Here is a 115,343-nt window from a genome sequence, read left to right on the forward strand (position 1 = left end):
TAGTGGCAAGCATAAACACATCAAGGTATCACTGGCAATTAACCAAGTAGGCAAGAAACAATAGCAATAAATTGCTTCAGCAAAAGCTAAAAAAAGTAAAGTATTTACTTTTTTCTTTAAAGTACTAGATAGCAAATCGTCTCTACGCTTTATAAACTTTTGCATTAGCGCTTGTTTGTCTTCCCTTATTAAACTTCCATTCTTTGTTAAAGGGGCGATATAACTAAATAATTGTATGTTAGGTTTAAGCAAGTGTTCGTCAAGCTCATTTCTCAGCTCTTTGACTTTATCATCGAAAAGTGAGCTATATCTTGTCCAAGAATTTATATAATGGATTAATTTATTTTGGTGTTGCAGATCCTGTATTAGCGAGCTGCTTTTTTTTTCAAGTATAGAAGCAAGCTCAGCAAAATTCCTTCCTCTAACTTCCTCTTCAGTGATATTCAATTTTTCAAATAATTTCTTCCTATAATGGAATTCACGCGCTGTTAAATGCCCATCACTTTCAGCATCAACGCTAATTTTAACACAAGGGTCCCCTGACTTTAAAGGTTCAATATATGCATTTAATTCTTTATAAGCTTTGTCAAGATTTTTAAATCTTTCTTCATTTCCACCTTTATCAGGGTGGTGTACAAGAATCAATTTTCTATATTGTTTTTTTAAAACGCTACTAAGCTCTTGATGATCCTTACCTATAACTTGCTTAGCTTCTATTTCCAATACGTTGAACAGATCAGCATTATCACAAAACTCCTGACCAGTTAACTTAAAATGTTGACCCATTACTACATCTCACATAAATAAATTATATCTCTAGTATAATCTATTTAAATGTTTTATGCAATCATAAGAATGTCAAACGATCATTAAGAGAAAAACCCCTCTTTCCCATCATACAAATACAATTTGTCCATTCTCACCACGTCAAAATTGTGTTCTTCGAGTTTGATTAGCAAGTTATTTACATCACTATTTGTAATAGCTTGCTTTTCATTATTTGCGATAAACCTATAGGTTATTTGGTCACTTGAAGGTTTTGAGTTTCCTGGCCAAATCGCAAGTCCTTTTGAGTATATTGCTATCATTTGCAGATTACTTGATTCAAATAATCCTACTATTTGATCAACATTACTGGATTTGTCCCAAGCGAGAGTTATATCACTACCCACTAGCTTTTTAACTTTGTAATCTTGTTCGTAATTGTCTTGTACTTTATTTATTTTACTATCCAAATTTATTTTACTATCCGAACCACTGCCAATTATAAGCTCAGCAGGTTTCTTTCCTAAATTATCTATAACAGCTTCTGCAAATTCTTTGGTACCAACTTTCTGTTTACTTCTTTTCTCCTTATATAAATCGGCAGTGTGTATTCCATCCTCCAAAGTCTTGAGCCATGCATCGTAGATTAGTTTTGCAGTACCCACTTGACCTATGTAAATTAGCATATGCACTGCAGCATTTAAAAGACCAGAAGGATTGGCTATGTTTTTTCCTGCAATATCAGGGGCAGAACCGTGCACTGCTTCAAACATTGCGTATTCATTCCCGATGTTGCTACTTCCGGCAAGCCCCACAGATCCAGAGGTTTGTGCGACTATATCTGATAATATGTCGCCATATAAGTTCTCGGTTACTATAACATCAAAATTCTCCGGTTCTGTTGCAACACGCGCCATTCCAATATCAACTATATAATGTTCTGCCTTTATATCTGGGTATTCCTTTGCAATGCGATCAAACGCGGCATGGAAAGTTCCGTCAGTCATTTTCATGATGTTATCTTTAGTCAGGCAAGTTACTTTTTTTCTGTTGTGTTTTTTTGCATATTCAAAAGCGTACCTGCATATCTTCTCTGAGCCAGATCTAGTAATAATTTTAGTGCATTGGTAAGAGTCACCAGTGAGCCTATGCTCTATTCCGGTGTAAACGTCCTCTTCATTTTCACGTATCACTACGATATCAAACTTATCGAATTTATTTTCTATAACAGGATGATATGAAATGCATGGTCTGATATTTGCATACAACCCTAGATTTTTTCTGAGTGCAACGTTTAAGCTTTTGTGCCCTTTACCTTGAGGAGTTGTTGTCGGAGATTTTAATAATATTTTTGTCCTTTCAATTGATTCCCAACCACTTGGAGAAATTCCGTGAGACCATTCTTTACTATAAACACGCTCCCCTATTTCAATAATATCTATTGAGATTTCCGCTTCTGCTTCGCGCAATATCGACAGCACCGCTTCCATGATTTCTGGTCCGATACCGTCGCCATATGCAACTGTGATTAGTGTTGACATAACTTCCCTAGTTATAAATGATTTAATATTAATTTAAATAATAGAGTGGCACAAGTAGCTAATATTACCCAAGTTAGTATATTTACGGTTATTTAATAACGTATTTTTATATCATATGATGATATTATGAAATATAGGTGGGGTTATGAATACTGAAATAAATGTTAAAGTAAATTATGTAGGATTTACAAGGCGTATTGTAGCAGAAATACTTGACCTCATCATATTTTCCCCTCATTTTATCTTCGGTTTTATCTATGGTGTATTCATCGTATCATTACAAGATCAAGATAAAGATAAAGACTCTTTTCAGGAACTTGCACAACTAGCAACAGAAATACCATTTATAGTTTCTACAGTGGTCGCAACATTAGTACTAACAATATCCAAAATATTAATGGTAACAAAACTTGGTGGTACCCCAGGAAAACTATTGTGTGGTATGCATATTAAAGATGCTAATACATTTACAAATGTTACCCTTATGCAAGCAACAATAAGATGTATTTCTAAGGGAAGCATCTGGATTATTTTTCGCTTTTTGCTTCATCTGCATTATCATGGTTATACTTTTCTATATCTTTTAATTGTGCTAATTTTATTTTTGTTTGCAGTATTTGATCAACGCAAACAGACTTTTTACGATAAAATTGCAAAAACAGTAGTGATAGACTATAAATCTAGTTGATATTTTTCTTTATAGGTAGTACATGGATAAAAAAGTAAACTACTCAACGATGACAAGACGTACTCTAGCATTTATAGTTGATTGTATTTTATTTATCGCAATACCATTTGGTTTAATGGCGGTGGGTTTCTCACTTACACACGCAATACAAGGGATCATGGGTGCAATAATTGTAATCACCACGATTGTATTTTCTTTATTTTTAATGATACCATGTATATTTCATATATTCATGCTAGTAAAATTTGGCGGCACTCCAGGACACTTGTTATTTAGCATGCGTGTAAAAGACAAAGATACATTTGAGTCAATCACTACAATGCAAGCAATGAAAAGGACTATAGCTCTTTTTATAATTTATTGCATATCACTTTGTAATCCCATTTTATTCTTAGCTATACTAATCTTAGTTTTAGTATGTGCAGTAGGTGATGAACATAAACAAGCTTTTCACGACAAAATTGCAAACACGGTAGTGATAGATTATAAACCTAGTTGATATTTTCCTTTAGCTGTCTGCCACCAAGGGTGTCATTCCAGTGTCACGCGCTAACTTAAGGTAAATTGCCAACTTAACTATAAATATATTTTGGTAAATCCAAATTATTTTAGCTATAAGAGCGTTTTACTTTTTGCTCAGCATATCCATCATAACTGGCTTACTTTTAGTGATTCATGGAGTTAAAAAAGTCAGCATTGCTCTTTGTTAAAAGTAGTTTGTCACGTAAAAATTCCATTGCTTCAACGGGTCCCATAGGATTGAGTATCCTACGCACCACCCATATTTTATTTAGTATAGCCTTATCAACTAATAGCTCTTCCTTCCTTGTTCCGGATTTTGTAATATCAATAGCTGGAAATATACGTTTATCAGAAAGTTTTCTATCAAGTATGATCTCAGCATTTCCTGTACCTTTAAACTCTTCAAAAATAACTTCATCCATTTTTGAACCAGTCTCTATAAGAGCTGTGGCGATTATAGTTAAAGAACCCCCATTCTCAATATTACGAGCTGCTCCAAAAAAGCGTTTTGGTCTCTGCAGTGCGTTTGAATCTACACCACCAGTTAGAACTTTCCCAGACGAAGGAATAACCGCATTATAAGCACGTGCAAGTCTAGTAATATTGTCAAGTAGAATTACCACATCTTTTTTATGCTCAACCATTCTTTTAGCTTTTTCTATTACTATTTCAGCAAGCTGTACGTGACGGTAAGCAGGCTCATCGAATGTAGAACTTACTACCTCACCTTTTACAGAACGTATCATATCTGTTACTTCTTCAGGTCTTTCATCTATAAGTAACACTATTAATTCTACTTCAGGGTGATTTATAGCTATAGAGTTAGCCATTTGCTGAAGCAATACTGTTTTTCCTGTGCGAGGTGGAGCAACTACTAACGCTCTTTGCCCTTTTCCAAGAGGAGCTACTATATCTATAGCACGCATGCTTAAGCCTTTTTTATCATCACCATTATTACACTCAAGTACTATGCTTTCCTCAGGATAAAGAGGAAGCAAATTATCAAAATGGACGTACTTTCTTAATTCACTTACTTCAGTAGAGTTTATACTTTGAACCTTAGTTAAAGTAAAATATCTCTCTTTATCACCAGGTGGCCTTATTTCTCCATATGCCATATCTCCTGTACGTAAATTAAACTTCTTTATTTGCCCGTTAGAAATATAAACATCATCGGTACTTGGGGCATAATTTGCACTTGCTGAACGTAAGAAACCAAAACCATCAGGCAATATTTCCACTATTCCACTCCCTGTGGTTATGCCTCCTTCTTCACTCATTTTTTTCATTAAGCTGAATATTATTTCCTGCTTTAGCATTCTACCATTGCTTTTACCGTTAGTTGAAATTTTTCTTTCTTCAGCTAACTCTAACAATTCTTCTGCTGTTTTCTCTTTTAATTCGCTCAGATCTAATGTTTTTCTGTTTTTCTCAGTACCTTCATTGACCATCTGTTTTACTGTATCGTTATTGTAAATTTGCTCACTTTTTTCAGGTTGAGCTGTAACCTTTCCTTTTGCCAAAACATCTTCATTGATTGTTGTCATAATCCTCCAAAAATTTTAATTGATGCTTACTAACCTAAAATGTGACTATAAGATAATAAATTAGGCTGAGTTAGTTTCAGTGCGTATTAAGCTTAATTATCATTAAACCTCGTACTTTACTTACATTATACTAATAAACACTAGCAAGTCAAGTTAATTTAATGTTAACAAAACACAAAAATTTGAGGATTTTCAATAGCTATTCTTTATATTTTTTTAACCTTTCTTGCTTCTCCTCTTCTACTTTTGCTTTTTCCACTTCTGCTTCTAAATTTTCTTGACTACATAAGCCGAGTAGTACAGGATCTTGGGGTTTTATATTTTGCATGTTATGATGAGATCCATCTCTTACCTGCTCAACTGTGTAATTTGTTGTACTAATTAATTTAGCTATAACGTTATTGTCCAAGATAGGAAATTTTTTTACTAAATAATAAATCGCATCAGGTTTATCTCTACGTCTTGCCGTAGAGGCAAAGCCAAGAATGCTACCAATCGCTTTACTCCTTTTTTTTATATTTTTTATAATCAAATTTGGTACACGATTTGGATTTTTTTTGCAATCATCGATTTCTTTTTCAGTAATTATTCCAGAAATAATAGGGTTATATTTTTCTACTTCTATTTCCTCATCAGCTATGTCTTGTACTTCTTCAAGGGCCAATCTGCAACATTGTGCTATTTGATTAAAAGTTAAACCAGTGTTGTCTACTAACCAAGCAGCTATTTGCACTAGAAACTGTTTATTTCTATCGTTATTGCCCTTAGAAGATTCCATTGACATCAAAAAAGCATCTCCCATTTAAAGTATCCCTTACTGTTATACAGAGCTAAAATATAAACTATTAAAACTAAAAAAGCATTAATTTTGTCATTCAATAACTTTTTGTTTGTCACTTCCCACCTCTTAAGTTAATTAAATGCGCTTACCTTTAAGCATATTTCAAACAAAATATTTCCCCTTTCTAAGGTATAGTATAACTCAGTTAAACATATGTTCCTATTTAAGATTAGAGAGTTAAATTTTAAGTTAATATATTATATATATTATCTAATAAAGCAACAGGTTTACAAGTATTAAATTATCACTATTCTATAATTAACCATTAATTAACTGAGTTTAAAATGAATGTTAAAAATTTTTTCACTAAAATAACCGTTGTCCTTTTAGCTTGCTTGTTAATCTTTGTGGGAGTTGGCAACCTTTTATCAGGTGATGATGAAAAAGAAGAGGTAGCTAGGGTTGGAAAAGAAGTTATAACGTCAGATGAGTATAAGTCGCTATATCAAAATTATGGAAAACAAATTTCTGGATCTGATGCGAGTAGAGAACAAGTAAAAAAGCTGAAATATGATTTGCTTAACGCACTTATAGAGCAAAAACTATTGTTTAACCTAACTAGTGAGCTGGGGTTGACAGTTGGAGAAGAATCTATAAAAAACCATATTAAAAACACCAAATACTTTCAAAATGATAAAGGTGAATTTGACAAAAATAAATTCTATGAAACGCTAAATGACCTGCATATGACAGAGAAAGAGTATATAGCAAAGCTAGAGAAAGTCCTGCCTGCAATGATGTTCATGACTTCATTATTTAAAGATAATTATCCAGTAACTTTTGGCGAGAAAATTGATGAGCAGATATACAAAAGTCGCTACCAAACTAGAGTAGTTGATATTGTTAAAATAACTGAAGATGCAGTTACAAACATTCCTGAACCAGATGATCAAGCCTTACTTGATTTGTACGAAAGAAATAAATCCCATTTTTATTATCCTGAGTATCGAACTGCGCAATATATTTCCCTAGGCCAAAAGTATTTTGAAGATCAAATCAAGATCTCAGATGAAGAAGTTGATGGTATAATAGAACAACAAGAACTTAAAAATCAAAGAGATATATTCAATGCAATATTTTCTACCAAAGAAGAAGCTGAGACAGCAAGAAGAGCATTTGAGGAGGGTAAAACAAGCTTTGAACAGATAGTAGAAGAGTTTGGCAAAGCAAAACTTGAGGAAACTAGAGTAAATAATATAACTAAGGATTTTTTACCAGAAGACGTGAGAGAGAAGGTGTTTGCTCTTAAAGTAGGTGAAGTAAGTGAAGTTTTAGCAAGCAGTTTTGGTTGGCACATAGTAAAAGTGGAAAGTGCGCATCAAATCTCTGATGAAGACTTAGTTGATTTAAAAAAAGACATAAAGTCAGTTCTAACTAACCAAAAGTCTTTTGAAAGAGTCAATGATTTCATAAACCAAGTGAACTATAAGATATACAATGGTTCAGAAATTGAAGAAATATTGAGTGAATATAATTTACCTATACAAACTATTGGTCCAGTAGATGCGAGTGGAAAAGATCAAAGCGGTAATAACGTAGGAGATTCTGGTGATTTGATTTCTTTCATTTTTTCGCGAGAAAAGGATCAGAAAGGTTATTTTAAGGGCGTTGGGGACGCTGTTGTTAGTGTAAAAATCATCGATATCGTTCCACCTAAATCACAAAGTTTTGAAGAAGGCAGGGCATTAGCGGTAGAGCTTTGGCGTAGTGAGTTTATAAAAGAAAGAATGTTTAAATTCGGGCAAGAGGTTGCAGTTCAACTAAGAGAAAAAACAGATTTGGAAGAAATTCAAGGTGTGGAATTAGTTAAAGGTCAGCAGATGCACCGCAATAAAGTGGATCAACAAAACTACCCCTTTTCTTTTGTAGAAGAGATTTTCAATATGAAAACAACTGGTTCAGTGACAGATCCTATTCAATACAATAATGAAATTATAATAGGTGTTCTAAAAGAAATGCATTCATCAAATGGCAAATTAAACATGCTTGACACTGGAAAACGTGTGATGATATCGCTAAAAGAGCAATTAATTAGCTATCTGGAATCAAAGTATAAAGTCGAAGTTAATCACGCTATACTTGATGATATATAGTCAAAAATCTTATAAGTTGCTTCAAACGCATCCAGTGCCCAGACACACAACTGTACGAACATTGCGATTTGAGAGCAATCTTCACTAGAAAGGATGTCATCCCAGTGCCCAGACACTGGGATCCAGGAATTTTATTAAGTTGGTAAGCATAAAAGTAGCCGTTTTATGTTAAAATACAACGTTTTAATGATTAAAAAAAGGCTGGATTCCAGTGGGCTTTGTTGCATAGCAACTGAAAAAATCTGGTGGCTACTGACAAAATTCATTATAAAATAGCCATTTAACCTTGAAAGAAAAAATATGCCACAAAAAATGAGGGTCAGTAACCATAGCGAATATAACAAATTTCTAGAAAAAAGAGGAAATATTTTTCATTATATCAACGAAGCCATAGAAAAGTGGTACGAGAATGGTCCAAAAATACCAGGTGGCAACAATATTTATAGCGATAAAGTTGTAATTTTGGTGCACATAATAACTTGTTTATTTAGAATAGGCCTGAGGCAAACAGTTGGGTTTATAGCAGGATACCTTGAGCAAATTGGGAAAAATTTGCAAGTTATCAGCTATTCACAATCATCAAGAAGGTTTAAGAAACTCAATATTAAGATCAATGATTGCAGAAAATAATATGGAAGATATCGAAATTGCTATAGACAGTACAGGAATTAGTATATACAACAACACTCCTGGTCATAGCAAAGAAAATAGCGAAGATAGAAAGTATCGCAGCTATGAACAGACAAGAAAATTGCATGTAATGTTGAATACAAACAGCAAAAAAGCCATAGCTGTAAAATACAGTAACGGCTGATCACTATGGAGCTTGTGATTTGCTAAAAGAAGTCGATTTTCAGTATGTCATAAAAGTACTATATGCAGATAGGGCATATGACAGAGAAAAGCTCTATAAGCTGTGTAATCAATATGGTATAAAAACGAAAATTCCTCCGAAAAACAACGCAGCAGAGCATCCAAAGTTAGACTATATGGCTGAGAGAAATGCTGCAATTAGACTAATAAAATCATGCAGCGAAGATGGAATGAAGAGGTGGAAAAGGCAAACAAACTACGGAAAAAGATCTTATATAGAAAGTTTTTTCTCGCGACTGAAACAAACATTCGGGTTTAGTTTTAGGAATAAATCTGAGACAAATAGAGAGAAGGAACTACTTGTTAAATGCTATTTGCTCAATAAGTTCACTGATATTGGTATGGCTAAATTTGAGATAGCTTCATAAATTTATTGTGCGTTACCTACTATCCGAAGAGCGATGCAACAAAGCCATTCCAGTGTCAAGCACTGGAATGACACCATTTGCTGTGCAATTTACCTTCAAAAATGAATGTTCGTATAGCTGTGCGCCCGGCACTGCCCTACATTATTGGTAATTATATTATAAGGTGCAAAAGTTGTATAATTCATTTGACTTAAAACGGCTCATTGTATAAAATTGTGGCTAATATATGAATAAAGGTTAACATGGCAGTTAAAATAAGGTTGGCGAGGTTTGGCGCAAAGAAACGCCCTTTTTATAGGATAGTTGTAGCTGATTCACGAGCACCAAGAGATGGGCGTTTTATTGAGAAAATAGGACAATATGATCCAATGTTACCAAAAGACAATAAAAATCGTGTTGTGGTGAAGGCTGATAGATTAAAACATTGGCTAAGCGTAGGCGCGCAAGCAACTGAAAGAGTACTGTGGTTTATCAAAAAAGGCATAGTAACTTTAGAAACAGAACCAAAGAAAACAGAAAAGAAGAAAGTAGAGAACGAGAAAGCACAAGGGCAAGAGGCATAAGTCTCTTAAAATGCTAATAACAAACAGCGATAAATTAGACGATATTGTATCTTCTGATTTGTCAGCTATGAATGACTTTGTCTTCAAAAATGTCAATGATGAAGATGCTAAGCTTGCTACTGATATTATATCTCATCTTGTTAGGTCAGGTGGAAAAAAAATAAGGCCTAAACTAGTTTTTATTATATGTAAAATGCTAAACTATTCTGGGGAGAATAGGATCAATGTTGCTGCATCGGTAGAGTTTATACACAATGCTACTTTACTTCATGATGATGTGCTCGATGAAAGTGAGGCACGCCATGGAGTTAAAACAGCGAATAAGATTTGGGGAAATAAATCAAGCATTTTAGTTGGTGATCTATTGTTGACACTAGCATTTAGATGGCTTATAGAGTGTGGAAATTTAAATATTCTCTCTATTTTATCTAAAGCATCGTATTTACTTGTGAAGGGTGAAATAAAGCAGATGACAACACGTTTTGACCCCCACACAATCAGGGAAAATTATTTTGATATCATTGGAGAAAAGACAGCGTCTTTATTTTCTGCATGCTGTGAAGCTGCATCTACAGTATCTGGTGCAACAGATGACGAAACAGAGAGGCTAAAGAATTTTGGTTTTAATTTTGGTATGGCATTTCAAATAGTTGATGATATGCTCGATTATACTGCTAGTCAAGGCACTTCTGGAAAGCAAATCGGAAAAGACTTTTTCGAAGGTAAAGTCACCTTACCTGCTATTATAGCATACGAAAAGGGCAGTCCAGCAGAGCAAAAATTCTGGGAAAAATGCTTTTCTTCAGCTAGACACAATTTTGACCAAGCATTACACTATATTAATCACCATAATGCCATTCAGCTTTCTATGGAAAAAGCTAGACACTACATTAATATGGCACAAAATGATATTAGTACTTTTTCTGATTCTTTTTATAAAACTACTTTAATTAACTTTTTAAATGCGAGCATAGAAAGACGAATGTAGCTGGCGCTTGATATTTTCAGATTAATTGTTATATATTTATTAGATTCTTAAGGGTAATGATATGTCAGATAGCAGTAAGGAGAAAAAGAAGAAGTTTGCTGATATGGTAAGTAGGCAGAAAGGTGACGACCAACAAAGTGATAACCATAAGCAAACTGATGATTTAAATGAAGATCTCAATACATTAAGAGAACGTGCAGCTCAGCTTGAAGATCATTTACGCCGTGCTGTTGCAGATAATGAAAACGTCAAACGTATAATGCAAAAGCAAATTAGCGATGCAAGTGACTACGCAGTCACAAAACTTGCACGTGATATGATCGACTCGTGCGACAATTTAAAAAGAGTAATGGAAATTTTGAAAGACGGTGATCCTGTTCATGAGGGGATTAAAGTAGCTTATCAAAAAATTATAAATGATCTAAAAAAACATGGAATAGAGGAAGTAGATCCACTTGGTGAGCTTTTTGATAGTAATTTACACCAAGCTGTTGTGGAAAGAGAAGACAATGAAAAAAAGCCTGGCACCATTGTAGAAGTACTACAAACTGGTTATACTATCAAAAATAGGTTGCTCCGTCCTGCAATGGTTATTCTTTCTAAGAAATCTGCTGATTGTGGAAGCGATTAGCATGAGGTAAATGTATAATGACAAGTATTGTCTTTTCAGGTATCCAGCCAAGTGGCGTACTACATTTAGGTAATTATCTTGGTGCAATCAAACAGTGGATAGACTTACAGGATAAATACAAATCTCTTTTTTGTATTGTCGACCTACACGCAATCACAGCAAATAAGCTTCCCGCAAGTGAATTAAAAAGTAATATTTTCAAAACAGCAGCAGCTTATATTGCATGCGGAATAGATACAGAAAAGTCCATTATTTTTAGTCAGTCCACAGTTAGTGGTCATGCAGAACTGGGCTGGCTGCTTGGATGCTATACACCAATTGGTTGGCTTAATCGCATGACTCAATTTAAAGATAAAGCTGGCAGCGATAAACAAAAAGCCTCTCTTGGATTATATAGTTATCCAGTACTTATGGCTGCAGATATATTGTTGTATCAAACTAAATACGTTCCTGTTGGTGATGATCAAAAACAGCATTTGGAGCTTGCACGTGATATTGCATCAGCTTTTAACAATCATTATAAGCTGGATTATTTCATCGTACCTGAAATCTTAACTTTGGATTGCACATCAAGGATAATGAGCTTAAGGGATGGCACAAGCAAGATGAGTAAATCTGATCCTTCAGAACATTCGTGCATTAACCTTGATGATACGGATGACTTAATTGTCAAAAAAATAGAAAAAGCAAAAACAGATTCAATTCTAGGCTTTGCTACTTTAAAGTGCCGACCAGAAATAAGCAATTTGATAAACATTTATTCAGTGCTTAGTAATGTAAATGCAGAAAAAGTATGTGAAGAAGTGAACAAACATGACATGAAGCACTTCAAAAAAGAGTTAGCTGATTTAATTATCAGTGTTATATCACCCATACGTGAGAAAATGAATGATCTTTTAAAAGACCAATTCCATTTACATGAAATATTAAAAAAAGGCACAAAGAAAGCAGCAGAAATTGCAACCCATAATATAAAAGAAATCAAGGATATTATTGGATTTGCTCAATATCTGTAAGGTTCCAAAGTGTGATGGTGCGAACCGTCATACCGCCGCGGTATCTCAGCCGCTAACACGTAGCGGGATGACGGTTTTTCAAATTGTCGGTAAATCTAAGTCAGTTTAGCTATAGGCAGCAATTTTCTGTATTTATTTTAAGTTGAAGAAAGCTCAAATGAAAAATCGTGTTTTGCTAAAAATCACAGAATGCATTCTGGTTACAAAATTCTCTAATGGTCTTAAATAAAACTTCCAGTGAATGATTGTCAGACATATTGTGCTCTGCTGATTTTATTAAGTGTACTTCAACATCGGTTGACTTAATTTTTTCAGCTAAATTCAATGAAGTTTGATAAGGAACATCTTTATCATTAATGCTATGCAGCAAGCGCACAGGACAGTTTATATCTATTGTCTTTTTGTTTAAAAGAAGGTTCTTTCTGCCATCTTCGATCAAATTTTTAGTTATTTTGTATGTACAATGCTCTGAAGTAAAATCTATTACACCTTTAGAATCTAGTTCTTCTTTTTGCTTGCCTGACAATTGCTTGAATATAAAATCTTCAGTAAAATCGGGAGCAGACGATATACCAATTAGTGCTGCAATTTTTTCTGGAAATTGAAGGGCAGTGAGCAACATCAGCCATCCTCCCATACTTGAACCTATAATTATTTGTTTATCGCTAGTTAATTCACTCATTACTTTAGCACAATTTTTTTGCCAATCACTTATCGTGTAATCAATAAAATTACCACTTGAATGACCGTGACCAAAATAATCAAATAGCACAAGTGCTACGTCATTTTCTTGGCAAAATTTGTAAATAGCAGTTGCTTTAGTTCCATCCATATTGGATGCAAATCCACCGAAAAAAACTACAGAAGCTTTCTTTCCTTGTAGCTTTCGATATGCTATGTGACCATTATTTCCATCAAACAATTTACAATAATCCATACTACTTTGGCAAAGCAACCGGGCTATCACTCAATTGATGCAAATAACTAACTAGATCTGCAATTTCTTGTGGATTGGAAATACCTGCAAATGCCATACGTGTACCTTTTATATAGGCTTTTGGGTTCTTTAAAAAGGCAAATAGCTCCTCATACCCCCATTTTCCACCTCTTTCAAGCACTGCTTTTGAGTAATTGAATGAGTTACCAAGATGGGCCTTTTTATTTCCAACTATGTTCCATAAGTTTGGTCCTACTTTATTCATTCCACCTTTCTCAAAACTATGGCAGGCTATACATTTTTTTGCTGCTGATTTACCTTTCTCAAAGCTAGCATTCTGCATGAGCGCTCCAATATCAAGCGCCACTTGCTCGATTTTTTGCTGGAACTCATTGCTGCCAGCAGCTACTATCGTTTGGTGTTCAATCTTATATTCTTCTGGACTGTAAAGCATATCAACTACATTACTAACTATCATAATGATTAGCCCAGAAAGTAAAATCGATGCTGCAATCTTATTAAGCTCCATAGTTAATTTTTATTAAGTAATGTTACTTAAATTATGCGAATATTTTCGCAAATAGCAACCAATTACCTTGAAGCTCGCTAAAGATGAGAGTCTCTATAGCTGACCCAAGAAAGGTTTTCCTACGTCCATACCGCCGCGAACCGTCATACCGCGATTCATTCGCGGTATCTCAGCCGCTAACAAGAGATCCCGCTAACAAGTAGCGGGATGACGAGGTTCACTGCCATTAAGTTAAGGAAAGAATGGTTAAAAACTGAACTAAAAAGTCAGAAATAATTAAGGATTTATGACAAATGCTGAAACAGAATAGAGTAAACTTTAAAGCAGATAAACTCTGAAGTGTAAATTACTTAAGAAACAGTTTGTTTAGAAGTCATTTTACAGGAGCTATGGCAATAAGCTACCCAGTTATTATCAGAAGATATGAATACTACCTCTAGTCAAAATATGTGTTTTCTAACCCTTTTTTGGTAATTGAACGAACGAAGATAAGGTACCTTATGACGATCAACTTTCCTTCCCTTTCTTACCGCCAAAGTGTTCATCAAAAATAGCTTTGATAATTGATCCATAATGCAGTCAGTATCTGATTCCGTAGCAAAAATGTCGAAAGCCAAGTTTTTGATCGCGTTAAATGAGACAGATTTGTTAATGCTCCTCTTAAGCTTATCATCGGTTAAGTCCATATTCAACGCTTCTTCTACATCTTCTGTCATAACACTTTCTAGGTTGCTAATAATGATAGCTGACCAAAAATCCTGTTTAACAGACTCAACACTTTTTCCTGTAAAATTTTCTAGACTTAGTCTTCCTTTGAGTTTTGCAAAAAATGTCTCAACTCCCCAGCGTAAAAAATATAACTCCTTAAATCCTCCAGTTTGAAACTTTTGTTCATCCATTAATGATGTAGCTAACACTTCAATTTCACCAGATGGCAGTACCACTTTGAAGCGTTATTCCACTATTTTCTTGTTTTATCTTACGCTGAGCACATATGGTAACCTCAACACTAGATGGGCTTTTTTCTTCAAACATAGCATTTACTTCATTAAAAGATGATCTGGGACATCGAATGACATAAGCAATTTTTCTTTTTGTAAGGCTAGAAAGAAATTTATAAGATAAATATACAAATCAGTAAGTCATTAGTATTTACAACTTTAAGCATTTCATCTGCTAAGTTAATTTCATGAGTGTTACCTCTATCTAACACTGACCTCATGGCAACATTATTTAGCACATCTTAACAAACCGCAAAGGTTGCACTTGCATAATCACCTAAATCTTTTGGTTTTTGGTTACGTATTTTTCTTGAGCCAAATTCATTTTTTATTTCAACGCTTGTTGGTAAAATGATTTTGGAGGCATCAAGAGCTAACACTCTAAAGCCAAAACAAGTTTTAAATTTTTGGTCTTGGTAGTACAAGGAAACCACACCTTCGTTAATTTCTGAAAATGCACTGTGTTTCATTTTTTTTCTTGCTTGACTAAAAGCACTAGCAGTAACGGTATAGTCTTTTTTCCTATATAAAATAAATTCGTTTAGTATTACTTGCAGCGACTTTACACTTTTTCTTAAAATTAAGATAAATATGTCAATAAAAGATAACTTCCTCTTTCTCATAAAATCTTTTGAAGATGATTTATGGGATTCTATAAATTCTAGACTTGCCAATTCATTTTGAATAAATTTTATTACTGCCTTTTTTACTCATACTACCTTTAAACTTATTGGTATACATCATTATCCCATAAAATCTATCTTTTTTCCTTAACTTAATGGCAGTGAGACGAGGTTATCGTCATGCCGCCACGAACCGTCATACCGCGATTCATTCGCGGTATCTCTTAGCCGCTAACAAGTAGCTGGATGACGATTGTCAGGGTGTAATCCCAGTGTCCCTATGATGTCATCCCAGTGCCCAGACACTGGGATGGCTTTGTTGCATAGCAACTGAAAAAATCTGGTGGCTACTGACAAAATTCATTATAAAATAGCCATTTAACCTTGAAAGAAAAAATATGCCACAAAAAATGAGGGTCAGTAACCATAGCGAATATAACAAATTTCTAGAAAAAAGAGGAAATATTTTTCATTATATCAACGAAGCCATAGAAAAGTGGTACGAGAATGGTCCAAAAATACCAGGTGGCAACAATATTTATAGCGATAAAGTTGTAATTTTGGTGCACATAATAACTTGTTTATTTAGAATAGGCCTGAGGCAAACAGTTGGGTTTATAGCAGGATACCTTGAGCAAATTGGGAAAAATTTGCAAGTTATCAGCTATTCACAATCATCAAGAAGGTTTAAGAAACTCAATATTAAGATCAATGATTGCAGAAAATAATATGGAAGATATCGAAATTGCTATAGACAGTACAGGAATTAGTATATACAACAACACTCCTGGTCATAGCAAAGAAAATAGCGAAGATAGAAAGTATCGCAGCTATGAACAGACAAGAAAATTGCATGTAATGTTGAATACAAACAGCAAAAAAGCCATAGCTGTAAAATACAGTAACGGCTGATCACTATGGAGCTTGTGATTTGCTAAAAGAAGTCGATTTTCAGTATGTCATAAAAGTACTATATGCAGATAGGGCATATGACAGAGAAAAGCTCTATAAGCTGTGTAATCAATATGGTATAAAAACGAAAATTCCTCCGAAAAACAACGCAGCAGAGCATCCAAAGTTAGACTATATGGCTGAGAGAAATGCTGCAATTAGACTAATAAAATCATGCAGCGAAGATGGAATGAAGAGGTGGAAAAGGCAAACAAACTACGGAAAAAGATCTTATATAGAAAGTTTTTTCTCGCGACTGAAACAAACATTCGGGTTTAGTTTTAGGAATAAATCTGAGACAAATAGAGAGAAGGAACTACTTGTTAAATGCTATTTGCTCAATAAGTTCACTGATATTGGTATGGCTAAATTTGAGATAGCTTCATAAATTTATTGTGCGTTACCTACTATCCGAAGAGCGATGCAACAAAGCCATCCCAGTGTCAAGCACTGGGATGACAAAAAAAGGAGCACTGGAATGGCACCATTTGTTATGTTTAACAAAGTTCGTACTTAGCTTCATGTTAGCCATAAATATTTAAGAAATTTACCAAATGGAAAAAAAGGCAAAAGAAGCCCCATGGTTAACTAGTTCTGACACTGGTTTCCATCCAAGACGGCAGTAGCCCCTTCGGTGTCATTCCAGTGTCAAGCACTGGAATGACAAAGGAGAGCAGTGTCAGCTACTTGGATGACACCTTTTTTCTACTTAGTGTGGGTTATACAAGAAGTCTATTGTATGGCTATTGCTGGTCGTATATTACTTATAGCTTATCTATTCAAATTGCAACTTTGTTTTTCATAATTAATTATTGACAGAAATTATTAATTGGGTTATTATTAAATTATCGTTAACAAGTGAGGCAAAGAAATGATGATATCCAATAATTCTTCATTGCTAAAAGATAGTCAGGAGCTTACTAAAACTAAGCAGACTATATGGAAACCTTTAATTGCTGTTTCATTATTATCTATATTTAGTTTCATATCTGGTCAATATCTTCCTTATGTTATTATAGCAGTTTCTGGTTCTGGTCCTATTGCAGCAGTTCCTTTAGCAATTTTTGCTGTTTCTACGGTTGTTGCACTTATTTCAGTGACATATCTTGTTAAACTGGCTATTTCTAGAGATGATAATAAGAAAGAAGTAGGTCTTAATGGACAGAAATTCGGCCATACTCCATCTCAAGAACCACAAAAATTTGTGTGTAAAAATTGTACTAATCTGGAGAATAAATCAAATGTACCTACTCCTCAATCACCTCCAGTAACATTGGGTACACAACCAAATCCAAGTGTCAGTGTACCACCGCCACCACCTCCTCCATTGCCACAAGATGCTGCACTACCACCTCCGCCTCCGCATTTTTTTACAGCTTCCAAGCGTACGGAGCAACCTAAGAATGATGCACCGAAGAAGGCTGGTGAACCTGAGAATAATAATCATTCTACTCTGTTTGAACAGATAAGAGGAGGTACTACGTTAAAAAGAGTGAGCAGCAACAAGAGTGGGCAGCAACAAAATTTTACAAATGAATTGAAAGCAAAATTAGAAAGTAGTGGGGGCACTGACAAAAAAGAAACACCAGAAGAGTTTGCTGCAAGAATAGATAGGGAGCAAGCAGAGAGAAAGAAGTCGGATGATAATGATTCAGATTGGACAAAGAGACTTAAGGAGAGAGCAGCAGTCATGCAACTCTCAGATAGTGAAAGTGAGCATTCTGATTCTATTAGCGATTCAGATTGGACTACAGATGAAAGCAAAGACACACAGAAAGAGATAGAGCAGGAAAAAGAGGAGCAGACAAAACACACAAATTCCCCATCAAGCAAGGAAGAAGGAAGCGGGGGTCTTGACAGTGGTATAGGATCTAGAGCCACATCTCCGATACATCCTGAACAAGAAACAGAGGAGTCACCGGTACCGCCAAGTTCGTGTGTTGATTCACCACAAGTAAATAATGTTGACTCAGTGGATAATGAGGTGCAAGATTCACCTCCTCTTTCTGTTGAGGATCGCATAGCACAGTTTGGTGGAAAAGCGTTGCGATGCCAAAAGGAAAATGTTGTACAAGGACTATGATAACTATGAAATGGTCAGCCATGCACTTCCCTTCCTTTTCAAAATAAGTTTACCTACAGGTCTGATTGTATTAAGATTACTTAATACAATCAGATCTATTATATGCGCTTATCCAAATATTACCTGCCAACTCTAAAGGAAAAGCCTGCCCATGCTAAAATTATCTCCCATCAATATTCTTTGCGTGCAGGTTTAATAAAGCAGATAGCATCTGGCATCTATACGTGGTTACCACTTGGTCTCTTAGTGCTTAAGAATATTGAAGATATTATCAGAGATGAAATGAACAAATCCGGTGCTATTGAAGCATTAATGCCTTGTGTGCAACCAGCAAGTCTTTGGCGAGAATCAGGGCGTTACGATGATTACGGTAAGGAAATGCTACGCATAAAGGATAGGCATGAGGAAGATATGCTTTTTGGTCCAACGCATGAGGAGATAGCAACTGATTTAATTAGAGATGTGGTAAAAAGTTACAAAGATTTGCCACTTTGTTTATACCAAATTCAATGGAAATTCCGTGATGAGGTAAGACCACGTTATGGTGTTATGAGGGGCAGGGAATTTTTGATGAAGGATGCATACAGTTTTGATGTAGATTACGAAGGTGCACTGAATTCATATAATTTGATGTACAAAACTTACATAAAAATCTTCAAACGCATGGGATTTACTCCAATTGGAGTTCGAGCTGATACGGGGCCAATTGGAGGAAATTTGAGCCACGAGTTTCATATATTGGCAAACACTGGTGAGAGCACTTTATATTATGACAATAAATTTTCTGAACTACTAGAGAGTGAAGATATTGAAAGTTTAAAGAGTATATACGCAGTTGCAGATGATATGCATGATCCTGAGACTTGCCCTATATCACAAGAGCAGTTAAATGTTAGTAAAGGTATTGAAATAGGGCATATTTTTTATTTTGGCGACAAATATTCAAAGCCTATGAAGGCAAGTGTTACTTCTCAAGATGGAAAAAATGTCAATATACATATGGGTTCGTATGGCATTGGGGTTTCAAGGCTTGTTGGTGCAATAATAGAAGCTTTTCATGATGATAAAGGAATTATCTGGCCAGAATCGGTGGCTCCTTTCAGAATTGGTTTAATCAATTTACAAACGAAAGTAACGGAGGCTGCAGATAAAATATACAAAGCTTTGAAAAGCGATGAAGTGCTTTACGATGATACGGAAGGGAGTGTAGGAGTAAAATTTTCTAGAATGGATCTGATAGGCTTGCCGTGGCAAATAATTGTCGGAAAGAAAGCAGTAAGTGAAAATATAGTTGAAGTAAAAAATAGAGCAACTGGAGAGGTAAAGGAAATGCAGATTGAGGAAGCAATAAATCACTTTAGCGCAAAATGATACACGGTATCGGCACTGACATAGTATATATACCAAGAATATTGAGAATATTACAAAAATACGGGGAAAAATTTCTCAATAGAATCTACACTGAAAAGGAAATAGAGCTAAGTAGAAAGTATAATAGTCAAGAAATGCGAGCAAGGTATTTTGCTAAACGCTTTGCAGCAAAAGAAGCTTTTGTTAAAGCACGAGGTAGTGGTCAGGGTATTACAATGAAAGATATAGAAATATACAATGATGTAAGAGGCAAGCCATATCTTACCGTTAGCAAGGATTTTATCTCCAAAATTCATCTTTCTTTAAGTGACGATGGAGATTACGCTACTGCATTTGTTGTAATTTGCGTCTAGCAGATATTTTCAATTTATGCAGTTGACTTTGTGCTATCTATATAGCTAAACTGACTTACGACAATTTGAAAAACCGTCATTCCGCTACTAGTTAGCGGAATCTATGCTGAGATACCGCGGCGGTATGACGGTTCGCGGCGGTATGACGGTTCGCGGTGGCATGACGATAAGCTCGTCATCCCGCTACTAGTTAGCGGATGAGATACCGCGAATGAATCGCGGTATGACGGTTCGTGGTGGTATGACGTAGATTGCTGTCATTCCAGTGCTTGGCACTGGAATCCAGCCTTTATTATGCAGCCACTTAGTTGAAATTAAGTTTTCTGGATCCAAGTAGTCAGGGCACTGGGATGACATCTTTGTTGTGTTTAACAAAAACAAATGTTCGTACAGTTGTGGAATGAATCGCAGTATAGCTATAGCATACACAAACGACTAGTTTGCCAAAAAAACATAGCGGTTTTTCTATGATTTTAGTATAATTCTAGCTTTACCTAAACAAAAAGATGAATTATTTAATGGACTGTGTTTTAACGTCTCTTTCCTTACCATTTTCAATTACTGAGAATTATTTATTAATTACTGCGTTGATTCCACTTTTAAGTGCGTTAGTTATTTTTTTTACTGGTAAATGGCCCGGAGTGAACAATAGTATTACTGTCACTTCTTCTGTACTTCTGTTTACGTATACGTGTCTGTGCACTTTATATTGGGTATATGGTGATCATTCTCAATTTATTCTCATGGATTTTGGTAATAATTTGCACATTAGTTTAAAGCTAGAGTCTACCGGAGTAATATTCAGTTTATTAATATCGTTTTTATGGGTGCTGACCAGTATATATGCAATATGTTATATGCAGAATAACTATGCTGATAGCAATCACTCAAGTTTTCTATGCTTTTTTTCAATATCGATTAGCTGTGCAATGTTTATTGCTTTTTCTGGAGATTTGCTCACTACATTTGTCTTTTATGAGCTTCTAACTATTAGTACATACCCTCTGGTTACTTACAACTCAACAAATGAATCAATGATTGCAGGACGCTATTACTTTGGCGTGCTATTTTTCTCTTCTTTGGTATTATTTTTTCCTGCAATAGGCCTTTTATATAATGAATTTCATACTTTAGACTTTGTAAGTGGTGGAATATTCAAATTTGATACTTCACTCATCACTTTTATTGCAGTGTGTTTTGCTATGCTAATTTACGGAATAGGAAAAGCTGCATTAATGCCAATGCATTTTTGGTTACCAAAAGCAATGGTTGCACCAACTCCTGTGAGTGCACTACTGCATGCTGTTGCTGTTGTGAAATCCGGAGTTTTCATCATCATAAAAGTTATATTATACACTTTTGGCGTCGATAACATGCAACGTTTTGTGCAGCAAAATTGGTTTGCTGGAGGGTGGCTTCCGTACGCTGCTGGATTTACTATTATTACTGCATCATTGATTGCACTAAAGCAAAAAGAATTAAAGAAATTGCTTGCTTACTCTACCATCTCTCAATTGTCATATATTATATTGTTCGCTTCAATTTTTAGTGAGCTCAGCATGAGGGTTGCAATTTTTCAATTAGTTTGCCACGCATTTGCAAAAATCACTTTGTTTTTCGTTGCCGGAGCAATAATAACGAGAGCAGGTGAGAAATATATAGATAAGATTTACGGTATAGGACGCAGTATGCCAATTAGCATGACAGCATTTGCTATAGGTGCGTTGTCTATGATAGGGGTGCCGCCTGCTCCAACTTTTTGGGGTAAATTTCTCATTTTTCAAGCTGTTTTCAACTCTGGCAATGTAATACTTTCTGTGTTTGTAACTCTAGTGTTAATTGTTAGTACTATACTCAACGCTCTGTACTTTTTACCGATAATTTACAACGCCTTTTTCTTAAAACCTTCTCAGAATTACTTTATTAAAAAAACACCAATTCTTCTAGTTTTACCTCCAGTTATTACTGCTATGTGCACTTTGGTTATTTTTTTTAGCTACCAAGTAATATTTTAAAATCTGTATTTATAACCATTAACAATAAATTTAAATGGTATTATACCAGCCAGAGTTGCTTTTATATTCGACAAAGTGAAGCTAATCTCAACAGCCTGATTTTTCACCTCCTTATTTTGCTCGGTTGCAAAAACTACAGTAGCATTTCCAGCAAATGTAACTAAGTCCTTGGTCGATCGATCAATAGATAATGTTATTACATTTATGTTGGCAATTTTTCTTTTGGATGAAACAGCTTCATTGTTCGTTTTTTCCTGAAAGCCTTGATAGGTTTTATGTATAGAATTGTTTCTTATAAAATTTTCTTGGTACTTCGGTTCAACGGTCTTAATGGACTCATATATTTCGATGTATTTACTTATTAAGTACCTCGCTGTGGAAGTGTATTCATCTTCCTTTTTACTGAAACTAAGCTTATGCATTGCGGAGAACTCATCTTCTGTGTGGTTCATATACTTCACAAAATTTAAATCTTTTTTAATAGGAAATAACAGGTATATGTTTAATGTTAATAAACATAAGCATACTAGGAGAAGCGATACTATTAATGCCATCCAAGATCTTTCTGCTACACAAAACAGATACCTATGGCAGTACCATTCGACTGCTTTACTGAAATAACTTTTGTTTTTTACTGATTCAAGTAATTTATCTTCCATAACACAATACTACCAGACCTAATCGGATCATTATAATAACAATAAGCTTAGATACTCTAAAAAAAACTTTAAAATATGTCTAAATTTTCCCAAATAGGATGAATGATTATATCACCTTGTTCTGCAATGCATACGCGTCAAGTTAAGGAAATAAAGGTATGAAAGAGATAGAATAATAAGGTATAAGTTCTCCCAGATATACTTTTAGTGAGAGAACCAATGAATAAAATAACTTGCTTATCAAAAAAGCTCAAAGAATTTTTTAATGAAAAAGCAGAGAAAATCTCAATTACAACAAGGTTTATAAAAAGAAAGAGAAAGCTAAAAGGTTCATCATTCGTAAAAGCCATGGTCTTGGGTAATATAGGAGTTGATAATTGTAGCGTAGAAACAATGTGTCAATTACTAAACGAGGACTCGATAGATATAACAAAACAAGGTTTGGATTTTAGATTTACTGAAGAAGCAGTGGAATTTATGAAAAGGATGTATAATGAATCTGTGATTCTCTTTAAAAATATCTTGCAAGTTGATTGCAAAATCTTACAGCAATTTAATAGTGTTAAATTATTGGACAGTAGCTATATTACTCTACCTAACAGTATGGAAGAGATGTATAAAGGTTATGGTACTAGCTACAGTGGCTATGAAAGCAATACTAAGTCTGGAATAAAGTTACAATTAGTTTTCGACTACATGAATCAGATAATAGACCAACTTAATTTAACGGAGGGGGTAAGATCAGACCAGGGATATAGGAAACATTTAAGTAATATATTAAGCAATGATTTGCTAATATCTGATCTCGGTTATTTTGTGCCAAGTTCTTTTAAACAAATCAATGAAATAGGAGCTTATTTCATAAGTCGTTATAAATCCGATACCAACATATATGATGTAGAAACAAATCAAAAAATGGAGTTATTAGAATGTTTAGAGGATAAGTTATTTTTAGAAAACGAGGTATTGTTAGGAAAAGAAGCAAAAATTAGAGTAAGAATTATATGTCAGAAACTAACTGAAGAACAGTCTATGGCCAGAAGAAGGAAAGCTAATAGATTAGCAAGATCGCAGGGATATACATCCTCTAAAAGAAATCAAAAATTGTTGAACTGGTCAATATTTATAACTAATGTTCCAGAAAATAAAATTAGTGCTGAGCAAGTATTAACGATTTACAGAGTAAGGTGGCAAATTGAGTTATTATTTAAATTGTATAAAAGCCATATCAGGCTTGATAAGCTAAAAGGAAAGCCATGCAGAGTATTATGTGAACCATACGCGTCAAGTTAAGAGATTGTGAGCAAATTTAGAGAGGTTAAAGTGGATACTCTAGCCCTTCTACGTTTGTCTTTTAATGAAAATCGCGACCAAGTTATAGTGAGTTTTTTAAGAAATGCTTTTAAACTATTAATTTTGGTTAATACTAAAAATAACTCTCTAACCCGCCTTTTTAGCTCAATAAATGCCTTTGTTAAGCTAAGTTCTGTATTCTTTTTCACTTCTGTGCAACCAACTATGCCGCGAAATATAAGAATTGCGCACAATTTAGCATATAGTTCACATAATACTCTGCATGGCTTTCCTTTTAGCTTATCAAGCCTGATATGGCTTTTATACAATTTAAATAATAACTCAATTTGCCACCTTACTCTGTAAATCGTTAATACTTGCTCAGCACTAATTTTATTTTCTGGAACATTAGTTATAAATATTGACCAGTTCAACAATTTTTGATTTCTTTTAGAGGATGTATATCCCTGCGATCTTGCTAATCTATTAGCTTTCCTTCTTCTGGCCATAGACTGTTCTTCAGTTAGTTTCTGACATATAATTCTTACTCTAATTTTTGCTTCTTTTCCTAACAATACCTCGTTTTCTAAAAATAACTTATCCTCTAAACATTCTAATAACTCCATTTTTTGATTTGTTTCTACATCATATATGTTGGTATCGGATTTATAACGACTTATGAAATAAGCTCCTATTTCATTGATTTGTTTAAAAGAACTTGGCACAAAATAACCGAGATCAGATATTAGCAAATCATTGCTTAATATATTACTTAAATGTTTCCTATATCCCTGGTCTGATCTTACCCCCTCCGTTAAATTAAGTTGGTCTATTATCTGATTCATGTAGTCGAAAACTAATTGTAACTTTATTCCAGACTTAGTATTGCTTTCATAGCCACTGTAGCTAGTACCATAACCTTTATACATCTCTTCCATACTGTTAGGTAGAGTAATATAGCTACTGTCCAATAATTTAACACTATTAAATTGCTGTAAGATTTTGCAATCAACTTGCAAGATATTTTTAAAGAGAATCACAGATTCATTATACATCCTTTTCATAAATTCCACTGCTTCTTCAGTAAATCTAAAATCCAAACCTTGTTTTGTTATATCTATCGAGTCCTCGTTTAGTAATTGACACATTGTTTCTACGCTACAATTATCAACTCCTATATTACCCAAGACCATGGCTTTTACGAATGATGAACCTTTTAGCTTTCTCTTTCTTTTTATAAACCTTGTTGTAATTGAGATTTTCTCTGCTTTTTCATTAAAAAATTCTTTGAGCTTTTTTGATAAGCAAGTTATTTTATTCATTGGTTCTCTCACTAAAAGTATATCTGGGAGAACTTATACCTTATTATTCTATCTCTTTCATACCTTTATTTCCTTAACTTGACGCGTATGGATGTGCCAAGTGGCTCATCAATTATTAGGGAAATAGAAACTCGAATTGAAAACATCTCTAATGAGGTAAAAACTCGGGATGAACAGTTAAAAGTGTCTCTTATAAATGAAATAAGAAAGCGCAACATGGTTGAACCAGGGTCATTACCTTTCTTATTTGGTGTACTTGGAAGAAAAAATAATTATTTTGGCCACGGAACTTTTACGACAGAGCTTGGAAAGTGGAGTAGTGATATAACAAAAACTGACTATATGTTACAACTACTAGCAGGTAGCCATACATACGATACAGATTACGTTAGTTTTTATCGGCCAAGACAACTAAGTTTTATAGAGGGAAGTAAAGGAACATTTATTTACGGAGAGTTATGCACAAAAAGTTTTTCTGGTAGTTATGATGAGATATACTATTACCCGTATGCTGCACTTGGAGTAGTATTTGTAAAAAATATAACCAATGTGAACATAAATAAGACAATGGAATTTGTTGGATCATCGTATTCGAGTACGGAGTATGGGGGAGCAGGATTATTTGTGGGAACTCCTGATAACACTAATTCTAATAAATCAAGTATTTCAAAAATAGTATGGAAAAATGTTTACCAATACACGAGTTCTGATAGCAAGTTAGCCGGATCTGGTAATGTGGAGATTCCAGCAGGAAAAACAGTTGCAATATTACTTTACACATCATCTTATCTGTATTCCAGAACACAAGTTAGTCAAGGTATGCTTGCATCAAATTATGTACACAACTATGGTCAATTTATTCAGTGGGGGATTTATAACATACGTAGCAATGTTCTAACTACAGGGCTTGAAGTGGACGTAGAGAGAACGCTAAAAGCTTGGCAATGTCCAGGATTAGAACGAACTGATCAAATATGGCAATGAGGAGGAATTTGTGACTATTTATATACGTTTTGAAAACCACAAGCAGATTGAAACAACAACACTTGAAAACAAGCCAACTGGAAATGATTGGTATGAAGCGCCAAAAGATTTTGATTGGCAAAAAAGTTATTGTTTAACAGAGGGAGGAGAAATTGCTCAGCGAAATCAAGAAGATATTGAGTTGGAGTTACTTGAAAATGCGAAGCTTTCTGCACTTGATAGTATGCGTTTTTATTATGATAATCATACTCACCAATACGCAGGTCATTCTCACCAAAAAGCTAAATCTTATGAAATTCAAGCGAAAGCCGCAAAAAGCATTCTAGCAGCACCAGAATCTATAGATAAAAAGGATAAAGAAATTATAGAACCTTTAGCAAAAGTACGTGGTATTACGGTTATTGAAATGGCAAGAATAATTGAGGAAAAAGTGAAAAAAGCAGTAAAAGAAATAATGAAATGTGAAGAGCTTGAAGATTTAGCCAAGAGAAAGATTGAAGAAGCCAAGAGTGAAAATGAGCTACAGACTTTGCTCGATGATTTCAGGAAAAAAATACAAAGAAATGGCTGAAGAATTTTTACATGGTGTAAATGTTATTGAGATAACCTCAGGGTCAAGAACAGTACGCACAGCTAAATCATCAGTGATAGGTGTAATTGGTACTGCCCCTGAAGCTGATGAGCAAAAATTTCCGCTAAATAAACCAGTGTTAATTGCAGGAAGCTTAAAAGAAGCAGCAAAGCTTGGAAAGAGTGGCAGTTTACCTTCTGCAATAAATGGAATATTTTCCCAAATTGGTGCAACAGTAGTAGTTATTCGAGTTAAAGAAAGTGAAAACAGCGATTCAAAGCTCAAAGAAAGTGAAACTATCCAAAATATAATTGGCGGTGTTGATAAAGAGACTGGAGAGTATCAAGGGATAGAGGCATTCCTCAGTAGTGAAAGCATAGTTCATATTGCTCCAAGAATATTAATTGCACCTCAGTTTACTCATCAGTTACCTGAAATAGATGGAGTAAATCCAGTAGTGAGTGCTTTAATTTCCATAGCAGAAAAATTAAGAGCAATTATTGTTGCAGATGGACCAAATACTAATGATGAAGAAGCAATAAAATGGAGAAAAAGTGTAGGCAGCTCAAGAATTTACGTAGTTGATCCATGGGTTAAGGTATTTATTGAAGAAGAAATCTTGCCATCGAGTCCATTTGTAGCTGGTTTAATAGCTAAAATAGACAGCGAACAAGGCTTCTGGCATTCACCTTCAAATAAAGAGATAAATGGTATTGTTGGCACAAGCAGGCCTATTGATTTTAGCTTAGGTTATGCAAATTGCAGAGCAAACCACTTAAATGAAAATGAAGTAACAACGATAATTCATCAAAACGGCTATATGCTTTGGGGAAATAGAACATGTTCAAATGACTCAAAATGGGCTTTTCTGTCAGTGAGAAGGACTGCAGATTTAATCAATGATAGTCTACTTCGAGCTCATTTATGGGCAGTTGATCGCAATATCACCAAAACTTATATAGATGATGTGATTGAGGGGGTGAATTCTTATTTGGCCAATTTAAAAGTACAAGGAGCGATTATTAGCGGAAAATGTTATGCAACTCCAGAGCTCAATACACCAACAAATATTGCAAGCGGGAAAGTATATTTTGATTTCGAATTTACACTACCATATCCGGCTGAGCAAATAACATTCAAATCTCATCTCGTAAATAATAGTGTAATAAGTTAGGAGAAAGCAAAGTGTTACCGAAAATACTGAGAAATTTTAACGTATTTGTAGATGGTCGTGGTTATGCAGGAAAAATAGATGAAATAACCTTGCCGAAGCTTACCATAAAAACCGAAGAGTACAGAGCTGGTGGTATGGATATTCCAATAAATATTGACATGGGCATGGAAAAGCTTGAAGCAGACTTTACTTTTGCTGAGTATGATTCAGAACTATTTAGACTTTTTGGCTTGATAGATGGAAACTCAGTATCTTTGACGCTCCGTGGTGGAATGCAAGGGAGTGGTAGTAACGATATTGAAGGTGTAGTAATCAATCTCAGGGGAATATTCAAAGAATTTGACTTTGGTAGCTGGAAACCTGCTGAAAAAGCAACGCTAAAGTGTACTGTAGCTGCTCATTATTATAAACTTACGATAGGTGGCAATGAGCTGATAGAGATCGATGCTGAAAATATGATTAGAAAGATAAATGGTGTTGATCAGATGGCCTTGCTACAAACGATTCTAGGGATCTAATATGGTTGACAAAATTACATAAAAATGTTAAAATATAAGAAGTTGTAGGTATATAGTTAATATGGATTCTAAAGCTCATACAAATTCCATAGAGCAGCTAACTGGTTTACTTGTTAGTGTAGCACAATCTCAAGACAAGTCCGTTTTAAAGTTATTAACTGAATTAATGGAAGAAGAAATTGAAGATATGGAATTATCTAAGATTGCTGACGAACGCTATAAAGAAAAGAGGGTTAAACATCAAGATGCCTTCTGGGATTAAGCCTTACAATATAGACTATTCAGAATCTGTTATAAAGAAAGACATTCCGGCTCTTCCAGCAAAAGTAAAGTTAATGATTAAGAAGGCAATAATGGAGCGTCTAACAGTTGATCCAATTGGACTTGGAAAGCCATTAAAGCATAACTTAAGTGGACAACGTAGTCTACGGGTGAGTACCTATCGTATACTTTATTATATAGATGTACCAGAACATACAGTAGTTATTACTTCAATTGAACACAGAAAAGATTCTTATCAAAGCTAATCCTATTTATAGCACCATACAAAGAAATTAGTTATGTAAAAGCCGATATAGACTTTTATTTAATTAACTTTTTAAGGAGGAACATGCAAGCTATAACACTTAATAACCCAATAACAGTTGATGGTATTTCTGTCTCAGAACTTACTGTTAGACGTCCAAAAGTTAGAGACTATTTGGCAATAGAACGCCTTAATGGTAGTGATCTGAGTAAGGAAGTAACTTTGACTGCCAATTTGACATCAGTTGCAAAAGAAGCGATTGAAGAGTTAGATATTGCTGATTATGTGAAAGTTCAAGAGGTATTAAAGGATTTTTTTTCACCGATTATCCAAAAAACTTGAGATTAGAAGTATTAATGTTCAGCTCTGTTGTAGGAGGCGGGGTTGAACAAATACTTGATATGGAGATTAATGAATTTATCTTATGGCATAAAGCAGCGAGGAAGGTACAATGTCAACATTATCTATAAAAATCGGAGCAGTTTTAGATGGCAGTTTCAGTACTGTAATAAAAGGAAGTAGCAGTCAACTTACTCATCTTGGTGAGAATATAAGAAAGCTTGACTCATCTTTAAAATCAGTATCAAAGTTTAAGCAGTTAGGTCATGATGTTTTGACTAGCAAGAGGTCATGGAAAGGCTTTGAAGATCAAGTAAAATCTTTAGCTAAACAAATGAAGGCAATAGAGAAACCGAGCAAAACTTTAAAAGCAGAATTTGACAAGGCCAAAACCTCTGCAATAAAAGCAAAAGAAGCATATTTGAAAAAGAGAGATGCTTTGCATTCATTTAATGAAGAAGTAAGAAAAAGTGGAAGAAATATTAAGTACTTAGTAAGTGACCAACATAAACTTGGCTCTTCTATTGAAGTATTAAAAGGTAAGTATGGTAAGCTTGGATCTGCAATACGTAGTCACCAAAGTTTTTTAGCAAGCAAAGCACATTTTAAGTCACAAATTATAGAGACTATTGGGCTAGGGCTAACGCTTGCAGCTCCAGTTAAAGTTGCAATTGACTTTGAAAGTGCTATGGCTGATGTTACAAAAGTGGTAGATTTTAAAAAAGGAACGGATGAAGCAACTAAATTTGCAAAGAAGTTAAAAGAGATGTCACGTACTATACCATTATCAGCCGCAGAACTGGCACAAATAGCTGCAAGTGGTGGTCAACTTGGTATCAAGAAAGAAGATCTTTTTATGTTTACAGAAACAGTGGCAAAAATGTCTACAGCATTTGATATGTCTGCAGAGCAAGCAGGTGATTCTATAGCTAAACTCTCTAACGTTTATGGAATTGATGTTAGTAAAATGGAATACGTTGGTAATGTAATCAATCACTTATCAGATAACACTGCTGCCAAAGCAAAAGATATGGTTGAAGCTCTAGCAATAGTTGGTGGTACTGCAAAACAATTTGGTCTTGACATCAAGGAAACAAGTAGTTTAGTAAATGCCTTCGTTAGTTTAGGTAAACAACCAGCAAAAGCTGCAACTGCTATAAATGCTCTACTTAGTAAACTTCAGACTGCTGAAGAACAAGGAGGGGATTTTAAAGCAGCATTAGAGCAAATGGGCATAACTGCAGAAGAAATAGTACAAAGAATAAGCGAAAACGGCGAAGAAGCATTACTCTACTTTTTTCAAGCTCTAAAGAAAATGGATAACCAGGAACGTTCTACAATCCTTATGAAACTTTTCGGTCAGGAATATCAAGATGATATTGCATTATTAGCTGGAAGTTTTAACAAATACGAAGATGCTATAAGGTTACTAGCTGACACAGAAGAGTACAAGAGCTCGTTGCAGAAAGAATTTCAAAACCGTGTAGACACCACAGCCAGTAAATTACGACTTCTTCGCAACGCAATAGCTGAAGTTGGTATGAACCTGGGTTCAGTGATGCTGCCTACTTTAAAATCTATAGCTGAATTTTTACAAGAAAAAACTAGAAGCATAGCGTTATTTGCAGAAAAATATCCAACTTTAACCAAAGCAATCATGGGTACTGTAGCAGCCTTGATAAGTTTAAAAGTTGTAGCAGTGGGACTAGGATACGGATTTACATTGCTAGGAAGTACGATTTTTAGTCTGAAAGCAAACCTACTTGGAGTATTTTCATTTTTATCAGCTACAGTTTTTCCTGCAGTAGTAACAGGACTAAGAGCAGTAACACTCGCTATAATGAGTAACCCTATAGGACTTTTAATTACTGGACTTGTCACTGGCGCAGCACTTGTTATAACTAACTGGCAAAAGGTAAAAGACTTTTTCTCTAGCTTTTGGAAATCGATAATAAAACCCATAGAAGAAGCTTTTTCATGGATAGGTGAAAGTATATTTGGAAAAGTATTGGGAAATAGCCCACTGAAAGAGTTTGAAAAAAGAAAAACTGAAGTAAAAGCAGTGCACACTCCCCTAAAAAGTAATATTCTCAACAGTGGAAATCCTGTGCTAGGTAACAGTATAATTAAAGAATTTTCAAAGAGAAATAAAAATAGCTTCAGAGTCAAAAGCCTTATTGAGGAGAAAAAGTTTACAGAGAGCGATAAGATATTTGCAAGGAGTAAGTTTGAAAATAAAGAACAAAATAAAACTCAGAACATCACTAATAATTACACTATCAGCATTAAAGCAGAACCTAACCAAGATGTTCGTAGTCTTGCAGATGAAGTAATAAAAAGGATAAGAGAAAAGTCACGTGATGTTTTATTTGATACGGTAGAGACATTTTATTGATGCTATCTCTTGGTCCGTATAAGTTTGCTCCCACAAGTTTAAAGTATAGCAGAGAAAATCGTTGGAGCACGATTGAGTGTATTGAAAATATGCCACTATTACAAAATATCGGTCAAGGTGTAGAAAATATAGATTTAGAAGGAATGATTTATCTGCATAATCTCAACGTGCTAAATCAATTAAAGAGTGTGAAAGAAACTGAAAAACCACATATTTTAGTAGATAGTTTAGGTAATATTTTAGGACAATTCGTAATTACTAGGTTAGAAGAAAAGCAGATGTATTTTTTACCTAATGGACTACCGAGAAAAATTGAATTTAGTTTGAGTTTAAAAAGCTATAGATGACTATATACTATGTGAGTAAAGAAAATGAGATGTTAGATCTGATTTGCTGGAAACATTACGGATTTACTGATGGAGTAGTGGAATTAGTACTAGCAGAGAACTTGGGTTTGGCAGAATACGGAAGCTTTTTGCCCGCAGGATTAAAGATAAAGCTTCCTACTATTAAGAAAATAGTACAAAAGTCAAAATTAAAGGTCTGGGAATAAATGCAGCCAGATTTTATAATAGATAAATGTGAATCAATTAAAGATAGAGTTATATCATTGCACCTTACAGATGAATCAGGAATAATAGATGATGTAGTTGAAGTGTGTGTTGATTACAGGGATGAAGACATAGATATTCCGAATGAATTGAACATAGCACTAGGTTATAAGGAAATTGGAATCTTTCCAATGGGTATATATACAGTCAACGAAGTGACTATACAGGGTCCACCTAAGACTCTACTAATAAAAGCTCATGCAACAAATTTAAGAATATCTTTGAAGGCAAAAGTATCAAAAGAATGGCATCAAATTACCATAGAAAACTTAGTGAAAGAAATAGCTCAAAAACATGGATATGGACATAAAGTTGCTGAGGAATTTAAGAATGTATTGATACCCCATATTAATCAGGCAGATGAAAGTGATATAAGTCTGTTAACAAAGATCGCAACAGAGCGTGAAGCAATGGCAAAATTAGCTGGTGGGTATATATTGTTTATTTCAAAGAATATGGCAAAATCAGCCACAGGAAAAGCTTTAGGAACAACGACTATTAGACCTCAAGATACAATTAACTGGAAAGTGCATTTTACCGTACGTGATAAGTATAATTCAGTAGTGGCAAAGTGGCATAGCTATGAAAAGGGTGAAACTATTAAAGAAACAGTTGGTAGCGGCGAGCCAAGTTATATTATTCTAGAAATGTACTCAAATGCAGAATCAGCACTAAGTGCAGCAAATGCTAAGTTAAAACAACTAAAGCGAAATAATGCAGTATTGGATATCACTATACCTGGTAATCCAGAGTTATTTGCAGAAGCTAAACTTAATCTTATAGCTTTTAATCAAGCGGTAGATGGTGAATGGATAGTTAACAGAGCGGAGCATACTTTAAATAGCTCGGGTTACCTTACTATGTTGTCAGCATCTTTGAGTAAGTAATGTTAATAAAAAATGAGTAAATGATCTATTTAATATTAAAAAGATGTTGAATATGGATAAATTGGGTCAAGATACAAAAAACAAGCTGCATTTTTGGTGGCTTATAACAGTAATAGTATGTATTATTGCTACCTATTCCTACATGAAGGCAAGAGCTGCAGATAATTATAAAACGATGTTACGCATTGCTTCTCAAAATTGTAACTTAGAGACTGTAAAATTCTTAGTAGAAAATCTATTAGATATTAATGTGCAGATCCCTAAATTAACAGCACTACATTATGCTGCAGAAGAGGGATGTGCAGAGGTTGTAAAATTCCTAGTAGAAAAAGGAGTTGATATAAATGCTACAAAATATGAAAGATGGACACCTTTACATGCAGCTACATATGAAAGCAAATTGGAGATAATTAGATTTTTATTAGACAAAGGTGCAGACCCTACCATTAGAGACACAGATGGAAAAAATCCAAGAGATGTAGCTGTATTAAGGTCAAGGCACAATAAAGATAAACCTTACAAGGAAATCATAAAGCTACTTGCTAAAGCAGAAGATCAATACGAATCAACAAAAAGTAATCACTAAAGCTGTAAGTTTTCTATAATCTGCATATAAATTTCCAAAACTATCCATAACAAGTTAATATTTTCACATGAAAAAGCAAAAAATCCCAATAGCGGTAATAATAACAATAGTTGTACAGACTGTAGGATTCATCATACGCGTCAAGTTAAGGAAAAGTGGTATAAGGAAGAAAGGAAACGAAAAAACTATTTTATATATTAAGTAATAAAGTTATTAATTTATAGATTCTTCTGAAAAAATTATCTTCTTCTAGATAAGAACTCCCTAAAAAAATAAATGTAACAAATAAAATGCCCATCTCAAATGTTGCTATATTTCACGATATTTCCTTAACTTGACGCGTATGGTAGGATTCATATGGTGGTTGGCAAAACTTGACTTACGTGTACACATCCATGATAAATTTATAGAAAAAAACCAAGGACTAATCGAAATAGTCTATCGACTTGAAGAGAGAGTGAAAAACCTCACTGAAGAAGTCAACGAACTTGAAGCTATTCACAAACATAAATAAATTTTACAGTGACAAAGTACATTTTATCTGTAGATGGAGGTGGCATTAGAGGGATAATACCTGCCATTATTCTAGCAGAAATTGAATCTAGGACAAAAAAGCCAATTTCCCAGATTTTTGATTTAATGGCAGGAACCTCAACCGGTGGGATTATTGTTGCTGGACTTTGTAAAAGCAATAAACTTCAATACTCTGCCAATGATTTGGTTGAACTTTACCAAGAGTATGGAGCATATATCTTTCAATCATCATTTTGGAGAAAATCAATTGCTTCTTGGCTGAGTGGTTCTCAGTACTCATATAGAAATATGGAATTTATTCTCAACAAATACTTTGGTGAAAGTACTATGGCCGATGTTGCGAGTAATCTACTACTCACCAGTTATGACATTCACAATAGTTGTGAATTTTTCTTCAAAAGTTGGAAAGAAAAAAACATTAAGTTGAAAGATGCACTCAGAGCTACAACAGCTGCTCCAACGTACTTCACACCAAAACGTCTGAAAATTAGCCAAACAGAGAGAGTATTGATAGATGGTGGAGTGTTTGCAAATAATCCAGCGGCTTGTGCATATGCAAGTGGTAAGAGGTTATTTCCAAATGATGAGATTATACTGCTATCAATAGGCACTGGTGGAACAGATAGAAGTATAAAGTATGCTAACTCAAGGAAATTTGGCAAAATAGGGTGGATCAAGCCACTACTGAATGTGATGTTTGCCTCTGGATTGGATTGCGTTGATTATCAACTAGAACAAGTAATAGACGATAAATATATAAGAATACAATCGCAATTGAAAGTAGCATCGACTGAGATGGACAATATTACACTCAAAAATATCAAATCTCTTCAGCAAGAGGCAAATGCAATGATAGAGGACAACCAGAAATTAATAGATAAACTTTGCGATTTCATATCTTAATTTATACCAAGCAAAATTCAACTGAGCCAAAAAAGTTGGTTAGCAAATTCTGCTGGTTAAATCATTAACTAACTTTACTTATATCTTAAACACATTCAATTTTCACACTCACCCAACTCATCAGCAGTTAGGCCACTTGCTCGCACAATAATATCAATAGCAACACCTTCCTTAACTAGATCTTTTGCAATCTTGATTTTCTCTGCTTTTTTAACCTTTTCTTTACCAGTTTGCATTCCTTCAGATAAAGATCTGGCTACCGTATCCAGTAATTCTTGATCCTCAATTTTTTCGCATTTACCTATAAACCCAAAAACTGGCTCATTTTCATATTCTGTTAGTCCAAGAGCTTTAATGTTAACTGATAATGTCTTTGCTATCTTATATAATATTTCAATTGGAATGTCTGTATATCCTCGTTCATAGTCGTGTATTTCTTTAGGTGTTGAACCGATTTTATTTGCCAAGTCCTCCTGAGTGTATTCCCGTATTAATCTCTGCTCTTTTATCCTTTTCCCCACTTTGTAGAGTATAGAATCAGTACAAATTTCTTTCTCTATATCATCATATTCATAAGTAGATAAGCGAGTCACTTGGGAAATAATATCAACTGAAACTCCTTCTTTCACTAGATTCTTTGCTACTTCTATTTTCGCTTCTTCTTGGCTAATTTTCTCGCTAATATATACAAACCTTACTAATGGATACAGCTTCTTGCGTAATTCCTGATCCTTAATTTCTCTATGTATTTTTGTTAGATAGACTATTTCTTTATCCTCATCTTCATACCAACTGTTTTCTCTTAGTACTGTTGGTCCTGGAAGTAGATCTATAACATTGACTGACAATGCTCCTGCTATTATATACGATTCTTTGATTGTAATAGCCTTGCACCCTAGTTCAAAGTTATGTATTTCCTTATGTGTTAAACCAATTTTTCTTGCTAATTTTGCCTGAGTATACCCTTGTACTATCCTACAACCTTCTATTTTTTTCCCTAGCTCGTAGCTTACTGAGCCAATATGCTCTGAATTATCATAGATAAATCCTCTAAAAGCTGTTTTTCCTACAGAAGCAAACATATATTCTATCACAAAAAAATCCACTATTGGCTAAGTTTTTATGAAATCACAAAAATTTCTCAATCATATAATTTGATAAGCCTGTCGTTTGCAAGATAATATCAACAGAAATTCCCTCTTTCACTAAATTCCTTGCAACTTCAATCTTCTTTTCCTCTCTGACCTTTTCTCTACAAACATGTATACCTTCAAATAAAGACTTGATTAGCATATCGCGTAATTCCCGACTCTCAATCTTTTTGTATTCTTCTATCAACTTTGATAGCTTTTCTTCCGCTTCACTATCCTCATCTGATTCGGGAAGTAGATCTATGATACTGATTGATAATACCTTTGCTATTTCATCTAACATTTCAAGTGAGACAGCAGCTCTCCCTTGTTCATACTCGTATATTCCTTGATTTGTTATGCCAACTTTATTCGCTAAATCTTTTTGTGTATATCCTCGTATCAATCTCCACTCTTTTATCCTTTGCCCTACTTTGTATGGAATGGGAATTTTGTTCTCCTCATACTCACCAATAGATAAGTTAGTTGTTCGAGAGATAACATGAGCAGAAACTCCTACTTTCATCAAACCCCTTGCTACTTCTATTTTTACCGCTTTTCTGCTTCTTTCCTCGCTCAAACGAATAAATTTGGTTAATAAATAAAATACCTTGCTTAATTCTTTATCTTTATAACCCTTTACTAAATTTAATATTTCTTCATCTTCAAAATATCTTTTTTCATTTGGTAGCGTCTCTCCACAAACTAGACCTTTAACATTTACTGATAATGCTTCTGCTATAGCATATAATTTCTTAATTGGAATTTTACGACTCCCTTTTTCATATTGCAGTATTGCCCAGTACTTTACACCAACCTTCTCCGCTAAATCCTTCTGAGTATACCCTCGCTCTAACCTCCAACTTTTCACTTTTTGCCCTACCTCACAGTCTAGACTTTTTTCCATACAAAGAACCATACATATAATATTTTCTACTATAGCTCAAAGGCTCCAGATATAATGGTAGACTCTGGAACCTTAAAATAAATGAATTAAAGCCCCCTAAAAGTTTCTTTACTATTTTCACGTACTTTATCTACCCATGAAGACAATTTTTCACTTGGGCTATCAACCTCCTTCATAAGCTGCTTGCTATTCCATATGCCACATCTCATAAAACTTCCCTTTTCTACTGCTTCTTTAAGTTTTACTCCAGCAAAAAGACAATTTTTTCCTATTTCTTCGCCTCTTTCTTGTAATTTAGACCACATTTCCTTATTTTCTACTCTGACTTGTACTTGATCATATTTTTTTACATCGTGGTACAATATAATATCTAGCTTACCAATGCTTGTAGGAAATTCTAATATAATAGAGCTTCCATCTGACATATCGATATAGTTTCTTATACCTCCCTTCTCACTTTTAACCTCAACTGCATCATTGCCAATTTTTAAAATATTACTTCCTAGCTCTCTTTTTGCTTCCAGTATTTTGGCTACCTCTACCTTGCTATCCCCAGAAAATTCTATATACGATGTTGTATTATCTATTTCAACATCTATTAATTCTCCTTCTTGCACAGCACTTTCGCCAGCTTTCTCTAGTTCTTCTAGTCTCTCATCTATATGTGGCTGAACTTCTGGTTGTAGCTCATTATAGATTTCACCTATCAATTTATTCTCCAATAAAGTATCATGAAACTCTGCACCGTTTAGCATTAATTTACGTATTAGCTTTTTACGATCAGCCTTATCAAATTTATGAAAATGTGTGCCCAGTATCACATATTCCGCGAAGCTCCACTCTCCATCATTACATGCATTTAGCCTTGCTCCAGCAGCTAGTGCTTCGTCTACAACCTTGTGCAGTTCATTTGGACTTTTTGCTCTTACCACAGCACTCTTAAACCAGCTCAACTTTTCTGCACTTGGCTTTATTTTTTTCAAAGCTGAAGCAAATGGATTTTTATCTTCTTGATCACTTACAGGTTTTGTGCCATAAACATAGTCAAATCCTTTCCCATAGTTGATTTTGTTTTCGCGAACTTCTCTACCAGGGAAAGGTGCTATTTCTTCAGGCTTTTTAGCCTTATTAATTTTGCTTACAAAGGTGGATTGCTCCTTAGTACGACCAATTCCTACAATAGCATTTAACACCTCACCTTTTGATAATCTATCAAGATCAATGTTTAACTCGTAAGTACCTCCTTCTTGATCATCAAAAGGTACAATTATTTTATTACTCATATTAGCCTCCGCTATTAAATATACTTTACTAAGTCTACAACCGACTTTATTACTTTATTATTAATTCAATATATACTTTCTCATTAATTATAAGCAATGGTTAATGTACTTGCAAATACTTTCTTCATTCAAGTAGTTAAACAACTCATGAAAATCTTCAAATATCTGCTTTATAACAGTCCTTGCTCTTTAAAACTAAAATATCCAACACTTGTAATGATAATGTGATCCAGTAACCTAATCCCTATAGTCTGACAAGCTTCAGCCAAGTCTTTAGTTACAGCTTGATCCTCATCAGATGGCTTTAACCTTCCTTCTGGGTGGTTATGCGATATTATTATTGACGTCGCTTTTCTTATTAATGCCTTTCTTGTTACTTCTCTTATGTAAAAAGGTACCTTATCCACTGTACCAGTAAACACTTCTTCCCCCTTTAAACGGCACTTTTGATCAAAATATATTATTTTCATCTTTTCCTCCTCTGAATAACCAATACTCACCCTTAAATATTTTACGATGGTTTCCAAGTTATCCATTATAGGTCCTTTCTTTAACTCTTCTCTTGGTACCCTCTTTGAAGCTTCCTTTAGGCATAAAATTGCTGCTACTGTAGAGTCAGTTATCCCTTCTATAGTTTTCAAGTCATCTATTTCCTGGCCTAAAATTCCTCCTATTCCAAAACTATCTATTAGCTTTCTAGCAATAATTCGAGCTTCTTCCCTGTCATGCACTGCACTTAGAAACGTTTCTATTACTTCACGATCAAGTAGAGCTTTACCGTTGCTTTCTAATGCTCTGAATTCTATTTCTTCTCTACGATCTTTCTTATTATTCATAAAAATTACCCTTCACTAATAACAAAATGTTTTTATATATTTACTGCTGTTTTTTTGTCAGCATTGGCATAAGGCCATAGCTTTTGAGTGAAGTCAAATCAATTTTTCAATCTTTTTTACTTATTTTTTCATCAAAAAGTAAAGATATTAATAGATAATGATTTTTTATTTTAAATTTGTTGAATTTCGTCCAAAGAGATGTCTACTGTTTTTAAAATAATATTGATAGAAATTCCTTCCTTAACTAAATTCTTTGTAATTTTCATCTTTTCTACTCTCTTCACTTTCTCTTTGCAAACTTGTATGCTTTCAAACAGAGATTTTATTAGTACATTACGTAGTTCTTGGCTTTTAATCTTTTTGTATTCTTCTATTAACCTTGATAGTTCCACTTCACTATTCTCATTTTCTGTTGTTTCTGGAAGTAGGTCTGTAATACTAATTAATAGTACCTTTGCTATTTCATCTAACATTTCAAGTGAAACACCAGCTCGTCCTTGTTCATATTCATATATTCTTTGATTTATTATACCCACTTTACTTGCTAAATCTTCTTGAGTGTATCCTCTTCTCAACCTCCATTCTTTTATTCTTTGACCTACTTTATACGGAATGGAAATTTTTTTCTCATCATTATCATATTCATCAATAGATAAACTGGTCGTTTGAGAGATAACATGAGCAGAAACTCCTTCCTTAACCAAACCCTTTGCTACTTCTATTTTTACCGCCTTTCCACTTTCTTCCTCACTAATACGGATGAATTTAGTTAATAAATAAAACGTTTCACGTAATTCTTGATCCTTAATCTCTCTATGTCTTCTTACTAGATTTAATACCTCTTCTCCCTCATACCTTCCCTCATTTGATACTTCTTGTACGCAAGCTAGATCTCTAGCAGTTGTTGATAATGCTTCTGCTAATTCATATAACTTCTTAATTGAAATTCTGCGTGTTCCTTTTTCATATTGCAGTATTACCTGATATGTTGTATCGATTTTTTTTGCTAAATCTTTTTGAGTATATCCCTTTGCTAACCTACGATTTCTTACTTCCTGTCCTATTACTTTGTAATCTAAAAAATTAGAGCATTTATTCTCTTTTTTCACATTTTATACTCATAATCAGAAGAGCCGTTACGTATACTTAATTGGGAACCTTTTTGACAAACTGAACTCATCTCCTTTCAAACAATTTTTCTATATCACTTAGTTTCATTTCTATATACGTTGGTCTTCCGTGATTGCATTGCCCAGCATACGGTGTTTCCTCCATTTGTCTCATCAACTCATTCATCTCCTCCAACTTCATTTCCCTTCCAGCTCTAATTGACCCATGGCACGCAATGGTAGCTAGTATCTTGTTCACTTTTTCTTCTATAGGTAGCGTATCTCCTATCTCCATTAATCTATCAACTATATTCATCACCATCTCTTTCACATTTATTGTTCCTAAAATTGCAGGTATTTCTTTCACCCTTACTTTATCTTCTGATTCTATTTCAATACCAAAACCCATTTCGAAAAGCTTATCTTTATACATTTCAACCATCTCCATTCCTGCTTGGTTTTTAATCTCAACTATTTCAGGAAGAAGAAGCTTTTGCCTTTTTATGCTTGATTTTTGTTTTAAGCACTCATAGATCAACCTCTCATGAGCTGCGTGCTGGTCTACTATAATTAATTTGCCTTTAGCCTCAGCAACAATGTAAGTATTGTAGACCTGACAGCGTGCATATCCCAGAGGATAATCCTCTATTAAATCAATTTGCTTCCTTTCTAAAACCATCGTTCCCTTTTGGGGTGGAGATTCTCCATATTTAAACGTTTCTGGTAAGCTTTGCCTTCTTTCATCTGGTGCATTGAATTCTTTCATTAGACGATTTTCTAAAAGACTTGGTCTCTTTTCATAAAACTCTTTTTGATCTTTTTTCTCTTGACTATCAACCTGCTCTTGGCTTTTACTATCATTAAAAATTAGCTCCTCTTCAATACCTTGATCACCCGCTGCAAATCTCGTTGATAGTGTTTTTATTATCCCTCTTCTCACTATTTCATATATTAGCCTTTTATTCTGAAATCTTACTTCCGATTTATTTGGATGCACATTTACATCTACTTGGTCATATGGTACTTCTAAATGCAACACTGCAAAAGGATACCTATTGTTTGGAATAAAATCGTGATACGCATATCTAATTGCACCAACAAGTAGATTGTCTTTTATTGGCCTTCCATTAACAAACGTATAAATCTGAGTTGAGTTGCCACGATTGACATTAGGTTTACAGATGTGTCCCTTAAGTTTGATGCCTTCTTCTTCCTCTTTAACTTCCAGTGAATTGCTTTGAAATTCTTCTTCTATTTCACATAATCTGTTGAACAGCGAAGTTTGCTTAACATATTTTAAGAGCTTTTTATTACCAGAAGTGAGAGTAAACCCAATACTATAATTAATCATCGCTAAGTTATTCACAATATCAACAATACTTTGTGTTTCTGCCCTTTCGGTTTTTAGAAACTTTAGTCTATTTGGTGTAGCAAAAAATAAGTCACGAACTTCAATATATGTACCTTGCAACAAAGAACAAGGGGTAATCTCTCTTATTTTTTCTCCTCCCTCATACCTTATAGACCATGATTCCTTTGCTCCACTTGCCTTAGACGATAATTTCATTCTGCTTACTGCTGCAATTGAAGGTAAAGCTTCTCCCCTAAACCCAAGGTGCTTGATTTCTATTAACTCACTATCGCTTAATTTTGAAGTGGCATGCCTCATAAATGCTAGTTCTAAGTCGTCCTTTTCTATTCCATTTCCATCATCTGTCACAGTTATAAGGTTACGTCCACCACTTTCTATTTTGATCTCTATCTCTGAACTTCCAGCATCTATTGCATTTTCTACTAATTCCTTTACTACACTCGCTGGCCTTTCTATTACCTCTCCCGCTGCTATACGATTTATAGTTTTTGTGTCTAAAAGAATTATTGCCATATTTTCAACTCTCAGTCTGATCAGTTTAATATCAATTAAAATCAGATTGTCTATTAAATTCTATTCTAAGCCCTTTCATGAAGATCATTAGAATTATGTATAATTATTAATGCTTTTTAAGTGGATTTCCTATTGTTCTTTCTAAGTTCCTTGGTGCACGTAACGATTATTCTTTAAAAAGAATATTGGCTACTGAGAAGAATGAAGACATCTTCATCAGAAAAAAAAGGGGCAAAAACAGAGAAAATTGACGTAGCTACTTAAGGCAGGTGTCTCTATTGCAGCTGAGACAACTGATCTACTCATGATCAAATGAAAAAGTTATAAGCATACAGATTGGATTACAGTATCTTTTTTAAGAAGAAGATTTATCTTGCTTAAAAACTTGTAGATACTATATTTTACATAAATTCTTCATGCGAGGCCTTTATGTTTACTAATAGAATATCTAATAATCTGGATCAGCTGCAATTTTTTGTAGAGTTTTTAAATGAAAATTATGAAATTCAGAAACATCTTAGTCTTACACCACTACATTTAGCAGCAGGAAATGGTCAGTTGGATTTAGTCAACACTTTATTAGGAGAAGGTTTAGATATTAATTCAGAGATTAAGTACGATGGCTTTACGCCACTGTATTTTTCAATTGCAAAAAATCGCTTAGAGATGGTTAACTTTCTTATTGCTCATGGAGCAGATGTAAACCATAAGACCATTCTAGGCTTTACACCTTTAAGTTTTGCATCCCAGCAAGGATATTTAGATATAGTCAACACCTTGATTGCAAATGGAGCAGATCTTAGTACTAAAACAGATAAACTTAATACACCTTTACACCTAGCAGCAGAGAATGGTCATCTAGATATAGTAAATGTTTTTATTGAAAAGGGATTAGATGTTAATGCTGTAAATAATGATCGAGCAAGACCTTTGCATTCTGCAGTACAAAATGGTAACCTCGAAGTAGTTAAAGCTCTTATTTCACAAGGGTCTAATATTAACGCTGGATCTTCAGGCATAGGTAATCATAAAGTTGATGCAAACATTACACCCTTACATCTGGGAACACAAACTGGTAGGTTAGATATAGTTAAAGTTCTGCTTGAAGCGGGAGCAAACGTTAATGCAAAAACAGATGATAAGATTACACCTCTACATTTAGCGTCTCAAAATGGCTTTTTAGAGTTAGTAGACATTTTACTAAAAGCAAAATCTAATGTTAATGCTAAGGATTATGAGAATCTTACACCTCTACATTTAGCAGCAGAACGTAATCACTTTGGAGTAGTTAAGTCTCTTCTTCTCGTAAGGGGAATTGATGTTAATGCTAAGGACCACGATAATTCCACAGCTTTACATATAGGATCTCAGAATGGTCACTTAGAAGTAGTGAAGCTACTAATAGAGAAAAAAGCCAATGTTAATGCTAAAAAAAACGAAGGTTTTACACCTTTGCATCTAGCAATTCAGCAAAGTCATTTCGAGGTGAGTGATTTTTTAATTAAAAATGGAGCAAACATTAACACCGTGGATGATCAGAATTGGACTCCTTTACATAATGCAGCATATAATGGTTTTTCTTTAAAAATAGTAGAGAGCTTAATTGCAAAAGGAGCAAATATAAATGCAAAGATGGATGATGGTAGAAGAGCTCTACATTTGGCAGCAGAACATAATCGCTTGGAAATAATGAATTTCTTGATTGAAAATGGAGCAGATATTAATGCTCTAGATAACAGAAGTTGGACTCCTCTACATTGTGCAGCATATGATGGTAATTTAGAAGTTGCTAAATCTTTGCTTGATAAAGGAGCAGACATTAATGCTAAAACAGTTAAAAGTACTACACCTCTACACTTTGCAGTAGACCATGATCATTTAGAGGTGGTTGAATTGCTCTTAGAAAAGGAAGCAGATATTAATGCTTTAGATCACACAAATTGGACTCCTTTACATTTTGCAGCAGAAAAAGGTTATGATCAGATAGCAACCGTTCTATTGAAACATGGTGCTGATGTAAATGTAAAAGAAAATCAAAATAAAGGCACAGCCCTACATCTTGCAGCTCAATATGGTCATCCTAAGGTAGTTAAAACTCTTATTATAAATGGAGCGGATGTTAATGCAAAAATGGATAAAAATGCTACGCCTTTACACTTAGGGGCACAAATTGGTAATTTAGATATAGTTAGGTCTCTACTTATGAGCGGAGCATACTTTAATGCTAGAGCTGAAGGAGGTAGATATGTTTTACCATTACACTTTGCGGAAAGAAGAGGAAACCCAGAAGTAATAAAATTACTAAAATTGGTTGAGAAGTTATTTAAGGCTATAGAAGATAATAATTATTTAGGAATTGAGAGTTCCATTAGAGATGGAGCAATCATTGATTCGAAGAACGTGGATGGAAGAACGCCATTACATTATGCTGTTAATAATGGGCACATAAAAGTTGTAAATATCTTGCTAGCAAATGGAGCTGATGCTACTAAAGTTACTAACAAGGGTAATACACCATTACACACTGCTGCTTCCAAAGGTCATAAAGAAATTATTGAAGCTTTGTTACAACGTGTAAGCCACAATAAATTGAGTGATTTTATTAATGCTAAAACAATAGTTAAAGGCACTACATCGTTGCATGTTGCTACTGAAAATAGCTTTTTCGAAGCTGTAAAATCTTTGTTGAAACATGGTGCAATTTATAACATCAAGAATAAAGAAGGTAAAACACCACTTGATCTTTCTCGAGACCAGAATATTACTAACCTATTGAAATTAGTAGAAGAGCTATTTGAAAATGCAAAAAATGGTAATGTTGAAATTATCAGTAAGCTGAGAGCAATAAAACCCGATGAGCGCGTAGCTGTAACAAATGCTCGTGATGATCAAGGCAAGTCATTAGTCCAGGTTGCAGTAATCAATAAACACTCAAACCTTGCAAGTAGATTATTAGAAATATTAAAAAGTCCAGATCAGAGTTTACAAGATGTCAGCGTAGAAAATCGAGTAAAGAGTTTAAAGTTATAGCTCTCTTAAATGAAACTCTAATGAGGGTGCCAAGATCTAGAAAATATACAAAAATTTTGTTACAAAATAGTGAAATTTAGGAGGATTTTAAAAATATGCTAAATAATAATATTAACAAAGAATTAGAAAAAGCAGTCTATGAACGAAACTTAGAAAAAGTTAAAGCTCTTTTGTCTGCAGGTGCTAATGCTAACCTTAGAGTAGAAAGGAATAGAGATACGTTACTTCATACTACTAGTAGTGTAGAAATTACTAAAGAGCTTTTGTTAGGTGGTGCCGAAGTCAATTCAAGAAACATGTATAGTGAAACTCCACTACATTCTGCTATAACCTTACTATTACCCACAAATATAAATGTTTGTTGCATAGCTCTTAATGGCATAACTTTTGCTTGAAATAACTGTTTATATGGTGCAATTTACAGCTTTTAGTTGCTAAAATTATAACTCTTAGTTTAATAATTTTAATCTAATAAGCTTTCAGGTTAATAAAATTAAATTATTTGAGTAAATACAATATTATGTTTTTATTTGTGGGTAATAGTAAGCTTCAAAACCTTACTATTACCCACAAGTATAAAATTCATGAGCAAGTTTCCATCCTTCTGCTAAATCAAAGAGACGTTTCCATCCCTTCCACAAAGCTATAGGGCCTGGTTCTAAGTCATTTTTGCGAGCTAAAAACCCTCCTAACTTGGCCACCCACCTCACAATTTCTCTTATAGGTGGTGGTGTCTCAGGATAGTTTTTTGTCTTAAGCATTTTGGTATATAAAACCTTCCATTCGTCGTCAGTCAGTATGAAAGTGCAAGAAAGATTTGGATTTGTTCTAGCTACTAGTGTGATAAAAAATATTCTCCATGCAATTATACTCATTATTGTAAGAAAGCGGATTAATCTATCTGCTGCTTGGAGCCTACATTCTTCAACTTTAAGACCAGATTTCAAAATTTTATGAAAAACCTCTATTCTCCATCTTAAGCAATACCATTGTATTTTTTCTACTGCTTCTTCAAAATTATTAATATTTATATTTGTCAACAAAATCCAGTTCACAGGCTCTTCGCCAAATGGGGGGTATTTTTCTATAGCATAGACAGCATTTAAACTTAAATTAGGAAGTTTTTGGGTTTTACGTCTAGCGTTATTTTTTGATGCATTCATCACAAAGTTGCTAAACTTTACTTCTAAAACTGTTGTTCTTTGAGGTTTATCATTGCGAGCAGGAATATTCACTTGTATTTCTCCTTGACAAGACATGCGATTCATCAGATCCCACAACCTTTCACCACCTTTTTCAGAATAAGTCGACTTCTTATTTATTGTTCTGTTTTGATTTCCTCTTACTACAAAAAGAGATTGATTAGTGGAAGCAACTTCAAATAAATCATACATATCTGCTTCTCTGTCACAGACGGTAACTACCTTGATATCCTTTAATCCAGGATGATTAGTAGAATATTTAAGTGATTCTATCCACCGTATGCTTTCTTTCTCTTCTATGGGAACAGCAGTATTATGGCTTCTTCTTTTCAACTCTTTTAGGTCTTCAGCTAAGGAGGGTCTAGTACTAATTTTTTGATCCAATAATCCTATAGGCAGTCCTTCTGTTGTAACTGCAAACGTTGTATGCATCACTAATCCATGTGTTTTAAAATTAGTTGTTTTAGATGTTAATCTTGCTGCTATAATCCCTAATCCTTCGGTCTTTTTATGATTTTTATATGAGATATAACTCGTGTCTTGGATAGCTAAGATAGTTGAGTATTCTTTAGCTCTTTCAACAGTTTTAATTATATGACTTTCTAATATCTTTCTCTCAGAAATGGCATCGTTTTGGAAAAATCTATAAGCTGCTTTACTTTGATGCCAATCTTCACAAGCTTGATTTATTGAACGCTCAGGCGATTCAGCAAAACTATTAACTATTTTTAGAAGCCTTTTACTTAATCTTATATCACCAAAATTAACAATTCCAAATTCACTTTCTGCCCATTCGCCAGTTGAAGTATTTATAGTTCTTTTCATCATATATTCCATTTTTAGACCATAGATCCATTTATAATAGAAAGTTGAATTAGTAAAATATCAGCTTTTTTACTATTTATATACTTATGGGTAATAGTAAGTGCTATAACACTGGGGAAGGAATTAGAATTAGTTAGAGAACTTCTGAAACATGGTGCTGATGTAAATGCAACAAACCGTAAAGGCAATACTGCACTGAACCATGCTGTAAAAAAAAGTGGTAAAAATCTGGAAGTAGTTAAAGAACTATTAGAATATGGAGCTGATATTAATATAAGAAATCGTGAACGACGGCTTTATGATAATTGTTCCACATCTTTAGATAACGCTGTAAGTGATCTAGCATGCGCTAAATTGTTGATTAAATTTACTTTAGTAAGGAACTTCAATAAGGATTACGGAAAAATTATTGACTTATCTCCTTATAAAGGATGCAGTAATTACAGTAAATTATCAAGTTATCTAGATGACTGTGTTTGTGAAATTCTTCAAATGAAAACAGATGAAATAAAAGATAGCCTTCCACTATATGAATTTGTTACAAATAACTTCAACATACATGTACTATATAATAATCAATTATCTGTAAGACTAGCAAAAATTGATTATTCCATACGCTATCCTATATATAATGATATCATATTAGATAAGGTAAAACCTTTTTTAGAAAGAGCAGATTTGTTAAATAAGTTAAGTAAGATACAATTTTATACTAAATTAGATGTGGCAGATCAAGATGCCAAAGAAAAGAAAATTATTCTGGATCATGATTCTACATATAATATAACTGAATATCTATCTAATGATAACTTGTTAAACTTTATAGTAGCGTTTGATGATTCCAATAAACGTACTTTTCAATCTTTAAGTTCCTTAAATAATCTCGTAGAGCCTGGTACAAGACTTTATGAAACTTCTATAAGTAATGATACCAAACGTGCAAGATTAGAATAAATACATTTTTTATCAGTACTAGAGTTTTTTATGAACAACAATTAGTCGTATGGTTCCAGAGAGGTGATACATAAGAGATTGCTATAATGCCAAAACACTAAACTTAGTGCTTTTTTATGTAAGTTGATCATCATTTCTCTTTGTTGTTTTCAAACGGGTTATTATTAGTAGGTGTTACTAAAAATTTAAACAACCAACACATTTCCCACACCCAAAATCAAATGTTGTGAAGGCTTTTCGTCCTGAAATTGCAGGATTAGTAGATATTCTCTCAAAAATATTTTATTAACAAAAGATGCTATTTTAATTTTTGCCATATTAAGTAAACTTTGCTATTCTAATACTGGTGTAAATATATCTCAGAGAGGAGCATCCACAACAGGCTGTTTTACTACTTCTGTTTTTAGCGTATCTGTAAGTCCTAAAGTTTTAACAAATGCATCATCAACACCTTTTTTGGTATAGATACCTTTATCATCAGCACCTTTTGCTAATTGTGGTATTAAAGCATCCACAACAGCTTTTTCTGCAACTTTTGTTCCAAGATCTGCAGTTTTAAGAAACGTGTCATCAACACCTTTTTTAGTATAGATACCATTATCATCATCACCTTTTGCTAATTCTGGTATTAAAGCATCCACAACAGCTTTTTTTGCAACTTTTGTTGCAAGATCTGCAGTTTTAACAAACGCAGTATCTGCATCATTTTTAGTGTATACTTTATCGGTAAAATCAGTAGAAGCAATTATAGCATCCACGACATCTTTCGCTGCAGCTTTTGTTTTAAGCTCTGTAGCTTTGACAAAAGCAGTGTCTGCATCAGTTTTAGTGTAAACATCTGTAGTATTAGCTTTGTTGGCTAGATCAGCTGCACCAGCTTTCTCTCCTAGCTCAGCATCGACGTAATTCTTGTCAGCTTTTTTTGCCAACTCATCATTTACATTTCTTTTAGTGTAAACATCTGCAGTATTAGCTTTCTTTCTCAACTCATCATCCACACCTTTTTTAGTATATATACCTTTATCATTAGCACCTTTATTGAGTTCCACTATCAATTTTCCTAAAAAATTTTTGTTAGTTGCAAGGTTTTCTATTGTATCTATTGTACTCAATTTTTCACTCAACGCCATATCACCCTCCATTAATTACAAAAACCATAGCATGCATGAAAATAGTATAATTTTTGTTAATGCTAGATTTTACATAAGATTTCCTTGAAACTTGTTGTTTCAGAATTCTTCTCTTGTCATTCAAGTGTGTAGCAGATGATGTCATTCCAGTCTGGAATCCAGCCTTTATTATGCAGCCACTTATTTAAAGTTAAGTTTTCTGGATCCCAGTGGGCTTTGTTGCATCGCTAGCTATGATGGATTAAAGATAAAAAAGATAGGGAATATCAGTAGCTTATTATTCTGGTATTTATAACAAGAACGGTCAATGAATACCTAAATTTGAGTAAAAGAAATTTCACTACCATTTACCAATCCGGCTAAAATTCAAGAATTTCAATGCTTTAGCTATTTTCAATAGAATTAAATTTATTAATATAAATAATAAATTACTATTCTTAAATTTGATCAGATTGATTGCAAAAAAACAAGATTTTCAATAGGTTGCTTATAATCCTAATTATAGTTAGCCTTTCATAAGTAGCGATGCAACAAAGCCATCCCAGTGTCTGGGCACTGGGATGACACCGAAGGGGCTACTCGGATGACAAACCCTGTCATTCCAGGGCGTGACGCTGGTTTCCATCCAAGACGGCAGTGCTTGACACTGGAATGACAAGAAGAGGGCACTGCCCTCCTTGTATGTATTAGATATAGGCCGAGTTGTGGTCGTGATAAATGTGATCGCTTGCGCAATCGAACATTTTCACAAAACCATTCTCTAGATAAAGATTATATTCGTGATGTTGATCTGATAATACAATATTATCTTGCTCCCCTGAATTGAAATGACTTGAATCTGACAGCAATTCGTAATTTGGATTATCTATTTTACTAATGCTGTTTATTACTTTGCCATTACCACTTGATATAGCTAAACTATAACTATCACCATCCTTCATTATCTTGATGGACACCTTATCTTCAGGTAACACTATAAGCTTCTTTGTGCCACTATCGTGGATTACGAATTTGCCTTTTTCAAAATAGTATTTGTCTTCCGGCAAAGCACCAACCTTATAATCTGATGTGTGCAGTTTGTTCCAAAAATCTAACACAGATTGCTTTTCTGCTCCTTCCGCTCTATCATACAAGGCTTTCACATCATTATAATTTATCGTTACATTTGCCTTATGCTTCCCTTCTGAGTCCTGCTCGTAGCTCTTTTCTATTTTGAGAATTGTGTCTTTTAATACTACCTGTTCTTGCTCTTTCTCCTCCACTGAAGCTGACCTTTTTGCCCTTGTTGGAATTTGTGGCTGATCAGACTGCATTTCACTATTGTCGTTTGATGCAGTTTTCTCTTCAGCAGCTTGTGCAACAACATTAGTAGTATAGCATTTCTCATAATAGTCCGAACAGGTCATAGGAAGGCAGAATCAACAGCACGACGAAAGGATTCGAATAGAGGAATGTTTTTCCTGGCTCTGTTTTTTATAGCAAACCAATGATGCTCAATTTTGTTGAAATCTGGAGAATAAGGCGGCAGATACAAAATTTCTGCACCAACCCCTTTAGCAAGCTCGATAATCTTATCAGACTTATGAAAAGTAGCATTGTCAAGAATGACAGTCTGTCCAGGTTCCAAGATCGGTGTCAAAAATTGCTCAAACCATCCATTAAAAACATCCATATTACAGTGGCCTTCAAAGGTTAACGGAACAACTATCTTTCTTCCACTTAAGGCTGCAACCATACTGATTCGTTGAGTTTTCTTTCCAGATTTTAAGGCATAAAACCGCTGTCCTTTCTGGCAATATCCGTAGGGGTAGTCTTCGGTGTTATCAATGCCAGACTCATCTATATACACTAAGTTTTTAGGTTCTTTTGTCGCTATAATTTTCAAAAATTCAGCACGTTTTTCTTCGTTTCTTTCCTTGTATCCATATGTCTTTTTTTGCACGTAAATCCAATTTTTTTAAGGGCTCGATAGATCGTTTGGATACTAACGTTGTTCCAAAGTTTAGCCATTTCCGATAGAGTCTTTCCTCCGTGTTCTCTGGCAAATTTGGCAAAGGTATCCCAGTCGGTAATTTTGTGATTGTAACCCCCATTTCCAAGTTTTTTTGATTGAAAGTCTCCTGTTTCTTTTCTTCTTTGCTGCCACTCCCATAAAGTAGTTCGTCCAATCTTAAATCTTGCTGCCACTGTTTCTCTGCTTTCTCCTTCGTCTAGCGCTTCCATTGCTTTTTTTCTTAAATCATAACTATATGCTGCTGGCATTCAACCTCCTTATCATCATCTACCCTTATCCTATCACATCCGGACTTTTATGGAAAGAGCTATACTATGAACTTCTGTCTTAGTTTCACTTACTTGCCCTTTTGGACTTTCGGTTTGTTTCTCTTTTGTAAATATTCTCTGATAGTCCGTGTAGCCTCTATTAGTATCACCGATATCGCCACTGCCTTGATCAAAAGTTATTTTTTTACTTCCATTTCCCATATCTTCAATTTCAACTTGAGGAGAAACAGATGCTAGGAAATCGTTATAACTGTAGTTGTAGTCAGCAGAAAAGAATATTTTCCCTTTGAAATTGTGAAAGTTATTAGACAACATTCCAATTTCTTCATCACCATCAAACAATTTTACTTTAGTGAAATATGTTTGATCTTTTATTCTAACTATTTCACCGCTGGAGTTTCTTTGTATGTGATAATCATTTGGGTCGTACTTTATAGCAAAAAGTTTGCCAGAGCCATATTTCTCTAAGTTTATAAGGCCCACATTTACATGTTTATGGGAATAATCTCTCTTTTCATATTCATGTGCAAATATTGGATCTATGTATCTATATTCATCTGATATATTTGGCATACCTATTGGATGTTCATTTCCATCTTTCGTCACCGGAACAAGCTTATATGTTCCGTCTTTTTCCACTAATTTTAGATGAGTAATACTTTGTGGTAGTTGAAACCTTACATTTGCTCCATGGTCATGAATAAATAGATCACCTTTTTCGGTAATATAAAAGCCCATATTTTTGAATGTATGTAAATTTTCGCCTCCTTGTTTTACAACCGCTTCGTGTACATCGTCGTCTGTCCTATCTGTTCCCTTATTATCCAGTAGTTTTCCTTTTTCTACGATTACTCCATTTGCCTTTTGCTCATCAGAATATTGGGCATGCTCTGAATCCTGATGATTCAAAATTTTGGTACCTCTAAGGAGCAGAGAATCTAAATCTTTTTGGATGTGTCCAGTGCTAGGATGCAACAATTCATTTTCATGTAAATGCGCCTCATCAAAGTATTCATCACGTTCAACTGTTCTGCCATCTATTAGGGAAGCTTTATAATGACCGTTTTCTTTTGTAACTGCCATGTAAGCACCACCTTCGTATGAAACATTTAAGTTGTGTAATATATCCTCAAAAACGAAAGTTTCTTTAGTTTGGCCTTCAACTTGCTTAAAAAATCCTGATTCGCTCAATAATTCTCCAAGCTTTGTATTTCCGTCATATATAGACAGTGCACCCATATCTCCTTGACCATGAGCTTGCATAGAAAAAATCTTACCTTCTTGTAGATCAATATGAGTACCTCTGATTAAGTTTGGATCGATATTGACCAGCCCATCTAATATTTTTGCTGCTTGGGAATTATTTTCAATCTTATCAACAGCTTTGTTTTTTAGTTGATCAAACTTTAAAAATGCTGGTCTGTATTTTGTATTTTCCTCATTACGTAACTCTTCAATAGTAATCTCTCCTTTATGATATTTTTGATACATTTCACCACGTTCTTTATTCAAATTATCAAATTCATCTACCTGATTCTTAATTTCTGTATCATATTTTGATAATATCCTTAAAGCCTGATTTTTATACTCTTGACTGTTTCGATATTCATTACCTTGTTGGTCAGAGTAAGTTAGTTTATCCTGTCCATCGGAAGTTTTTACTACCTTGAGGAAATGATATTCCTTTGATATATCAAGTGTATCATTTGTTGCCCTATTTATAGCACGAGCAACATCATAAAATGCAACGTGTTCTACAGGAGAAAAACTTCCAACGTTTTCTCCATCCATTTTTTCTATATTTGCTTTATAGTAGGATACGTTTTTAATTTCTCCACCCACTATTTCTTGACCAATTGCTATGAAATCTCCTTTTGTAACTTGCAAAGCGTTGAGATGTTCCATTGCAGTTTCTGTATCATTCTCAGCAAGCCAACTTTTGAAGTCAGTATCGTGTCCTTTTATGTCTTTCAAGAAACTTTTTGACTCATCTGAGTTACCTTGACGTAAAGCATCTAGGTAGTCTCTTAATAAACTAGGATCTTTTTCCTGTAAGTACATTATCAACGCATGACCTGTTTTATAAACCAAGCTATTTGCTTCGCTGTCCTTTGAGTATTCTAAACTTAAAATTTTATCTAAATCCAAATTTGCAGCTTCAGTTTTGTCGATACTTGATCCTTGAGAATTGAATTTATGATCTGAATGATGCTCAAAGTAGTCTGCAATTCCTTCCATTAATACTGTAGTAAAGATTTGCCTCCTGTAGCCAAGTAAGTTAAACCATGTGCAAATTCATGCTGAAGGTTATGAATGCCACCTTGCTGGTAGACGTACATTTCAGCAAAAACGTCAGCTTTCCCTTTGTAGTAACATTTACCACCTTCGTCTCCAAGGTAAGAACCGAAACGCTCGCTTCCGCCAAGGTGAGTGTAATCATCCTTGTCATCAAACATGTAAATTTTAAATGTTTGTTCTGAACTGCCGCGTTCTAACTCGAATGCGTTTTTAAAATTAGTAGCTGTTTCTCTTATCTCACTTTCAATGTTAGCAACTTTACTTGCTCTTAAATTGTGAGAATAAACCTCTACTTTAATATTTAAATCTTCAACTTCTATAACATGTGGCGAATTAAACCCTTTGCCGTTATTGTTGAAATATTCTGCTTTAATTATATTTTTATTTACTTGTTGACTAATTGTCATAATTTTAACCTCTAATTTGCTGATCTTTCAATATCAAGCATAAAGTAATTTCCCTAAAAAAAACGTAAATCCCTGTATTAATATGATTTATATCTTAATAAATAAAGTATAGATAGTTAACTTAATATGTAAAATTTAGAATATGGCTGAAATTCTATACAGCTATATTCCGGAATCACATTGGACAAGGACAAAAGCAAAGTGGTTTATTGACTTTCATTCCACCAAAGCACTATACTAAAACCACGATGGGTAATTAGCTCAGTTGGTAGAGCACTTGCTTGACGTGCAAGCGGTCGCTGGTTCGAACCCAGTGTTACCCACGTTTTTGTTTATGAAAAGATTTTATATGACAGCAGTGCATAACGGTAAACACTCAGCAGCGCAGTCCAAGCGCTTAATCTATTCCATAATAATAGTTGCGATAACAATGTTTATGGAAATAGTAGGTGGAATAATTTCACATTCGCTTGCTCTATTATCAGATGCAGGGCATATGCTCACTGACCTCTTTGCCTTGGTTTTAAGCTGGTTAGCACATAGGTTTTCAGCTAAGAAATCCGATTTGCAGAGATCATACGGATATCATCGGTTGCAGATAATTGCAGCATTTGTTAATGGTTTAACTCTATTCCTCATTGCAGTAATCATTATAATTGAGTCAATAAAGAGGTTTATTTTTCCAGTCAATGTTGAGTGGAAAGTAATGTTAATAATTGCTACACTCGGTCTTGTCTCTAACATAATAGTCTTTTTTATATTACATAGTAAATGCGAGAGCAATATAAACATAAAAAGTGCTGTACTACACGTTATAGGAGATATTTTAGGTTCTGTAGCTGCTATACTTGCATCTATAATTATCATGCTTACTGGATGGCAAATAGTAGATCCAATCTTATCAGTATTTGTTAGTGTGATAATTCTAAATAGCGGCTATAAAATTCTCAAAAATTCTTGCCATATACTCCTTGAAGGTACGCCTGAGGGTATATCTGCTGAAGAGATAAAAAGTAAGATCACATCAGAATTACCTGAAGTGATAGATGTGCACCACATACATACATGGTCGCTGTCTGATAATTATTTTATAATTACCATGCATGCTAAAATAAAGCAAAATGTGCAGCACACCAATGTTTTATATGAAATAAAAAAAATATTGCTAGATAAGTTCGAGATAGCACACTCTACAGTCGAGATCGAATACGATGAGTGTGCGGATAATAAGATACTTAAACATTGACGTTTTAAATTATTATGCTATTACTAGAGTGTAATGATGTTGAAGGTAAGCTATGATAGGTATTTCTCAAATACAATTTCCCTCAAAGGATTCTAGTAAGCTAAAATTTGTTAGCTACTTTGGAGCTTTTGTCTCGTTAAGCATTATCACTAATCCTGTTAATGTTCTTTTTTCTCTTGGTACTATGTTCTTCAGGTCTGAAATTAAAACTCTTTATATCTACAAAGAAATAAAAACGGCAAAACAGCAAAAAATGAGCAAAAGGGAATATTGGGAAATATTTTTTAAAAACAATACAATCAAGGTAGCAGCCTTCCTCTTGTTTTCTGCTTTCATAACATATCTAACTTTCACTACCACTTTCTTGCTTATTTCGTTACTGGGAACTATACCACTTACAATGCTATTAATTTTATTGCAGAGTGAACTAAGGCCAAAAGATTTTAACCCATTTACGCTGCTTAAAGCTTCTATAAATTTCTTTTTGGAAGGTATAAAAGAGAATTTACGTGGTATGGTTAATAGTTTTGATGTTAAGCTTGAACATTTACTGCCCCATCAATTAAATGATGATATCATTAAAAATATTGATAAATTAAAAGGTAAGTATAGTGAACAAGTACCTGAAGACGTAATCAAAAATGATGAATATATTCAATTCATTGGATATATAAACAATTCATATGAGTTTAGTGATGAGGATAAAGGAAGAGTAATTGCATTTTTAGATGACTTTTGCAAAGATGATCAAAAGCATAGCTCCGGCTTTACAGGTGGGCAGGTTCTGCTTTTAGTTTTAAGGGCTTGCAATGATGGAGACGGAGAAGCCGTTAAGAGTAAAAAGGATGCATTGATTTCTAATTTAATTGATAGCCAAACTTTCTCTAGAAAAGAGCGAATTCCTAACACTTGCTTCACCGGTATTATCTATAGAATGTTAAGCACGCTAGAGGGTATTCATCCTGATCCAGAAATTAGATTTACTCCCCCAAGGGAAATGTTGCTCTCAGAAGCACAAAATAAAGCACGTGAGTTTATGTTAGACAGGTTAAAAAACAAGAAAAACAATAAAGAAATTCTTAAGGCTTGGTATGACGTTCAAAATGGTTATGAAGACGATGAAAGTCAAAAAATAGTTGATGATTTTATTTCAGAAGTAAGTATTCCTTTAATGAGAAAATTATTGAGTATTACTTCTCAATATAGTGAACAAATTGTGCTGACGTTAATGAAAAATATTAGCTCTATAAAGTTAAATAAATTACAATGTTGTGAGCTGGTTCAGCACATGAGAAATAAACTGCAGGAGCATGATTTAGATGACCAAGAAAGTTTACTCGAAAACATCGGAAAAAAAGTATTCTTAGAGCTATTAAATCGAGATCTACTCGAGACAGATTTTTCTCTCAAGGATTCATCTTTGGATGGAGCTAAGAGAATAGCTAATAAGATAATAGAAGAAGTAGCAGAATTTAAATTAAAGGCTGAGAAGACTATTGAAGGTCAGATAATTAGCATGTTAGATGGGTTAAGAATGCTCCCAAGAGAAAAAAGATGTTATAGGGTATATGTAGAACTCAGTAAAAATAACGAAAATGATAAGGAAAAAATAAAGAAAATTTTGCAAGAAAGGTTAAAAGTAACAAAAGCAGCAATGGATGAAATGTTAAAAAAAGGAGCTTCACATAAGCTAGAGTTAGAAATTGAAAGTGTATATGAAGGAAATAAAGATCACGTTACTCAACTTTATGAAAAAATAAGAGAAACAAAAAAGGAATTCATTGAAGATGGTCTTTTAACACCTCAAGAAGTAGAGAATATAACAAAAGCAAAAATCATAGACTTAAACAAAGAGGACAAAATCATACCGTCAAGCAATTTGTCTCGTAGTTTAAGTGTCAATAATTTGGCAGTACATTATCTATAAAATTTATACTCTTTACCTTGCAGAAGATTCACAATATTTCTGTGGTGTTTTAGGAAGACCAGTGCTCCTATAATTAGTAATGTTAAGAACAAATTCCTCTGAAAAAAAAAGGACCATGCTACAGCCGTTGAAGTAGCACTGAGTGAAGCAAGGGAAGAGTATCTAAAGGCAAGAAAGACTATTATCCAAATTGTTACGAATACTAAAGTAATATCGATGTTAAATGCTATCAGTATCCCTAGAGTGGTTGCAACGCCCTTTCCTCCACTGAATTTTAGCCAAATAGGAAACATGTGTCCTAAAACTGCTAAAATTGCAGATACATATATATAAAAATCGTTATTATCACAAAATTGTTGTGCTATATAAACGGCAATAAATCCCTTAAAGGAATCCAGAAATAATGCCAAAGCAGCAAGAAATTTATTTCCCGTCCTTGCAACGTTTGTAGCACCAATGTTTCCTGAACCTACTTCTCTTAAGTTTATCCCTTTTATTCTTGTAATGATTAAGCTAAACGGTATTGAACCGAGTATGTAGGACAGTATAAGGACTACATGCTTTTCCATTATACCAAGAACCTAATTAATTTTATTATTCCTCAGCCTTTTTAGGTAGCACTGAACTTCATCGTTAATCTGATTACTAAACAGTATAAGCGCTGTCATGTTGATGAGAGCTAAACAAGAGAATAAAGTTCCACCGATATTGGCAATAGCCATTATATCTTTAGAAAGACCAGAGAAAAACGCCACAATTATTACCGCTATGCGGTATATCACTATACTTTTTGCACCGAATAAATATAGCCACCCCATTTCACAACAATATACAAACGAAATTACTGAAGAAAATGCAAACAAAGGAGCAGCTACTGTTAGAAGGATAGGAAACCATGGAGAAACTGTCTCAAATGCTTTGTGAGTAATTAATATTCCCTCACCAACACCTGTTTGGTATGCACCTGTTATTACTATTGTTATTCCTGTTAAACAGCAAATTAACATTGTGTCAAAGCATGGTTCTATCATAGCGACTAGTCCAGTTCTTACTGGTTCTTCATCTTTAGTTGTTGCATGAGTAATTGAAGCAGAACCAACACCTGCTTCGCTGGCAAAGATTGCCCTTTGAATTCCAGCAACAAATGCTCCTACCATCCCTCCGCCAACAGCATTGAAATCTATCATAGTGGAAAATAATATTTTCAACGTATAACCAAGGTTATGAATATTAAATGCAATAATAATAATACAACTAAAGATATATATAAGTGACATAATAGGCACTAGTGCAGAAGATACTCTAGCTATCCTTTTAATTCCGCCAATAATCACTAGAGCAAGCAGCGCAGAAATTATGGAAGAAAGAAACCAAGAGTGACCATCTACCCAACTTGAATAGCCAGATAATATTGAAACCATTTGGTTGGTTTGAAACGCTACACTTCCACCAAGACCTGATAATACAAAGAATACTGCATACATGGCAGCCAGCACAATACCAAGTTTTTTAAATCCAAATTCCTCCAGACCATTCCTTATATACTGAAAGGGACCACTAAACAATTGGTCCTGATCTTCTGTTCTATGTCTAAACGCCAACGTTACCTCAGCAAATTTTGCTGACATACCAAAAAAACCTGTAATCATCATCCAAGGCACCGCTCCTGGTCCACCCATTGAAACTGCAATTGCGACTCCAGCAACAGTTCCAAGGCCTACTGTGCTTGAAAGTGCAGTCATAAATGCCTGAAAATGCGTAATATGACCATCATGGTGATTCGTGTCATATTTTCCACATAAAATAGCAAACGCATGCTTAAACATTCTTATGTTGAGAAATCCAAAACGTAATGTTAGAAACACATAACCAAAAACTAGTAGAAGGATTATAAATGGCACGTAAAGGATCTTGAAAAACAGTACTTCATTCATGAAGTTATTTATTCCATTCAACACAGCGTCATAACTTTCGTAAAAACCTGAAGCAGCGTACACATCATTAAACAATAGGCAAAATAACACCATACAAAGCAATCTATAAATCATGTTAATACCCTTTAGAATTGTAATAAGAATCTATTGTATTCAAAACTTCCCTTCTTAGTAGATATATTGCAACAGCATTTGGAATCATAAGGCACATAAACAAACTGTCACCTAGATAAGATATAAATTCTATATTCTTTGACATACAGCTGATATACACTGAAACCACTATAAGAATTTGGAACGGTATCAGTATTTTTTTACTACCAAATAAATACAGCAAAGCAACTTCACAGTAGTAACAATAAGCTATTATTGTGGAAAATGCAAAGGAAAACATCATTAGCGGAAAAACTAACTTGCTGAACAAGGGCAAAGCTATTGAAAATATCGAACTAATTAGTGTAATATCACCCACGTTATCAGTGCTATGCATACCAGTGATAATTATCACAATACCAGTCAAAAATGAGATTAATATTGTGTCTATAAGTGGTGCAATCATTGCAACGCACCCAACTTTAATTGGATCTTCTTCTTTTACAGCTGAATGTGCTATAGCTGCTGTTCCGGTACCTGCTTCGTTAGCAAACACTGATCTTCTCACTCCGGCTATTAATCCGCTCAATACTCCGCTTCCTATAGCTGATTTATTGAAGATATCTTGGAATATTATGGATAGAGCATTCAGCAAATTACTTCCGTTTACATAAATTAAATATATACACATACCCACATATAGCACTATCATAATTGGTGTTAAGCTCGTTGAAACGAAAGCAATGCGCTTTATTCCTCCCAATATTACAATAAAGACAAGCAGGGATATAATAATGGATGCGTTGTATTCTAGGAGGTTATTTGATAGTGCTGCTATTTGATTTGCTTGAAATGGTATACCGCCCAAAATCATTGCAATAAGTAGCATAATCGCATAAGTGAAGGCAAGAAATCTACCAGTTTTTGCAAATCCAATTTTTGCAAGCCCGTACTTCATGTAATAAAAAGCCCCGCCAGTTGTATTTTCAGAGCGATAAGTAAATGCAAGCACCACCTCGGCAAACTTTATCGACATACCAAGTATTCCGGTAATTACCATCCAAAAAACTGCACTTGGGCCCCCTATTGTGATAGCTATTGCAACTCCTGATATTGTTCCAAGACCAACTGTTCCTGAAATTACTGTTGCAAACGCTTGAATATGAGTGATTATGCCATTGTTGCTGTTATTACACTTTAGATTGAATAGCGTCTGTATTCCATATTTAAGTAACCTAAAGTTAATGAATTTGAACTGGGCAGTACAAAAGATTCCAGTTGCAATTACCCAAATAATTATAAATGGAATGTTGAATATCTTTATATACAGAAATGAATTTAATAGTTCACTTATCTTCAAAATCATGCAGTTTTCTATTTTTTGTTAGCTAACGAGTTTTATATGTAAAATATATGTAAAACCCGATGCTTATTGGAATAGTAAGTGTATACACTATACCTAAAATTGGTAGAGTCATCCAGGGCTTACTGATGAAAAATACAATAAGTACTCCAAAAAATGACACAAATATATAGGATAGGCTTTTGGGAATATAAATATATTTTGCAGAGAAAGTTGGAATGTGACTTATCGAAAAAAATGAAATGGCCAGAAAGTAACAAGCTACGTTTCTTGTGTTAAAAAATCGCTCTATGAGAAGTAAGTATTCACTCTCATGAGATTGAAAGGTAATAATTATTGGTAACAAAGAAAGTAAAGCACACACTGGAGCTGGAACACCAGAAAAGAAAAATTTTTCCCAGTATGGTTGTTCTGAGTGTAGCGAAACATTAAATCTTGCAAGTCTTATTGATATGCAGATTACGTATATCATTACTAAAATCCAACCTATGACTTTGATTTCGTTTAGCTTCCAAAAATACAAAAGAAATGCAGGCGCTGCACCAAAATTTAGAAAATCTGCAAAAGAATCAAGTTGGGCTCCAAAATCGCTAGTTGATTTTAGAATTCTAGCTATTCTGCCATCCATTCCATCTATTATTGCTGCAATGATGATAAAAATTACTGAGAATTCCCATTGTTCATTAAATGTAAATTTAAGTGAAGTGAGACCAGAACATAAACCCAATAAAGTTATAAAGTTTGGGAATAATTTAGTAATAGGTAAGAATCTACTGTTACTTCCATCGTTATTCATATAACGTCAAAAGTAAGCTTCTCTTGAACGTTTTCCTTATTTAAGTTTGCTATAATTGTTTCACCACCAATAACAGTTTGCCCTTCTGAAACTCTGACTTCTGTATCAGCAGGAACATAGATATTCACTCTACTGCCAAACCTTATAATTCCAAACCTTTCACCTGCTTTTACGTTCTGGGATATTCCTAAATTACAAACGATACGACGTGCAATTAATCCAGCTATTTGCTCCACAATAATTTCTTTCCCCTTTTCGTATTCAATTACAATAACCTGCTTTTCATTTTCATTACTAGACCTATTGCTCATTGCGGATACAAACTTGCCTTTTTTATAACTCATTTCCTTTATCGTACCAGATATTGGTATACGGTTCACATGGACGTTCAAAACACTTAAAAATATGCTAACAAGCGTAAACTTCTTCTCCTCTCCGTTTTCTGCTGATAAAGGATAATTAACTTCTTCAATTTTTGAAATCACACCATCAGCAGGACTTAATATAAGATTCTTATTGTTTGGCACAGCTCTTGCTGGATCACGAAAGAAATAAGTACACAATAATGTCGGAAACAAGCACGTAACGCCAAACCCCCAAGATATAGAGAATGCTATGCACGTTACTATAAAGGAAACTACTATAAATGAATAACCTTCCCTGTTTATATTAGGTAAACCAAAACACATAATCTTATTAACAATAACCTATTGTTAACAATTTATCATTTATAATTTCTCATGAAAAGCTTTTTTTAACTGCTTCAGCAAAGTCTTTTTGATACAAGGTAACATTACAGATTGTTATATTAGCACATAGAATTACCGTCATACTGTAACAACCCGTCCAACACAAAATCTAATGCCTAAGTTTAGATCAGAAAACTGATTCTTCTAAAAGTTGCTCACTATCCTCGTCTATTATGATAGAATTATCATGATTTCTGAGTAAATCTCTGATTTTCGTTTCTATTTCATTTGCGACTTCTTTGTTTGTTTTTAGGTAAGTTTTTACATTCTCTCTTCCTTGCCCAAGACGTGTGTTGTTATATGAATAGTAAGCGCCTGCTTTTTCAAGCACACCAAGCTTTGCTCCCATATCTATTATTTCTCCGAGTTTTGATATACCTTCATTGTACATTATATCAAATTTCGCTTCTCTAAATGGAGGAGCAACTTTATTTTTTACAACTTTAACTCTTGTTTCATTACCTGTAATATTTTCTTTGTCTTTTATTACACCAACTTTTCTTATATCAAGCCTTACAGAAGTATAGAATTTTAATGCATTTCCACCCGTGGTAGTTTCAGGATTTCCATACACTACTCCTATTTTCATACGAATTTGATTAATAAATATCAATATACAGTTCGCTTTTGAAACGGCAGAGGTTAGTTTCCGTAGCCCATGACTTAGAAGCCTTGCTTGCAGCCCCATATGTTGATCACCCATATCACCTTCAATTTCAGCTCTTGGAGTTAATGCTGCGACAGAGTCAATAACTATCACATCAACCGCACCAGAACACACTAAATACTCAACAATATGCAACGCCTGCTCTCCAGTGTCTGGTTGTGAAATCACTAAATCATCAGTGCTTACCCCAAGTTTACGAGCATATAAGACATCCAATGCATGTTCTGCATCGATAAATGCGCATGATCCTCCTTTTTTTTGTGCTTCAGCAATCACGTGCAAGGCAAGAGTGGTTTTACCAGAACTCTCGGGGCCAAATATTTCAATTATACGCCCTTTTGGCAGACCTCCAACACCTAGAGCCGAATCAAGCGCAATTGATCCTGTGGATATTGTGTCTATTTTTTCTACAGGGTTTTGCTTCAACTTCATTATTGCACCTTTACCGAATGCTTTTTCAATCTGGCTTATTGCGTTATCTAGCGCTTTTTGTTTATCACTATTTCTTTCTTCTGGGTTACTTGCCATAGATCATTTATTAATTTATATAATTCTCTATGATAATCAAACGCGAATAACCTGCCAAGGTTTTTCTAGTATTTATGTATTATTTCAATGAAAAATATTAACGTTTTCATAAAGCAGATATTTGTTTGCCTTCGTTAGTAACACACTATACTTTAGTGTACGAACGTTGCAATTTGCAGCATAGCAGGTGGTGTCATCCAAGTAGCCAACACTGAAATGACTAAATTCGAAATGGCTACATGAATTTATTGTAAATTACTACCGTATAAGGTGCGATGCAACAAAGCCATTCCAGTGTCAGCTACTTGAATGACACCTCTTAGATGGGTCAGCTACTCAGATCTGCCATGAAAACTGCAACCCTAAATGTTGGAGCACTGTCGTACACTAAGCGCTGTAATGACAATTTTAGTCGCTTCATACACTTATCATGCTAGTCATAACAGAAATAATTTTTACCAAAGATATTTATGAAATAATTGACATAGTTTGGAAATATGTATATTATAGAACATTAATAGTTAGTTAATTTGTAGGTGTAATGTGGCTAGAAATGTTTTGAATGAAAATGAGTACCACGCTTTAAAGCAGTTGTTTTTAACATTTAATATTCAAAAGGAGGATGTGGTAAATTCTGACATTAAGAATATTAAGAAAAAGCTTAGTCAACAATACCGTAAATTATCGTTAAAATATCACTCAGATAAAAACCCAAACAATAAAGAAGCGGAGGAGAAATTTAAGGTTATTGCATTAAATAAGCCATTTTTTGAAGAATTTATAATAGAGCCATTGGAGAAAGGTCTCAATAAAAGAAATAATTTAATAAAAGAATTACGCGGTAAGTTGTGGAGTCGCAGTTATGAAGAATTGCAAAAATACTTAGATGATAAGTGCAGAAATAAACTCTATAATAAGCAGCAGTCAATTAACAATAATGTAACTGCTTATGTAAAATATTCTTCTTATTCAAATCTCTTAGGAGTTCTTTTAGTATCCTTCACATCAATTGCATTTTTAATAATTAATGGTATTTCTTCTAATGTACCAATAGCAGTAGGTTTTCTTGCTCCCTTGTTAGCAGGATCTATTTTGAGTCTAGCTGTTAAGAGCATTTATACTAGAAATGGGAAAGAGTTTAATCATCAGACTAATATTTTATTATTGTTTAACTTTGACCAAGAATGCGAAAATTTTTCAAAGAGTGATAGGACTAAATTAAAGTGGCTAAAAAATTCAGTTATTTTGAGCAACACAATCTGTACATCTTTAATGTTTTTCGGTGTGGGATTAGATTTAGTTGCCAACGGCTTTGGTATAACTAACTCTATGATGTTATCCGGCTTATTACTTTCATTACCATTCACGCTTTTAATTGTTACTTCACCTATTTTAAATGCTGCAAGTAATTATATTCTCAAAAAGACAGCTATAAATTCAATTGAGGAGCAATTTAAAGGTGATGATCAGTTTATAGAAGTCGATAACGAAAAGCCAAGCAGTACTATGAGCAATCAAAGTTATTTCCCCATCGGTCAGTTAATATCATCAAAGTTAGCTATTCTCCATAGCGAAGTCTCTAGCTAGGAACAATGAGCCACAGATTAGTATGGTTTTGACGTTTTGGGTAGAGGCTTTTAATATGTGATTTGATATTGCATCGCCAATTGATTCACATTCAACTGCTTTTATTCCTATGTTATTGGCTTTTTCCCTAATCAAATTTGTATTTGTTGCTTTAGGTTCAGACTTAACACAAACCGCACATAGTAGCTTGATATATGGCTTTAAGTGCTCTAAGAACTCTTCCACATTTCTGTTACTAGTAACACCAAAAACCATATAAATACCTTCAGCAAAATTATCTTTTACCCACTGAGATAGTACTCTAGCACCATCATTATTGTGTGCACCATCTAAAAATAATTGCCAATCTTTCGGTAGTAGGAAAATTAAATTACCTTCTTTTATAGACTCTAGCCGTGCAGGCCAATAAGTGCACTGTAAACCTGAAGTGATATCCTCTTCTCCAATATCAAATTCATACTTTCCACTTAAAATACTACATGCTGCAATAGCATTGCCTGCATTAATCACCTGATGATCACCCTTTAAAGATGGCAAAGGAAATTCTATTGATTGAATAGCTGATTGAAAAACCATTTTGTTGTTCTTTTTTTTGCAATTCCATTCAAGACCTCCTCTATACAAGGGAGATTTCTTATTTATTGCGTGGTGTTCTAGCGTGTTCACTATAGATTTTTCTTGCGGTGCTATTACGCAAGGAACATTAGGTTTCATTATTCCAGCCTTTTCACCTGCTATAATTTCTACAGTAGGGCCAAGATATTCCGTATGATCAAGTGCAATGGAAGTAATTATTGTTAAAATCGGATTATCTATAACATTTGTTGCATCAAGCCTTCCACCCATACCCACTTCAACTAAAGTTATATCGGCTTTATGACGAGAAAAAGCTAAAAAAGCTGCAATAGTTGCAGCTTCAAACAGAGTGATAGGTTGTTCTGCAATTACTGCACGACATTCTTCTAATAAGCTATATAATTCATTATCGTCGATATAGCTGCCGGCTATCACTATCCTCTCATTAAAACTCACTAAATGTGGAGAAGTGTATGCGTGTACCTTATACCCTGCTGCTTGCATTATATATCTTATAAATGCTAGTGTTGAGCCTTTCCCATTAGTTCCAGCTATATGAATTACGGGAGGCACTTTTTTCTCGGGGTTATCTAGTTTGCTAAGAAAGCCTTTTATGCGATCAAGAGAAAAATCATTCGGCCTGCTACCAAGTGGCTTAGGCCAATGAGGCATATATATCATGGATTGTTATTGCATTTTAATTCAGCTATAACGCTTGCTATGCCATGCGTGTCGATTTTTTCACTAAATTGATAACGTTGATTAATAGCAATACTTATTCCACTCATTACAACATCACTTATCAAGAAAGAACTGTTATTTTTAGTAACTTTAAAATCAATATTTGTAAATTCTTCATCACCGTAAGAAAATCTTGTACCAATTAAGCAAGTTTCATCGTCAACTGCTTTTGTACTCATTATGATCATTTCACTATCATGCATGTATTTATATAAAATTTTAACGCACAAACGCGTAAGATACACTTCATACTCTCTTAAAAAATCTTCTTTTTCTTTTTGTTTAACTAAAGCCCAATGTTTTCCTATGACGAATTGCGATATTCCTTTGAGGTTAACATTGTTTTGAATGACCTCCTGAAGCTTTTTTTGCACACATTCCCGGTTTTTTTTATTCTCCTTTGTAGATATACCATCCACTTGTTGCTTCATAGTATGCACAAAAATTTTGTGATCTGTACAATTAGTGTAAGCACTTGAAGAAATTACAATAAAAACAATGATAGTTAAAACTTTAGTAATGTTCATAAGATATATTTATTAGCTATGATACTTAGAATGCAAAGTTTAATAAAGATTAAATAATAATCGCTAGCTTTAATATATCTATAGACACACCTTGTATAAATCATCTACAATTAATTAAGGGTCTGTTCTATGCGTTATGAGTTAAGTTAAATTTCCCGAGCGATAATTTCTAGTCAAGGGAATTGCCTCTGTTAATTTCGTTGAAATTGATACGCGATGCCCACCTTAACTTTAGTCTCAGGAATCTACTAAGGCTGACAGTAGATACGGATCCTATTTTGATTGGTTTAACATTTATGCTTCATCAATACAAAGAACAGGGTGTTTTCCTATGTTTGCCTAATGAAGTATTCCAAATTGTAATTGATGTTGAAAGGTATCCTGATTTTGTTCCTTGGTGCAAAGCCGTTTATATAAAAGAAAAAATTAACAACCAAATGGTTGTGGATCTCCTCGCAGCTTTTCATGGAATTAAAGGTAGATATACATCAGAAGTTACTTCTCTTTCTCCAAGTGGAACAAATGAAGGTTGGATAAAAGCTGTATCATCAAATGGAATATTTAAACATCTATACAATGAATGGCAATTCATTCCCATAGATGAAAATAAAACTATGGTAAAGTTTTATATAGAGTTTAAGTTTAAGTCCAACTCATTTTCCACTTTATTAAACTCAGTATATAAGTATACACAAAGTAAAATAATTGCTGCATTTAAAGATAGGGCTGAAAGCCTTGCTAAACAAAAGTTATCTTGACATTATTAATATAAATGTATAATTTTTTTTAGTAAGTTAAGTGTTTATATTGTAATGATTTTTAGACTATTGTTTTTATTAATTTTCATAAGTGTTAATTCTTATGCAGTTGTTAAGCAAGATTTATCCGATAACCAATACATTCAAAAAAAACCCAATGAAATAACATCAAATGAGCTATTATCGCCATTACCTAATGATAAATTATTAGGAGATCCAAAAGCACCAATTCTAATGATAGAATATGCTTCATTAACTTGTTATCACTGCTCTCTTTTTCATAGGAATGTTTTTCCTAAAATTAAAGAGAAATATATAGACACAGGTAAGATGTTATATATATTTCGTCATTTTCCTTTGGATTACAGAGGGCTAAAGGCTGCAATGCTAAGTCATTGCTACGAAAAACAAGAAGACTACTTTAATTTTAACAAAGCTGTTTTTAACTCAATAGATTCGTGGAATTACTACAATTTAAGTGATTTGACTTTACTACAAAGAATTGCTGCACTAAGCAACTTAAAGCAAGATGCATTTAACCAATGCATTAATGATAAGAAAATAATGGATAAAATCGTAAATGATAAATCACTGGCAATTAATAAACTTGGTATCACAGCCACTCCAATATTTTTCATCAAGCTTAACGATGATAAATCATATATAGAGCATAATAAAGTTAAACATAGAGGGTATAAAGAGCTGAAATATTTCACTAATGTGATAGATAAATTATATGGAAAAGCTATAGTGAAGTAATACCACTGTAGCTTACCATATAAAAGACTCTATGCTGAGTCATTGTTTTTCACTACTGTTTGTTGTTTTTTACGCTCAAACTCTCTTTTTTTACTGTGCCAAGTGTAGTAATACATAGCGATTTTATTCTCTATTAATACTATTGTCCCATCATAAAACTGAACCATATCCATAACTTTTCTCTGAGCTTCATCAAAACGTTCTTTATACTTTTCACGATAAGCTGGATTATGTAGTAACATAACCCCTTCATTCTTGTTAGATTTTTTGTTTAACGTTTCAACTTCACCAGCAATAGTATAAGACATATAACCCCTTCTAATTGATTATAAAAATTATATTTTAAAAAGAGAAATGCGCATAAACAATCCCTTTAATTCTAGCATAATAATCGACTGTTTATTATACTAGTTAACTATAGTACGATATATAATAATTTTTGTCACTTAAAATTTTATACTATGAAATAATAACTTAAAATAAATGTTTTTATTATTTTAAACTATATTATTATATTTATAAATTGTGTATGAATTAAGTCTCCCTAATTTATAATATATGCGTAATAATTTTAGTATAAAATTGTCATACATAAGAAATCTATTTGCAAAAGAATATAAAAAAATAGAAGAATATTGTATTCTTGAAAAAAAGCAACATATTCAAATTGGCCCTGAAGAAGGAAAGCTATTAAGTTTATTTATAAAAATCCATAAAATCAAAAGTATTGTTGAGATTGGCACGTTATACGGTTATTCGTCGATTTGCATGGCAAAAGCTCTACTGGAAGATGGTCACATATATACAATAGAAAATAACCCTCAATACTCAAGAATAGCAAAAAAAAATTTTAGTGCTTTTAATCTGAGTGATAAAATTACTCTAATAGAAGGCAATGCATTGGAAAAACTTAATGAATTATCAGCAAAAGCACCATTTGACATGATATTTATCGATGCTGATAAAGGTGGTTATCCTAAATATTTAGATTGGGCAGAGTCATACATTAAACAAGATGGGCTAATCGTTGCAGATAACACTCTATTGTTTAACACAGTATTTTTAGAATCGCCTCCAAAAGAAGTATCAGAAAAATCATGGCATGCTATGAGGGAGTTTAATAATAGATTATCAGATGAAAAAAAATATTTCTCTATATTGATTCCAACTGATGAAGGAATGACTGTAGCTTTAAAGCTAACATAAGTTAAAAATCAAGGTCAGCATAATGTTTAGGAGGGATTAAACCGGAAACTCTCTCTAATAATATCTCACGAAAACAAGGCTTTGATTTAACAATGGAGTACCATTCTTTTAAAATTTTACTTTTTTCCCATGGAAAACTACTTACATAATCCATTACGGAAATATGCGATGCTAAAGCAATATCAGCTAAAGTGAACTTATCAGTTGCAAGCCAAACGTTCTTGTTAATTAAGTGTTCGATGTATTCCATATGGCAAGGCAGGTTATGCTGAGCTGCATGAAGAAATCTAGAGTCAGGGCTGCGGTTAGTAATTACTTTTTCATTCATAATATACTTAGTAACTTCATTGTAAAATTTGTTATCGAACCAATTGATTAGAGCGCGTATTTTAGACTTAATAATAGTGGATGAACCAAATAATTTGACGTCGCTATTGTAAGTTTCTTCTATATATTCACAAATGGCATTACTATCCGCTATTACAAAGTTATTATCTATTAATACTGGTACTTGCCCGGTTGGATTGATCTCCATAAATTCATTCCGTTTTTCCCACGGATTTTCATACACTAGATCACAGCTCAACTTTTTTTCTTTGAGAAGAGCTCTAACTTTTCGTGAAAATGGACAAAGAGGAAAATGATATAAAATCATAATATTCCTCTTTTGTTATCCCAATATCCTTTTTTTGTTACTCTATGGCTTGACCTACAACTGTACGAACTTTCTTTGTAGTCCACAGAAGTTTGCGTAGCAGGTGGTGTCATGCAAGTAGCTGACACTGGAATCCAGTTCTTATTATACAACAGCCTGATGTATTCATTTAAAATTAAGTTTTCTGGATCCAAGTAGTCAAGCACTGGGATGACAGAAGAAGAGTATTTTAGGTAACAGTTGTTTACTCCAAAGTAATGTTGCAAGAGATCTAACATATAAATTATTAAGGTTAATATAGGATATACCTTGCTAAATAAAAAAAAAAGTATAATATTTTATAAGGTATGCAGGCAAAAACTCTGTAATTTGGTCAGATCAGAAATGAGGCAGCCATATCGGAACCTTTTTGGGTTGCATACCTACTTCATTATTTGTTTTATCCGAAGCTGTGAATATAGCATTAAAACATCGTCCTAGTAGCTTTAAAGATCTAGTAGGTCAAGATATATTAGTGCGTGTATTAGAAAATGCTTTTACTTTAAACAAAATTCCACAATCTATACTGCTCTCTGGTAGTAGTGGAGTTGGTAAAACCACCACTGCAAGGATAATAGCTTTATGTTTGAATTGTTCCCTGGGGCCAATTTTTGAACCTTGCGGATTGTGTGAAAATTGTCTAGCAATAAAAAATTCAAGCCATCCAGATGTGATTGAAATCGATGCAGCAAGTCACACTAGCATTGACGATATTAAAGTAATCCTGGGAGATATTTGCTATTCACCTATAAGCTCTAAATTCAAAGTCTACATTATAGATGAAGTACATATGTTATCCAGCAGCGCATTTAACGCATTACTTAAAACCCTAGAAGAGCCACCATCTAGTGTAAAGTTCATTTTAGCAACTACGGAAATAAAAAAGATACCGATAACTATTATTGCACGTTGTCAAAGATTTGATTTACACAACATTCCTGTAGCTAAAATAGTGGAACGTTTAAATGATGTTGCACAAAAAGAGAGTTATTCCATTGAAAAGGGAGCATTGGAATTAATTGCACGACATTCTGGAAATTCAATGCGTAACGCCTTGTTTTTGATGAATCAAGCAGTGCTATATAGCAGAGATGGTGCAATATCCACTAAAAATGTGACAGACATACTTGGCCTAGTGGATAAAGATATTATATTTGATCTATTAGGGGCAATATTAGAAGGTGATTTACAGAAAGCTCTATCAGTGTTTGACAAGGCGATAAAAACAGCAAACCCACTTAGTATTTTTGAAGGTCTATTGCAAACAATTCAGTTAGTATGCCGTTTTTTAATTACGAAAGAGATTGATAGTGCAGTTACAGAGCATGAAAAGAATAGGATAAAAGATTTAAGTATAAAGAGATCTTTAATATTTTTTTCGAGATTGTGGAAGGTGTTGCTTAAAGGTATTCAAGATATAAAAACTTCAACATGCAACGATGTTGCTGCTGAAATGATGTTAATTAGTCTTTGCTATCTCTCTGATCTACCTTCTCCAGAACAGGTGATCAAAAAAATTCTTTCACAGAATGTAGAGCAAGGAAATAGACAGGGCAGACCTGTTGCACCTTCCCCCTCTGTCATCCAAGTAGCTGACTACTCGGATCCAAAAAAATATGTGGAAAGTAAACAACAACCCCACTCTGTCATCCCAGTGCGTGACACTGGGATCCATGTGGAAAATAAACAACAAAATTACGATTTTGATAAGATTTTGCAACTATTAAGGCGAAGTAACCAAATTTATCTTTACAAACAACTGTGTAATAATCTACAATTAATAGATTGTAAACCTGGATATTTAAAATTAAAAGCTGTATCTAAGTTGGATAGTAATTTTTGCAATGATTTAAAAAATTACTTAAACCAGGTGACTCAGCAAGAGTGGGTTATTGCAGTTGATACAGGTTATATAAACAGGGAAGTGAGTAATTTAAATTATGCACCTGCAGTTAAGGATATCCTTGACACGTTTAAAGGTGCAAAAGTAGTTAATATAGAAAATAAGGAGTAAGTTGTGGATTTTAGTCAAATAATGAAACAAGCGCAAGAGATGCAAAAAAAGCTTGCAGAAGCTCAAGAAAAATATGTTGGAAAAGAGTTTCAAGGTATTTCTGGTGGTGGCAAAGTTTCTGTATTAGTGGAAGTCATAAAAATAGGTAGCTATAAAGCTAAAAAGGTGAACATAGACTTAGAACTTATGAGAAATGAGGAAAAAGATATAGTAGAGGATTTAGTAACAGCAGCGTTTAATGATGCCGTTAAAAAAGCAGAAGAAGATATGGCGAATGCAACTTCTGATCTTGCAGGTATGATGGGTTTACCATCTGGGTTTAAACTTCCTTTTTGAATTTACTACTGAAGTTTCTTTTAGTGTAAGTATTTTTTTTCTAATATTCCCAACGCTAGTACTTCTTCATATAATGTACCTATACTAGCATAGCCCTACGTCATACCGTGATTCATTCCACAACTGTACAAACATTGCAATATGGCACATAGTAAACGATGTCATTCCAGTCTGGAATGGCTTTGTTGCATAGCAACTGAAAAAATCTGGTGGCTACTGACAAAATTCATTATAAAATAGCCATTTAACCTTGAAAGAAAAAATATGCCACAAAAAATGAGGGTCAGTAACCATAGCGAATATAACAAATTTCTAGAAAAAAGAGGAAATATTTTTCATTATATCAACGAAGCCATAGAAAAGTGGTACGAGAATGGTCCAAAAATACCAGGTGGCAACAATATTTATAGCGATAAAGTTGTAATTTTGGTGCACATAATAACTTGTTTATTTAGAATAGGCCTGAGGCAAACAGTTGGGTTTATAGCAGGATACCTTGAGCAAATTGGGAAAAATTTGCAAGTTATCAGCTATTCACAATCATCAAGAAGGTTTAAGAAACTCAATATTAAGATCAATGATTGCAGAAAATAATATGGAAGATATCGAAATTGCTATAGACAGTACAGGAATTAGTATATACAACAACACTCCTGGTCATAGCAAAGAAAATAGCGAAGATAGAAAGTATCGCAGCTATGAACAGACAAGAAAATTGCATGTAATGTTGAATACAAACAGCAAAAAAGCCATAGCTGTAAAATACAGTAACGGCTGATCACTATGGAGCTTGTGATTTGCTAAAAGAAGTCGATTTTCAGTATGTCATAAAAGTACTATATGCAGATAGGGCATATGACAGAGAAAAGCTCTATAAGCTGTGTAATCAATATGGTATAAAAACGAAAATTCCTCCAAAAAACAACGCAGCAGAGCATCCAAAGTTAGACTATATGGCTGAGAGAAATGCTGCAATTAGACTAATAAAATCATGCAGCGAAGATGGAATGAAGAGGTGGAAAAGGCAAACAAACTACGGAAAAAGATCTTATATAGAAAGTTTTTTCTCGCGACTGAAACAAACATTCGGGTTTAGTTTTAGGAATAAATCTGAGACAAATCGAGAAAAAGAACTAAATGCTATTTGCTTAATAAATTCACTGATATTGGTATGGCTAAATTTGAGATAGCTTCATAAATTTATTGTGCGTTACCTACTATCCGAAGAGCGATGCAACAAAGCCGTCTGGAATCCAGCCTTGCCGTAATCTCATCAAGAACATTGTGTTTTAACATAAAACGGCTACTTTTATGCTTACCAACTTAATAAAATTCCTGGATCCCAGACGGCTTTGTTGCATCACACTTTATGAGATGGTGATTTATGGTAAATTCATGTAACTATCTCAAATTTAGCCATACCAATATCAGTGAATTTATTAAGCAAATAGCATTTAGTTCTTTTTCTCGATTTATCTCAGATTTATTCCTAAAACTAAATCCGAATATTTGCTTTAATCTTGAGAAAAACCCTTCAATATAAGATCTTTTCCCATAATTTACTTCTTTTTTCCATTCTTTCATGCCATCTTCACCGTATAATTTTATTAACCTAATAGCAGCATTCCTGTTAGACATATAATCTATTTCTGGATGTTCTGCCGCATTGTTTATTGGTGGAATTTTTGTCTTTATATCATATTCGTTACACAACTTATAAAACTTGTGCCTATCACATGCTCTATCTGCATATAGTGCTTTTATGGCATGCTGAAAATCAACTTCTTTTAGCAAATCACAAGCTCCATAGTGATCAGCCGTTACTGTATTTTACAGCTATGGCTTTTTTGTTGTTTATATTCAACATTACGTGCAATTTTCTCGTTTGCTCATAGCCACGATATTTTCTGTCAGTGCTATTTTCCTTGCTGTGTGTTGTTGTATATACTAATTCCTGTACTGTCTATAGCAATTTCGATATCTTCCATATTATTTTCTGCAATCATTGATCTTAATATTGAGTTTCTTAAACCTTCTTGATGATTGTGAATAGCTGATAACTGCCAAATCTCTTCCTATTTGTTACAAATACCCTTTTATAAACCCGACTGTTTGTCTTAAACCAATTCTAAAGAAACTGACGATTATATGCACCAAAATCACAACTTTATCACTATAAATATAGTTGCCGCCCTGCATTTTTGGACAATTCTCGTACCAATTTTCTATGGCGTCATTGATATAACAAAAAATGCTTCCTCTTTCTTGGAGAAATTTGTTATATTCATGGCAGTTACTGACTCTCATTTTTTGTGGCATATTTTTTCTTCAACAGTTAAATGGCTATTTATAATGAATTTTGTCAGTAACTGCCAGTTCTTTTCACTTGAGCGATGCAACAAAGCCATCCCAGTCTGGGATGACAAGAAGATGGTACTTGGATAAGAGGCATTGCCCTCCTGGTAGGCCCAAATTGCAATGTTCGTACAGTTGTGGATTTCTCATCCGCTAACAAGCAGCGAGATGACGAGGTCTTTCGATAGTAAATCTTACCTGTGTTAGCTATACCAAAAAATCAAAAGTCGTATTTATTCATTAATAAAATCTTTGTCTTCTCCTAAAAATTAGTTAAAATGTAGAATATTTTGTGTTATTAAGTTAGCACTTGACTTAACTTTAGTTGTTACTTAGACTGCTAAAGTGGAATTTTAATTTTTTTTACGAGGACAATTATGCATTATAAAAAGTTTTTTTCAGCAGCCGCTTTAGCAACGTTGCTAAGTTTATCAAACTCTGCTTTTTCAGATCCTGTTGGTCCAATAAGTGATGAAGAAACTAGCTACTACGTTCGTTTGCAATACAACGGTGAAGTTTTACCTCTTTTCACAAAAGTTGATAACATGAAAATTAAAAAGGGGACTGATGATGTTGATCCTTTTAAAGCTTCTTTTATAGGAGGTGGTGCCGCATTTGGTTATAAAATGGACGACATTAGAGTTGATATTGAAGGGCTATATTCACAGCTAAACAAGAATGTGAACAATGATGAAGTGCTTACTCCAAATACTGTTGCGGGCAGCTTAACAGCAATTTCAGGGCTAGTTAACGTTTATTACGATATAGCAATTGAAGATGTGCCTATCACTCCATATGTTGGTGTTGGTGTTGGTGCAGCGTATATTAGCACTCCTTTGAAAGACGCTGTGAATGATCAAAAAAGTAAATTTGGTTTTGCTGGTCAAGTAAAAGCTGGTGTTAGTTATGATGTAACTCCAGAAGTCAAACTTTATGCTGGAGCTCGTTATTTCGGTTCTTATGGTGCTAATTTCGATAAAAGCAGTGGTGGGAAAGACAAAGGAGGACATACAGTCCTTTACAGCACTGTTGGTGCAGAAGCTGGAGTAGCGTTTAATTTTTAGTCTATCTCAGTCTTGTTATCCCAGTGGGTTTTTTCTTGTCATTCAAGTAGCATGACACTGGGATCTAGAAAAAAGAAATGTGGATTCCAGTGGGCTTTGTTGCATAGCAACTGAAAAAATCTGGTGGCTACTGACAAAATTCATTATAAAATAGCCATTTAACCTTGAAAGAAAAAATATGCCACAAAAAATGAGGGTCAGTAACCATAGCGAATATAACAAATTTCTAGAAAAAAGAGGAAATATTTTTCATTATATCAACGAAGCCATAGAAAAGTGGTACGAGAATGGTCCAAAAATACCAGGTGGCAACAATATTTATAGCGATAAAGTTGTAATTTTGGTGCACATAATAACTTGTTTATTTAGAATAGGCCTGAGGCAAACAGTTGGGTTTATAGCAGGATACCTTGAGCAAATTGGGAAAAATTTGCAAGTTATCAGCTATTCACAATCATCAAGAAGGTTTAAGAAACTCAATATTAAGATCAATGATTGCAGAAAATAATATGGAAGATATCGAAATTGCTATAGACAGTACAGGAATTAGTATATACAACAACACTCCTGGTCATAGCAAAGAAAATAGCGAAGATAGAAAGTATCGCAGCTATGAACAGACAAGAAAATTGCATGTAATGTTGAATACAAACAGCAAAAAAGCCATAGCTGTAAAATACAGTAACGGCTGATCACTATGGAGCTTGTGATTTGCTAAAAGAAGTCGATTTTCAGTATGTCATAAAAGTACTATATGCAGATAGGGCATATGACAGAGAAAAGCTCTATAAGCTGTGTAATCAATATGGTATAAAAACGAAAATTCCTCCGAAAAACAACGCAGCAGAGCATCCAAAGTTAGACTATATGGCTGAGAGAAATTCTGCAGTCAAGCTCATAAAGTCATATGATGAAGATGGTATAAAGAAGTGGAAAAAAGAGATGAGTTATGGAAAAAGATCTTATATAGAAAGTTTTTTCTCGCGACTGAAACAAACATTCGGGTTTAGTTTTAGGAATAAATCTGAGACAAATAGAGAGAAGGAACTACTTGTTAAATGCTATTTGCTCAATAAGTTCACTGATATTGGTATGGCTAAATTTGAGATAGCTTCATAAATTTATTGTGCGTTACCTACTATCCGAAGAGCGATGCAACAAAGCCATTCCAGTGTCAAGGCACTGGAATAACACTATTTGCTATGTGTTTAAGCTATAACGTTTACCATTGTACTGGTAGAATATCATCTAAAGTTACATAATGTTATCCAATTAGCTAACACTGCGGCCTACTGTCTCCAAGAAATTAGATGGAAAATTTGTACTTTTTTCAAATCAAAGCTTGAATTTTTGCTGGAAAATCAATATATTATATGCATGAAGTTTTAATTTAAGTTGTTATGTTGACCTCAATGGCAAACTTATGTGTCGATAGCAGAACCAATCTCATGCAATATATTGCTAGGGTGCAAAAATTTCCTATGCTGTCTCAAGAGGAAGAGGTACGATTAGCAAAAAATTGGAACCAATATAAGGATGTTTCTTCTGCTCATAAATTGATTACCAGCCATTTGAATTTGGTAGTGAAAATTGCAATGAAATTCAAAAATTATGGACTATTGTTGATGGACCTGGTCATGGAAGGAAATATGGGTTTAATGCATGCAGTGAAAAAGTTTAATCCTGATTTAGGGTTTCGTTTTTCAACTTATGCGGTGTGGTGGATTGAAGCTTCAATAAAAGACTTTATATTGAAATCTTGGTCGTTTGTGAAAATAGGCACAACGCAAGCACAAAGAAGATTGTTTTTTAGTTTACGTAAAATAAAAAAAAGAATTTTACAGTATACAAACAGGGAAACCTTAAATAATGAAGAAATAAAAGCAATATCTAATGAGCTTTCTGTATCCGAAGGAGACGTTCTGCAGATGAATTACCGTATGGCTTGTAAGGATCAGTCGCTAAACGATTGCATAAAAATAGGTGATGACTCTAAAAGGGAGCTACAAGATATGATCCCATGTAACTTGGTTAGTCAAGAAGTAACCTATCAGAATCATGAAGAAAAAGAATTAAAAGAAGCAATTTTAAACAATGCACTAGCGAGCCTCAACGAAAGGGCAAGAGACATTTTTATCAGTAGATATTTGTCTGAAAACATTCAAACTCTGGATGAACTTAGTAAAAAATATTGTGTTTCAAGAGAAAGAATAAGGCAGTTGGCTGAGCAGGCGATGGCTAAGGTAAAACAATATATACAATCTGAAAGTTTGAAATTTTGTTTGCATGCGTAGTTTTTTTATATTTCTAATATTTTTTTCGATAGGCGCTTTTGCATCGGTTAGTGATGTACAATTGAAGGAAAAATATAAAGATTGGCTCGTGTATACTGCATTGGAAGATGGAGAGAAAGTATGTTATATTGTATCCTATCCTAAAAAAAAAAGCGAATATTATACAACCAATCGCAAGCCGTATGTAATGGTTAGTTATGTTGATAAAAAAGCAGATGAGGTAAGCGTTACCTCTGGTTTTCAGTATGATAAGGAGCCTGTAGCTCTCAATATCGACAAAAAAATTAAATATACACTGCCCATAATACAGGGAAGTTTTGCGTGGGCAGAGCATACAAAAATAGATCAAGATCTCATTCTAAAAATGAAGCAGGGATTATCAATGGTAGTTAATGGAAAAACAAAAACAGTGACCATTGATGATACTTATTCCCTACTTGGTTTTCAAAAAGCGTATCAAAAAATGCATGATTTATGCCATACAAAGTAAATTATTGTAACAGAATACCCAGCTATAGTATAAACTAGACTACTCTTTCAATGGAAATATAAATAGCACTTTACTTTATATGGGATGTGGATATCATTTAAAATATATTTTTGAGAGTTAGCAATGTCAGAGGTTGCAGGTGTAGATACAGAAATCAAAAAGCAAAATTCTGTGTGCGAGCAGATGCGTTTTAGCGTGAGCCGCACAAGTCTTTTAAATACATTATCCAGAGTAAGTGGAGTGGTTGAAAGGCGTAATGCAATAGATGTTTTGGCGTGTATAAATATCAAAGCACAACACGGCAGCATAAAATTAATGGCAACTGATCTTGACATTTCAATGTTTGCCTCACTTGCTGCAACCGTATTAACAGAAGGAGAAGTAAAAATTTCAGCGCATACTTTACATGACATAGTGAAGAAGTTACCCGCTGATTTGGATGTCAATTTTGAAGTAAACAACCAAGGAAAATTATTGATGTCTTGCGGAAATGCAAACTTTTCTTTACCGAATGTAGTTTCAAGCAGCTTTCCTGCTCTTGAAGAAGACAATTATAAACATGATTTTATTCTACTAAATACGGACCTGATAGACTTATTAACTAAAACAAAATTTGCTGTATCACTAGATGATACAAGGTATAATTTAAATGGAATATGTCTACATACAGATGAGCAGTTTCTGTACTGCGTTGCAACTGATGGCCATCGTTTATCATGTATAAAGAGGCCAAAGCCTGGGAACATCAATGGCGAATTTGGTGTGATCATTCCACGTAAAACTGTTATGGAGCTGTTAAAAATATTGGACGATTGTAATGAAATTAATGTAAAACTCTCAGACAGAAAAATCAAGTTTACATGCGGTGAATATATTCTAATATCAAAATTAATAGATGGAACTTTTCCAAATTATAAAGCAGTTATTCCAGCATCTCAAGATAAGCATATGATTATTGAAAGTAAAAAACTTTCAGATGTTATAGATCGAGTTTCCGTTGTTGTATCTGATAAAGTAAAATCTATTAAATTCTCACTACAAGAAAAGCTGCTAACTCTGCATTCAAACTCCCAAGAGTGCAGTGATGCAACTGAATCCATAGAAGTGGACTACAATGAAGCCCCTATAGAAATAGGGTTCAACTCGCGTTATTTGCTTGATGTTCTATCTTGCATAAAAAATAAATGTAAGTTTAGCTTAGCCGATGGTAATAGTGCTACAATTATCACTGATGAAGATGATTCAAGTGTATTATATGTAGTGATGCCAATGAGAACTTAAACTCGTCATCTCGCCGCTTGTTAGCGAGATCTGGAGATACTGCGGCGGTATGGCACTTATTTCACTAAGAACGTTACTTTTTATTAAATTAGTAATCTATCTTTACCAAATACAAGCCAAAAGGCGGCGCGGTAACCCCAGCAGCACTTCTTTTGCATTGGCTTAATATATGTAGCATTTCTTGCGGATTGGTTCTATTTTTTCCAAATTCAACTAAAGTACCCGCAATAATCCTCACTTGGTTATGTAAAAAGGAAATAGCAGATATTTTGATGTGTATATGATTCCCGTTTTGTACTATATCGATATCATCAATTGTTCTTATCGGATTTGCGGCGTGACAATCTTTTGAACGGAAACTTGAAAGGTCATGTTTTCCAAGTAGATGTTTAGCAGCTTCACGCATAATATTTACATCAAGTGGACTAAACACTTGCCATACATAACCTGTCTCCAGAGCGGCAGGAGCATAGCGATTAACTATTCTGTATTCGTAATATCTTTTTTTGCTGAAAACCGTGCGTGAAACGCATCATCTACAACTTCTACATTGAGCACGACTATAGGAATTGATTTTAAATGATAATTTATTGCATTTCTTATTCTATAAAGCTCAAATTCCTTTTCCATATCAAAATGAGCAACTTGTCCTAAAGCATGAACCCCTGCATCAGTCCTGCCACCACAGTACAAGGCAATTTTCTCACCACTAAAATTAAATATAGCATTTTCTATCTTCTCCTGGATTGAGTTAGCAGAGTGTTGCTGTTTTTGCCAACCAGAGAAATTACTACCATTATATTCTACCGTTATTTTGTATCGCACTGCATTACATCAAGCTCTATCTAAAATAGTCATTTTCTATCTTAACATAATTTATGGTCAAGCCTACAGTGCTGCCACTCCCATAAAGTAGTTCGTCCAATCTTAAATCTTGCTGCCACTGCTTCTCTGCTTTCTCCTTCGTCTAGCGCCTCCATTGCTTTTTTTCTTAAATCATAACTATATGCTGCTGGCATTCAACCTCCTTATCATTATCTATCCTTATCACATCCGGACTTCTATGAAAAGAGCTATAAATCGTGAAAAAGAACTGCTCATTAAGTGCTGTTTGCTTAATAAATTTACTGACATTGGTATGGCTAAATTCGAAATGGCTACATGAATTTATCGTAAATTATTACCGTATAAGGTACGATGCGACAAAGCCATCCCAGTGTCAGCTACTCGGATGACACCGTCATAAAGGAACCAGTGTTAGCTACTTGGATGACAACCATTGTGCTTGAGGCAAAATTGACTATCACTTCTTTTTATAGAGCTTGCTCCAAACTTTGTTGTTAGTTAATACAAAAAACACTGTTAAAATTATAAAATACGCCACTACTTTTAATCCAAGTTTATGCCGGCGCTCTAATTCTGGCTCTGCTGCCCATTGTAAAAAATTTATCACATCATACGCCATATTTTCAACTGTGGCTTGCCTTGCACCATCATATTCCACCATTCCTTCAGAAAGTGGTGGCGCCATAGCTAATCTGCCTGTTGGAAAATACGAATTAAAATATAAATCATTTTCATCGTGTTCGCCGTTTTGATAGCCTGTTAACAATGAATAGACATAATTTGCACCATCATGCCTTGCTTTAATAATTAATGATAAGTCTGGTGGGACTGCACCATTGTTGCTTGCTGCAGCTGCTTCTTTTGTATCAAAAGGCGCAATAAAATAATCCGAAGGTACTCCAGGTCTGTCAAACATTTCACCCAAATCATTCGGACCATCTTTAACTTGATAAGAAGCTGCTATTTGTTTTACATCTTCTTCAGAAAAACCGACATCTTGCAAATTACGAAATGCTACCCTATTCATTGAATGACAAGCAGCACAGACTTCTTTATACACTTTATAGCCACGCTGAATTGACTCTCTATCGAAAGATCCGACAATTCCATCAAATTTCCAGTCTATTTTCTTATTTGGTGATGATTTAAATTCTTCTGCAGATATAAGACTAGATAGAAATAACATGCAGAAGATTGCAAATACATTAGATCCCATGCATAACCACTGTTTTAGTAAATTTCGAATTGATGTCATGCAAGTAGCTGACACTGGAATCCAGCTTATTTCATCACTGACATTATGGTTATCATGCACTCCTAGAATCTGTTGTCCATTGCATGATTTGTAAGTATTTTTATACCTGGATCCCAGTGTCAAGCACTGGGATAACAACGGAAGATAGTGGAATGACACTGTGTGTTGTATACAACGTTCATACAATTGTGTACATGATGCTGGAATCCATTTATTTTTTTTCTGGATCCCAGTGTCAAGCACTGGGATGACAAAAGAGGGCTCTGGGATGACAGAAGAGAGCTCTGGGATGACAGAGAATTTTGTAAGAGATCTGCTTTGAATTGACATCACCTCATCTCCGGCACAGAATCACTTAAGGTTTTTGGTGGTTCTTTTGGCTTTTCATACTTACTAAGCAGTGGTAAAACTATCACAAAGTATGCAAAGTAATAAAGAGTAGATAGCCTACTCATAGTGATGTAAGGCTCTTTTACCTCTTGTCCTCCAAGCCAGGCAAGAAGTACAAAATTTATTGCAAAAACCCAAAAAAATTTCTTAAACACCGGGCGATAAGCACCACTTTTAACTTTTGATTTATCAAGCCAAGGTAACAAAAACCACACTAAAATAGACGCAAACATGGTAAGCACACCAGTAAGTTTATCTGGAATTGAACGTAGCATTGCATAAAAAGGTAAAAAATACCACTCTGGCACTATATGTACCGGAGTGACCATAGAATCAGCTTCTATATAATTGTCTGGATGCCCAAGATAATTGGGAGCATAGAAAACAAATGCGAACAAAACTACAAAAAACAGACCAAAAGTTATGCAATCCTTGACTATATAATAAGGATAGAGAGGGATGGTATCCTTATCTGATTTTACCTCCACTCCACTTGGGTTACCAGAGCCAAACCTATGCAGAGCTATCACATGAAGCATAGCTAAAGCAATAATAACAAAAGGCAGAAGATAATGCAGAGCGAAAAAACGGTTAAGTGTTGGGTTATCCACTGAAAAACCACCCCATAACCATATAACTATTTTATTGCCAATTAAAGGTATAGCAGAAAATAAGTTGGTTATAACTGTTGCACCCCAGAAACTCATTTGTCCCCAAGGCAATACATATCCCATAAAGGCAGTTGCCATCATTGCAAAAAATATAAATATTCCAATAAACCACACCATCTCTCTCGGTCTTTTATAAGATCCGTAATATAATCCACGCATTATATGAACATAGACTACCATAAAGAAGAGCGATGCTCCAACAGCGTGAGTGTAGCGTATTAACCACCCGTAATTCACATCTCGCATTATGCGCTCTACACTATTAAACGCATAATCAACATGCGGAGTGTAGTGCATAGCAAGAAATATACCTGTTATTATTTGTAAAATCAGCGCTATACCAGCCAAAGAGCCAAAGTTCCAAGCATAATTTAAGTTTTTTGGCACTTGGTAAGAAGCAGTGTGTCTTAGAAAAGAAAATATAGGCAATCTATATTCTATCCATCCTAATATGCCTTTTTCTTCTTTTATTGTTTCTTTTTTGTTATCTTCCTGCATAACTTAAACCTTTCTGAACACATGTCCATTGCTACTTTTATCTTATTTTTTTATTGTAGCAACTTATCCTTTACGCACAAATAAAAACTTTAGAGCAATATTAATTACCTCTTCAGCAACCTGTCACGTGCTGCGTTTAATTTTTGTGCAAAATATTCCGAGCCTCCTTTATCTGGGTGAACTAATTTCATTAAATTTTGATATGCTTTATTGATTTCATTTTGGTTCGCTCCAGAATCTATTCCTAGCACTTTAAATGCTCCATCTCTGAACATGTTACTACTACCAGACTAGTATGATTTTGTCTTGTAAATTTATTCAACAACCCTATTCTAACTATATAATGAAAAATTATCTACAAAGTGTTTATGAAGATGGTATGAAAATCCAACTATCTAAAGTCAACAAATATTTATTAGTTTTACTGATTACTGTCTCAGCATTTCTCATATCTGGGCAAGTATCCAGTTCAAGCAATATCGAGAATGATTTTCAAGATTTACAAGAAAAATTACCATTATTGAAAGATCAGGATTTGTTATTTTTAGATCCAGCTTCAGCTTTAAATTATGGTGATAGGGCAGGTAAAAAAGTGTTAATGGTTATAGTTCACCATACTGAAACATCAACACTAAAAGGTACAAAAGATACGCTGAATGCTAGAGGATTGTCAGTTCATTTTATTGTCGATAGGGATGGCAGCATCACCTTAATGGTTCCATTAGAGAAAGAAGCATGGCATGCTGGTATTAGTTATGCAAGAGTTAAGGTAGATAGTAAGCTTGAAGAGTTACGGAAGCTTAACAACTATTCTGTAGGTATTGAAATTGTAAACACAGGACTTGAGCCTTTTCCGGAAGAGCAAATGAGATCTGTTAAAGAGCTGATTTTATACCTTATGGAGCGTTTTAAAATTAAAAGGGATATGATATTTAGTCATTCTGAAATAGGAACTATAGTGTATGATCCAGAGCTTGGCTATACAATGCGTAAACCAGATCCACACAAATTGTTTGATTGGGAGTTATTAGAGAAAAATGAAATTGGATTGCACATAAGTGACAGAATAAACCCTAAAGATGCTAAACACAAAATGGGCAAAACATTGTATAAAGCAGGTGATAGAAATGAAGGTATTTTGAAATTAAAACAAAGGCTGAACAGATTTTTCTATAAGATAGAACCTTGGAATGATAAGAAAGGTAATGTAATTTTTCCTGATAATAATGCTGATTACTCAGATGAGTTTGATGAGAATTTTGTATGGGTTATTTATCAGTTTTCAATACATAATTTACCAAGAGAAATTAGAAAAGATCTACCTCTTAAACTAGAACAAGCAGATATATTTCCTGAATTCTTTAGTGAATATAGTCATGGCATTTCTTCTAGTTATCTAACCTTTAGTGAAAAAATTAAATCGACTCTACAACCATGTTTAAGCAAAGTAGATTATGAGAATTTATTATCTTCTCTTGCACAATATGAGAATAACATTTCTCCTGATGCATCTACCACTTTAATGTACAAAATTAAGTTATACTATGATTCTTATTTAAGATATCGCATATGGTCTTCACTCTATAAACCATTTAAGCTTAATGTATTGGAAGAGTTAGAGATTTTAAAGAGTGGAGTGTTATCTTTAAAATCACTAGATAGCTCTAAAGCTGCAGAAGTTTCCAGTTTAATTGATAGCTTTAAAGTAGATATTTCTTTAGAATTTCAGGGTTTTGAAAAACAGTGGTTTCAGGAGTTTAAGAATGCTTGGAGACAAGAATTTATACCTTCCCTGGAAGAACAGATAACATGGACTGCACTACATGAAGCAATATTGGAGTATTTAGAAAAAGCAAAGGAAGAAATTCGTTAAACGAAAACTTTTTTTAAGATCACTTTTTTAACAATTTATCACGTGCCGCATTTAGCTTTTGCGCAAAATATTCCGAGCCTCCCTTATCTGGGTGAACTAATTTCATTAAATTTTGATATGCTTTATTGATTTCATTTTGACTTGCCTCAGGATTCAGCCCCAGTATCTTTAATGCTTCATCCTTGGACATGTTATCACCAGTGTAATTTTCAGTACAACTTCTACTGCTATTAAATTCGTTCAAAAACTTACTCAATATAGAGTTCATCATGAAACTCATATTATTTTTTTTTGTCAGGAAAAGAAAAAATACAACAACGCTAGGCAAGACAAATGTAATTACTATGAATACTAAAAAAAGAAAAAAGATGAATGACATGTATATTTTTTTATCATTTTATGATTAAATAGTAACAATTATAATTGTCATGGTAAATAACATGTTCATCCAGATTGAAGAAACACCAAACCCAAATACGCTAAAATTCCTTCCTGGATTTGAAATTTTAAACGAAGGAGAAACGGCTGATTTTTCAAATGCAAATGAGATAAAAAATTCTAAACTAGCAGCAAATCTTTTTCAAATAGAACATGTGGTAAGAGTGTTTTTTGGTCATGATTTTATTTCAGTAACAAAATTGGGTGGAATTAATTGGGATACATTAAAAGTAGAAATTTTAACTACAATCATGGATCACTTTACTTCAGGTGGAAAAGCACTAGATAAAGAAGGAGTAAATGATAATAATATACCGGATGAAGAATTTTTCGATGAGAATGATATAGAAATTGTAAATAGAATAAAAGAATTGATGGAAAGTTATATCAAACCTGCAGTTGCTCAAGATGGTGGCGATATCAAATTTCGTGGCTATAAAGATGGAATAGTTTATGTTGAGTTGCAAGGAGCTTGCTCTGGATGCCCAAGTGCTGCAATTACTTTAAAGCAAGGAGTGCAAAATATGCTGAGCTACCACATACCAGAGATTGCAGGTATAGAGACCACACTATGACTAATCAAACGGTTAGAGGAACAAAAGATCTCCTGTTTGATGAATGGTACAAGTTTAAATACATAGAGCAAACAGCAAACAGAATCTCAAGTTTATACGGCTTTTTGCCCGCCCAAACTCCAATATTTGAATACACGGAGGTTTTTACAAAAACCTTAGGTGATAGCTCAGATATCATCACTAAAGAGATGTATAGCTTCAATGATAAAGGGGGAAAGAGCATAACTTTACGTCCTGAGTTCACTGCAGCGATTGTCAGGCTACTCATTGAAAAAAAACTGCAAACACCGATAAAATTATTCTCAACAGGACCTGCATTTCGCTATGAAAGACCGCAAAAGGGAAGACAAAGGCAATTTCATCAGATAAATTTTGAGGTTTTTGGCATAGAAGATCCAAAAGCTGATATTGAATTGATATCACTCGCTCAGCACTTACTAACTGAATTTGGCATCAATAAAAATGTAAAGCTGGAAATCAACTCTTTAGGTGATGGTGAAACAATAACTAAATATAGAGAAGCTTTGATCTTATACTTTACAAAGTATCAAAATGATCTATCAGAAGATAGCAAAAATAGGTTGATCAAAAACCCACTCAGAATACTGGATTCCAAGGACGAGAAAGATAAATCAATAATTTCTGATGCGCCCAAAATCAGCAATTATTATACGAAAGAGTCCTCAGATTTCTTTGAACAAATACTAAATGGATTAACAATTCTTGATATACCTTATACCGTAAACAATAAACTAGTTCGAGGTTTGGATTATTATTGCCACACAGTGTTTGAGTTTGTTACAGAGGATTTAGGTGTACAAGGGGCAGTTTTTGCCGGTGGAAGATACGATAATTTAGTATCTTCAGTAGGTGGAAAACACACTCCAGCAATAGGATTTGCAGGGGGTATTGAGCGCATAATGGAGTTAATCAATTATTCTCCGAAAGAAGAGCGACCTATTTACCTAATTCCAATCGGTAGAGAGGCTGAAAAACATGCTTTAACACTTGCAAATGAATTGCGCAGAAATGGTTTATATGTAATCTATGAATATAGCGGAACGCTCAGAACCCGAATGAAAAAAGCAAATCAAGCAAATGCTAAAGCTGCTTTAATCTTTGGCGATGAAGAATTGAGTAGTAAAACTTTAAAGATTAAAAACATGGATACAGGTGAAGAAAAAATAATTGCTCGCGATAACACAATAGAAAATATCTATTAGGAGCAATGCAAATGTTTTTCTCAGTCAGCTATAGAAGAAAATTCGTCTGCACAAGAATTTCTCATAGTATTCAATGTATCATAATCTGTAAAATCTAATTTTACCGGTGTAATAGTAATAAATCCTTCTTTTATTTTATTTATACTACCACTGCCTGAGTGCTCTCGAGACCAATTTAAGCTAAAAGAGCCATTCGAATTTTCAGTAAAAGTTAAATCCCCATCAATGTTATATTCACCTTGTTCAGCAAATTCTACTCCTTTTACTTTTTCCGTAGCAGGAAAATTTACACTCATCACTATGTTTTTAGGCCAACCAACCTTAACTAGCTTGGCAATAACCTTTGGTGCAAAAACCTTTGTATTGTGCCAGTCTATTTTATCATGATAAACTTGGCTTAGCGCAATAGAAGGTATAGACCTTGCAGCACCTTCCATTACAGCACCAATTGTTCCTGAATAACAAATATCGTCCCCGACATTTGATCCAATATTTACTCCGGACAATATTAAGTCTGGTTTTTTATTCATAACTTTATTTAGCGCAATAATGACACAATCTGCAGGAGTACCAGACACACTAAATTCCCTTTCACTATGTTGTTTTATTCCAATAGATTGTTTCACTGGATAATCAAGAGATCTTGCAGCTCCGCTTCTATCAGTATCTGGTGCCACTATCCATATTTCTGACGCAAAATTCCGTGCAACCTCTTTGAGTAATTTTATTCCTTCACTTCCAAAACCATCATCGTTTGTTATTAATATTATCATATACAATGTTCAGCTATACAGCTCCAAATTATGTAAACCACTGGCTGTAAATAAACTCATGAGGCTTTAAGTTTCTTTGCATAACTACGAACTGTAACAAAGAACCTGCTGTAAATCAATAGATTTCTTGCACAGGCCATAACTGTCATTACAATAGAAACGAAAAAACTTACTTGACAAATTCCGCCAGCGCCCTTATCATGAAACTGAAGCTATTGTATTTGCTTTCGCCAATCTGCAGATTAAAAGGTAAGGATTACTTAATGTATCGGCGTCTTATGTTCAATTTTTTGCAGTATATAGATACTGTATGTCTTTACAAAACTTCATCTACATCTAGATTTTTATCTAAATAAGCTGAACGCGCTTATAAAGCGTTACAAGACATCAAAAAATGCCAATACTCGACAGAGATAGTAAAAGACTAGCTAACTCGGGGATTCTTTGTCTTTTTTTCTGCTTAGTAAATTTCTTAAACATTTGCAGCGTAAGTTAGTTGCAATTAAAAGCAGCTTAATCTTGCTTGTCAAGCGTTTAAAACATAAAAAACGCCAATATTTTAAAGCGGATAATAACCCCAGGGTTTCTTTTGCCTTTTTTTTCATTTGGTAAATTTCTTAATATTTATAGCTAAACAACAACCGTCATCCCGCTACGTGTTAGCGGCTAAGAGATACCGCGGCGGTATGACGGTTTGCGGCGGCATGACCTCGTCATTCCCCTACGTGTTAGCGGGATCTAGAGATACCGTGACGGTATGACGGTTCGCGCGGTGGCATGACCTCGTCATCCCGCTACGTGTTAGCGCTTACTATTACCCACAAGTATAAAATTCATGAGCAAGTTTCCATCCTTCTGCTAAATCAAAGAGACGTTTCCATCCCTTCCACAAAGCTATAGGGCCTGGTTCTAAGTCATTTTTGCGAGCTAAAAACCCTCCTAACTTGGCCACCCACCTCACAATTTCTCTTATAGGTGGTGGTGTCTCAGGATAGTTTTTTGTCTTAAGCATTTTGGTATATAAAACCTTCCATTCGTCGTCAGTCAGTATGAAAGTGCAAGAAAGATTTGGATTTGTTCTAGCTACTAGTGTGATAAAAAATATTCTCCATGCAATTATACTCATTATTGTAAGAAAGCGGATTAATCTATCTGCTGCTTGGAGCCTACATTCTTCAACTTTAAGACCAGATTTCAAAATTTTATGAAAAACCTCTATTCTCCATCTTAAGCAATACCATTGTATTTTTTCTACTGCTTCTTCAAAATTATTAATATTTATATTTGTCAACAAAATCCAGTTCACAGGCTCTTCGCCAAATGGGGGGTATTTTTCTATAGCATAGACAGCATTTAAACTTAAATTAGGAAGTTTTTGGGTTTTACGTCTAGCGTTATTTTTTGATGCATTCATCACAAAGTTGCTAAACTTTACTTCTAAAACTGTTGTTCTTTGAGGTTTATCATTGCGAGCAGGAATATTCACTTGTATTTCTCCTTGACAAGACATGCGATTCATCAGATCCCACAACCTTTCACCACCTTTTTCAGAATAAGTCGACTTCTTATTTATTGTTCTGTTTTGATTTCCTCTTACTACAAAAAGAGATTGATTAGTGGAAGCAACTTCAAATAAATCATACATATCTGCTTCTCTGTCACAGACGGTAACTACCTTGATATCCTTTAATCCAGGATGATTAGTAGAATATTTAAGTGATTCTATCCACCGTATGCTTTCTTTCTCTTCTATGGGAACAGCAGTATTATGGCTTCTTCTTTTCAACTCTTTTAGGTCTTCAGCTAAGGAGGGTCTAGTACTAATTTTTTGATCCAATAATCCTATAGGCAGTCCTTCTGTTGTAACTGCAAACGTTGTATGCATCACTAATCCATGTGTTTTAAAATTAGTTGTTTTAGATGTTAATCTTGCTGCTATAATCCCTAATCCTTCGGTCTTTTTATGATTTTTATATGAGATATAACTCGTGTCTTGGATAGCTAAGATAGTTGAGTATTCTTTAGCTCTTTCAACAGTTTTAATTATATGACTTTCTAATATCTTTCTCTCAGAAATGGCATCGTTTTGGAAAAATCTATAAGCTGCTTTACTTTGATGCCAATCTTCACAAGCTTGATTTATTGAACGCTCAGGCGATTCAGCAAAACTATTAACTATTTTTAGAAGCCTTTTACTTAATCTTATATCACCAAAATTAACAATTCCAAATTCACTTTCTGCCCATTCGCCAGTTGAAGTATTTATAGTTCTTTTCATCATATATTCCATTTTTAGACCATAGATCCATTTATAATAGAAAGTTGAATTAGTAAAATATCAGCTTTTTTACTATTTATATACTTATGGGTAATAGTAAGGTGTTAGCGGGATCTATGCTTTGAGATACCGCGAATGAATCGCGGTATGACGGTGTAGATGATGGTTAAGTAATTCGTCATCCCGCTACGTGTTAGCGGGATCTAGAGATACCGTGACGGTATGACGGTTCGCGCGGTGGCATGACCTCGTCATCCCGCTACGTGTTAGCGGGATCTATGCTTTGAGATACCGCGAATGAATCGCGGTATGACGGTTCGCGGTGGCATGACGTAGGACTGCTGTCATTCCAGTCTGGAATCCAAAAAAAAGGATGACACCTCTGGGCGCTGGGATGACAGGAGAAGGAGGCTACTTTCATGACACCATTCTTTTTTCTGGATCCAAGTAGTCAAGCTACTCGGATGACACCCCACTGGTGGCCCACACTACAATGTTCGTACAGTTATGAAATGAATCGCGGTATGACATGTTGCTTGGGTCAGCTATAGTATTTCTTAAAATTAATAATAAATTTCTTGGCTAGCAAGAAGCTGTAAATTTTTTTGCGAGACCTAAGCCGCTTTTGATATAGCTAAAGGTTTACTGATGATTTGTCTCATTCCACTACCTGCTGACTTACTTTCTGCTTAGCATATCCATCAAATCAGATTCTTTGAGTTTACTATGGTCAACTTTACTGAACTTATTTACCATAGAGCTCATTTGATTATACTGCTTAATTAGAAGATTAATGTCAGTTACAGTTGTTCCGGACCCCTTAGAAATTCTAAGTCTTCTTTTGCCATTTAAAATATCTGGATTTTGCCTTTCTTTTTCAGTCATTGAGTTTATGATGGCTATATATTTTTTCACTTTATTGTCATCCGGCACACTGCTACTTAGCTTTTTTGTAAATGAACTAGGAATGAATTTCATTATGTTGCTAATGCCATCCATTTTACTCAGAGTTTTTAACATTCCCACTAGGTCGTTTAGGTCGAATTTACCTTTTTTCACTTTCTTTTGTAACTTATCAATTTCTTCCTGACCAACAATCTCAGCAGCTTTTTCAACCAATGAGACAACATCACCCATGCTAAGTATTCTTTTTGCAATTCTATCTGGATAAAAATCATCGAGGTCACTTAATTTTTCACCACAAGCAATAAATTTAATTGGACAATCGGCGATCATTTTCATAGAAAGAGCAGCACCACCACGTGCATCACCATCAACACGGGTAAGAATAATGCCGGTTACACCTATTACCTCATTGAATGATTTGGCAATGTTGACCGCATCCTGGCCTATCATTGCGTCGGCTACTAAAATAACTTCTGCAGGTGAAGCTATTTCCTTTACGGCTTTCAACTCATTCATCATATTATTGTCAATATGAAGCCTGCCTGCAGTGTCTAGTATTAATACATCATAATTATCGTTCTTTGCTGCTGCCAGTGCCCTTTTTGTAATTGTAATGGGCTTCTCATCTATTACTACAGGTAAAGTTTGCACATCTATTTGTTTACCTAGCACTTCAAGTTGTTTCTGGGCAGCAGGCCTATAAATGTCTAAAGAGGCAAGCATCACTTTTTTCTTTTGCTTTTTTAGTTTTAAAGCAAGCTTTCCTGAGGTAGTTGTTTTACCTGCACCTTGTAAGCCCACCATCATAATCACAGCAGGGGGTTTAACTGCTAGATTTAAGTCACTTTTCTCTGATCCGAGAACTGCAACTAAATTATCCTGTACAATTTTAATTATCATTTGTGCTGGAGAAACACTTTTTATGACTTTTTCCCCAATCACTTTATCTTTAATGTCGTTGATGAATTTTTTTGCAACTTCAAGTGAAACGTCAGCTTCAATTAAGGCTATGCGTATTTCACGCATGGCAAGATTAAAATCATCTTCAGAAATGATTGACTTTCCTCTCAGTTTACTAAATACAGAATTTAAACTTTCAGTTAACGATTTAAACATAATAGCATTAGTAGAATACTCATTAAAAAGAGAGAAGAAGCTGAAACAAAACTCACTGAGTTATAACCCAGCACTTCTTTAAGTTTAGTAATATTATTAAAGTATAAACCAGTAAGTGGATTAGTCAAGTTTTGCACTACGCTGGCAAACATTTCTCTAGTTTTAGAGACTAACTGATTGAACAACAAGACAATATAGGATATGAAAGTTCTAAAAATCCAATCAACATCCATTTTAAAATTTACTCTCGGGTAAAATAACTTGCGTAAAGGAATAAACAATAAAGTGGTACATAGTAACAAATTAAATTGCGACAAAATATTTTTTGTGTTGTACACAAAATCGAAAATCGAAGGTTTATTGTAAATAGGTAAGTAAGGATTGCCAGCGATTACGCATATAAATGCTAAAATAATCATAGTCATTTTGCCTCCTCTCTCTGCTAAAGGTTTTGACTTACTTTTTGCAATAAATAAGTAATAAAGAAACTTTAGCCCCACGCTTAAATGAAGCAGCAAATTTAGAAGCTTATATAAATTTTTATACCCTTTTAAGGCAACAGTGTTCATTTCAATTTCAGCTGTGATATATGATTTACTGATAAATCCAACGGTTCCAGGAAATGCAGCCATTGTAAGTATTGCGATTATAGCACACATGCCTTCCACTGACATCAGTTTACCCACTCCATTAAAACTAATTGTTTTTGTTTGTGAAATAATCGAATTACTGACCACAAACAATAATGATTGATAAACAAGAGAGAAGATTATATGCAGTATCAAAATTGGTATTGCTTTTTCCGAAGGACTGAGCAAACTTCCTGCAATAATCAGCAAGCCCATTTGTCCTACAACGTTATAGCATAAAAATCTGCGAATATTTTGCTCAAGAGAAGCAAATATAATGCTGTAAATTGCAGTGATGGCGCCTACAAGCGCTAATATTTCAGTACAATCTTGCCATAGGTTATAAGTGTGTAAAAGCATCACTAAAAAAGAGACTTTAGTGGTAAATAAAGAGAGATATGTGGTGCCATGTAGCGATGCAGCAGGATATGCATCAACAACCCAAAATGAAAAAGGAAAACAAGCGCAGTTTATCAATAAACCCAAAATTATCAGGTTAGTGCTTTGAAGTGCCAATCCTGCTATTAATATAACTCCAACGAAAAAGTGTACACAAGCGTACCTTATTGCAGGTCCACTATCTCTACAGCTAGCTGCGATAATAAAAAATGCACTGATGGTCATTAATTCACAGAATATTATAACCAATATCATATGTTCAGATAAAACTGCATAAAGTGAACTAATAGTGTAAGCAGCAAAAGATAGCATCTCTGAAAAAGTCAAATTTTGTGCTGGTAGAACAGCTAAAAATGCAACTGATAAAAAAGATATTAGTATGGTACGAAAAGATAAATCAAAATCTAGAATTGGGAGAGACCAATTTACTGCAATGCTCAAATTTTCAGGTAATTTTAGGACTATAACTATTAATACAGTCAGTAGAAGTAACAGTGACGATTTATAAAGTTGCACAATAATTAAAACCAATATGGTTTATGCTATCTCAATATATGAATAAAATCAATTTGCATATTAACCACTAATTAAACTAATTATCATATAATTATATCAGAGTTTAGAGGGTTATAGAGAAACCGGTCAGATTAGGTTTTTAATCTAATCTGACCGATAGCTTTAATAGTGAGGTAAGCTTTAATATAGCACTCCTAATTCATAACGCTACACTCGTGCATAATTTATTTTTAATTTGTGCACGAGCGTTAGTAAATTATTTACTTTTTGAAATAAAATTTGGCATCACTTTAATATTGAGACTTAGTAAACCTCAGTAGGTCTGCCAGTTGGGCCCATAAGAATTATTTGCTCGCCTTCTCTTAAGTGTCTGCATAAATTAGTGGAGCCGCCGATTTCCAGCACAATAGTGGAAATAATTCCTTTTTTTTTGTCTACTTCAGTGCCAGTCACAGCTATACCTTCCATAGCAAGGTTAGTTTTTCTGCTATTGGTTTCAAAATTTTGCAACCTAAAAAATTGTCCAGGTTTAAAATTCTTTGCCGCAAGAGGTGCTTTAATCACTATTTCTATCACTTTATCTGTTAAATATTGAACTTTTATGACTTTTGCAGTGAATTGCTCTTTGATTCTATTAAATAATTCTTTATTAGCCAAGTCTTCAACACTTGACCACGCATTTTTTTTCTGGCCCACAACATCACACACTGGAATGACAGAAACGAAGCTATTAACTCCACTCAAAAGCTGAGAAATAATAGGGTAGCCGTTCTTAGCACTTGCCATAGCTTTCACGACGCTGCCGCTATACGAAGGATGAAGGTCACCAAAAAAGCTAATTGTTTTATTGCCTTGCTTGTATACTAATATTCTGTCTTTATTTTGCATTTTAGGAGAAAATATTGGGTCTATTTCTTTTCCCAATGAATTCAATTGAGTAAAATACCCATTACTTAATTTAAAATGCTTTTCATCTTCTGTTGCAATAACCGTATTTGGCTCAGTACCTGCTGCTATAAAAATAGAACGTGCTTTTATACGTTTGATTTCGCCGGATTTTGTGTCTATCAGTTTTATTGATTCAGCATGGTTATATTTATCCGTCACAACTTCAACTGGCTCTAAGTTTTCAATAAAGTAAATTCCTTCTGACAGTGCATTTTGCACCTCTTCGCTATTTAATCGATAACTCGGTGAATCTTTTAGCTCTTTTCTATATATAACTTTCACTCCCCCGAGGCTCTGCATCAACTCTAATATTTTTATTTCTCTATTCTCTTTTTTTGCTAACTCTTGCTCTGCTTGGATCAACTTTGCGTGCGATATGAGCTCATTTGCAATTTTGTGTTCTTCTTCTGTCCAATCTTTTTCAACACAGTCCTTTCCATACTTATCAACTAATATCTCATAACGAAGAAGAAATTTTTCTACTTGAATTGGATAATACGCTAAAGCTTCAGTGGCAGTGTCAATCGCAGTAAGCCCCGCACCTATGACAACTATCGGCATACGAACTTGCAGATTTGCTATAGAATCAAATTTAAGAGCACCAGTCAGTTGTAACGACATAAGAAAGTCAGATGCCATACGTACTCCACGAGCTAGTATATTCTTTATTTTGATCATTCGTGGCTTGCCAGAGCCAAGTGCTAGGGCGATGTGATCAAAACCCGAGTTGAACGCGTCATCAACATTAATCGTGCCACCAAAACGAATGCCTCCATAAAGTGCAAAATGCTCACGTCTTTCCAGCAGTAATCTAATAATCTTTAAGTAATTCTTATCCCACCGAGAAGTAATACCATATTCTGCCACCCCACCAAACCCTCCTGCCGTGCGTTCACTCAATTTTTCGTGTTTGAAATCTTTAATTAGCTGGAAATTATCGATCAAAGGTTCAATCTTTAGTCCATCAATGGTGATAACGTTATGCCCATCATTCAACAAATGATGAGCTAAATTAAAACCAGCAGGACCAAGGCCTACAACTAGAACGTTTTTTCCAGTGTTTCCTCTTGGCAATGAACGCTGAAAATTTAAAGGATTCCAACGGCTGAGCAGAGAATATATTTCAAATCCGTACGGTAAACTGAGCACATCATCCAGAATCCTTGTTTCAATTGCTGGCACATTTACGGGTTCTTGTTTTTGATATATGCACGAATTCATGCAGTCATTGCATATTCTGTGTCCAGTAGCCGCGCATAATGGGTTATCTATCATCACAATTGCAAGACTTGCTATGCTGTACCCTTCGCTTTTCACCAGATTCATTTCTGATATTTTCTGCTCTAGTGGGCAGCCGTGCAGTTCAACTCTAAGTGGAGACTTTTTGAAAGTATTGTCGTTATTAATTAGCCCCTTTGAGCAGCTGTCCTTACTTTGCTTATGACAAAATATGCAGTAGTGAGCATTATCTAGTGCTTTATTCAAACTCACCTTTTTGCTTGTTAGATCAAAACCGTATCGTCTTTTTACTTCATTTGAATACAGCACTTCAACTTTGTCCACTTCTTTTTTAGAAAATGGTATGAGGTTTTCGTGGTCGATTTTTTTATGAATACTGAATAATATACTCTGTTTATTTTTTACTCTCCACACTGCATATTGTGCTGCAAGTTCTATTTCTTCTTTGTGATTTTCTTTATCTTCAAACCAATGCATCACCTGCTCAGCAAAATTTTTTTCTGTTGTTGGCAAAGTGAGAAAATGACTTAGTTTGTTAGTAATATCTATATTCGCCACATTAGTGTATTTCTTCAATGCATAGCGTTGGACAAATAATCTTTTGCACTTATATATTACAGCAAAGTCGTTGTGCTTTTTCTTTAGCTCCTCTATTTCTTTTTCAACATTGAAAAGTTTTGCAATAAATTCATCAAGTAAATATGAGAGGTCTACTATTAACTGACTATCTGTCATCCAAGTAGCTGACCGTCCTTCTTGTTTTCTAGATCCCAGTGTCAAGCACTGGGATGACGGGGGGTGACACTGGGATGATGGGAGGTGACACTGGGATGACATCGAAGAAGAAGCTGCTTTTTCTCTTGCTTCAATTAATGAACAAAACAAGCTCTCATCACATGATTTGATATAATTCAAAAATGTCTCATCTAATTTTATTAATCCATTGCGAGTATATAGATTAGAAAATGAGATGTTGAAATTCAGCTTCATTGCTATACTATACAGTGTACATGCTGTTTCTTACAGATGAAGATTTTATTTACTTTGCAATACTGCTGAGATTGTTGCTTCTGCAACTTTTTCTTCGCTAACAGATGCAATACACCTAAATTTGTGTACACCTAAACACACACTTTGAATGTTAGCTTGAAGAATCAATGTGTCCCCTGGAGTAACTAGCTTTCTGAATTTTGCATTTTCAATGGATCTCAAGTAAACAACTTTATTTTCTATTGTTTCTTTACCTAGAACACATATAGCAGATGCCTGAGCTAGAGATTCAATTATCAAGACTCCTGGCATTATTGGATGACCAGGGAAGTGGCCAATAAAAAATGGCTCATTGAAAGTCACATTTTTGATTGCTTTTATACTTTTACCAGGATCACACTCTATAACTCTATCTACTAAGAGAAACGGATAAGAATGTGGTAATATTTTTATAATATCACTGATATTAAATTGCATAAGCCTACTCAATGCCTTTCAAAGCAAATTCAGGTATTTTCTTGTTTATATTGTTTAATACCACATCTGATAAATCAACTTCATCCATGGAGTATAAAACTTGGTTCTTTTTTGAAATAAATAGTACCAAATCTATGTTGTTTTTTTCTGCCGTTTTTTTAGCGACTTCTTTTATCTTGTTAAAAACACTCTCTACTGCGTCTCTATAGCTTTCTTCTAAATGTAACATTTTTTTAGCGTAATTATCTCTAGTATTTACAGTGTGCTTATTAAACTGTTCTGTCTTTTCTTTTTTTGCTTCTTCTGACAAAAGTTCAAATTCTTCTTTTGATGGCTTAAGTTTTTCTAACTCACTTTCAAATTCTTGTTGTAATCTAGAATTCTGCTCCTTTATTTGTTGTTGTATATTTTGCAGAGCAAGAGATTCATTGATGACTTTGTCACTATCGATAATTGCAGCTTTTGTGTTCTGAGGTTGATATCCTACAAACTTATACCCCACAAATAAGGAAATAATTAAGGCAATAACTGATATAAATAACTGTATATATTTCATTCAAATCCCCGCTTCAATAGAAAATTTAACATTTGGTGATGGTATTATATCATAAGATTCCTTTACTAAAGGAAACCCGAAATCCAATCTAAGTCTACCAAAAGGAGAAAGCATTGAAAAGCCAAAACCTGGTGACACTCTCACAAGCTTGCTATCGTAGTATTTCCCTTCATACTTCTTATTTTTATCATCTAAGCCAAAAAGTGTTGCATAGTCAACAAATAGTGAGCCTTTGATACCAGCATAGTCATATAGTTTTGGTAGAGGAAAATCCACTTGCTGTGTTAGATTAAAATAAGTTTTGCCTCCTAATGAGCTTTTATTTTTGTCTTCTGCTCTTGGTCCAATACCGGAAAGGTCAAACCCTCTAATCTCATTACCCCCTTTAAAAAAGTGCTGGCCAATGTTTAGATTTTCATCAGTATAAGAAAAAATATGACCTGCCGCCATCTTAAAGCGTAGCGTTATATCATCGTCAATTTTGCTTAATATAGGGTGCGTATAAAAAGATAAGAATTCAGATTTTAGGAAATTCACGTTTCCTCCCAATCCTGAAATATCCTGACTTAAGCGCAGTAAATACCCTTCTTTTGAAGCATATAGATTATCCAGTTTATTATATGCCAACGTGTATCCCACTGATGAAATCTGATGTTTACCTTTTCGGTCCAGTATTATTTCAGAGATATCGGTGTCTTGTCCACCCTTATTATCCATGTGTATATGATTATACTTATAAGAATAGCGAAGGGAATTAGTTAAGTTCTCTGTGACTTTATATGATAACTTTGTAAAAAATCCCATATCGCAACTATCAAAAGTAGTGTTTGGTTTATCTTGTTTTTCATAAAATACACCCATGCCTAGTGACGTATCAGAATCGTTAAAATTATTTTCAACAAACTCTAAATCAGTAGAAAATACGTATTGACTTTTTTCAAGAGCAAAAGAGAGCTCTTTTCCAGTACCAAATAAATTACGGTCTTTGAGGTCAATTTTAATCAATGCTCCACCAGGAAGAGACACACCTCCTCCCAAATACAACGAAGTAGTGTTTTTTTCTTTAACACTTAAGTCAAGATTTACTGCATTATCATTAACTGCATAACTATTTACTTTCACTGTTTCAAAAAAATCACTACTCATTAGTTTTTTACGTGACTTTTGAATCTCAGATATATTGTACGCATCACCTTCTGCTACACTTAGCTTACTTCTGATCACTTTATCTAAAGTGCGATCGTTACCATCAATTGTAATTTGATTTATATAAATCTTTTTACCCGGCAGCACTCTGTAGGTTACATCTACAACATTGTCACGTTGTGCATACTCTGGATTAACTTTTGCAAATATATATCCTTTCTCATTTAAATATTTGTTTATTTTTTCTACTGTATTATTAATTTTAACTCTATTAAATATCTTATCGTTTTCCTCTGTTATAAAATCCAATATTTCTTCTTTTAGGCTCAAATCCTGAATTTCAGTTTCAATATTAACCTCATTATTTCCAAATAAATACTGCTGTCCTTCGTCAATCAAAAAAGTTAACTCTGTTTGATTGTTATTATCAACCTCAACAATTGGTTGAATATTATTTTGAATATATCCTTTAGATGAATAAAAATAATCGAGCAATTCTGTGTTAATCAATAGATATTGCGGTGAATGATGATTTCCGCCTTTAAAAATAGCTCTAAATAACTTACTAAATATGTCATTACTATGTCTTTTGATAACTTGCTCTAGCTCATTTTCAGAAAAGTTTTTATTGCCTATAAATCTTATATCCTTAATTTTAGAGGTTTTGCCTTCTTTTATTTTAAAAATTAGATTGACCCTATTGCCATCAAGCTTATTCAGGTCATATTCAATTTTAACACCAATCTTACCGTTATTTCTATAAGTAGTGACTAAATTCACTAAATCGTTTTGCAATTTTGTTTCAGTTAAAATAGTTAGCGACTTTGATTGAATCACATTACTTAGCAGCTCTTTGCTGTTAAATAACTTATTGCCTTTTAACACTACCTTGTTAATCAGTGGATTTTCTTGAATTTTTATTACTAAATTTTTTTTATCATCTATGTAAGCATTAACACTAGCAAATAACTTTGTTTTATATAGATCTTTTATAATTGAGTCTATATCATCGTCGTTTATATAATCACCAGATTTTAGTTTTATATAGAACCCTATTGTCTGGTTGCTTACCCTCTCATTACCAATACATTTGACATCTTTCACCTGCACTTTTTCCGCAGTTCCTAAAGCAACAAGCAGGGCAGGAAAAGAAATAAAAACCACTACCAGTATATAAAATAGCTTTTTCATATTTTATTTCAAAAAAGATCCCTAATATCATTTGACATTCCAGTTGCCATAAGCAAAAACAACACTAAAGCACCAAAAATAGCTGCATATTTTTGACATTTCAAGCTTAAATCCCTACGTATAACCGCTTCTATGATATAATGAAATAAATGCCCACCATCTAGCAGTGGTATTGGCAGCAAGTTAATTGCAGCTAAATTAGCTGAAATGATTGCCATAAAATATAGAACCATAATAAATCCCTTTTTAGCTGATTGTCCTGAATATTTTGCGATTTTTATTGGCCCACCTATTTCATTGATACTCCTTTTACCAACAATAATGTGAAAGAGAGCTTTGATCGTTAAGCACATAGTGTGGTAAGTTTCACTTACTGATAAGCTCACAGCCCCAAGAAAAGACGACTGCTTTAATGTATTGACTGAAATAATCCCTATAGTTTCTCTTTCTATTGTGTTGCCAAAAACGTCTTTGTCCTTGATTATTAATGGAGTTAAACTGGTCCTGTGCTTCTCATTATTTCTGCTATACTCAATCTCCATTCTTGTTTTAGGATTCGACATTATCACACGTGAAATATCTTCAAAGTATTTTATTTTATGCTCATTGATTTGTGTAATAGTGTCACCTGGCAACAAACCAGCTTGCTTAGCTGCACTACCTTCGATTACATTTCTAATCACCGGTGGAGTGCGATAATAACCTGCTATGCTAAAAAATATTGTAAAAGCTATAACAGCAAATACCATGTTTGCAAAAGGCCCTGCAAAAACTACTGCTGCTTTTTTATGCCGCGGTTTTGTATGAAATGAATACAACTTTTCTTCTTCGGTTAAATTTTGTTGATCAGCTGGGACACTTGCTGCATTGTTGTCCCCTAGCATTTTAACATAACCACCCAATGGAACAACGCTTAATTTCCATCTAGTTCCAGACTTATCGTTAAAACCAAAAATTTCAGGACCAAAACCTATGGAAAAAGATTCAACTTTAACTTTGCATGCTTTGGCAACAACATAATGCCCATATTCATGCACGAATACTATGACAGAAATTATTAAAGAAAATGATAAAAAATAATATATTCCATCGCTAAATTGATGGATAAGATTAGAAATTAATTCCACCTGTATATTTAGATCTTAACAAAATGTTAAGTATATTAAAACGCACCTCGCTTGACAAGTATTTAGTTTAACTTTTAAATTAAAAAAAGTTTAATTGTAATGACAGATACCTCACTACTCAGAAGAAAATTAATATATAGAAGCTGGCATAGGGGTTGCAAAGAAACCGATATACTTTTAGGGCATTTCGCATTGAAATATCTTGATAAATTTTCCTTAAGCGAACTAATCGAATACGAAAAAATAGTTGATCTTGATGATTACGAATTATATTGTTACATAACTCGTAAGACAAACCTCCCTCCTGGCTTGAATAGTCAGATAGTCAATTTAATTGCTTGCTTTATTGAAGCTAATCCTTTATGCACTCAAGATTAGTGATAATCTTATTTACCTTATCTAGTACCTCAGTATATTCTATTCTTTTCTCGTTTCTATACTTTTCGCGCTCTTGATTTACTTCATCTAATCGCTTTGTTAATTCTAAAATTTTATCCTCAAGAATTAGTGCTGCAAGTAAGAAATTTAATGCATCCGAACCCTTACCTCCAGTTTTTTGAGATACAGAACTAACTAACTTGTCAAAACTATTAGCAAGGCGTAATAAATGATTCCCCTTCCCACTTTCGCAAGATATTTTATATGTGTTATTACGTATAACTATTTCTACTACTTGCATATGGTGCTAAAAATTTCTATCGTACAGTATAAACTCAAACCCCTACTTTCATCTTATTTATGGTATAAATTTTTATTCATTTATCAAATCAGATAATTTTTTACTGCTACGAAAATATGTTTTAAAGTATTGATTCTTTGTAAACTTCTGTAACATTAAATGGCTTGTTTCTTTCAAGTTATAACTTCTAACTGAAAAAGAACCAAACCCCCTAATTTCAACTCTATTATGATGTTTCAATGTGCTTGAAAGTATCCCAAAAAATCTATCAACTATAGCTGCTATAACAATCTTATCTAAAAAAGGATGTCTTTTTGCTACCCTCGCTATTATATCAGACTTTGTTGCCATTTATATGAAGCCAAAATAAGTAAACCTTATCACTTAGCAGATAATGCTATGTTATATTCTTCAACACCCAATACTTCAACTTCTATTTTTTCTGATATAGAGAATTTTTTATTCTCTGGTAAATGCTCTTGATCTATTAGAAGGGTTACATCGTTCTCAACTTCAACGACTAGTCCATTATCTTCTCTCTTACCTACAATAACCTGTATTTTATCACCTACCTTAACTTTCTTTATCAGTTCTTCAAGAGGATCATACTCTATTTGTTTTATTCCAAGATAAATTCTTGCCCGATTCACGTTAGCCCTTATTACTTTTGCTTCTATTTTATCACCTACATTATACTTCTTTATCTCATCTGAACCATTTTTAGACCAACTAAAATCTTTCACATATATTGTCCCTTCTACGTTCTCATCTATTTCAGAATCACCGAAAGCAACAGATACATATGAGCCGGTATTATTCTTCACTTCACCAGAAACAATAGAACCAGGAGGATATTTATTGATAAATACTTGCCAAGGGTTGTCTACACACCTTTTCATGCTTAAACTCATCCTACTCTTAGCAATGTCAATACTGAGAATTTTTACATATACTTCTTGTCCCCTTGTTACGAGACTACTAACTGGTAAATTACTCTTAACCCAAGTTATTTCTGACGAGTGCACTAAACCTTCAATTCCAGGTCTAAGCTCAACAAATAATCCATAATCTTCTATGCTTGTTACATAACCCTTATGCACACTATCAACTGGATATTTTGACTCTGCATCTTGCCAAGGGCTATCTTCTAGCTGCTTCACACCCAAGGAAATTTTAGCATTTTCCTTATCTATTTTTATAATTTTAACTTTTATAGTCTGACCACAAGTAAAAACTGCAGACGGATGACTTACCCTACTCCAAGAGATATCTGTAATATGTAACAATCCATCTATAACTCCCACTACATCTGATTCATGAATACCGACAAATACACCGTAATGAGTGATACTTTTTGTTTTCCCTTCTATTATATCGCCTTCATTTAAAGATTCTAAAAATTTAATTTTTTCACCAGCGTGCAATTTTTCTAACACCAGCTTTCTTGATACTACAATATTGCCCTGCTTCTTATCCATTTTAAGCACGATGAACTTTTGTTCAGTTTCAATAAGGTGCTTCGCATCTTTTACTTGCTTCAAATCCACATGACTCAGCGGTAAAAAAGCGCTTATTCCGTCACCAAGATCAACAATAAAGCCACATTTAATTGAGCGTTTAATAACTCCGCTTACTTCAGCCCTTGTAACTGTATCTTCTTCCAACTTATTCCATTTTTCGTCCCTAATTGCTTTTTCACGACTAAGAACAACATTACCATGATAATCTTCAATTCTTTCCACATAAACTCTGATTTTCGAGCCAATAATGACCTCATCATTACAACCGAGTTCCTTGATCAGAATTCTCCCGTCAGATTTTAAACCAATATCAACCACAACGTCGTTAGGGTTTATTCTTGTAATTACACCTTCTACCACATCTCCTTCTTTAATTTTGTTAACAAAAGAATCTTCAAACAAGGTATTATCTTGATCCTCAAATTGGCCTTGACATATCTCTTCTATAAATTTGTTTGATGATAGCTTTCTGATAGTAACCGGTAGATTTACGACTGGATTATTATTATTCATACCTTTAACTTAAACTTTATTAGAACTCATATATTATATAATATTAACAATTATTGACAAGTAATTTTTCATTAACTCATTTCGAGAATTGTTTAAGCTATATAAAATATAGTGAGAAAATTATATATGTATCAAGAATATGCTATTTAAGAATAGCAAGTGGATTAGATCGTTCTCCAGAAGGTCCAGGCTAAAACCTGATGTTGATGAAATATTGGAAAAATATTCTATTCAAAACAGCAAGGAATCTATAGAGAAAATTGTAAATTCACAAAAAAGAATATGGGTAGAAATAGGCTTTGGCAACGGTGAAAATATGCTTTACCAGGTGCTCAATGAACCTGATCTATTATTTATAGGATGTGAGCCCTACTTAAAGGGGGTTTCTCGCTTGCTAACAAACATAGAAATACAGAACATAAAAAATATTTTAATGTGGACAGAAGATGCAAGAGAATTGATTGCAAATTTTCCTGATAACAGTGTTGAAAGATTCTTTATTCTCTTTCCAGATCCATGGCCAAAAAGAAGTCACAATAAAAGACGATTAATTAATACGGAATTTTTAAATTTATTAGCAAAAAAAATACTTATAACAGGGGAAATATTCATTGCAACCGATCATCAGGACTATGCAGAGTGGATAGCATCACATATAAAGCAGTGTAACTCTTTAATCTATAGGGAAGACGATTTCACAAGTTATACTCTTACAAAATACCACAGAAGAGCGCTCAAAGATCAGCGTAAAGTGAGGTTCTTTAAAGTAAGTGTTATTAATAATTTGCAGACTATGGATCAATAGAGTTTTTGCATATCTCTTTTACGTTAACTATAGATTAAAAATAATAAAAAAAGAGGGAGAAATAGAGTAAATTCCTTTAACTACTTCTCCTTATGAAGGAATAGACTTCTTGCATAACCCAAACTAAGTAGAAAAAAGGTATCATCCAAGTAGCCCCTTTCTCGTCATGCCGCTGCGAATCGTCATACCGCCGCGGCGCTAACACGTAGCGGGATGATGAGGCTTATCGTCATGCCACCGCGAACCGTCATACCGTCACGGTATCTCTTAGCCGCTAACAAGTAGCGGGATGACGGTTGTCAGGTTAGCTGTTATCCCAGTTTTTGACACTGGGATGACAACGAAGGGCTACTTGGATGACAGGGAAGGATGCTGGAATGAAGGTTTTTCAAATTGTCGATAAACCTAAATCTATAATAACTATTTGCCTTTTTTCTAGGTTATGCAAGAAGTCTACTGAATAACAGTAAGATTTTTCAATCCTGTTCCACAGCAAATTTTAGTGCCATGTGAGTAGTTATGGTGCTGTTAACAATCAAAATAACAAAAACTAAGATGGTGATTAGTAGTGTATAAATATTCAAGGATAAATTTTCAAATTGAGTTAGCATTTTAAAATACACAAAGGTTGGCATTATCATTGGCAAAACAAGAATTTGCGATACTCCTGATGCTAAGTTGTTTTGACCAATCATCAATGCATTTCCAGTAGCTGAAATATTAGTGATTATCAGCGTATTAAATAATAAAGACACTCCAACTGCTATTGAGTGTTCAATACTATTGCCTAGAATTGCAAAGCTGAATATGGAAGAAATTACTGAAATCGGTAACCCAAATAATAACCAGTGAGCGAAAATTTTATAAGCAACTATAAGCCTAGAAGAGAGTGGCTGTACAAAGATTTGCTCTAATATTCCATCATGATAATCAGATGTAAACAAATTATTTGTAGAAATCTGCAAAACAAATGTAGCACATATCCATGTTAATGTTAACATAACTTCTTGTTTATTGTTGTTTTTAAGTGTAAATGAAGATAAACTTAACATTATGATAAAAATACATGCTATATAGGTAAAGTTCTTATCATCTATTACTAATTTTTTTACTGAGTCGATCATACTAGGCTTTTAAATGTTTATTATAAATTATAGTGTTTACTTTGAGGTAGTATAATTTTTTGTTCATAAATTATATAGGTTTTATTATTTTTTTGATAATGCAATTATGGAAAAGTTACCAAAAATAAAGTCACCAGAAGATTACACTCCTTCAGAAGATGAAGAATATATGAGCGTAAAACAACTGGAATACTTCAGCTTAAAGTTACAATCAATACTCGCTGAGTTAGAGAAACAAGAACTAGAAGATAATAGTATTGATACATACTATTCTGATGAAGATAGTGGAAACGAGGAATTAATCAAGCGTCGAAAAGATAGAAAAGAAAAAATTAAGGAGGCGTTAGAAAAAATAAAATTAGGCACTTATGGTTACTGCGATGGAACAGGAGAAGAAATAGGAGTCGAAAGACTTAAAGCTAATCCGCTTGCTATATATTGTATTGAAGAGCAAGAGAGAGTAGAAAAAGAAAAGAACGTGTACAACATTAACGATTAATTTACACATAAGTGGTGAGCCCATTGGACTTCAAGAGGAGCAAGAGGCGCTGAAGTATGTTATGCTATAAAGAAAGTGGAAAATTGGACATTCTCAACTTGACTCCTGCAGATTAAAAATTAAGTTGTATCCGTTCAGGCAATGGCGTCAACTTAAGGAAAAATGTCAGAGATTGTGTATAAAATTTCTCTCTAAATTTTTTATCATTAAATTATCCAAAGAGTGCAAGGGACAGCACTTTTGTTTCTGTTTTATTTCAACAAAGAAGTCTAAAATGTGTCCTTTTTAGGTGAAATATGCAAAAAGGAAAAAACCTTATTCTACAAATTAAAAATATAATATACTCGAAAACTTTTCAGAAAATCCATTGTGTTGAGTTTTACACGAACAAGCTTTTTCGACAGTATTTTCTATGATTTTAAAGTTAGTTAAAAAAAGTTTGGGAATAGAATGTGAACTTATGGAGCCATTGACATGTACCCTCAAAGCAAGCTTTTTCTAAAGCAAGGTATAAGATTTGCCATACAGGCTCAAGAATTTAAGCATCCAAACAGCCTATCAGGATGAACCTGAGTTGGAGAGGCTATAGACTTATTGCAGCAGATGGTTCTGGTATGAGATTACCCAGCTCTGGGGAAATTGTATCCGAGTTTGAACCAAATGGAACAACAGGCACCATTGGCAATTTGTTTGTTGATTTGTGTACTTCATTGATTTGCAGTGCTCGTCTTGCAGCTTGGAATATAGGTGAACAAACGTTGGCGGCAGAGCAATTACCCGAAGTTATCACTCAAATGCGTTTATTAAATCAAGAGAAATTATTATTTATCTATGATCGTCTTCAGTAAAATTCATTCAGCAGCATTATGATTTGGAAGTAGATTTTATTTTTTGCTTGCAAAAAAGAAATTATAGTAAGCTATGGGAACGCTGGCGAATTAGATTTTGATTTTATATTAGAAAATGAAAAGCTAAAAAATAAAATGAAAGGACAGAAAGTAAGAGTTATAGTGCTGACATTAGCCAACTGAGAAACAGAGTTTTTGACCGAGACTTTGGAGCAAAGCTTATGTGTTAAGGTGGCACATAGAGGAGTGCTATAAACGACTCAAAGTAGGAGCAGAGTTAGAGAATTTTTCTGGAGAGGCTGTATTACAAGAATTTTGGGCAAACTTGGTCATGTGCAATATATTATCGCTTCATATATGTGATGCACAAGGGCCTTGGAACCCAGATCAAATTACTGAGTATCGTTTAAATTTTTCAGTTTTATTTGGTGTAATGAGGCAGAAACTCTATCAGGTACTTATTGCGCCAAAAAACTTTCAAGCCCTTTTTAAGTATACGCGCTAAAGTTAAAATCCGACCGGGACAGCCGCAATAAAGTAGATAAGCCTAAACGCCATCATGTCTTTAGGAGAGTTTGCTAATGAAAGTTCTTAAGTTGACGTCATTGACTGTTCCGATTCGTTATATGACATAAGAGCATCATATATTTCATGCAATGTATTTGAGATGTTTTTTTCCATATGTTGATTAATATGCCCATATATTGTCGTCTCTTCCGAACACTCTGTATCTTTATGTATATGATTTTGTTGCTTTAATTCTTCTCTATCTACACTCTCTATTTGCTCTGACACTAGCATAACTACCTCATATTTTACATAACGAAATAAAAAAATTCTAACTGTAGTATGCTTATATAATCTACGAAGTCAATAGTTAAATTGAAAAGTTTCGGTTATAATTTACTTCATATAGAACATGCCCTTGAATTATGCTAAAAATCGCCATAGTAGGCCTACCAAATGCTGGAAAATCGACCCTATTCAACAGATTAGTAGGAAGAAAAGCAGCAGTAGTGAGTAACATTCCAGGAGTGACAAGGGATAGGCGAGAGGGAATGGGGAGAATTAGCGATTTGGAGTTTAAAGTTATAGATACAGGAGGATGGAACGACCAAACTAGTTTTTCACTGCAAGTTATTGAGCAAATAGAGTTTTCTTTATCCAGTTCAAACATAATTTTCTTTCTTGTTGACGCAAAAGTGCAAAATGAGCGAAATAAAGAGTTTGCAAAGTGGCTGAAGAGAAAAATAAATAAACCTGTGATACTGATAGCAAATAAATGCGAGAGTCATAAATCCGAAAATGTTGATTATTTGCAGTTTTTTGATTTTCTTGGCCCGGTGTATATCTCTGCCGAGCATAATCTTGGCATGGTTGATCTTTATGATGCATTAGCTGGTGTTATTGAAAATTTTAACGAGAACACTGAGTTACCTAACAATGAACTGAGTAGGCTGAGGATCGCGATCATCGGCCGTCCGAATGTTGGAAAATCAACTTTTTTAAATGGTTTACTTGCAGAAAACAGACTAATAACAAGTTCAGAGCCAGGTACCACACGTGATTCTGTGGATATTACATATGATCATGATGGAGAGTTAATTACTCTAATTGACACTGCCGGAATCCGCAGAAAGGCGAATGTTGTAGATGGCTTAGAATCAAGATTTGTTGAGAAAAGCATGGAATCAATCAAGCGCTCTCATGTGGTAGTTTTAATGCTAGACTCCCTAGTTGGTATTGAGCAGCAGGATTTATCAATTGGTGAAGCTGCAATTAAGGGAGGGAAAGGGATTATTGTTGTTTTAAATAAGTGGGATTTAATAGGTAAGGATGACAGAAGCAGGTTAATAAAATTTGTCAAACAACAGGAAGTAACCAGGTTATTCTTGGAAGTGCCAACTATAACAATTTCTGCGTTAAAAGGCATGCGCTGCGGTGATGTGATAGATAAGTGTCTTGAAGTGAGTGAATCCTTGAACAAGAAGATCAGCACTGCAAAACTGAATAAGTGGCTCATAGATGCTGTAGGAAAACATTCTCACCCTCTTGTAAAAGGCAAAGCAGTTAAAATGAAGTATATCGCTCAAATTGGTACTAAACCTCCAGCTTTTTCTTTGATATGTAACATACCTGAAAGTGTTGATGAAAGTTACAAACGCTATTTAATTAACGATCTCAGAAAAAATTTCTTTGCAGACGGTGTGCCAGTTAGATTGCTTTTGAAAAAAAATAAAAATCCCTATGTAAAATGAATACTCTGCTTTATACTTTCAGGGATAATTTACTTAAAGTTATGTGTAATAATTCCAGAATTCCTGCAATCTTTCTGCTGTCGAGTGCCGCTGCTCTAATTTTTGCATATGTGCTAGAATATTTTTTCAACATGCTGCCATGCAAGTTATGTACATACGAGCGAATAGTTTACTATATCGCCGGATTACTTGCAGTAGCGTGCATGCTTAAAGACAACAAAATTCTAATCTATGCAATGTTTTGCAGCTACCTCATAGGTGCAGTAATATCTTTTTATCATATAGGTCTTGAACTCCACTTATTTCATGATGTTTTAGGTTGTACAGAGCAAGCAAGTGGTAACGTTAGTATAGAAGAGCTCAGAAATAATCTACTAAATCCTAATTACTCTCCATCTTGTGACAGACCTCATTACGTTCTAGGTGTTTCCTTAGCAACATGGAATCTAATTTATCTCATAGTAGCTCTGTTCGTATCAGGTAAGGTGTATTGTGGAGAAAGAAAGAAATCTAAATAATTTAAGGTACAGCAACAATCAGTTCTTGCAACAGGCAATTAGAGTAGATCACGCTGGAGAATATGGAGCTATTTGCATTTATTCTGGTCAAAAATTTATTCTTAAGAAATCTTCTATAATCAATGAAATAATTGAAATGGAAGAGCAGGAAAAAAAGCATTTTCACTATTTTAATGAGAAAATCAAAGAGCAAAAAGTTCGTCCTACTGTTTTGTTGCCTGTTTGGCGTGTTTTAGGAGTGTCGCTTGGCGTTGCAACTGCCATTATGGGCAAAAAAGCTGCTATGGCTTGCACTGCTGCAGTTGAAGAAGTTATCGGGGAGCACTACAAAGAGCAAGTTTCACATTTAGAAGATGGGGAATTAAGAGAAACTATAAGTAAATTTCGCGACGAGGAGTTAGAGCACAAAGATATTGCAATTCAGCACAATGCTGAAAGCGCATTTGGCTACAACATTTTATCATCATTCATAAAAACAGGCTGCAAAACTGCTATTTACTTGTCTAAGTTAATTTAACTAAGCAACTTTCTTAAAGTGTTTTAAATGTTCTGATAACAACAGAAACCAGGAAGGAATTCAAGTGTAACAATTATTTTATAACTATATTTACATATCACCATTATTAATAAATAATTAGTATTTGTAAATTAAATACATCTAAAGTATAGACTGCAAAGGAGGCAAAAGTGCGTTTTAATTTAGAAGAGGGAAATGCTCTTATGTAATACCTGCCACAGGTTCACAACTGTACGAACATTCATTTTTGAAGGTAAATTGCACAGCAAATGGTGTCATTCCAGTCTGGAATCCAGAAATTTTGCTTATAACTGAGCTGATAAGCTAAAGGTAATTGTCTTACACTAAAACAAACGTTTTTAATTAAGTTGCATAGAACCAGTGTCTGGGCACTGGGATGACACCCCACTGGTGGTCCAAACTACAACGTTCGTACAGTTGTGGATTCCAGACTGGGATGACACCCTACTGATGGGCCCAAATCACAATGTTCGTACAGTTGTAGGTCAGGCTATAGGATGACAGAAGTTGACTTTATTAGCTATAGGTGGTATGACACTTAGTCAATTTAAGTAAGCAGATGATCTTAGCTACAAAAATATTTTTTACCTCATTTGTTTTTGGGTTTATTCTTTTTCCCTATTTTATAAAGCTTCTAAAAAAAATAAGCAAAGATGGGCAACCAATTAGATCATGTGGACCAGAAAGTCATTTAATAACAAAAAAGAATGTACCACCTATGGGCGGAATAATAATACTGATTTCTTCTTTATTACCAATTTTACTCTGGGCTCAGTTAACACCAGAAATTTTGCTGCTGATATTGATAACTCTATTTTTTGCTCTACTTGGATTTATTGATGATTATTTAAAATTGAAGACAAATCACTATCGAGGTTTAAGTGCAAAAACCAAAATACTTATTCAGTTTATTGTTGCTCTGGTTGGTGTGTTTATACTTAAGCTATACTCTGCTGAAGGTTTTACAAAAACGTCCCTATTTAAAGGAGTAATAATAGATTTTGGCTATCTATATGTTCCGTTTGCTGCGTTTGTAATTGTCGGCTCTTCTAATGCTGTGAATCTCACAGATGGTTTGGATGGCCTTGCTGCAACTCAAGTCATCACTTCCTTTGCTTTTTTGGGGCTAATTGCATACATAACTCAAGCAGATATGAATATTACTTTATTCTGCATTGCATTTATAGGAGCTATTCTAAGTTTCTTGTGGTTTAACACACATCCAGCAAAAATATTTATGGGTGATGTTGGTAGCTTGTCGGTAGGCGCAGCTTTAGGGTTAACTAGTGTCCTAATTAAAAGAGAGATGCTTTTTGCCGTTATTGGAATAATCTTTGTAATAGAGACTCTATCTGTGATTATTCAGATATCATATTTTAAATATACAAAGTTTAAATATGGAAAAGGAGAAAGAGTTTTTCTTATGGCACCAATACATCATCACTTTGAAAAGAAGGGATGGTCAGAAAATGTAATCGTTATGAAATTTTGGATAATTTCTATTATCTGTTCAGTTTTTACTATAACTTTCTTATTATAAAAACCTATGAAATACCCAGACTTTACATTAGAAAATAAATTATCAGGAGTGATAGCAGGAGTGGATGAAGTTGGAAGAGGTCCGCTAGCTGGTCCAGTAATATCCGCAGCCGTAGTGTTTATTGATAGAAATACAATTATTGATGGAATCAACGACTCGAAAAAGTTGACTCCTCAATGTAGGCAAGTCCTATATGAAAAAATAACATCCGTTGCAAAATTTGGTATAGGAATGGCAAGCGTAGAAGAAATAAATTCATACAATATCTTGCAAGCAACAAAACTTTCAATGAAACGTGCGTTGATAGACTTGGACCTAGAGTTAGATTATGTGCTAGTTGATGGTAATCAACCACCTGAAGTGAAATGGCAAGTGAAATCCATAGTAAATGGTGATAATTTGAGTACATCAATTGCAGCAGCTTCAATCGTTGCAAAAGTTACGAGAGATCGGCTTATGCAAGAATTGCACAATAAGCATCCTGAATATAATTGGTATAAAAATAAAGGATATGGGACAAAAGAGCACCTTAACGCTATTGGCCTTTATGGAATTACAGAACATCATAGAAAAAACTTTGCACCCATATCTCGGGCATTATAGCCTTTAGATAGTAATCACTTACCTTTTTTGAAAGGCATGTTTTCATTAAATAGGCAAACTGTACTCGATCCATTCCTTAAGGTAAACACTGAACTTACCCTTTCGATTATCAGATAGTTGTCAACTGTACGGAAATTTACTAAAGACTCATATCCTGCAGAATCAATCATAAAAACTGCCGGGAAATCAGAGTTTATTTTATTGAATTGTAGATATGTAAATTTTCCATCATCAAAAACCTTGATTGGTATTATTGACTGACTGCCTTTAACGTGCGAGATGGAATAATTAAAATTTAAACCCTTCTTTACAACTTCAATATCGTTTATATCAGGAATAATGGTATGACTAGCTTGTTCGAGGATATCACCGTTATTTGTTGTGTAAATCTCATCACTGCTAAATAGTGGATAAAGAAACCTTACTTCATATGCTAATCTTGGATCATCTAGTCCAGTTGCTTCTTCAGCATGAAGTTCAAAGTAATAAACTCTTTTATTGGTAATTATAGTTGCGTTAGTATCGGCAATATCATCTATAGGCTTAATAAACAATCTGTTACCTTGAGGAAGGAGTTGCCAACCAGTTGAATCACCCATTGAAAGGTTTTGTATTACTTCCCCTGGTTCAAACAATATACTGGACTGATAACCATAAAAACCCGTATACTTATGTATAGCCTGTGGGTTATAATTTATTACCTTTATGTGATTATCTCCAGCTATTGAACGTGGCTCCTGTTTTGCAAGTGCATCACTACCACAGAGGAACAATAGTACGGCAAACAGTAAACCAATCATAATATCAAAATAAATTAATCTTCATTTTATCATTGATAGACATGTACTGCAACTGTTAAGGCACTTTCTATACTATAAACCCCAAAGCAAGCGGTAGAAAAGGCAAGAAATAAGGCAAACTCCTTAAATACTTTAGAACTACAGGAGGCTTCATCTGAATGGGTACACTTGGA

101 protein-coding genes, 1 tRNA gene, 2 other RNA genes and 17 pseudogenes (1 of these 121 only partly in view) are annotated in these 115,343 nt (G+C 34.1%); 65 read left to right on the plus strand and 56 right to left on the minus strand.

The window, feature by feature from the left end; all coding sequences use genetic code 11:
* Together OM961_RS04590 and icd are read right to left on the minus strand one after the other, a co-directional pair.
* Positions 1-786: the 5' portion of a DnaJ domain-containing protein gene (locus tag OM961_RS04590; protein WP_264339499.1), read on the minus strand. The gene continues 546 nt to the left of window position 1, outside the view; only the first 786 of its 1,332 coding nucleotides appear in the window; its start codon is at positions 784-786; its stop codon lies off the left edge, out of view.
* A gap of 83 nt (positions 787-869) precedes the next feature.
* On the minus strand, positions 870-2,306 hold the full coding sequence (gene icd / locus OM961_RS04595; protein WP_155969097.1) for an isocitrate dehydrogenase: 1,437 nt from the start codon (positions 2,304-2,306) through the stop codon (positions 870-872).
* Between the two features lie 145 nt (positions 2,307-2,451).
* Here icd and OM961_RS04600 point away from each other — a divergent pair, with 145 nt between their 5' ends.
* The gene (locus OM961_RS04600) at positions 2,452-2,994 is read left to right on the plus strand and encodes an RDD family protein (protein ID WP_155969099.1); all 543 of its coding nucleotides are present in this window, start codon (positions 2,452-2,454) and stop codon (positions 2,992-2,994) included.
* A gap of 22 nt (positions 2,995-3,016) precedes the next feature.
* Entirely contained in the window at positions 3,017-3,493 is a 477-nt protein-coding gene (locus OM961_RS04605; RefSeq protein WP_006279800.1) for an RDD family protein, read from the plus strand.
* Positions 3,494-3,659: 166 nt separating this feature from the next.
* Here OM961_RS04605 and rho read toward each other — a convergent pair whose 3' ends face one another.
* Positions 3,660-5,063, minus strand: coding sequence for a transcription termination factor Rho (rho, locus tag OM961_RS04610; RefSeq protein WP_007549497.1), 1,404 nt, complete (start codon positions 5,061-5,063; stop codon positions 3,660-3,662).
* A 199-nt stretch (positions 5,064-5,262) separates the two neighbouring features.
* Positions 5,263-5,865: a cell cycle transcriptional regulator TrcR gene (locus tag OM961_RS04615; RefSeq protein ID WP_010082495.1), complete on the minus strand. Its 603-nt coding sequence runs from the start codon at positions 5,863-5,865 to the stop codon at positions 5,263-5,265.
* A 320-nt stretch (positions 5,866-6,185) separates the two neighbouring features.
* Here OM961_RS04615 and OM961_RS04620 point away from each other — a divergent pair.
* From OM961_RS04620 to trpS, 7 genes and pseudogenes are all read left to right on the plus strand, one after another.
* A pseudogene (locus OM961_RS04620) lies at positions 6,186-7,997 on the plus strand (peptidylprolyl isomerase); the annotation flags it as partial.
* Between the two features lie 300 nt (positions 7,998-8,297).
* A pseudogene (locus tag OM961_RS07665) lies at positions 8,298-9,238 on the plus strand (IS5 family transposase).
* Between the two features lie 7 nt (positions 9,239-9,245).
* Entirely contained in the window at positions 9,246-9,389 is a 144-nt protein-coding gene (locus OM961_RS04640) for a hypothetical protein (RefSeq protein ID WP_264339501.1), read from the plus strand.
* 91 nt (positions 9,390-9,480) lie between these two features.
* On the plus strand, positions 9,481-9,801 hold the full coding sequence (rpsP, locus tag OM961_RS04645; protein WP_006279266.1) for a 30S ribosomal protein S16: 321 nt from the start codon (positions 9,481-9,483) through the stop codon (positions 9,799-9,801).
* Between the two features lie 10 nt (positions 9,802-9,811).
* Complete coding sequence (locus OM961_RS04650; RefSeq protein ID WP_264339502.1) at positions 9,812-10,789, plus strand: polyprenyl synthetase family protein; 978 nt, start codon at positions 9,812-9,814, stop codon at positions 10,787-10,789.
* A gap of 61 nt (positions 10,790-10,850) precedes the next feature.
* Complete coding sequence (locus OM961_RS04655) at positions 10,851-11,420, plus strand: nucleotide exchange factor GrpE (RefSeq protein ID WP_155969407.1); 570 nt, start codon at positions 10,851-10,853, stop codon at positions 11,418-11,420.
* A 17-nt stretch (positions 11,421-11,437) separates the two neighbouring features.
* Positions 11,438-12,436 (plus strand): tryptophan--tRNA ligase, encoded by a 999-nt coding sequence (trpS, locus tag OM961_RS04660; RefSeq protein ID WP_006280207.1) that lies wholly within the window; start codon positions 11,438-11,440, stop codon positions 12,434-12,436.
* Between the two features lie 175 nt (positions 12,437-12,611).
* On the opposite strand, the gene OM961_RS04665 is transcribed toward trpS, so the two are convergent.
* The 4 genes and pseudogenes from OM961_RS04665 to OM961_RS04680 form a co-directional block, all read right to left on the minus strand.
* Positions 12,612-13,373, minus strand: a complete 762-nt coding sequence (locus OM961_RS04665; protein ID WP_264339503.1) for an alpha/beta hydrolase — start codon at positions 13,371-13,373, stop codon at positions 12,612-12,614.
* 1 nt (position 13,374) lies between these two features.
* A complete protein-coding gene (locus tag OM961_RS04670) occupies positions 13,375-13,902 on the minus strand; it encodes a c-type cytochrome (RefSeq protein ID WP_010082469.1) in 528 nt (175 codons plus the stop codon).
* A 440-nt stretch (positions 13,903-14,342) separates the two neighbouring features.
* Positions 14,343-15,598, minus strand: a pseudogene (locus OM961_RS04675) (IS4 family transposase).
* 159 nt (positions 15,599-15,757) lie between these two features.
* Positions 15,758-15,883: a hypothetical protein gene (locus OM961_RS04680; protein WP_264339504.1), complete on the minus strand. Its 126-nt coding sequence runs from the start codon at positions 15,881-15,883 to the stop codon at positions 15,758-15,760.
* Positions 15,884-15,924: 41 nt separating this feature from the next.
* On the opposite strand from OM961_RS04680, the pseudogene OM961_RS07670 reads away from it, so the two are divergent.
* The 5 genes and pseudogenes from OM961_RS07670 (at position 15,925) to OM961_RS04715 (ending at position 20,284) form a co-directional block, all read left to right on the plus strand.
* Positions 15,925-16,865: pseudogene (locus tag OM961_RS07670) on the plus strand (IS5 family transposase).
* 7 nt (positions 16,866-16,872) lie between these two features.
* The gene (locus OM961_RS04700) at positions 16,873-17,019 is read left to right on the plus strand and encodes a hypothetical protein (RefSeq protein WP_264339505.1); all 147 of its coding nucleotides are present in this window, start codon (positions 16,873-16,875) and stop codon (positions 17,017-17,019) included.
* 329 nt (positions 17,020-17,348) lie between these two features.
* Positions 17,349-18,560 carry a hypothetical protein gene (locus tag OM961_RS04705; protein ID WP_264339506.1) on the plus strand — a complete coding sequence of 404 codons (1,212 nt, stop codon included), beginning with the start codon at positions 17,349-17,351 and terminating at the stop codon, positions 18,558-18,560.
* Between the two features lie 102 nt (positions 18,561-18,662).
* Complete coding sequence (gene proS, locus OM961_RS04710; RefSeq protein WP_155969413.1) at positions 18,663-19,931, plus strand: proline--tRNA ligase; 1,269 nt, start codon at positions 18,663-18,665, stop codon at positions 19,929-19,931.
* Complete coding sequence (locus OM961_RS04715) at positions 19,928-20,284, plus strand: holo-[acyl-carrier-protein] synthase (RefSeq protein WP_151807997.1); 357 nt, start codon at positions 19,928-19,930, stop codon at positions 20,282-20,284. The genes proS and OM961_RS04715 overlap by 4 nt, the downstream gene beginning before the upstream one ends.
* A 252-nt stretch (positions 20,285-20,536) precedes the next feature.
* Here the strand turns inward: OM961_RS04715 and OM961_RS07675 are convergent.
* Positions 20,537-20,635, minus strand: a pseudogene (locus OM961_RS07675) (WPE palindromic element domain-containing protein); the annotation flags it as partial.
* 167 nt (positions 20,636-20,802) lie between these two features.
* Here OM961_RS07675 and OM961_RS04725 point away from each other — a divergent pair.
* Complete coding sequence (locus OM961_RS04725) at positions 20,803-22,299, plus strand: proton-conducting transporter transmembrane domain-containing protein (RefSeq protein WP_264339601.1); 1,497 nt, start codon at positions 20,803-20,805, stop codon at positions 22,297-22,299.
* Here OM961_RS04725 and OM961_RS04730 read toward each other — a convergent pair.
* Positions 22,296-22,958, minus strand: coding sequence for a VirB8/TrbF family protein (locus tag OM961_RS04730; RefSeq protein ID WP_264339507.1), 663 nt, complete (start codon positions 22,956-22,958; stop codon positions 22,296-22,298). The genes OM961_RS04725 and OM961_RS04730 overlap by 4 nt on opposite strands.
* Positions 22,959-23,177: 219 nt before the next feature.
* Between OM961_RS04730 and OM961_RS04735 the strand changes: the two are divergent.
* Positions 23,178-24,242 (plus strand): annotated as a pseudogene (locus OM961_RS04735) (IS4-like element ISWen1 family transposase); the annotation flags it as partial.
* 5 nt (positions 24,243-24,247) lie between these two features.
* Here OM961_RS04735 and OM961_RS04740 read toward each other — a convergent pair.
* Positions 24,248-25,573, minus strand: a complete 1,326-nt coding sequence (locus OM961_RS04740) for an IS4 family transposase (protein ID WP_264339205.1) — start codon at positions 25,571-25,573, stop codon at positions 24,248-24,250.
* Between the two features lie 90 nt (positions 25,574-25,663).
* On the opposite strand from OM961_RS04740, the pseudogene OM961_RS04745 reads away from it, so the two are divergent.
* The 13 genes and pseudogenes from OM961_RS04745 to OM961_RS04805 all read left to right on the plus strand — a co-directional run.
* Positions 25,664-26,557: pseudogene (locus tag OM961_RS04745) on the plus strand (hypothetical protein); the annotation flags it as partial.
* 10 nt (positions 26,558-26,567) lie between these two features.
* Positions 26,568-27,128: a hypothetical protein gene (locus OM961_RS04750; protein WP_264339106.1), complete on the plus strand. Its 561-nt coding sequence runs from the start codon at positions 26,568-26,570 to the stop codon at positions 27,126-27,128.
* The gene (locus tag OM961_RS04755) at positions 27,121-28,302 is read left to right on the plus strand and encodes a phage tail sheath subtilisin-like domain-containing protein (RefSeq protein ID WP_264339571.1); all 1,182 of its coding nucleotides are present in this window, start codon (positions 27,121-27,123) and stop codon (positions 28,300-28,302) included. Before OM961_RS04750 ends, OM961_RS04755 begins: the two co-directional genes overlap by 8 nt.
* Positions 28,303-28,313: 11 nt before the next feature.
* Entirely contained in the window at positions 28,314-28,820 is a 507-nt protein-coding gene (locus OM961_RS04760; protein WP_264339105.1) for a phage major tail tube protein, read from the plus strand.
* Positions 28,821-28,881: 61 nt separating this feature from the next.
* Positions 28,882-29,082, plus strand: a complete 201-nt coding sequence (locus OM961_RS04765; RefSeq protein WP_007303020.1) for a hypothetical protein — start codon at positions 28,882-28,884, stop codon at positions 29,080-29,082.
* Entirely contained in the window at positions 29,066-29,347 is a 282-nt protein-coding gene (locus OM961_RS04770) for a type II toxin-antitoxin system RelE family toxin (RefSeq protein WP_010082215.1), read from the plus strand. Before OM961_RS04765 ends, OM961_RS04770 begins: the two co-directional genes overlap by 17 nt.
* An 83-nt stretch (positions 29,348-29,430) precedes the next feature.
* Positions 29,431-29,688, plus strand: coding sequence for a phage tail assembly protein (locus OM961_RS04775; protein ID WP_007303022.1), 258 nt, complete (start codon positions 29,431-29,433; stop codon positions 29,686-29,688).
* 109 nt (positions 29,689-29,797) lie between these two features.
* The gene (locus OM961_RS04780) at positions 29,798-32,080 is read left to right on the plus strand and encodes a phage tail tape measure protein (RefSeq protein ID WP_264339104.1); all 2,283 of its coding nucleotides are present in this window, start codon (positions 29,798-29,800) and stop codon (positions 32,078-32,080) included.
* Positions 32,080-32,427, plus strand: coding sequence for a phage tail protein (locus tag OM961_RS04785; protein WP_022626303.1), 348 nt, complete (start codon positions 32,080-32,082; stop codon positions 32,425-32,427). The genes OM961_RS04780 and OM961_RS04785 overlap by 1 nt, the downstream gene beginning before the upstream one ends.
* The gene (locus OM961_RS04790; protein ID WP_010081876.1) at positions 32,424-32,633 is read left to right on the plus strand and encodes a tail protein X; all 210 of its coding nucleotides are present in this window, start codon (positions 32,424-32,426) and stop codon (positions 32,631-32,633) included. The genes OM961_RS04785 and OM961_RS04790 overlap by 4 nt, the downstream gene beginning before the upstream one ends.
* A complete protein-coding gene (locus tag OM961_RS04795; RefSeq protein ID WP_264339103.1) occupies positions 32,634-33,578 on the plus strand; it encodes a contractile injection system protein, VgrG/Pvc8 family in 945 nt (314 codons plus the stop codon).
* A gap of 52 nt (positions 33,579-33,630) precedes the next feature.
* Positions 33,631-34,164 (plus strand): ankyrin repeat domain-containing protein, encoded by a 534-nt coding sequence (locus tag OM961_RS04800; RefSeq protein ID WP_065094613.1) that lies wholly within the window; start codon positions 33,631-33,633, stop codon positions 34,162-34,164.
* Between the two features lie 522 nt (positions 34,165-34,686).
* The gene (locus OM961_RS04805) at positions 34,687-35,601 is read left to right on the plus strand and encodes a patatin-like phospholipase family protein (RefSeq protein WP_019236454.1); all 915 of its coding nucleotides are present in this window, start codon (positions 34,687-34,689) and stop codon (positions 35,599-35,601) included.
* A 95-nt stretch (positions 35,602-35,696) separates the two neighbouring features.
* Here the strand turns inward: OM961_RS04805 and wmk (OM961_RS04810) are convergent, their stop codons facing one another.
* The 6 genes from wmk (OM961_RS04810) to mutL form a co-directional block, all read right to left on the minus strand.
* The gene (wmk, locus tag OM961_RS04810) at positions 35,697-36,683 is read right to left on the minus strand and encodes a WO male-killing family protein Wmk (protein WP_264339508.1); all 987 of its coding nucleotides are present in this window, start codon (positions 36,681-36,683) and stop codon (positions 35,697-35,699) included.
* Positions 36,684-36,729: 46 nt separating this feature from the next.
* The gene (wmk, locus tag OM961_RS04815; protein ID WP_264339509.1) at positions 36,730-37,638 is read right to left on the minus strand and encodes a WO male-killing family protein Wmk; all 909 of its coding nucleotides are present in this window, start codon (positions 37,636-37,638) and stop codon (positions 36,730-36,732) included.
* An 86-nt stretch (positions 37,639-37,724) separates the two neighbouring features.
* Entirely contained in the window at positions 37,725-38,921 is a 1,197-nt protein-coding gene (locus OM961_RS04820; RefSeq protein WP_264339510.1) for a hypothetical protein, read from the minus strand.
* A gap of 170 nt (positions 38,922-39,091) precedes the next feature.
* Complete coding sequence (locus tag OM961_RS04825) at positions 39,092-39,757, minus strand: JAB domain-containing protein (protein ID WP_264339511.1); 666 nt, start codon at positions 39,755-39,757, stop codon at positions 39,092-39,094.
* A 170-nt stretch (positions 39,758-39,927) separates the two neighbouring features.
* The gene (gene wmk / locus OM961_RS04830) at positions 39,928-40,866 is read right to left on the minus strand and encodes a WO male-killing family protein Wmk (protein ID WP_213863494.1); all 939 of its coding nucleotides are present in this window, start codon (positions 40,864-40,866) and stop codon (positions 39,928-39,930) included.
* A 67-nt stretch (positions 40,867-40,933) separates the two neighbouring features.
* The gene (mutL, locus tag OM961_RS04835) at positions 40,934-42,751 is read right to left on the minus strand and encodes a DNA mismatch repair endonuclease MutL (protein WP_264339512.1); all 1,818 of its coding nucleotides are present in this window, start codon (positions 42,749-42,751) and stop codon (positions 40,934-40,936) included.
* Between the two features lie 429 nt (positions 42,752-43,180).
* Between mutL and OM961_RS04840 the strand changes: the two genes are divergently transcribed.
* Both OM961_RS04840 and OM961_RS04845 read left to right on the plus strand, forming a co-directional pair.
* Positions 43,181-45,781, plus strand: a complete 2,601-nt coding sequence (locus OM961_RS04840) for an ankyrin repeat domain-containing protein (protein ID WP_213863490.1) — start codon at positions 43,181-43,183, stop codon at positions 45,779-45,781.
* A 95-nt stretch (positions 45,782-45,876) separates the two neighbouring features.
* The gene (locus OM961_RS04845) at positions 45,877-46,176 is read left to right on the plus strand and encodes an ankyrin repeat domain-containing protein (protein WP_264339513.1); all 300 of its coding nucleotides are present in this window, start codon (positions 45,877-45,879) and stop codon (positions 46,174-46,176) included.
* Positions 46,177-46,344: 168 nt separating this feature from the next.
* Here the strand turns inward: OM961_RS04845 and OM961_RS04850 are convergent, their stop codons facing one another.
* Positions 46,345-47,811 carry an IS4 family transposase gene (locus tag OM961_RS04850; RefSeq protein ID WP_264339584.1) on the minus strand — a complete coding sequence of 489 codons (1,467 nt, stop codon included), beginning with the start codon at positions 47,809-47,811 and terminating at the stop codon, positions 46,345-46,347.
* Between the two features lie 108 nt (positions 47,812-47,919).
* Here OM961_RS04850 and OM961_RS04855 point away from each other — a divergent pair.
* Both OM961_RS04855 and OM961_RS04860 read left to right on the plus strand, forming a co-directional pair.
* Positions 47,920-48,084, plus strand: a pseudogene (locus OM961_RS04855) (ankyrin repeat domain-containing protein); the annotation flags it as partial.
* A 78-nt stretch (positions 48,085-48,162) separates the two neighbouring features.
* The gene (locus OM961_RS04860) at positions 48,163-48,762 is read left to right on the plus strand and encodes a hypothetical protein (protein WP_264339514.1); all 600 of its coding nucleotides are present in this window, start codon (positions 48,163-48,165) and stop codon (positions 48,760-48,762) included.
* Positions 48,763-49,121: 359 nt separating this feature from the next.
* Here OM961_RS04860 and OM961_RS04865 read toward each other — a convergent pair whose 3' ends face one another.
* The 5 genes and pseudogenes from OM961_RS04865 to OM961_RS04885 form a co-directional block, all read right to left on the minus strand.
* On the minus strand, positions 49,122-49,892 hold the full coding sequence (locus tag OM961_RS04865) for a hypothetical protein (RefSeq protein ID WP_264339515.1): 771 nt from the start codon (positions 49,890-49,892) through the stop codon (positions 49,122-49,124).
* Positions 49,893-50,405: 513 nt separating this feature from the next.
* A complete protein-coding gene (locus OM961_RS04870) occupies positions 50,406-50,561 on the minus strand; it encodes a hypothetical protein (RefSeq protein WP_153296799.1) in 156 nt (51 codons plus the stop codon).
* A gap of 17 nt (positions 50,562-50,578) precedes the next feature.
* Complete coding sequence (locus OM961_RS04875) at positions 50,579-51,298, minus strand: hypothetical protein (protein WP_264339516.1); 720 nt, start codon at positions 51,296-51,298, stop codon at positions 50,579-50,581.
* A protein-coding gene (locus tag OM961_RS04880; protein WP_264339517.1) for an IS630 family transposase occupies positions 51,295-52,154 on the minus strand; the annotation gives its coding sequence in 2 pieces (ribosomal slippage) (positions 51,295-51,833 and positions 51,833-52,154; 861 coding nt in all). The genes OM961_RS04875 and OM961_RS04880 overlap by 4 nt, the downstream gene beginning before the upstream one ends.
* Positions 52,155-52,217: 63 nt before the next feature.
* A pseudogene (locus OM961_RS04885) lies at positions 52,218-54,880 on the minus strand (peptidase M2); the annotation flags it as partial.
* Between the two features lie 250 nt (positions 54,881-55,130).
* On the opposite strand from OM961_RS04885, the gene OM961_RS04895 reads away from it, so the two are divergent.
* From OM961_RS04895 to OM961_RS04905, 3 genes are all read left to right on the plus strand, one after another.
* Positions 55,131-55,203, plus strand: a tRNA-Val gene (locus tag OM961_RS04895).
* 11 nt (positions 55,204-55,214) lie between these two features.
* Entirely contained in the window at positions 55,215-56,126 is a 912-nt protein-coding gene (locus tag OM961_RS04900) for a cation diffusion facilitator family transporter (RefSeq protein ID WP_083250476.1), read from the plus strand.
* Between the two features lie 52 nt (positions 56,127-56,178).
* Positions 56,179-58,053, plus strand: a complete 1,875-nt coding sequence (locus OM961_RS04905; RefSeq protein WP_264339520.1) for a hypothetical protein — start codon at positions 56,179-56,181, stop codon at positions 58,051-58,053.
* Here OM961_RS04905 and plsY read toward each other — a convergent pair.
* From plsY to recA, 6 genes are all read right to left on the minus strand, one after another.
* A complete protein-coding gene (plsY, locus tag OM961_RS04910; protein WP_264339521.1) occupies positions 58,044-58,622 on the minus strand; it encodes a glycerol-3-phosphate 1-O-acyltransferase PlsY in 579 nt (192 codons plus the stop codon). The genes OM961_RS04905 and plsY overlap by 10 nt on opposite strands.
* Positions 58,623-58,634: 12 nt before the next feature.
* Positions 58,635-60,101, minus strand: a complete 1,467-nt coding sequence (locus tag OM961_RS04915) for an alanine/glycine:cation symporter family protein (RefSeq protein WP_155969383.1) — start codon at positions 60,099-60,101, stop codon at positions 58,635-58,637.
* Between the two features lies 1 nt (position 60,102).
* Complete coding sequence (locus tag OM961_RS04920; protein ID WP_264339522.1) at positions 60,103-61,446, minus strand: alanine/glycine:cation symporter family protein; 1,344 nt, start codon at positions 61,444-61,446, stop codon at positions 60,103-60,105.
* A gap of 22 nt (positions 61,447-61,468) precedes the next feature.
* Positions 61,469-62,239, minus strand: a complete 771-nt coding sequence (locus tag OM961_RS04925) for a CDP-alcohol phosphatidyltransferase family protein (RefSeq protein WP_015589351.1) — start codon at positions 62,237-62,239, stop codon at positions 61,469-61,471.
* Positions 62,236-62,928 (minus strand): phosphatidylserine decarboxylase, encoded by a 693-nt coding sequence (locus OM961_RS04930; RefSeq protein ID WP_007548750.1) that lies wholly within the window; start codon positions 62,926-62,928, stop codon positions 62,236-62,238. The genes OM961_RS04925 and OM961_RS04930 overlap by 4 nt, the downstream gene beginning before the upstream one ends.
* 187 nt (positions 62,929-63,115) lie before the next feature.
* Positions 63,116-64,183, minus strand: a complete 1,068-nt coding sequence (gene recA, locus OM961_RS04935) for a recombinase RecA (RefSeq protein ID WP_010963008.1) — start codon at positions 64,181-64,183, stop codon at positions 63,116-63,118.
* 624 nt (positions 64,184-64,807) lie between these two features.
* Here recA and OM961_RS04940 point away from each other — a divergent pair.
* Positions 64,808-65,770 carry a J domain-containing protein gene (locus OM961_RS04940; protein ID WP_077188321.1) on the plus strand — a complete coding sequence of 321 codons (963 nt, stop codon included), beginning with the start codon at positions 64,808-64,810 and terminating at the stop codon, positions 65,768-65,770.
* On the opposite strand, the gene OM961_RS04945 is transcribed toward OM961_RS04940, so the two are convergent.
* Positions 65,738-67,027, minus strand: coding sequence for a bifunctional folylpolyglutamate synthase/dihydrofolate synthase (locus tag OM961_RS04945; RefSeq protein ID WP_022626401.1), 1,290 nt, complete (start codon positions 67,025-67,027; stop codon positions 65,738-65,740). The genes OM961_RS04940 and OM961_RS04945 overlap by 33 nt on opposite strands.
* Positions 67,024-67,614 (minus strand): MlaC/ttg2D family ABC transporter substrate-binding protein, encoded by a 591-nt coding sequence (locus OM961_RS04950; protein ID WP_010963011.1) that lies wholly within the window; start codon positions 67,612-67,614, stop codon positions 67,024-67,026. The genes OM961_RS04945 and OM961_RS04950 overlap by 4 nt, the downstream gene beginning before the upstream one ends.
* Before the next feature lie 116 nt (positions 67,615-67,730).
* Here OM961_RS04950 and ssrS point away from each other — a divergent pair.
* The 3 genes from ssrS to OM961_RS04965 all read left to right on the plus strand — a co-directional run bounded on the left by ssrS (position 67,731) and on the right by OM961_RS04965 (position 69,131).
* Positions 67,731-67,891: non-coding RNA, 6S RNA (gene ssrS, locus OM961_RS04955), on the plus strand.
* Positions 67,892-67,910: 19 nt separating this feature from the next.
* Positions 67,911-68,372, plus strand: a complete 462-nt coding sequence (locus OM961_RS04960) for a type II toxin-antitoxin system RatA family toxin (RefSeq protein WP_010963012.1) — start codon at positions 67,911-67,913, stop codon at positions 68,370-68,372.
* Positions 68,373-68,426: 54 nt separating this feature from the next.
* Entirely contained in the window at positions 68,427-69,131 is a 705-nt protein-coding gene (locus OM961_RS04965; RefSeq protein WP_264339523.1) for a DsbA family protein, read from the plus strand.
* Positions 69,132-69,160: 29 nt separating this feature from the next.
* Here the strand turns inward: OM961_RS04965 and OM961_RS04970 are convergent, their stop codons facing one another.
* Positions 69,161-69,439: a DUF2671 domain-containing protein gene (locus tag OM961_RS04970; RefSeq protein WP_006279425.1), complete on the minus strand. Its 279-nt coding sequence runs from the start codon at positions 69,437-69,439 to the stop codon at positions 69,161-69,163.
* A gap of 250 nt (positions 69,440-69,689) precedes the next feature.
* On the opposite strand from OM961_RS04970, the gene OM961_RS04975 reads away from it, so the two are divergent.
* The gene (locus OM961_RS04975; RefSeq protein ID WP_264339524.1) at positions 69,690-70,337 is read left to right on the plus strand and encodes an O-methyltransferase; all 648 of its coding nucleotides are present in this window, start codon (positions 69,690-69,692) and stop codon (positions 70,335-70,337) included.
* 1 nt (position 70,338) lies between these two features.
* On the opposite strand, the gene OM961_RS04980 is transcribed toward OM961_RS04975, so the two are convergent.
* Both OM961_RS04980 and OM961_RS04985 read right to left on the minus strand, forming a co-directional pair.
* The gene (locus OM961_RS04980) at positions 70,339-70,992 is read right to left on the minus strand and encodes a glutathione S-transferase family protein (RefSeq protein ID WP_182309739.1); all 654 of its coding nucleotides are present in this window, start codon (positions 70,990-70,992) and stop codon (positions 70,339-70,341) included.
* 92 nt (positions 70,993-71,084) lie between these two features.
* Positions 71,085-71,207 (minus strand): annotated as a pseudogene (locus OM961_RS04985) (WPE palindromic element domain-containing protein); the annotation flags it as partial.
* A gap of 121 nt (positions 71,208-71,328) precedes the next feature.
* Here OM961_RS04985 and ffs point away from each other — a divergent pair.
* The 4 genes and pseudogenes from ffs (at position 71,329) to OM961_RS07680 (ending at position 74,579) form a co-directional block, all read left to right on the plus strand.
* Positions 71,329-71,428: signal recognition particle sRNA small type (ffs, locus tag OM961_RS04990), an RNA gene on the plus strand.
* A gap of 15 nt (positions 71,429-71,443) precedes the next feature.
* Positions 71,444-73,045 (plus strand): DNA polymerase III subunit gamma/tau, encoded by a 1,602-nt coding sequence (gene dnaX / locus OM961_RS04995; RefSeq protein WP_264339525.1) that lies wholly within the window; start codon positions 71,444-71,446, stop codon positions 73,043-73,045.
* Positions 73,046-73,048: 3 nt separating this feature from the next.
* Positions 73,049-73,381 carry a YbaB/EbfC family nucleoid-associated protein gene (locus OM961_RS05000; protein ID WP_010963017.1) on the plus strand — a complete coding sequence of 111 codons (333 nt, stop codon included), beginning with the start codon at positions 73,049-73,051 and terminating at the stop codon, positions 73,379-73,381.
* Between the two features lie 264 nt (positions 73,382-73,645).
* Positions 73,646-74,579: pseudogene (locus tag OM961_RS07680) on the plus strand (IS5 family transposase).
* A gap of 195 nt (positions 74,580-74,774) precedes the next feature.
* Here OM961_RS07680 and OM961_RS07685 read toward each other — a convergent pair.
* Positions 74,775-75,700 (minus strand): annotated as a pseudogene (locus OM961_RS07685) (IS5 family transposase).
* Positions 75,701-75,740: 40 nt separating this feature from the next.
* On the opposite strand from OM961_RS07685, the gene OM961_RS05030 reads away from it, so the two are divergent.
* The 6 genes and pseudogenes from OM961_RS05030 (at position 75,741) to dnaN (ending at position 80,865) form a co-directional block, all read left to right on the plus strand.
* Complete coding sequence (locus OM961_RS05030; protein ID WP_264339526.1) at positions 75,741-75,893, plus strand: hypothetical protein; 153 nt, start codon at positions 75,741-75,743, stop codon at positions 75,891-75,893.
* Positions 75,894-76,113: 220 nt separating this feature from the next.
* Positions 76,114-76,800: an acyloxyacyl hydrolase gene (locus OM961_RS05035; RefSeq protein ID WP_264339527.1), complete on the plus strand. Its 687-nt coding sequence runs from the start codon at positions 76,114-76,116 to the stop codon at positions 76,798-76,800.
* A 178-nt stretch (positions 76,801-76,978) separates the two neighbouring features.
* Positions 76,979-77,919, plus strand: a pseudogene (locus OM961_RS07690) (IS5 family transposase).
* A 281-nt stretch (positions 77,920-78,200) separates the two neighbouring features.
* Positions 78,201-79,094, plus strand: coding sequence for an RNA polymerase factor sigma-32 (locus OM961_RS05055; RefSeq protein ID WP_041582625.1), 894 nt, complete (start codon positions 78,201-78,203; stop codon positions 79,092-79,094).
* A complete protein-coding gene (locus OM961_RS05060; RefSeq protein ID WP_006279310.1) occupies positions 79,087-79,584 on the plus strand; it encodes an invasion associated locus B family protein in 498 nt (165 codons plus the stop codon). The genes OM961_RS05055 and OM961_RS05060 overlap by 8 nt, the downstream gene beginning before the upstream one ends.
* A 123-nt stretch (positions 79,585-79,707) precedes the next feature.
* A complete protein-coding gene (dnaN, locus tag OM961_RS05065) occupies positions 79,708-80,865 on the plus strand; it encodes a DNA polymerase III subunit beta (protein ID WP_264339528.1) in 1,158 nt (385 codons plus the stop codon).
* 88 nt (positions 80,866-80,953) lie between these two features.
* On the opposite strand, the pseudogene truA reads toward dnaN, so the two are convergent.
* Positions 80,954-81,690 (minus strand): annotated as a pseudogene (gene truA / locus OM961_RS05070) (tRNA pseudouridine(38-40) synthase TruA).
* Positions 81,691-81,761: 71 nt separating this feature from the next.
* A pseudogene (locus tag OM961_RS05075) lies at positions 81,762-81,884 on the minus strand (IS630 transposase-related protein); the annotation flags it as partial.
* A gap of 47 nt (positions 81,885-81,931) precedes the next feature.
* Between OM961_RS05075 and OM961_RS07695 the strand changes: the two are divergent.
* Positions 81,932-82,030 (plus strand): annotated as a pseudogene (locus tag OM961_RS07695) (IS5 family transposase); the annotation flags it as partial.
* 138 nt (positions 82,031-82,168) lie between these two features.
* On the opposite strand, the gene OM961_RS05085 reads toward OM961_RS07695, so the two are convergent.
* The 3 genes from OM961_RS05085 to OM961_RS05095 all read right to left on the minus strand — a co-directional run bounded on the left by OM961_RS05085 (position 82,169) and on the right by OM961_RS05095 (position 84,800).
* Entirely contained in the window at positions 82,169-82,927 is a 759-nt protein-coding gene (locus tag OM961_RS05085) for a cytochrome c1 (protein WP_010963022.1), read from the minus strand.
* 368 nt (positions 82,928-83,295) lie between these two features.
* Positions 83,296-84,525, minus strand: a complete 1,230-nt coding sequence (locus OM961_RS05090) for a cytochrome b (protein ID WP_006280242.1) — start codon at positions 84,523-84,525, stop codon at positions 83,296-83,298.
* A 104-nt stretch (positions 84,526-84,629) separates the two neighbouring features.
* Positions 84,630-84,800: a J domain-containing protein gene (locus OM961_RS05095; RefSeq protein WP_010082675.1), complete on the minus strand. Its 171-nt coding sequence runs from the start codon at positions 84,798-84,800 to the stop codon at positions 84,630-84,632.
* 68 nt (positions 84,801-84,868) lie between these two features.
* Here OM961_RS05095 and OM961_RS05100 point away from each other — a divergent pair, with 68 nt between their 5' ends.
* On the plus strand, positions 84,869-86,398 hold the full coding sequence (locus tag OM961_RS05100) for an N-acetylmuramoyl-L-alanine amidase (protein WP_223823148.1): 1,530 nt from the start codon (positions 84,869-84,871) through the stop codon (positions 86,396-86,398).
* 19 nt (positions 86,399-86,417) lie between these two features.
* On the opposite strand, the gene OM961_RS05105 is transcribed toward OM961_RS05100, so the two are convergent.
* Positions 86,418-86,666 (minus strand): J domain-containing protein, encoded by a 249-nt coding sequence (locus OM961_RS05105; RefSeq protein WP_264339529.1) that lies wholly within the window; start codon positions 86,664-86,666, stop codon positions 86,418-86,420.
* Positions 86,667-86,838: 172 nt separating this feature from the next.
* On the opposite strand from OM961_RS05105, the gene OM961_RS05110 reads away from it, so the two are divergent.
* Entirely contained in the window at positions 86,839-87,411 is a 573-nt protein-coding gene (locus tag OM961_RS05110) for a NifU family protein (protein WP_264339602.1), read from the plus strand.
* A complete protein-coding gene (hisS, locus tag OM961_RS05115; protein WP_264339530.1) occupies positions 87,408-88,634 on the plus strand; it encodes a histidine--tRNA ligase in 1,227 nt (408 codons plus the stop codon). The genes OM961_RS05110 and hisS overlap by 4 nt, the downstream gene beginning before the upstream one ends.
* Positions 88,635-88,654: 20 nt before the next feature.
* Here the strand turns inward: hisS and surE are convergent, their stop codons facing one another.
* Together surE and OM961_RS05125 are read right to left on the minus strand one after the other, a co-directional pair.
* Positions 88,655-89,407, minus strand: coding sequence for a 5'/3'-nucleotidase SurE (surE, locus tag OM961_RS05120; protein WP_264339531.1), 753 nt, complete (start codon positions 89,405-89,407; stop codon positions 88,655-88,657).
* Positions 89,408-90,221: 814 nt separating this feature from the next.
* Positions 90,222-91,688 (minus strand): IS4 family transposase, encoded by a 1,467-nt coding sequence (locus OM961_RS05125; RefSeq protein WP_264339584.1) that lies wholly within the window; start codon positions 91,686-91,688, stop codon positions 90,222-90,224.
* Between the two features lie 416 nt (positions 91,689-92,104).
* On the opposite strand from OM961_RS05125, the gene OM961_RS05130 reads away from it, so the two are divergent.
* On the plus strand, positions 92,105-92,236 hold the full coding sequence (locus tag OM961_RS05130) for a hypothetical protein (protein ID WP_255356224.1): 132 nt from the start codon (positions 92,105-92,107) through the stop codon (positions 92,234-92,236).
* Positions 92,237-92,363: 127 nt separating this feature from the next.
* On the opposite strand, the gene ffh is transcribed toward OM961_RS05130, so the two are convergent.
* The 7 genes from ffh to rseP all read right to left on the minus strand — a co-directional run bounded on the left by ffh (position 92,364) and on the right by rseP (position 102,925).
* Positions 92,364-93,707, minus strand: a complete 1,344-nt coding sequence (ffh, locus tag OM961_RS05135) for a signal recognition particle protein (RefSeq protein ID WP_151808007.1) — start codon at positions 93,705-93,707, stop codon at positions 92,364-92,366.
* The gene (locus OM961_RS05140) at positions 93,692-95,251 is read right to left on the minus strand and encodes a proton-conducting transporter transmembrane domain-containing protein (protein ID WP_155969468.1); all 1,560 of its coding nucleotides are present in this window, start codon (positions 95,249-95,251) and stop codon (positions 93,692-93,694) included. The genes ffh and OM961_RS05140 overlap by 16 nt, the downstream gene beginning before the upstream one ends.
* A gap of 303 nt (positions 95,252-95,554) precedes the next feature.
* Entirely contained in the window at positions 95,555-98,428 is a 2,874-nt protein-coding gene (locus OM961_RS05145; RefSeq protein ID WP_264339532.1) for an FAD-dependent oxidoreductase, read from the minus strand.
* A 45-nt stretch (positions 98,429-98,473) separates the two neighbouring features.
* The gene (gene fabZ, locus OM961_RS05150; RefSeq protein WP_264339533.1) at positions 98,474-98,905 is read right to left on the minus strand and encodes a 3-hydroxyacyl-ACP dehydratase FabZ; all 432 of its coding nucleotides are present in this window, start codon (positions 98,903-98,905) and stop codon (positions 98,474-98,476) included.
* A 4-nt stretch (positions 98,906-98,909) separates the two neighbouring features.
* Positions 98,910-99,461 carry an OmpH family outer membrane protein gene (locus OM961_RS05155; RefSeq protein ID WP_077188197.1) on the minus strand — a complete coding sequence of 184 codons (552 nt, stop codon included), beginning with the start codon at positions 99,459-99,461 and terminating at the stop codon, positions 98,910-98,912.
* Complete coding sequence (gene bamA / locus OM961_RS05160; protein ID WP_264339534.1) at positions 99,462-101,798, minus strand: outer membrane protein assembly factor BamA; 2,337 nt, start codon at positions 101,796-101,798, stop codon at positions 99,462-99,464.
* 8 nt (positions 101,799-101,806) lie between these two features.
* Positions 101,807-102,925: an RIP metalloprotease RseP gene (gene rseP, locus OM961_RS05165; RefSeq protein ID WP_264339535.1), complete on the minus strand. Its 1,119-nt coding sequence runs from the start codon at positions 102,923-102,925 to the stop codon at positions 101,807-101,809.
* 99 nt (positions 102,926-103,024) lie between these two features.
* Here rseP and OM961_RS05170 point away from each other — a divergent pair, with 99 nt between their 5' ends.
* Positions 103,025-103,303 carry an FAD assembly factor SdhE gene (locus OM961_RS05170; protein ID WP_006279484.1) on the plus strand — a complete coding sequence of 93 codons (279 nt, stop codon included), beginning with the start codon at positions 103,025-103,027 and terminating at the stop codon, positions 103,301-103,303.
* Here the strand turns inward: OM961_RS05170 and OM961_RS05175 are convergent.
* From OM961_RS05175 to OM961_RS05185, 3 genes are all read right to left on the minus strand, one after another.
* Positions 103,278-103,604: a cell division protein ZapA gene (locus tag OM961_RS05175; RefSeq protein WP_010082086.1), complete on the minus strand. Its 327-nt coding sequence runs from the start codon at positions 103,602-103,604 to the stop codon at positions 103,278-103,280. The genes OM961_RS05170 and OM961_RS05175 overlap by 26 nt on opposite strands.
* A 72-nt stretch (positions 103,605-103,676) precedes the next feature.
* Positions 103,677-103,955 (minus strand): HU family DNA-binding protein, encoded by a 279-nt coding sequence (locus tag OM961_RS05180; RefSeq protein WP_010963035.1) that lies wholly within the window; start codon positions 103,953-103,955, stop codon positions 103,677-103,679.
* Positions 103,956-103,984: 29 nt separating this feature from the next.
* Complete coding sequence (locus OM961_RS05185; RefSeq protein WP_264339536.1) at positions 103,985-105,637, minus strand: 30S ribosomal protein S1; 1,653 nt, start codon at positions 105,635-105,637, stop codon at positions 103,985-103,987.
* A gap of 139 nt (positions 105,638-105,776) precedes the next feature.
* Here OM961_RS05185 and trmB point away from each other — a divergent pair, with 139 nt between their 5' ends.
* Positions 105,777-106,442 carry a tRNA (guanosine(46)-N7)-methyltransferase TrmB gene (gene trmB, locus OM961_RS05190; protein ID WP_012673367.1) on the plus strand — a complete coding sequence of 222 codons (666 nt, stop codon included), beginning with the start codon at positions 105,777-105,779 and terminating at the stop codon, positions 106,440-106,442.
* Between the two features lie 476 nt (positions 106,443-106,918).
* Here the strand turns inward: trmB and OM961_RS05195 are convergent, their stop codons facing one another.
* Positions 106,919-107,566 carry a heme exporter protein CcmB gene (locus OM961_RS05195; RefSeq protein WP_038199376.1) on the minus strand — a complete coding sequence of 216 codons (648 nt, stop codon included), beginning with the start codon at positions 107,564-107,566 and terminating at the stop codon, positions 106,919-106,921.
* Positions 107,567-107,672: 106 nt separating this feature from the next.
* Here OM961_RS05195 and OM961_RS05200 point away from each other — a divergent pair, with 106 nt between their 5' ends.
* Positions 107,673-108,065, plus strand: a complete 393-nt coding sequence (locus OM961_RS05200; RefSeq protein WP_010963040.1) for a TraR/DksA family transcriptional regulator — start codon at positions 107,673-107,675, stop codon at positions 108,063-108,065.
* 296 nt (positions 108,066-108,361) lie between these two features.
* Positions 108,362-109,495, plus strand: a pseudogene (locus OM961_RS05205) (transposase).
* 9 nt (positions 109,496-109,504) lie between these two features.
* Here OM961_RS05205 and OM961_RS05210 read toward each other — a convergent pair.
* Entirely contained in the window at positions 109,505-109,714 is a 210-nt protein-coding gene (locus OM961_RS05210; RefSeq protein ID WP_015589377.1) for a hypothetical protein, read from the minus strand.
* Between the two features lie 131 nt (positions 109,715-109,845).
* On the opposite strand from OM961_RS05210, the gene der reads away from it, so the two are divergent.
* The 5 genes from der (at position 109,846) to OM961_RS05235 (ending at position 114,370) form a co-directional block, all read left to right on the plus strand.
* On the plus strand, positions 109,846-111,171 hold the full coding sequence (gene der, locus OM961_RS05215) for a ribosome biogenesis GTPase Der (RefSeq protein ID WP_012673406.1): 1,326 nt from the start codon (positions 109,846-109,848) through the stop codon (positions 111,169-111,171).
* Entirely contained in the window at positions 111,168-111,689 is a 522-nt protein-coding gene (locus OM961_RS05220; RefSeq protein WP_015589379.1) for a disulfide bond formation protein B, read from the plus strand. The genes der and OM961_RS05220 overlap by 4 nt, the downstream gene beginning before the upstream one ends.
* On the plus strand, positions 111,664-112,206 hold the full coding sequence (locus OM961_RS05225; protein ID WP_006279362.1) for a demethoxyubiquinone hydroxylase family protein: 543 nt from the start codon (positions 111,664-111,666) through the stop codon (positions 112,204-112,206). Before OM961_RS05220 ends, OM961_RS05225 begins: the two co-directional genes overlap by 26 nt.
* 580 nt (positions 112,207-112,786) lie before the next feature.
* The gene (mraY, locus tag OM961_RS05230; protein WP_182309786.1) at positions 112,787-113,767 is read left to right on the plus strand and encodes a phospho-N-acetylmuramoyl-pentapeptide-transferase; all 981 of its coding nucleotides are present in this window, start codon (positions 112,787-112,789) and stop codon (positions 113,765-113,767) included.
* Between the two features lie 6 nt (positions 113,768-113,773).
* Entirely contained in the window at positions 113,774-114,370 is a 597-nt protein-coding gene (locus OM961_RS05235) for a ribonuclease HII (RefSeq protein WP_010082329.1), read from the plus strand.
* Between the two features lie 14 nt (positions 114,371-114,384).
* Here the strand turns inward: OM961_RS05235 and virB9 are convergent, their stop codons facing one another.
* Complete coding sequence (virB9, locus tag OM961_RS05240) at positions 114,385-115,170, minus strand: P-type conjugative transfer protein VirB9 (protein ID WP_264339537.1); 786 nt, start codon at positions 115,168-115,170, stop codon at positions 114,385-114,387.
* Positions 115,171-115,343 lie beyond the last annotated feature (173 nt).

The organism is Wolbachia endosymbiont (group A) of Cydia splendana (genome assembly GCF_947179475.1).
Classification (GTDB): Bacteria; Pseudomonadota; Alphaproteobacteria; order Rickettsiales; family Anaplasmataceae; genus Wolbachia; species Wolbachia pipientis.

Bases quoted from the DNA above. Each gene is read 5' to 3' on its own strand.
- OM961_RS04670 (WP_010082469.1), bottom strand. From the start codon at position 13,902: ATGGAGCTTAATAAGATTGCAGCATCGATTTTACTTTCTGGGCTAATC.
- OM961_RS05175 (WP_010082086.1), bottom strand. From the start codon at position 103,604: ATGCAAGTAGTAGAAATAGTTATACGTAATAACACATATAAAATATCT.
- OM961_RS04730 (WP_264339507.1), bottom strand. From the start codon at position 22,958: ATGGAAGATAAATTACTTGAATCAGTAAAAAACAAAAGTTATTTCAGT.
- OM961_RS05155 (WP_077188197.1), bottom strand. From the start codon at position 99,461: ATGAAATATATACAGTTATTTATATCAGTTATTGCCTTAATTATTTCC.
- OM961_RS04765 (WP_007303020.1), top strand. From the start codon at position 28,882: ATGGATTCTAAAGCTCATACAAATTCCATAGAGCAGCTAACTGGTTTA.
- OM961_RS04655 (WP_155969407.1), top strand. From the start codon at position 10,851: ATGTCAGATAGCAGTAAGGAGAAAAAGAAGAAGTTTGCTGATATGGTA.
- OM961_RS05060 (WP_006279310.1), top strand. From the start codon at position 79,087: ATGCGTAGTTTTTTTATATTTCTAATATTTTTTTCGATAGGCGCTTTT.
- OM961_RS04725 (WP_264339601.1), top strand. From the start codon at position 20,803: ATGGACTGTGTTTTAACGTCTCTTTCCTTACCATTTTCAATTACTGAG.
- wmk (WP_264339509.1), bottom strand. From the start codon at position 37,638: ATGGAAAAAAGTCTAGACTGTGAGGTAGGGCAAAAAGTGAAAAGTTGG.
- OM961_RS04930 (WP_007548750.1), bottom strand. From the start codon at position 62,928: ATGTGTTTTGGTTTACCTAATATAAACAGGGAAGGTTATTCATTTATA.
- recA (WP_010963008.1), bottom strand. From the start codon at position 64,183: ATGGCAAGTAACCCAGAAGAAAGAAATAGTGATAAACAAAAAGCGCTA.
- OM961_RS05110 (WP_264339602.1), top strand. From the start codon at position 86,839: ATGTTCATCCAGATTGAAGAAACACCAAACCCAAATACGCTAAAATTC.
- icd (WP_155969097.1), bottom strand. From the start codon at position 2,306: ATGTCAACACTAATCACAGTTGCATATGGCGACGGTATCGGACCAGAA.
- trmB (WP_012673367.1), top strand. From the start codon at position 105,777: ATGCTATTTAAGAATAGCAAGTGGATTAGATCGTTCTCCAGAAGGTCC.
- OM961_RS04865 (WP_264339515.1), bottom strand. From the start codon at position 49,892: ATGGCGTTGAGTGAAAAATTGAGTACAATAGATACAATAGAAAACCTT.
- OM961_RS04950 (WP_010963011.1), bottom strand. From the start codon at position 67,614: ATGAACATTACTAAAGTTTTAACTATCATTGTTTTTATTGTAATTTCT.
- OM961_RS04960 (WP_010963012.1), top strand. From the start codon at position 67,911: ATGCTTCATCAATACAAAGAACAGGGTGTTTTCCTATGTTTGCCTAAT.
- OM961_RS05130 (WP_255356224.1), top strand. From the start codon at position 92,105: ATGACACCATTCTTTTTTCTGGATCCAAGTAGTCAAGCTACTCGGATG.
- OM961_RS05100 (WP_223823148.1), top strand. From the start codon at position 84,869: ATGAAAAATTATCTACAAAGTGTTTATGAAGATGGTATGAAAATCCAA.
- plsY (WP_264339521.1), bottom strand. From the start codon at position 58,622: ATGGAAAAGCATGTAGTCCTTATACTGTCCTACATACTCGGTTCAATA.
- OM961_RS05180 (WP_010963035.1), bottom strand. From the start codon at position 103,955: ATGGCAACAAAGTCTGATATAATAGCGAGGGTAGCAAAAAGACATCCT.
- OM961_RS05200 (WP_010963040.1), top strand. From the start codon at position 107,673: ATGGAAAAGTTACCAAAAATAAAGTCACCAGAAGATTACACTCCTTCA.
- OM961_RS04845 (WP_264339513.1), top strand. From the start codon at position 45,877: ATGCTAAATAATAATATTAACAAAGAATTAGAAAAAGCAGTCTATGAA.
- OM961_RS05170 (WP_006279484.1), top strand. From the start codon at position 103,025: ATGACAGATACCTCACTACTCAGAAGAAAATTAATATATAGAAGCTGG.
- OM961_RS04900 (WP_083250476.1), top strand. From the start codon at position 55,215: ATGAAAAGATTTTATATGACAGCAGTGCATAACGGTAAACACTCAGCA.
- dnaN (WP_264339528.1), top strand. From the start codon at position 79,708: ATGTCAGAGGTTGCAGGTGTAGATACAGAAATCAAAAAGCAAAATTCT.
- rpsP (WP_006279266.1), top strand. From the start codon at position 9,481: ATGGCAGTTAAAATAAGGTTGGCGAGGTTTGGCGCAAAGAAACGCCCT.
- OM961_RS04905 (WP_264339520.1), top strand. From the start codon at position 56,179: ATGATAGGTATTTCTCAAATACAATTTCCCTCAAAGGATTCTAGTAAG.
- trpS (WP_006280207.1), top strand. From the start codon at position 11,438: ATGACAAGTATTGTCTTTTCAGGTATCCAGCCAAGTGGCGTACTACAT.
- OM961_RS04980 (WP_182309739.1), bottom strand. From the start codon at position 70,992: ATGATTTTATATCATTTTCCTCTTTGTCCATTTTCACGAAAAGTTAGA.
- OM961_RS04605 (WP_006279800.1), top strand. From the start codon at position 3,017: ATGGATAAAAAAGTAAACTACTCAACGATGACAAGACGTACTCTAGCA.
- mutL (WP_264339512.1), bottom strand. From the start codon at position 42,751: ATGGCAATAATTCTTTTAGACACAAAAACTATAAATCGTATAGCAGCG.
- OM961_RS05105 (WP_264339529.1), bottom strand. From the start codon at position 86,666: ATGAACTCTATATTGAGTAAGTTTTTGAACGAATTTAATAGCAGTAGA.
- virB9 (WP_264339537.1), bottom strand. From the start codon at position 115,170: ATGATTGGTTTACTGTTTGCCGTACTATTGTTCCTCTGTGGTAGTGAT.
- OM961_RS05085 (WP_010963022.1), bottom strand. From the start codon at position 82,927: ATGGGATCTAATGTATTTGCAATCTTCTGCATGTTATTTCTATCTAGT.
- OM961_RS05055 (WP_041582625.1), top strand. From the start codon at position 78,201: ATGTTGACCTCAATGGCAAACTTATGTGTCGATAGCAGAACCAATCTC.
- OM961_RS05210 (WP_015589377.1), bottom strand. From the start codon at position 109,714: ATGCTAGTGTCAGAGCAAATAGAGAGTGTAGATAGAGAAGAATTAAAG.
- mraY (WP_182309786.1), top strand. From the start codon at position 112,787: ATGATCTTAGCTACAAAAATATTTTTTACCTCATTTGTTTTTGGGTTT.
- OM961_RS04915 (WP_155969383.1), bottom strand. From the start codon at position 60,101: ATGATTTATAGATTGCTTTGTATGGTGTTATTTTGCCTATTGTTTAAT.
- OM961_RS04875 (WP_264339516.1), bottom strand. From the start codon at position 51,298: ATGACCTGTTCGGACTATTATGAGAAATGCTATACTACTAATGTTGTT.
- wmk (WP_264339508.1), bottom strand. From the start codon at position 36,683: ATGTTTGCTTCTGTAGGAAAAACAGCTTTTAGAGGATTTATCTATGAT.
- OM961_RS04790 (WP_010081876.1), top strand. From the start codon at position 32,424: ATGACTATATACTATGTGAGTAAAGAAAATGAGATGTTAGATCTGATT.
- OM961_RS05195 (WP_038199376.1), bottom strand. From the start codon at position 107,566: ATGATCGACTCAGTAAAAAAATTAGTAATAGATGATAAGAACTTTACC.
- OM961_RS04920 (WP_264339522.1), bottom strand. From the start codon at position 61,446: ATGATTTTGAAGATAAGTGAACTATTAAATTCATTTCTGTATATAAAG.
- OM961_RS04650 (WP_264339502.1), top strand. From the start codon at position 9,812: ATGCTAATAACAAACAGCGATAAATTAGACGATATTGTATCTTCTGAT.
- OM961_RS04780 (WP_264339104.1), top strand. From the start codon at position 29,798: ATGTCAACATTATCTATAAAAATCGGAGCAGTTTTAGATGGCAGTTTC.
- OM961_RS04800 (WP_065094613.1), top strand. From the start codon at position 33,631: ATGGATAAATTGGGTCAAGATACAAAAAACAAGCTGCATTTTTGGTGG.
- OM961_RS04785 (WP_022626303.1), top strand. From the start codon at position 32,080: ATGCTATCTCTTGGTCCGTATAAGTTTGCTCCCACAAGTTTAAAGTAT.
- OM961_RS05235 (WP_010082329.1), top strand. From the start codon at position 113,774: ATGAAATACCCAGACTTTACATTAGAAAATAAATTATCAGGAGTGATA.
- OM961_RS04970 (WP_006279425.1), bottom strand. From the start codon at position 69,439: ATGTCTTATACTATTGCTGGTGAAGTTGAAACGTTAAACAAAAAATCT.
- fabZ (WP_264339533.1), bottom strand. From the start codon at position 98,905: ATGCAATTTAATATCAGTGATATTATAAAAATATTACCACATTCTTAT.
- OM961_RS04975 (WP_264339524.1), top strand. From the start codon at position 69,690: ATGCGTAATAATTTTAGTATAAAATTGTCATACATAAGAAATCTATTT.
- OM961_RS04770 (WP_010082215.1), top strand. From the start codon at position 29,066: ATGCCTTCTGGGATTAAGCCTTACAATATAGACTATTCAGAATCTGTT.
- OM961_RS04925 (WP_015589351.1), bottom strand. From the start codon at position 62,239: ATGAATAACGATGGAAGTAACAGTAGATTCTTACCTATTACTAAATTA.
- OM961_RS04840 (WP_213863490.1), top strand. From the start codon at position 43,181: ATGTTTACTAATAGAATATCTAATAATCTGGATCAGCTGCAATTTTTT.
- surE (WP_264339531.1), bottom strand. From the start codon at position 89,407: ATGATAATATTAATAACAAACGATGATGGTTTTGGAAGTGAAGGAATA.
- OM961_RS05185 (WP_264339536.1), bottom strand. From the start codon at position 105,637: ATGAATAATAATAATCCAGTCGTAAATCTACCGGTTACTATCAGAAAG.
- OM961_RS05095 (WP_010082675.1), bottom strand. From the start codon at position 84,800: ATGTTCAGAGATGGAGCATTTAAAGTGCTAGGAATAGATTCTGGAGCG.
- OM961_RS05125 (WP_264339584.1), bottom strand. From the start codon at position 91,688: ATGATGAAAAGAACTATAAATACTTCAACTGGCGAATGGGCAGAAAGT.
- OM961_RS04850 (WP_264339584.1), bottom strand. From the start codon at position 47,811: ATGATGAAAAGAACTATAAATACTTCAACTGGCGAATGGGCAGAAAGT.
- rho (WP_007549497.1), bottom strand. From the start codon at position 5,063: ATGACAACAATCAATGAAGATGTTTTGGCAAAAGGAAAGGTTACAGCT.
- hisS (WP_264339530.1), top strand. From the start codon at position 87,408: ATGACTAATCAAACGGTTAGAGGAACAAAAGATCTCCTGTTTGATGAA.
- OM961_RS04775 (WP_007303022.1), top strand. From the start codon at position 29,431: ATGCAAGCTATAACACTTAATAACCCAATAACAGTTGATGGTATTTCT.
- OM961_RS04820 (WP_264339510.1), bottom strand. From the start codon at position 38,921: ATGAGTAATAAAATAATTGTACCTTTTGATGATCAAGAAGGAGGTACT.
- OM961_RS04615 (WP_010082495.1), bottom strand. From the start codon at position 5,865: ATGGGAGATGCTTTTTTGATGTCAATGGAATCTTCTAAGGGCAATAAC.
- OM961_RS04665 (WP_264339503.1), bottom strand. From the start codon at position 13,373: ATGGATTATTGTAAATTGTTTGATGGAAATAATGGTCACATAGCATAT.
- OM961_RS04825 (WP_264339511.1), bottom strand. From the start codon at position 39,757: ATGAATAATAAGAAAGATCGTAGAGAAGAAATAGAATTCAGAGCATTA.
- OM961_RS05035 (WP_264339527.1), top strand. From the start codon at position 76,114: ATGCATTATAAAAAGTTTTTTTCAGCAGCCGCTTTAGCAACGTTGCTA.
- OM961_RS04965 (WP_264339523.1), top strand. From the start codon at position 68,427: ATGATTTTTAGACTATTGTTTTTATTAATTTTCATAAGTGTTAATTCT.
- OM961_RS04740 (WP_264339205.1), bottom strand. From the start codon at position 25,573: ATGAATAAAATAACTTGCTTATCAAAAAAGCTCAAAGAATTTTTTAAT.
- der (WP_012673406.1), top strand. From the start codon at position 109,846: ATGCTAAAAATCGCCATAGTAGGCCTACCAAATGCTGGAAAATCGACC.
- OM961_RS04755 (WP_264339571.1), top strand. From the start codon at position 27,121: ATGGCTGAAGAATTTTTACATGGTGTAAATGTTATTGAGATAACCTCA.
- bamA (WP_264339534.1), bottom strand. From the start codon at position 101,798: ATGAAAAAGCTATTTTATATACTGGTAGTGGTTTTTATTTCTTTTCCT.
- OM961_RS04945 (WP_022626401.1), bottom strand. From the start codon at position 67,027: ATGATATATATGCCTCATTGGCCTAAGCCACTTGGTAGCAGGCCGAAT.
- OM961_RS05145 (WP_264339532.1), bottom strand. From the start codon at position 98,428: ATGAAGCTGAATTTCAACATCTCATTTTCTAATCTATATACTCGCAAT.
- OM961_RS04705 (WP_264339506.1), top strand. From the start codon at position 17,349: ATGATGATATCCAATAATTCTTCATTGCTAAAAGATAGTCAGGAGCTT.
- ffh (WP_151808007.1), bottom strand. From the start codon at position 93,707: ATGTTTAAATCGTTAACTGAAAGTTTAAATTCTGTATTTAGTAAACTG.
- OM961_RS04795 (WP_264339103.1), top strand. From the start codon at position 32,634: ATGCAGCCAGATTTTATAATAGATAAATGTGAATCAATTAAAGATAGA.
- OM961_RS05220 (WP_015589379.1), top strand. From the start codon at position 111,168: ATGAATACTCTGCTTTATACTTTCAGGGATAATTTACTTAAAGTTATG.
- OM961_RS04600 (WP_155969099.1), top strand. From the start codon at position 2,452: ATGAATACTGAAATAAATGTTAAAGTAAATTATGTAGGATTTACAAGG.
- OM961_RS05090 (WP_006280242.1), bottom strand. From the start codon at position 84,525: ATGCAGGAAGATAACAAAAAAGAAACAATAAAAGAAGAAAAAGGCATA.
- proS (WP_155969413.1), top strand. From the start codon at position 18,663: ATGCGCTTATCCAAATATTACCTGCCAACTCTAAAGGAAAAGCCTGCC.
- OM961_RS04715 (WP_151807997.1), top strand. From the start codon at position 19,928: ATGATACACGGTATCGGCACTGACATAGTATATATACCAAGAATATTG.